Annotated in this window: 109 protein-coding genes and 1 tRNA gene (2 of these 110 cut by a window edge); 50 read left to right on the top strand and 60 right to left on the bottom strand. The window is 71.6% G+C overall.

What is annotated here, in order from left to right; genetic code table 11:
- Window positions 1-1,466, bottom strand: partial view of an ATP-binding protein gene (locus ACQPXB_RS17700; protein WP_432853373.1) — the 5' portion only. Its footprint begins 1,399 nt before the window's first position; only the first 1,466 of its 2,865 coding nucleotides appear in the window; it begins with the start codon at window positions 1,464-1,466; its stop codon lies beyond the left edge, outside the window.
- Between the two features lie 180 nt (window positions 1,467-1,646).
- Window positions 1,647-2,507 carry an NAD(+)/NADH kinase gene (locus ACQPXB_RS17695; RefSeq protein WP_366578007.1) on the bottom strand — a complete coding sequence of 287 codons (861 nt, stop codon included), beginning with the start codon at window positions 2,505-2,507 and terminating at the stop codon, window positions 1,647-1,649.
- A gap of 121 nt (window positions 2,508-2,628) precedes the next feature.
- Between ACQPXB_RS17695 and ACQPXB_RS17690 the strand changes: the two genes are divergently transcribed.
- Together ACQPXB_RS17690 and ACQPXB_RS17685 are read left to right on the top strand one after the other, a co-directional pair.
- The gene (locus ACQPXB_RS17690; RefSeq protein ID WP_432853369.1) at window positions 2,629-3,918 is read left to right on the top strand and encodes an FAD-binding protein; all 1,290 of its coding nucleotides are present in this window, start codon (window positions 2,629-2,631) and stop codon (window positions 3,916-3,918) included.
- A 117-nt stretch (window positions 3,919-4,035) separates the two neighbouring features.
- Entirely contained in the window at window positions 4,036-5,199 is a 1,164-nt protein-coding gene (locus ACQPXB_RS17685) for an MFS transporter (protein ID WP_366578004.1), read from the top strand.
- Window positions 5,200-5,251: 52 nt separating this feature from the next.
- Here the strand turns inward: ACQPXB_RS17685 and fgd are convergent, their stop codons facing one another.
- From fgd to ACQPXB_RS17620, 13 genes are all read right to left on the bottom strand, one after another.
- Window positions 5,252-6,250 carry a glucose-6-phosphate dehydrogenase (coenzyme-F420) gene (gene fgd, locus ACQPXB_RS17680; protein WP_220239253.1) on the bottom strand — a complete coding sequence of 333 codons (999 nt, stop codon included), beginning with the start codon at window positions 6,248-6,250 and terminating at the stop codon, window positions 5,252-5,254.
- Between the two features lie 15 nt (window positions 6,251-6,265).
- A complete protein-coding gene (locus ACQPXB_RS17675; RefSeq protein WP_432853365.1) occupies window positions 6,266-7,249 on the bottom strand; it encodes an LLM class flavin-dependent oxidoreductase in 984 nt (327 codons plus the stop codon).
- On the bottom strand, window positions 7,246-8,637 hold the full coding sequence (locus ACQPXB_RS17670) for a dihydroorotase (protein WP_432853362.1): 1,392 nt from the start codon (window positions 8,635-8,637) through the stop codon (window positions 7,246-7,248). Before ACQPXB_RS17670 ends, ACQPXB_RS17675 begins: the two co-directional genes overlap by 4 nt.
- Window positions 8,634-9,578 (bottom strand): alpha/beta hydrolase, encoded by a 945-nt coding sequence (locus tag ACQPXB_RS17665; protein WP_366577997.1) that lies wholly within the window; start codon window positions 9,576-9,578, stop codon window positions 8,634-8,636. The genes ACQPXB_RS17670 and ACQPXB_RS17665 overlap by 4 nt, the downstream gene beginning before the upstream one ends.
- Window positions 9,579-9,687: 109 nt before the next feature.
- Window positions 9,688-10,461, bottom strand: coding sequence for a GntR family transcriptional regulator (locus ACQPXB_RS17660; protein ID WP_432853358.1), 774 nt, complete (start codon window positions 10,459-10,461; stop codon window positions 9,688-9,690).
- Between the two features lie 164 nt (window positions 10,462-10,625).
- Window positions 10,626-11,672, bottom strand: a complete 1,047-nt coding sequence (locus ACQPXB_RS17655) for an ABC transporter substrate-binding protein (protein WP_366577993.1) — start codon at window positions 11,670-11,672, stop codon at window positions 10,626-10,628.
- 112 nt (window positions 11,673-11,784) lie between these two features.
- Window positions 11,785-12,567 carry an ABC transporter ATP-binding protein gene (locus tag ACQPXB_RS17650; RefSeq protein ID WP_366577991.1) on the bottom strand — a complete coding sequence of 261 codons (783 nt, stop codon included), beginning with the start codon at window positions 12,565-12,567 and terminating at the stop codon, window positions 11,785-11,787.
- A 28-nt stretch (window positions 12,568-12,595) separates the two neighbouring features.
- Window positions 12,596-13,459 carry an ABC transporter permease gene (locus tag ACQPXB_RS17645; RefSeq protein WP_432853353.1) on the bottom strand — a complete coding sequence of 288 codons (864 nt, stop codon included), beginning with the start codon at window positions 13,457-13,459 and terminating at the stop codon, window positions 12,596-12,598.
- A gap of 207 nt (window positions 13,460-13,666) precedes the next feature.
- Complete coding sequence (locus tag ACQPXB_RS17640) at window positions 13,667-14,386, bottom strand: class II aldolase/adducin family protein (protein WP_432853350.1); 720 nt, start codon at window positions 14,384-14,386, stop codon at window positions 13,667-13,669.
- A 299-nt stretch (window positions 14,387-14,685) separates the two neighbouring features.
- Window positions 14,686-15,525 carry an alpha/beta fold hydrolase gene (locus tag ACQPXB_RS17635; RefSeq protein WP_432853347.1) on the bottom strand — a complete coding sequence of 280 codons (840 nt, stop codon included), beginning with the start codon at window positions 15,523-15,525 and terminating at the stop codon, window positions 14,686-14,688.
- A gap of 151 nt (window positions 15,526-15,676) precedes the next feature.
- Window positions 15,677-16,303, bottom strand: a complete 627-nt coding sequence (locus ACQPXB_RS17630; RefSeq protein WP_366577985.1) for a TetR/AcrR family transcriptional regulator — start codon at window positions 16,301-16,303, stop codon at window positions 15,677-15,679.
- Between the two features lie 94 nt (window positions 16,304-16,397).
- Window positions 16,398-18,083, bottom strand: a complete 1,686-nt coding sequence (locus ACQPXB_RS17625; protein WP_366577983.1) for a sulfatase-like hydrolase/transferase — start codon at window positions 18,081-18,083, stop codon at window positions 16,398-16,400.
- 93 nt (window positions 18,084-18,176) lie between these two features.
- Entirely contained in the window at window positions 18,177-19,208 is a 1,032-nt protein-coding gene (locus ACQPXB_RS17620; protein WP_432853343.1) for a hypothetical protein, read from the bottom strand.
- A 206-nt stretch (window positions 19,209-19,414) separates the two neighbouring features.
- Between ACQPXB_RS17620 and ACQPXB_RS17615 the strand changes: the two genes are divergently transcribed.
- On the top strand, window positions 19,415-20,032 hold the full coding sequence (locus ACQPXB_RS17615) for a response regulator transcription factor (protein WP_432853340.1): 618 nt from the start codon (window positions 19,415-19,417) through the stop codon (window positions 20,030-20,032).
- A 4-nt stretch (window positions 20,033-20,036) separates the two neighbouring features.
- Here ACQPXB_RS17615 and ACQPXB_RS17610 read toward each other — a convergent pair whose 3' ends face one another.
- Entirely contained in the window at window positions 20,037-22,886 is a 2,850-nt protein-coding gene (locus ACQPXB_RS17610; RefSeq protein ID WP_432853337.1) for a tetratricopeptide repeat protein, read from the bottom strand.
- A 280-nt stretch (window positions 22,887-23,166) separates the two neighbouring features.
- Between ACQPXB_RS17610 and ACQPXB_RS17605 the strand changes: the two genes are divergently transcribed.
- A complete protein-coding gene (locus ACQPXB_RS17605; protein ID WP_432853334.1) occupies window positions 23,167-24,675 on the top strand; it encodes a sialidase family protein in 1,509 nt (502 codons plus the stop codon).
- A gap of 79 nt (window positions 24,676-24,754) precedes the next feature.
- Here ACQPXB_RS17605 and rpmG read toward each other — a convergent pair whose 3' ends face one another.
- The 11 genes from rpmG to ACQPXB_RS17550 all read right to left on the bottom strand — a co-directional run bounded on the left by rpmG (window position 24,755) and on the right by ACQPXB_RS17550 (window position 36,333).
- Window positions 24,755-24,919, bottom strand: a complete 165-nt coding sequence (gene rpmG, locus ACQPXB_RS17600; RefSeq protein WP_220239238.1) for a 50S ribosomal protein L33 — start codon at window positions 24,917-24,919, stop codon at window positions 24,755-24,757.
- 256 nt (window positions 24,920-25,175) lie between these two features.
- A complete protein-coding gene (locus tag ACQPXB_RS17595; RefSeq protein ID WP_432853330.1) occupies window positions 25,176-26,246 on the bottom strand; it encodes an acetamidase/formamidase family protein in 1,071 nt (356 codons plus the stop codon).
- Window positions 26,243-27,796 carry an amidase gene (locus ACQPXB_RS17590; protein WP_432853327.1) on the bottom strand — a complete coding sequence of 518 codons (1,554 nt, stop codon included), beginning with the start codon at window positions 27,794-27,796 and terminating at the stop codon, window positions 26,243-26,245. The genes ACQPXB_RS17595 and ACQPXB_RS17590 overlap by 4 nt, the downstream gene beginning before the upstream one ends.
- Window positions 27,797-27,914: 118 nt before the next feature.
- Entirely contained in the window at window positions 27,915-29,237 is a 1,323-nt protein-coding gene (locus ACQPXB_RS17585) for an amidohydrolase family protein (RefSeq protein WP_432853324.1), read from the bottom strand.
- Between the two features lie 14 nt (window positions 29,238-29,251).
- Window positions 29,252-30,271, bottom strand: coding sequence for an ABC transporter permease (locus ACQPXB_RS17580; RefSeq protein WP_432853321.1), 1,020 nt, complete (start codon window positions 30,269-30,271; stop codon window positions 29,252-29,254).
- On the bottom strand, window positions 30,268-31,869 hold the full coding sequence (locus ACQPXB_RS17575) for a sugar ABC transporter ATP-binding protein (protein ID WP_432853319.1): 1,602 nt from the start codon (window positions 31,867-31,869) through the stop codon (window positions 30,268-30,270). The genes ACQPXB_RS17580 and ACQPXB_RS17575 overlap by 4 nt, the downstream gene beginning before the upstream one ends.
- Window positions 31,866-33,044 carry a sugar ABC transporter substrate-binding protein gene (locus ACQPXB_RS17570; protein WP_432853316.1) on the bottom strand — a complete coding sequence of 393 codons (1,179 nt, stop codon included), beginning with the start codon at window positions 33,042-33,044 and terminating at the stop codon, window positions 31,866-31,868. Before ACQPXB_RS17570 ends, ACQPXB_RS17575 begins: the two co-directional genes overlap by 4 nt.
- A gap of 70 nt (window positions 33,045-33,114) precedes the next feature.
- The gene (locus tag ACQPXB_RS17565; RefSeq protein WP_432856684.1) at window positions 33,115-33,858 is read right to left on the bottom strand and encodes an SDR family NAD(P)-dependent oxidoreductase; all 744 of its coding nucleotides are present in this window, start codon (window positions 33,856-33,858) and stop codon (window positions 33,115-33,117) included.
- A gap of 8 nt (window positions 33,859-33,866) precedes the next feature.
- Window positions 33,867-34,283: a VOC family protein gene (locus ACQPXB_RS17560; protein WP_366577963.1), complete on the bottom strand. Its 417-nt coding sequence runs from the start codon at window positions 34,281-34,283 to the stop codon at window positions 33,867-33,869.
- Entirely contained in the window at window positions 34,280-35,281 is a 1,002-nt protein-coding gene (locus ACQPXB_RS17555; RefSeq protein WP_432853313.1) for an isopenicillin N synthase family dioxygenase, read from the bottom strand. Before ACQPXB_RS17555 ends, ACQPXB_RS17560 begins: the two co-directional genes overlap by 4 nt.
- Before the next feature lie 56 nt (window positions 35,282-35,337).
- On the bottom strand, window positions 35,338-36,333 hold the full coding sequence (locus ACQPXB_RS17550; protein ID WP_432853310.1) for an isopenicillin N synthase family dioxygenase: 996 nt from the start codon (window positions 36,331-36,333) through the stop codon (window positions 35,338-35,340).
- Between the two features lie 215 nt (window positions 36,334-36,548).
- Here ACQPXB_RS17550 and ACQPXB_RS17545 point away from each other — a divergent pair, with 215 nt between their 5' ends.
- Complete coding sequence (locus tag ACQPXB_RS17545; RefSeq protein ID WP_366577957.1) at window positions 36,549-37,199, top strand: helix-turn-helix domain-containing protein; 651 nt, start codon at window positions 36,549-36,551, stop codon at window positions 37,197-37,199.
- Window positions 37,200-37,732: 533 nt separating this feature from the next.
- Here the strand turns inward: ACQPXB_RS17545 and ACQPXB_RS17540 are convergent.
- On the bottom strand, window positions 37,733-38,056 hold the full coding sequence (locus ACQPXB_RS17540) for a hypothetical protein (protein WP_386953325.1): 324 nt from the start codon (window positions 38,054-38,056) through the stop codon (window positions 37,733-37,735).
- Window positions 38,057-38,441: 385 nt separating this feature from the next.
- Between ACQPXB_RS17540 and ACQPXB_RS17535 the strand changes: the two genes are divergently transcribed.
- Window positions 38,442-38,801 (top strand): hypothetical protein, encoded by a 360-nt coding sequence (locus tag ACQPXB_RS17535; RefSeq protein WP_432853305.1) that lies wholly within the window; start codon window positions 38,442-38,444, stop codon window positions 38,799-38,801.
- Between the two features lie 97 nt (window positions 38,802-38,898).
- Here ACQPXB_RS17535 and ACQPXB_RS17530 read toward each other — a convergent pair whose 3' ends face one another.
- The 3 genes from ACQPXB_RS17530 to ACQPXB_RS17520 form a co-directional block, all read right to left on the bottom strand.
- On the bottom strand, window positions 38,899-39,477 hold the full coding sequence (locus tag ACQPXB_RS17530; protein WP_432853302.1) for a hypothetical protein: 579 nt from the start codon (window positions 39,475-39,477) through the stop codon (window positions 38,899-38,901).
- A 12-nt stretch (window positions 39,478-39,489) separates the two neighbouring features.
- Window positions 39,490-39,894: an NAD-dependent epimerase/dehydratase family protein gene (locus tag ACQPXB_RS17525; protein WP_432853299.1), complete on the bottom strand. Its 405-nt coding sequence runs from the start codon at window positions 39,892-39,894 to the stop codon at window positions 39,490-39,492.
- 64 nt (window positions 39,895-39,958) lie between these two features.
- The gene (locus tag ACQPXB_RS17520; RefSeq protein WP_432853297.1) at window positions 39,959-40,555 is read right to left on the bottom strand and encodes a response regulator; all 597 of its coding nucleotides are present in this window, start codon (window positions 40,553-40,555) and stop codon (window positions 39,959-39,961) included.
- Between the two features lie 22 nt (window positions 40,556-40,577).
- Here ACQPXB_RS17520 and ACQPXB_RS17515 point away from each other — a divergent pair, with 22 nt between their 5' ends.
- Window positions 40,578-41,678, top strand: coding sequence for a sensor histidine kinase (locus tag ACQPXB_RS17515; protein ID WP_432853294.1), 1,101 nt, complete (start codon window positions 40,578-40,580; stop codon window positions 41,676-41,678).
- Here the strand turns inward: ACQPXB_RS17515 and ACQPXB_RS17510 are convergent.
- Window positions 41,638-42,387 (bottom strand): polysaccharide deacetylase family protein, encoded by a 750-nt coding sequence (locus ACQPXB_RS17510; protein ID WP_432853291.1) that lies wholly within the window; start codon window positions 42,385-42,387, stop codon window positions 41,638-41,640. The genes ACQPXB_RS17515 and ACQPXB_RS17510 overlap by 41 nt on opposite strands.
- Window positions 42,388-42,503: 116 nt before the next feature.
- On the opposite strand from ACQPXB_RS17510, the gene ACQPXB_RS17505 reads away from it, so the two are divergent.
- Window positions 42,504-42,791 carry an antibiotic biosynthesis monooxygenase family protein gene (locus tag ACQPXB_RS17505; protein ID WP_366577946.1) on the top strand — a complete coding sequence of 96 codons (288 nt, stop codon included), beginning with the start codon at window positions 42,504-42,506 and terminating at the stop codon, window positions 42,789-42,791.
- A gap of 4 nt (window positions 42,792-42,795) precedes the next feature.
- Here the strand turns inward: ACQPXB_RS17505 and ACQPXB_RS17500 are convergent, their stop codons facing one another.
- Window positions 42,796-44,157, bottom strand: coding sequence for an aminotransferase class I/II-fold pyridoxal phosphate-dependent enzyme (locus ACQPXB_RS17500; protein ID WP_432853288.1), 1,362 nt, complete (start codon window positions 44,155-44,157; stop codon window positions 42,796-42,798).
- A 311-nt stretch (window positions 44,158-44,468) separates the two neighbouring features.
- On the opposite strand from ACQPXB_RS17500, the gene ACQPXB_RS17495 reads away from it, so the two are divergent.
- The 6 genes from ACQPXB_RS17495 (at window position 44,469) to ACQPXB_RS17470 (ending at window position 47,998) form a co-directional block, all read left to right on the top strand.
- The gene (locus ACQPXB_RS17495; RefSeq protein WP_326834498.1) at window positions 44,469-44,624 is read left to right on the top strand and encodes a hypothetical protein; all 156 of its coding nucleotides are present in this window, start codon (window positions 44,469-44,471) and stop codon (window positions 44,622-44,624) included.
- A 61-nt stretch (window positions 44,625-44,685) separates the two neighbouring features.
- The gene (locus ACQPXB_RS17490) at window positions 44,686-44,868 is read left to right on the top strand and encodes a CsbD family protein (RefSeq protein ID WP_360595731.1); all 183 of its coding nucleotides are present in this window, start codon (window positions 44,686-44,688) and stop codon (window positions 44,866-44,868) included.
- Window positions 44,869-45,090: 222 nt separating this feature from the next.
- Window positions 45,091-45,537, top strand: coding sequence for a hypothetical protein (locus tag ACQPXB_RS17485; RefSeq protein ID WP_386953306.1), 447 nt, complete (start codon window positions 45,091-45,093; stop codon window positions 45,535-45,537).
- A 102-nt stretch (window positions 45,538-45,639) separates the two neighbouring features.
- Window positions 45,640-46,020: an STAS domain-containing protein gene (locus ACQPXB_RS17480; RefSeq protein ID WP_366577940.1), complete on the top strand. Its 381-nt coding sequence runs from the start codon at window positions 45,640-45,642 to the stop codon at window positions 46,018-46,020.
- Window positions 46,017-47,582, top strand: coding sequence for a PP2C family protein-serine/threonine phosphatase (locus ACQPXB_RS17475; RefSeq protein WP_432853283.1), 1,566 nt, complete (start codon window positions 46,017-46,019; stop codon window positions 47,580-47,582). The genes ACQPXB_RS17480 and ACQPXB_RS17475 overlap by 4 nt, the downstream gene beginning before the upstream one ends.
- A complete protein-coding gene (locus tag ACQPXB_RS17470) occupies window positions 47,579-47,998 on the top strand; it encodes an ATP-binding protein (RefSeq protein WP_366577936.1) in 420 nt (139 codons plus the stop codon). Before ACQPXB_RS17475 ends, ACQPXB_RS17470 begins: the two co-directional genes overlap by 4 nt.
- Here ACQPXB_RS17470 and ACQPXB_RS17465 read toward each other — a convergent pair.
- On the bottom strand, window positions 47,970-49,145 hold the full coding sequence (locus ACQPXB_RS17465; RefSeq protein ID WP_432853280.1) for an MFS transporter: 1,176 nt from the start codon (window positions 49,143-49,145) through the stop codon (window positions 47,970-47,972). The two genes, ACQPXB_RS17470 and ACQPXB_RS17465, sit on opposite strands and share 29 nt — an antisense overlap.
- Before the next feature lie 190 nt (window positions 49,146-49,335).
- On the opposite strand from ACQPXB_RS17465, the gene ACQPXB_RS17460 reads away from it, so the two are divergent.
- The 4 genes from ACQPXB_RS17460 (at window position 49,336) to ACQPXB_RS17445 (ending at window position 52,252) form a co-directional block, all read left to right on the top strand.
- Window positions 49,336-50,262, top strand: a complete 927-nt coding sequence (locus ACQPXB_RS17460; protein ID WP_366577932.1) for a LysR family transcriptional regulator — start codon at window positions 49,336-49,338, stop codon at window positions 50,260-50,262.
- 91 nt (window positions 50,263-50,353) lie between these two features.
- Window positions 50,354-50,818, top strand: coding sequence for a peptide-methionine (R)-S-oxide reductase MsrB (msrB, locus tag ACQPXB_RS17455; protein WP_366577930.1), 465 nt, complete (start codon window positions 50,354-50,356; stop codon window positions 50,816-50,818).
- 9 nt (window positions 50,819-50,827) lie between these two features.
- Window positions 50,828-51,334, top strand: coding sequence for a peptide-methionine (S)-S-oxide reductase MsrA (gene msrA / locus ACQPXB_RS17450; protein WP_386953294.1), 507 nt, complete (start codon window positions 50,828-50,830; stop codon window positions 51,332-51,334).
- A 153-nt stretch (window positions 51,335-51,487) separates the two neighbouring features.
- The gene (locus ACQPXB_RS17445; protein ID WP_432853275.1) at window positions 51,488-52,252 is read left to right on the top strand and encodes a DUF427 domain-containing protein; all 765 of its coding nucleotides are present in this window, start codon (window positions 51,488-51,490) and stop codon (window positions 52,250-52,252) included.
- A 3-nt stretch (window positions 52,253-52,255) separates the two neighbouring features.
- Here ACQPXB_RS17445 and ACQPXB_RS17440 read toward each other — a convergent pair whose 3' ends face one another.
- Entirely contained in the window at window positions 52,256-54,715 is a 2,460-nt protein-coding gene (locus ACQPXB_RS17440) for an MGDG synthase family glycosyltransferase (protein WP_432853272.1), read from the bottom strand.
- Window position 54,716: 1 nt separating this feature from the next.
- Window positions 54,717-55,685, bottom strand: coding sequence for a DMT family transporter (locus tag ACQPXB_RS17435; RefSeq protein WP_366586701.1), 969 nt, complete (start codon window positions 55,683-55,685; stop codon window positions 54,717-54,719).
- Window positions 55,686-55,800: 115 nt separating this feature from the next.
- On the opposite strand from ACQPXB_RS17435, the gene ACQPXB_RS17430 reads away from it, so the two are divergent.
- Both ACQPXB_RS17430 and ACQPXB_RS17425 read left to right on the top strand, forming a co-directional pair.
- Entirely contained in the window at window positions 55,801-56,454 is a 654-nt protein-coding gene (locus ACQPXB_RS17430) for a VC0807 family protein (RefSeq protein WP_366586704.1), read from the top strand.
- A complete protein-coding gene (locus ACQPXB_RS17425; protein ID WP_366586707.1) occupies window positions 56,454-57,212 on the top strand; it encodes an SDR family NAD(P)-dependent oxidoreductase in 759 nt (252 codons plus the stop codon). The genes ACQPXB_RS17430 and ACQPXB_RS17425 overlap by 1 nt, the downstream gene beginning before the upstream one ends.
- 142 nt (window positions 57,213-57,354) lie before the next feature.
- Here ACQPXB_RS17425 and ACQPXB_RS17420 read toward each other — a convergent pair whose 3' ends face one another.
- Window positions 57,355-58,506 carry a PucR family transcriptional regulator gene (locus ACQPXB_RS17420; RefSeq protein WP_366586710.1) on the bottom strand — a complete coding sequence of 384 codons (1,152 nt, stop codon included), beginning with the start codon at window positions 58,504-58,506 and terminating at the stop codon, window positions 57,355-57,357.
- Window positions 58,507-58,705: 199 nt separating this feature from the next.
- Here ACQPXB_RS17420 and hpnC point away from each other — a divergent pair, with 199 nt between their 5' ends.
- The 8 genes from hpnC to ACQPXB_RS17380 all read left to right on the top strand — a co-directional run bounded on the left by hpnC (window position 58,706) and on the right by ACQPXB_RS17380 (window position 70,552).
- The gene (gene hpnC / locus ACQPXB_RS17415) at window positions 58,706-59,581 is read left to right on the top strand and encodes a squalene synthase HpnC (protein WP_386953284.1); all 876 of its coding nucleotides are present in this window, start codon (window positions 58,706-58,708) and stop codon (window positions 59,579-59,581) included.
- Window positions 59,578-60,435: a presqualene diphosphate synthase HpnD gene (gene hpnD / locus ACQPXB_RS17410; protein ID WP_432853267.1), complete on the top strand. Its 858-nt coding sequence runs from the start codon at window positions 59,578-59,580 to the stop codon at window positions 60,433-60,435. The genes hpnC and hpnD overlap by 4 nt, the downstream gene beginning before the upstream one ends.
- Entirely contained in the window at window positions 60,432-61,784 is a 1,353-nt protein-coding gene (hpnE, locus tag ACQPXB_RS17405; RefSeq protein ID WP_432853263.1) for a hydroxysqualene dehydroxylase HpnE, read from the top strand. Before hpnD ends, hpnE begins: the two co-directional genes overlap by 4 nt.
- Entirely contained in the window at window positions 61,781-62,821 is a 1,041-nt protein-coding gene (locus ACQPXB_RS17400) for a polyprenyl synthetase family protein (protein ID WP_432853260.1), read from the top strand. The genes hpnE and ACQPXB_RS17400 overlap by 4 nt, the downstream gene beginning before the upstream one ends.
- Window positions 62,822-64,744: a squalene--hopene cyclase gene (shc, locus tag ACQPXB_RS17395; RefSeq protein ID WP_386953276.1), complete on the top strand. Its 1,923-nt coding sequence runs from the start codon at window positions 62,822-62,824 to the stop codon at window positions 64,742-64,744.
- The gene (gene ispH, locus ACQPXB_RS17390; protein ID WP_366586724.1) at window positions 64,741-66,207 is read left to right on the top strand and encodes a 4-hydroxy-3-methylbut-2-enyl diphosphate reductase; all 1,467 of its coding nucleotides are present in this window, start codon (window positions 64,741-64,743) and stop codon (window positions 66,205-66,207) included. The genes shc and ispH overlap by 4 nt, the downstream gene beginning before the upstream one ends.
- Window positions 66,208-66,210: 3 nt before the next feature.
- Entirely contained in the window at window positions 66,211-67,212 is a 1,002-nt protein-coding gene (gene hpnH / locus ACQPXB_RS17385; protein ID WP_366586726.1) for an adenosyl-hopene transferase HpnH, read from the top strand.
- 130 nt (window positions 67,213-67,342) lie between these two features.
- Window positions 67,343-70,552, top strand: coding sequence for an NACHT domain-containing protein (locus ACQPXB_RS17380; RefSeq protein ID WP_432853255.1), 3,210 nt, complete (start codon window positions 67,343-67,345; stop codon window positions 70,550-70,552).
- Here ACQPXB_RS17380 and ACQPXB_RS17375 read toward each other — a convergent pair.
- The 9 genes from ACQPXB_RS17375 to ACQPXB_RS17335 form a co-directional block, all read right to left on the bottom strand.
- Entirely contained in the window at window positions 70,477-71,454 is a 978-nt protein-coding gene (locus ACQPXB_RS17375) for a zinc-dependent alcohol dehydrogenase family protein (protein WP_432853252.1), read from the bottom strand. The genes ACQPXB_RS17380 and ACQPXB_RS17375 overlap by 76 nt on opposite strands.
- 37 nt (window positions 71,455-71,491) lie before the next feature.
- Entirely contained in the window at window positions 71,492-71,926 is a 435-nt protein-coding gene (locus ACQPXB_RS17370) for a hypothetical protein (RefSeq protein ID WP_432853250.1), read from the bottom strand.
- A 69-nt stretch (window positions 71,927-71,995) separates the two neighbouring features.
- Window positions 71,996-72,853 carry an alpha/beta fold hydrolase gene (locus tag ACQPXB_RS17365; RefSeq protein ID WP_432853247.1) on the bottom strand — a complete coding sequence of 286 codons (858 nt, stop codon included), beginning with the start codon at window positions 72,851-72,853 and terminating at the stop codon, window positions 71,996-71,998.
- A gap of 36 nt (window positions 72,854-72,889) precedes the next feature.
- Window positions 72,890-73,825 (bottom strand): polysaccharide deacetylase family protein, encoded by a 936-nt coding sequence (locus tag ACQPXB_RS17360; protein ID WP_432853244.1) that lies wholly within the window; start codon window positions 73,823-73,825, stop codon window positions 72,890-72,892.
- A 37-nt stretch (window positions 73,826-73,862) separates the two neighbouring features.
- Window positions 73,863-74,168, bottom strand: coding sequence for a putative quinol monooxygenase (locus ACQPXB_RS17355; protein WP_366586742.1), 306 nt, complete (start codon window positions 74,166-74,168; stop codon window positions 73,863-73,865).
- Between the two features lie 111 nt (window positions 74,169-74,279).
- Complete coding sequence (locus ACQPXB_RS17350; RefSeq protein WP_432853240.1) at window positions 74,280-75,296, bottom strand: GlxA family transcriptional regulator; 1,017 nt, start codon at window positions 75,294-75,296, stop codon at window positions 74,280-74,282.
- A gap of 56 nt (window positions 75,297-75,352) precedes the next feature.
- On the bottom strand, window positions 75,353-76,237 hold the full coding sequence (locus ACQPXB_RS17345) for an alpha/beta fold hydrolase (RefSeq protein ID WP_432853237.1): 885 nt from the start codon (window positions 76,235-76,237) through the stop codon (window positions 75,353-75,355).
- Between the two features lie 157 nt (window positions 76,238-76,394).
- Window positions 76,395-76,820, bottom strand: a complete 426-nt coding sequence (locus ACQPXB_RS17340) for an Ohr family peroxiredoxin (protein WP_366586750.1) — start codon at window positions 76,818-76,820, stop codon at window positions 76,395-76,397.
- Window positions 76,821-76,863: 43 nt separating this feature from the next.
- The gene (locus tag ACQPXB_RS17335) at window positions 76,864-77,325 is read right to left on the bottom strand and encodes a DUF664 domain-containing protein (RefSeq protein ID WP_432853234.1); all 462 of its coding nucleotides are present in this window, start codon (window positions 77,323-77,325) and stop codon (window positions 76,864-76,866) included.
- Window positions 77,326-77,616: 291 nt separating this feature from the next.
- Between ACQPXB_RS17335 and ACQPXB_RS17330 the strand changes: the two genes are divergently transcribed.
- Window positions 77,617-78,189: a CGNR zinc finger domain-containing protein gene (locus ACQPXB_RS17330; protein WP_386953249.1), complete on the top strand. Its 573-nt coding sequence runs from the start codon at window positions 77,617-77,619 to the stop codon at window positions 78,187-78,189.
- A 135-nt stretch (window positions 78,190-78,324) separates the two neighbouring features.
- A complete protein-coding gene (locus ACQPXB_RS17325) occupies window positions 78,325-79,917 on the top strand; it encodes a cytochrome c biogenesis protein DipZ (RefSeq protein WP_432853231.1) in 1,593 nt (530 codons plus the stop codon).
- 31 nt (window positions 79,918-79,948) lie between these two features.
- Here the strand turns inward: ACQPXB_RS17325 and ACQPXB_RS17320 are convergent, their stop codons facing one another.
- Complete coding sequence (locus ACQPXB_RS17320) at window positions 79,949-81,463, bottom strand: long-chain-fatty-acid--CoA ligase (protein WP_432853228.1); 1,515 nt, start codon at window positions 81,461-81,463, stop codon at window positions 79,949-79,951.
- 153 nt (window positions 81,464-81,616) lie between these two features.
- On the opposite strand from ACQPXB_RS17320, the gene ACQPXB_RS17315 reads away from it, so the two are divergent.
- From ACQPXB_RS17315 to ACQPXB_RS17285, 7 genes are all read left to right on the top strand, one after another.
- Window positions 81,617-82,066: a MarR family winged helix-turn-helix transcriptional regulator gene (locus ACQPXB_RS17315; protein WP_432853225.1), complete on the top strand. Its 450-nt coding sequence runs from the start codon at window positions 81,617-81,619 to the stop codon at window positions 82,064-82,066.
- Window positions 82,063-85,902, top strand: coding sequence for an ABC transporter ATP-binding protein (locus ACQPXB_RS17310; protein ID WP_432853222.1), 3,840 nt, complete (start codon window positions 82,063-82,065; stop codon window positions 85,900-85,902). The genes ACQPXB_RS17315 and ACQPXB_RS17310 overlap by 4 nt, the downstream gene beginning before the upstream one ends.
- A gap of 186 nt (window positions 85,903-86,088) precedes the next feature.
- Window positions 86,089-86,607 (top strand): lytic polysaccharide monooxygenase auxiliary activity family 9 protein, encoded by a 519-nt coding sequence (locus ACQPXB_RS17305; protein WP_386953235.1) that lies wholly within the window; start codon window positions 86,089-86,091, stop codon window positions 86,605-86,607.
- A 208-nt stretch (window positions 86,608-86,815) separates the two neighbouring features.
- Window positions 86,816-87,925, top strand: coding sequence for a glycoside hydrolase family 64 protein (locus tag ACQPXB_RS17300; protein WP_432853219.1), 1,110 nt, complete (start codon window positions 86,816-86,818; stop codon window positions 87,923-87,925).
- 74 nt (window positions 87,926-87,999) lie between these two features.
- Window positions 88,000-88,890 carry a sulfurtransferase gene (locus tag ACQPXB_RS17295; protein ID WP_432853216.1) on the top strand — a complete coding sequence of 297 codons (891 nt, stop codon included), beginning with the start codon at window positions 88,000-88,002 and terminating at the stop codon, window positions 88,888-88,890.
- Window positions 88,891-88,901: 11 nt separating this feature from the next.
- Window positions 88,902-89,198: a putative quinol monooxygenase gene (locus ACQPXB_RS17290; RefSeq protein WP_386953229.1), complete on the top strand. Its 297-nt coding sequence runs from the start codon at window positions 88,902-88,904 to the stop codon at window positions 89,196-89,198.
- Window positions 89,199-89,783 carry a TetR/AcrR family transcriptional regulator gene (locus tag ACQPXB_RS17285; protein WP_386953226.1) on the top strand — a complete coding sequence of 195 codons (585 nt, stop codon included), beginning with the start codon at window positions 89,199-89,201 and terminating at the stop codon, window positions 89,781-89,783.
- Here ACQPXB_RS17285 and ACQPXB_RS17280 read toward each other — a convergent pair.
- Together ACQPXB_RS17280 and ACQPXB_RS17275 are read right to left on the bottom strand one after the other, a co-directional pair.
- Complete coding sequence (locus tag ACQPXB_RS17280) at window positions 89,773-90,900, bottom strand: mandelate racemase/muconate lactonizing enzyme family protein (RefSeq protein ID WP_386953223.1); 1,128 nt, start codon at window positions 90,898-90,900, stop codon at window positions 89,773-89,775. The genes ACQPXB_RS17285 and ACQPXB_RS17280 overlap by 11 nt on opposite strands.
- The gene (locus ACQPXB_RS17275) at window positions 90,897-91,646 is read right to left on the bottom strand and encodes a creatininase family protein (protein ID WP_432853212.1); all 750 of its coding nucleotides are present in this window, start codon (window positions 91,644-91,646) and stop codon (window positions 90,897-90,899) included. The genes ACQPXB_RS17280 and ACQPXB_RS17275 overlap by 4 nt, the downstream gene beginning before the upstream one ends.
- A gap of 41 nt (window positions 91,647-91,687) precedes the next feature.
- On the opposite strand from ACQPXB_RS17275, the gene ACQPXB_RS17270 reads away from it, so the two are divergent.
- A complete protein-coding gene (locus ACQPXB_RS17270; protein ID WP_366586780.1) occupies window positions 91,688-92,626 on the top strand; it encodes an ROK family protein in 939 nt (312 codons plus the stop codon).
- Window positions 92,627-92,642: 16 nt separating this feature from the next.
- Here ACQPXB_RS17270 and ACQPXB_RS17265 read toward each other — a convergent pair whose 3' ends face one another.
- The 5 genes from ACQPXB_RS17265 to ACQPXB_RS17245 are packed head-to-tail and all read right to left on the bottom strand — an operon-like array spanning window position 92,643 to window position 97,639.
- Window positions 92,643-93,443 carry an ATP-binding cassette domain-containing protein gene (locus ACQPXB_RS17265; RefSeq protein ID WP_366586782.1) on the bottom strand — a complete coding sequence of 267 codons (801 nt, stop codon included), beginning with the start codon at window positions 93,441-93,443 and terminating at the stop codon, window positions 92,643-92,645.
- On the bottom strand, window positions 93,440-94,231 hold the full coding sequence (locus tag ACQPXB_RS17260) for an ATP-binding cassette domain-containing protein (RefSeq protein ID WP_432853208.1): 792 nt from the start codon (window positions 94,229-94,231) through the stop codon (window positions 93,440-93,442). Before ACQPXB_RS17260 ends, ACQPXB_RS17265 begins: the two co-directional genes overlap by 4 nt.
- Complete coding sequence (locus tag ACQPXB_RS17255; RefSeq protein WP_432853205.1) at window positions 94,228-95,118, bottom strand: ABC transporter permease; 891 nt, start codon at window positions 95,116-95,118, stop codon at window positions 94,228-94,230. The genes ACQPXB_RS17260 and ACQPXB_RS17255 overlap by 4 nt, the downstream gene beginning before the upstream one ends.
- The gene (locus ACQPXB_RS17250; protein WP_432853202.1) at window positions 95,115-96,095 is read right to left on the bottom strand and encodes an ABC transporter permease; all 981 of its coding nucleotides are present in this window, start codon (window positions 96,093-96,095) and stop codon (window positions 95,115-95,117) included. Before ACQPXB_RS17250 ends, ACQPXB_RS17255 begins: the two co-directional genes overlap by 4 nt.
- A complete protein-coding gene (locus ACQPXB_RS17245) occupies window positions 96,092-97,639 on the bottom strand; it encodes an ABC transporter substrate-binding protein (protein ID WP_432853199.1) in 1,548 nt (515 codons plus the stop codon). Before ACQPXB_RS17245 ends, ACQPXB_RS17250 begins: the two co-directional genes overlap by 4 nt.
- A gap of 82 nt (window positions 97,640-97,721) precedes the next feature.
- On the opposite strand from ACQPXB_RS17245, the gene ACQPXB_RS17240 reads away from it, so the two are divergent.
- The 3 genes from ACQPXB_RS17240 (at window position 97,722) to ACQPXB_RS17230 (ending at window position 101,365) form a co-directional block, all read left to right on the top strand.
- Window positions 97,722-98,525 carry an IclR family transcriptional regulator gene (locus ACQPXB_RS17240; protein ID WP_366586795.1) on the top strand — a complete coding sequence of 268 codons (804 nt, stop codon included), beginning with the start codon at window positions 97,722-97,724 and terminating at the stop codon, window positions 98,523-98,525.
- The gene (locus ACQPXB_RS17235) at window positions 98,515-99,531 is read left to right on the top strand and encodes a serine hydrolase domain-containing protein (protein WP_432853196.1); all 1,017 of its coding nucleotides are present in this window, start codon (window positions 98,515-98,517) and stop codon (window positions 99,529-99,531) included. The genes ACQPXB_RS17240 and ACQPXB_RS17235 overlap by 11 nt, the downstream gene beginning before the upstream one ends.
- A 214-nt stretch (window positions 99,532-99,745) precedes the next feature.
- Window positions 99,746-101,365 carry a M4 family metallopeptidase gene (locus ACQPXB_RS17230; RefSeq protein WP_432853193.1) on the top strand — a complete coding sequence of 540 codons (1,620 nt, stop codon included), beginning with the start codon at window positions 99,746-99,748 and terminating at the stop codon, window positions 101,363-101,365.
- A gap of 789 nt (window positions 101,366-102,154) precedes the next feature.
- On the opposite strand, the gene ACQPXB_RS17225 is transcribed toward ACQPXB_RS17230, so the two are convergent.
- Complete coding sequence (locus ACQPXB_RS17225; protein WP_386953204.1) at window positions 102,155-102,508, bottom strand: DUF488 domain-containing protein; 354 nt, start codon at window positions 102,506-102,508, stop codon at window positions 102,155-102,157.
- Window positions 102,509-103,139: 631 nt separating this feature from the next.
- On the opposite strand from ACQPXB_RS17225, the gene ACQPXB_RS17220 reads away from it, so the two are divergent.
- Window positions 103,140-103,760 carry a hypothetical protein gene (locus tag ACQPXB_RS17220; RefSeq protein WP_432853190.1) on the top strand — a complete coding sequence of 207 codons (621 nt, stop codon included), beginning with the start codon at window positions 103,140-103,142 and terminating at the stop codon, window positions 103,758-103,760.
- Window positions 103,761-103,769: 9 nt separating this feature from the next.
- On the opposite strand, the gene ACQPXB_RS17215 is transcribed toward ACQPXB_RS17220, so the two are convergent.
- Window positions 103,770-104,492 (bottom strand): TetR family transcriptional regulator, encoded by a 723-nt coding sequence (locus tag ACQPXB_RS17215; RefSeq protein ID WP_432853187.1) that lies wholly within the window; start codon window positions 104,490-104,492, stop codon window positions 103,770-103,772.
- A gap of 108 nt (window positions 104,493-104,600) precedes the next feature.
- Here ACQPXB_RS17215 and ACQPXB_RS17210 point away from each other — a divergent pair, with 108 nt between their 5' ends.
- Entirely contained in the window at window positions 104,601-105,068 is a 468-nt protein-coding gene (locus ACQPXB_RS17210; RefSeq protein WP_366586811.1) for a hypothetical protein, read from the top strand.
- A 91-nt stretch (window positions 105,069-105,159) separates the two neighbouring features.
- Here the strand turns inward: ACQPXB_RS17210 and ACQPXB_RS17205 are convergent, their stop codons facing one another.
- Window positions 105,160-105,534 (bottom strand): hypothetical protein, encoded by a 375-nt coding sequence (locus ACQPXB_RS17205; protein WP_432853184.1) that lies wholly within the window; start codon window positions 105,532-105,534, stop codon window positions 105,160-105,162.
- Between the two features lie 178 nt (window positions 105,535-105,712).
- The gene (locus ACQPXB_RS17200; RefSeq protein ID WP_432853181.1) at window positions 105,713-106,078 is read right to left on the bottom strand and encodes a hypothetical protein; all 366 of its coding nucleotides are present in this window, start codon (window positions 106,076-106,078) and stop codon (window positions 105,713-105,715) included.
- Here ACQPXB_RS17200 and ACQPXB_RS17195 point away from each other — a divergent pair.
- Window positions 106,071-106,343, top strand: coding sequence for a hypothetical protein (locus ACQPXB_RS17195; RefSeq protein WP_366586819.1), 273 nt, complete (start codon window positions 106,071-106,073; stop codon window positions 106,341-106,343). The two genes, ACQPXB_RS17200 and ACQPXB_RS17195, sit on opposite strands and share 8 nt — an antisense overlap.
- A 76-nt stretch (window positions 106,344-106,419) precedes the next feature.
- Complete coding sequence (locus ACQPXB_RS17190; RefSeq protein WP_366586822.1) at window positions 106,420-106,836, top strand: Fur family transcriptional regulator; 417 nt, start codon at window positions 106,420-106,422, stop codon at window positions 106,834-106,836.
- A gap of 12 nt (window positions 106,837-106,848) precedes the next feature.
- Here the strand turns inward: ACQPXB_RS17190 and ACQPXB_RS17185 are convergent, their stop codons facing one another.
- Together ACQPXB_RS17185 and ACQPXB_RS17180 are read right to left on the bottom strand one after the other, a co-directional pair.
- Window positions 106,849-107,751 (bottom strand): hypothetical protein, encoded by a 903-nt coding sequence (locus tag ACQPXB_RS17185; RefSeq protein ID WP_386953191.1) that lies wholly within the window; start codon window positions 107,749-107,751, stop codon window positions 106,849-106,851.
- Window positions 107,720-108,718, bottom strand: a complete 999-nt coding sequence (locus tag ACQPXB_RS17180; protein WP_432853176.1) for an EamA family transporter — start codon at window positions 108,716-108,718, stop codon at window positions 107,720-107,722. Before ACQPXB_RS17180 ends, ACQPXB_RS17185 begins: the two co-directional genes overlap by 32 nt.
- A 69-nt stretch (window positions 108,719-108,787) precedes the next feature.
- Between ACQPXB_RS17180 and ACQPXB_RS17175 the strand changes: the two genes are divergently transcribed.
- The 5 genes from ACQPXB_RS17175 to ACQPXB_RS17155 all read left to right on the top strand — a co-directional run.
- A complete protein-coding gene (locus ACQPXB_RS17175; RefSeq protein ID WP_432853173.1) occupies window positions 108,788-109,642 on the top strand; it encodes a LysR family transcriptional regulator in 855 nt (284 codons plus the stop codon).
- A 114-nt stretch (window positions 109,643-109,756) separates the two neighbouring features.
- Window positions 109,757-110,128 carry a hypothetical protein gene (locus ACQPXB_RS17170; RefSeq protein ID WP_366586832.1) on the top strand — a complete coding sequence of 124 codons (372 nt, stop codon included), beginning with the start codon at window positions 109,757-109,759 and terminating at the stop codon, window positions 110,126-110,128.
- 427 nt (window positions 110,129-110,555) lie between these two features.
- Window positions 110,556-110,629, top strand: a tRNA-Cys gene (locus ACQPXB_RS17165).
- 35 nt (window positions 110,630-110,664) lie between these two features.
- Complete coding sequence (locus tag ACQPXB_RS17160; RefSeq protein ID WP_432853169.1) at window positions 110,665-111,120, top strand: HNH endonuclease; 456 nt, start codon at window positions 110,665-110,667, stop codon at window positions 111,118-111,120.
- 53 nt (window positions 111,121-111,173) lie between these two features.
- A protein-coding gene (locus tag ACQPXB_RS17155) for a PucR family transcriptional regulator (RefSeq protein ID WP_432853166.1) crosses the window boundary here: on the top strand, window positions 111,174-111,309 show its beginning. 1,613 nt of this gene lie beyond the right edge of the window; 136 of the gene's 1,749 nt are visible here — the first part of the coding sequence; the start codon lies at window positions 111,174-111,176; its stop codon lies beyond the right edge, outside the window.

Raw genomic sequence — 111,309 nt, 5'->3', positions numbered from 1 at the left:
TCGGCGTAGTCGCCGGCGTGCATCAGCAACCGGCCCAGCTGGCTGCGGATCTCCGCGCTCTCGCGCCGGTCGAGCACGGCGCTGTCGAGCACCCCGCGCACCGTCCGCACGAGATCGACCCGGCCGAGATAGCCGGTGAACGCGAACAGCGGCGTCTTGCGCGTGAGCCGCGCCACGGCCGTCGGAGGCAGCGCGGGCGAGGCGAGCAGGCCGTGCAGAAAGGACACAGCGGTGTGGTGGTCGCCGGACGCGAGCGCGAGATCCGCCGCGCGTTCCGCGTACTCGCACCACTTCTCCGTCTCGCCGGCTTCGCGGAAGTGGTGCGCCAGCACGGCGACCGGCGCCGGATCCCAAGCGGACAGCGCCTTGCCCGAACGCCGGTGCAGCTCGCGGCGTTCGCGCCCGCCGATGCCGTCGTACACGGCCTTCGCCGCCAGCAGGTGCCGGAAGCCGAGGCGCCCGCGGTCGTCCTCGACGAGCAGCCCGCTGCGCGCCGCCTCGTCGATCGCGATGCCCGCCCGCGTGGCCGGCAGCCCGCAGACCTCGACGACGTCGCGCTCGGCCGCGGGGGTCGCGAGCACCGCGCACGCCCGCAGAACCGCCTGGGCGTCGGTGGTGAGCCGCACGAGCCGTTCGGCCAGCGCGTCGCGGATCGTCGGCGGCACCGCGATCTCGGTGAGCGAACGCCGGATCCACTCGCCGCCCTGGCGGATGAGGTCGGCGCGGTCGCGCAGCAGCCGGACGGACTCCTCGAGCGCGAACGGGATCCCGTCGGTGTGCCGGTGCAGGAACCGCGCGAACGGCTCCGACACGCGCTCGTCGCCCAGCATGGACGAGACCAGCTGCGCGGTCTGCGCCACGTCGAGCGCGCCGAGGGTGATGCGCGGGTAGCGCGAGGAAAGCCGCAGCAGCAGGCTGTCGTCGCCGACCTCGTCGGGCCGGTAGGTGAGCACCAGTCCCGGCCGCGGCTCGTGCCGGGCGGCGAGGAACAGCAGGAACTCCAACGTGGTCTCGTCGGCCCAGTGCACGTCTTCGACCACGAGCACGTCGACGCCGATCCGGTCGAGCAGCTCGGCCAGCGCGCGCAGCAGCCGGTGCCGCGCCGCGCCCGCGTCGGCCAGCGCCTCCGGGGCGGGCGGCAGGTCCCACTCCGGGAACAATGGCCGCAGCGTGCCGGCCAGCGGGCTCAGCCGCAGGCCGGCCACGCCCGGACGCGCCTGGCGCAGCGCGTCGACGATCGGGCCGAGGGTGAGCGCCTCCCGCAGCGGTGGGCAGCGCGCGACGAGGACGCCGGGCTCCGGCAGCAGCTCCCGCACGAGCCGGCTCTTGCCGATGCCCGCCTCGCCCGAGACCAGCACCACGCCCGGCGGCGACGCGAGCGCGGCGGCCAGGCGGGTGAGCTCGTCGTCGCGGCCGATGAGCCGGGGCGTGCCGACCGCGGGGAGATCACGCCCGTCCGCTGCCACGCCTGCCCCCGCTCGCCTCGCCGATCACCGCTGGATTCTCGGCACGTCGGCCCCGCGCGGGCAAGCGATCCGGACCGTGATTCACACTGCTGTCACACGTTTCCGACAAAAACCGACACGACGAGGGCAAGTGGCGCAGGCGGCGTCGGCCGATCGGCGCAACCGTCCGAAGTGGACCGCTCAGGACGAGGGCGCGATCTCCGCGGAGTCGCTGAGCCGCAGCTTGCGCCGCGCCCGCTGGAAGAACGTGGTGCGGCCCAGCCGCACGACGCGGGCCGCGCTCGGGCGGGCGCACAGTTCGATGCACTCGCCGGGCTGCACGTAGCCCTCGACGATCCCGTCGACCTCCACCGCCAGCCGGCCGCTGTTGGGCAGCACCTCGAGCGCCAGCGTGTCGTCGACCGAGAGCACCACGCCGCGGCCGTACGCGGAGTGCGGCGCGGCCGGCGTGACCAGCAGCGCCTCCACGGCGGGGCTCGTGATCGGGCCGCCGGCGGAGAAGCTGTAGGCCGTGGAACCGGTGGGCGTCGCGACGATGACCGCGTCGGCCGCGTAGCTCACGAACTGCTCCTCGTTCACCCGCACCGCGACCAGCGCCGAGCCGTCGCCGGGCACGCGGACCACGGCGACGTCGTTGAACGCCGTCACCGTCCGGCCGCCGATCACCGCGTCGACCGCCAGGCGCGGCTCGACGGTGAACTCGTGCGCGTCGATCATGGACAACGCACCGGGCAGGTCGGGCACGTCGACTTCGGCGAGGAAGCCGAGCTTGCCGAGGTTCACGCCGAGCACCGGGGCGCGCTGCCCGTCGGCCAGGCGCATGGCGCGCAGCATGGTGCCGTCGCCGCCGAGGCTCACCAGCAGGTCGGACTGGGTGGCGAGCTCTTCCGCCGACACCCCCACCGCCTTGCAGTCCAGGCGCACGATCTCCTCGGCGATGCCGAGGATCTTGATGCCGCGGTTCGCGGCCCACCCGAGGACGGCCTCGACCGCCGGGGCGGAGTCCCGCTTGGGGTGCAGGACCAGACCGGCCGAGTGCATGTCAGCGCTCCCGCTGGTCGAGCGGCACCGCGAATCCGGGAAGCACTGGCTGTTCGGGAAGCATGGGCCAAGTCTGCCCGGATCCGACGGCTTTGGCGAGCCCCGCCTAAGCTGGGCGTTCGTGATCGAGAGTGCGCGCGGCGCGGCCGCCAACTGGGCGGGAAACCTCACCTACGGCGCCCGCGAGGTGCTGACCCCGCGGACGCTCGACGAGGCCCGCGAGCTCGTCGCCTCCGCGACGAGGATCAAGGCGCTCGGCAGCCGCCACAGCTTCAACGACGTGGCCGACAGCCCCGGTGGCGTGCAGCTGGATCTTTCCGGTGTGTCCGGTTCGCCGTCGCTGGACGCCCGCGGCGCCACCGTGACCGTGGGCGGTTCGGTCCGCTACGGCGACCTCGTGGCCCAGCTCGACGAAGCCGGCTTCGCCCTGGAGAACCTCGCGTCACTGCCGCACATCACGGTGGCCGGCAGCGTCGCCACCGGTACCCACGGCTCGGGCGAACGCCACCGTGGCCTGGCCGCGGCCGTCTCCGCGCTGGAGCTGCTGACCGCCGACGGCTCACTGCGGACGTTCACCCGGGGCGACGCGGACTTCGCCGGGGTGGTCGTCGGCGTCGGCGCCCTCGGCGTGGTGACCCGGCTGACGCTCGACCTGGTCCCGTCGTTCACCGTGCGCCAGGACGTGTTCGACGACCTGCCGTGGGCCGCCGCCGTCGAGCACTTCGACGAGGTCCAGGCCGCGGGCTACAGCGTCAGCCTGTTCACGAACTGGGCCCGCGACGCCGTCGACCAGGTCTGGCTGAAAAACCGCGGGCCGGCCGAGGCCCCGGGCGCGCTGCCCGCCGACGTCCCTACGTCACTGTTCGGCGCCGCCCCCGCCGACGGTCCCCGCCACCCCGCCCACGCCGCGGGCGTCCCGGCCGGCAACACCACCGCCCAGCTCGGCGCCCCCGGCCCCTGGTACGACCGCCTCCCCCACTTCCGCCTCGGCTTCACCCCGAGCGTCGGCGCCGAGCTGCAGACCGAGTACTTCGTGCCGCGCGCCGCCGCCCCCGCCGCCTTCGAGGCGCTGCGCGGCATCGGCCACCGCATCGCCCCGCTGCTCCTGGTGTCCGAAATCCGCACCATCGCCGGCGACGACCTCTGGCTCAGCCCCTCGTCGGCCCGCGACAGCGTGGCGCTCCACTTCACCTGGCTCCCCCGCCAACCCGAGGTCGAGGCCCTCCTGCCCACCATCGAAGCCACCCTCGCCCCCTTCGCCCCGCGGCCCCACTGGGGCAAGCTCTTCCACGGCGAGGCCCTCGACCTGGCCTATCCGCGGCTGGCGGACTTCCGCGCCCTGGCTGAGCGCCTGGACCCCACCGGGAAGTTCCGCAACCCGTTCCTGGACCGGCACGTCTTCGCCGACTGACGCTCGGCTCGCGCACCCATCACCGGCGTTCTCCTGATCACAGTCGGCAGCCTCAATAGAAGGCGTGTGCAATTATTGCCAGCGACGGTAGTTGTCCACGCTTCAAGAGGAGATCCCATGCCGCTCGCCCTGCTCGCGCTGGCCATCGGCGCGTTCGGCATCGGCACGACGGAGTTCGTGATCGCCGGGTTGCTGCCCGAGGTGGCCGCCGACTTCGGGGTGTCCATCCCGGCCGCGGGGTGGCTGATCACCGGCTACGCGCTGGGGGTGGCGGCCGGGGCGTTGCCCATGACCGCGCTCGGCACGCGGATGCGGCGCAAGCACCTGCTGCTCCTGCTGATGGGGGTGTTCATCGTCGGCAACGCGTTGTCGGCGGTGGCGCCGAGTTACGGCGTGCTGCTGGCCGGCCGGATCGTCGCGGCGTTGACGCACGGGGCCTTCTTCGGGGTCGGCGCGGTGGTGGCCGCGGACCTGGTCAAGCCGGAGAAGAAGGCCAGCGCCATCGCGCTCATGTTCACCGGGCTGACGCTGGCCAACGTGCTCGGCGTGCCGCTGGGCACGTTCATCGGGCAGGGCCTGGGCTGGCGCGCGACGTTCTGGGTCGTCGCCGGCCTCGGCGTGCTGGGGCTGGCCGGAGTGGCCGCGCTCGTGCCGGACACCCCGCGGCCCGAGAACACGAGCATCAAGACGGAGTTCGCCGTGTTCCGCCACGCGCGGGTGTGGCTGGCCGTCGGCACGACAATCCTGGGCTTCGGGGGCGTTTTCGCGAGCTTCACCTACATCGCGCCCATGATGACGGAGGTCGCCGGTCTCCCGAGCGGCGCGGTGAGCTGGCTGCTGGTGCTGTTCGGCGTCGGGCTTGTGCTGGGCAACCTCGTCGGCGGCAAGTTCGCCGACCGCGCCCTGATGCCCACGCTCTACACCGTGCTCGTCGCGCTGGCGGTGGTGCTCGCGGCGTTCGCCTTCACCGCCCACGCGGCCGTGCCCGCGATCGTCACGCTGTTCCTGCTGGGCGGCTTCGGCTTCGCGACGGTGCCGCCGTTGCAGATGCGGATGCTGGCCAGCGCCCAAGCCGCGCCGACCGTCGCGTCCGCCGTGAACATCGGCGCGTTCAACCTCGGCAACGCGCTGGCCGCCTGGCTCGGCGGCGTCGTCATCGCCGCGGGGTACGGCTACGCGTCGACCAACTGGGTCGGCGCCGCCATGACGGCAGCGGCCCTCGCGCTGGCCGTCGTCTCGGGCCGGCTGGACCGGGCCGGCACGAAAGCACTCGTGCACTAACCACAGTGGACACCGCGGGCCCGGCACCCGCGCCGGGCCCGCGGCTTCACCGTCACACCAGCTTGCGCAACCGCGGCAGGATCTCGGTGCCGTAGGCCTTCAGGAACCGCTCCTGGTCCGGCCCGGGGGCGTGGAACACCAGGTGTGTGAAGCCCAGGTCGAGGTACCGCTTGATCGCCGCCACGTGCTCGTCCGGGTCGGACGACACGATGAACCGGCTCGCGGCCCGCTCGATCGGCAGCGCGTCGGCCAGCCGCTGCATCTCGACCGGGTCCTCGACGCCCGTCTTCTCCTCCGGCTTCAACGCCAGCGCGCCCCAGAACCGCGTGTCCTGCAACGCGCGGTCGGCGTCCGCGTCGAACGAGACCTTGACCTCGATCATCATGTCCACGTCGCCGACCGCCCGGCCCGACTGCTCGACACCTTCTCGCACGGCGGGCAGCAACGTGTCCGTGTACAGCGACGGCGCCTTGCCGCTCGTGGTGATGAACCCGTCACCACGCCGGCCCGCGAGCCGCGTGGCCGCCGGGCCGGAGCCCGCGATGTAGAGCGGCACCGGCACCTCCGGGCGGTCGTACACCGTGGCCTTCTCCGTGCGGTAGTGCGCGCCCTCGAAGTCCACGCGCTCCTCCGTCCACAGGCGGCGGATGAGCTCGATCGCCTCCTTCAACCGCGCGAACCGCACCTTCGGCTCCGGCCACTCGATGCCGAGCGGCGCCTCGTTCATCGACTCGCCCGAGCCGATGCCCAGCACCACGCGGCCCGGGAACAGGCACCCGAGCGTGGCGAACGCCTGCGCGACCACCGCCGGGTGGTAGCGGAACGTCGGCGTCAGCACGCTCGTGCCGAGCACCACCCGCTCCGTCGCCGAACCGAGCGCGCCCAGCCACGGCAGCGCGGCCGGCGCGTGGCCGCCGTCGTGGCGCCACGGCTGCAGGTGGTCGCTCACGAACACCGAGTCGAACCCGTTCTCCTCGGCCAGCACGCCGTAGCGCAGCAGCTCCGCCGGCGCGAACTGCTCCGCCGATGCCTTGTACCCGAACCTCACCACTGGACTCGTCCCTTCTCAGACGCCCGCGTTCACCTTGCCGATGATCTCCGACCCGAGCAGCTCGATCTGATCGAACCACCGATCGAACTTGAACCGGAAGTCGAACACCAGGTGCTCCACCCCGGTCGCGGCGAAGCGGTCGATTTCCTCCAGAGCATCCTCCGGTGTCCCGACGATGAGCTGCCCTGAGAGATCCTTCACGGTCTCGAACTTGCCCGACGGCGGCTTCACCGCGAACTTCGCCTTGTTCGCCCAGGCCAGCAGGCCCGGGACGTTCACGTGCTGCACCGCCTCCTCGTACGTGCGCTCGATCGACGTGGGCGGGATCACGGCCACGGTCGGCATCGTGCGCCCGGCCGTCTCCGACAGCTCCCGCATCGTCGTCACGCGCTTGTCCAGCGTCGCCATCGAGATCCGGCCCGGCATCCAGCCGTCGCAGAACTCCACCGCGAGCCGCGCCGAACGCGGGGTGGCGCCGCAATACCAGAACGGTACCCGCCCGCCCAGCGGCTTCGGCTCGATCGTGATGTCGCTGAACGAGAAGTTCGCGTCCGAGTAGGTCACGTCGTTCTCGGTGAACACGCGCTTGAAAATCTCGGCGTTGGAGCGCACGAGCTCCACCCGGTCGCGCTCGCCCCACTCGATGGCCTCGAACTCGTGGTCGAACGTGCCGGCCCCGAACCCGAGGATCACGCGCGGGCCGAACAGCTGCGTCATCGTTCCCGTCATCAGGGCCGTGACCAGCGGGTGCCGGAACGGGATCAGCGAACCCGTGCCCAGCTCGATGCGCTCGGTCACGGCGCCGATGGCCGTGAGCGTGGTCAGCGCGTCGTAGAACGTGCGGTTGGGCTTCTCCATCTCGCCGTGCGGCTCGAACACCAGGTGGTCACGCACCCAGACCGAGTCGAACCCGGCCTTCTCGGCCATGATCGCGCCCTGGAGCACGTTGTCGCGCGAGGCGTGCTCGCCGAAATGCGGGAGCAGCAGTCCGAACTTCATGCGTTCTGCACCTTTCCTGACACCGCCTGCTTGCCGTGCCCGGCCTCGCCGGTCACCTTGCCGTCCGCGAACACCTCGGTGCCGCGCACGTAGGTCTGCTCGATGCCGGCCGTGAGCTGCCGGCCGTCGTACGGGGTCCAGCCGATTTTCGAGAGCACGCCCTCGTTCGTGATCGTCCACGGCGCGTCGAGGTCCGCGATCACGAAGTCCGCGTCGCAGCCCGGGGTCAGCGCGCCCTTCACACCCTGCAGGCCGAACTTCGCGGCCGGCGCGCCGGCGACGAGCTCCACCGCGCGGTCGATCGTGAGCAGGCCCTTGTTCACCGCGTCGAGCGCGAGCGGGTAGAAGTACTGGATGCCCGGCGTGCCCGTGTGGGAGCTCCACATCTGCGTCCAGCCGATCTCCTTCTCCTCGCGCGTGTGCGGCGCGTGGTCGGAGGAGAACATGTCGATCGTGCCGTCGCGCAGGCCTTCCCACACGGCTTCGCGCCCGTCGTCGGGCACCCAGTAGGACAGCGCGTACGGGCCGAGCTTCTCGACATCGTCCCAAGTGGACAGGAACGGAAGCCAGTGGTTGACCTCGCAGGTCACGTCCACGCCGTGCTCCCGGGCCCGCCGCACGGCCTCGACCGACCGGCGCGTCTGGATGTGCGCGAGGTGCACCTTGCAGCCCGACGCCTCGGCCAGGCGCAGCACGACCTCGATGGCGGTGTCCCAGATGACGCCGTTGCGCGCGGCGTAGGCCGACGCGTACCCCTGCGGCGTGTTTTCCCCGCGCGCCAGGTATTCGCCCTCGATGTAGTCCATCAGCGACTGGTCGTGTGGGTGGATGATGAAGCGCTTACCCGTCTTGGCGATGGCGTCCATCATGCGCAGCAGGTCGCCGTGCCCGTGCATGCCGGTGCCGGCCGGGTGCGGGTAGGTGCGGCCGGTGTCCACGACCATGTAGATCTTGTAGGCGTTCACGCCCATCGCGGCCATCGGCGCGATCTCGTCGGGTTGCGTGGCCGCCGGGTTGTGGTTCCAGTCCACGATGGACTTCTCGGCGTAGAGGTCGAACACCTCGCGCAGCGTCTTCGCGGTGGTGGTCGGCGGGTTCAGGTTCGGCATCCCGAAGATCGTGGTGACGCCGCCCGCGGCCGCCTGCAGCGAAGTGGTGTAGATGTCTTCCTTGTGCTCGAACCCGGGCTCACGGGTGTGCACGTGGACGTCGACCATGCCGGGCAGCACCAGCTTCCCGGTGGCGTCGACGGTGCGGCCGACGTCGGCGACCTCGACGGAGCCGGACACGACCCCGACGACCTTGCCCTCGTTCACCAGCAGGTCGCCGTCCACGGCGCCGCCGGGCAGCTGCACCCGGCCGCCACTCACGCGCAGATCGATGCTCATGCCTTCACCTCCACTACGGCCGGGTGTCCGCCCGGCCGGCTCGAACGCACGACCACATCGGCCGGGCGGAGATACTCCTCGAACCACGCGACGATGCGGGGCGTCGTCGCGGTCCAGTACTTGTCGTAGGCGGCGTAATGGCTCGTGTGCCGCTGCATGATCAGTTCCTTCGGCCCGCGCGCGGCCTCGTAGATCCGCTCCGCGTGGTCGGTGGGCGTGGTGGCGTCGTTCTCCACGCCGATCACGAGCAGCGGCGTGTCGAGCGTCGCCGCCGCCTCGGCCGGGCGGTAGGCGATGATCTCCTCCGCCGCGGCCAGGCGCACCTGCTTCGGCACGCGTCCGTCCACATCGGACTTCACGCTCGTGGCCCGGCGCTCCGAGGTCGGCACCATGATCTCTTCACGCGGGTTCACGAGCTTGCCGGCGCCGTGCAGCGTCCGCTCGCGCCGGTCGGCGTCCAGCTCCGCCAGGAAGTCGAGCCACTGGTACTCGCTGCGCATGCGGTGCAGCCAGTCGCCGCCGTCGGCCACGGGCAGCTGGCTCACCGCCGCCCGCACCCGCGGGTCGACGGCCGCGAGCAGCACCGCGTTGCCGCCGCCCGTGCCGCCGCTGCCGAACACCCCGATCGAGTCGGGCAGCACGTCGGGCCGCGCCTCGGCGTAGGTGACGGCGCTGCGCAGGTCGGCCAGCTGCCGCGCCGGCGACAGCAGCTCCGGGTCGCCCTCGGAGTCGCCGAAGCCGCGGTAGTCGAACACCAGCACGGCGAACCCGGCGTCGGTGAGAGCCTGGTGGTAGCGCACGTAGAGCTTCGCGTCCTTCAGGCCCATCCAGCCCGGGCCCTGCACGACGACGCGGTAGGGCCCGTCGCCCTCGTCGGGGGTGCGCCAGAGCCCGCTGATGCGTTCGCCGTCGCTGAACCAGGAGACCTCGTCAGTTCTCATGCCGTTTCCGTTCACTCCTGCCCGCCGGTTTCCGGGCAGGGGGTACCTGCCCGGCGATTCGGCCGGGTTTGCGGACAACGCGGTATTCGATTGAGGGAAAGGGATTCGGTTACGCGGGGAATTCGCTGTCGGGTTCGCGATCGCTTTCGCCGGAAAGGATCCTGGCGACGCCTTCGCTCACTTCGCGGAGGTGATCGTGCAGCGCCGCTTCGGCCTTCTCGACGTCACCGCGCTCGACGTGGTCGACCAGCGTGGTGTGCCGCCCGTGGTGGCTGCGGCTGCCCGACACCCGCCAGCCGAGCAGGTACCGCCCGACACTGCTGCGCAGGTCCTCGATCAGCTCCACCAGCCGCGGGTTGCGCTCGGCGTCGTAGAGCTCCCGGTAGAACCGCACGCGGACGTCGAGGAAGCCTTCGCCCTCCTCCTCGGAGTCGAGCAGCTCCGCGTTGCGGCGCAGGCTCGCGATCCGCTCCGCGGTCATGGTCTTCATCGACTTGCGCAGCGCGTGGGTCTCGAGCAGGTCGCGCAGCTCGTAGATCTCCACGAGCTGCTCGGCCGTCAGCGTCTTGACCACCGCGCCGCGGCGCGGGTGGAACTCCACGAGTCCCTCGGCGTCGAGCCGCAGCAGCGCGGCCCGCACCGGGAGCCGGGACACCCCGATCGCGGTGGCCAGCGCCTCCTGCCGGAGGTGCTCCCCGGGGGCGAACGCCCCGGAGAGCAGCGCCTGGCGCAGGACCTCGTAGACCATGTCGCCGATCGAACGGTAGCCGCTCGACAACCGCGACACGACCTCGTCGAAGCTGGCGCGGCCGGTGATCGCGGACCCCTCCGGGGCGCCGCCTCCCGTACCGCCGCCGGCTCCACCGGACTGACGCTGAGCCATCGTGACCTAGCCTCCCCTCGACCGGCGTGCACCGGCCGTCAAGCGGTTACCATTCGTCGTTAATATCCGGCCAATCGTATCCTGGATCCATTATCGGACCGACCCCGGCGAGTCCTTTCCCACGGGAGCTTTTCACCGGGTCTTTCCGTTGCGGATCAGGGTGATCAGCCGAGCTTCATGGCCGCCGTCGCCTTGTCCCACGTGGCGGTGTCGACCCACACCGACGTCGCCGGTGCCTTGGTGATCGCGCCGACCTTGTTCGCCAGATCCTCCTGGACCTTCGCCGAGGCCTCGGAGTAGGCGTCCTTCGAAGCGGGGAACGTGTCCGCCGCCTTGAGGGCGTCGTAGGTGCTCGACGCTTCCTTCTCGTCCGCCTTCGCGTAGGCGACCGCGGCCTTGACCCACTGGTCCTTGTCCGTGTTGAAGATCTGCGCCGCCTTGATCCACGCCTGGTCGATCGCCACGGCCAGCGCGCCGTGGCTCGCCAGCCACTGCGGTGAGGTCGCGAGGAACGAGTCCGCGAGCTCAGGCGCGGTCTTCGACATCGTCACGAGGTCGTGGAAGCCGGCCGAGGTCAGCTTCGACACGTCGGTGGCGTGCGCGAACGTCGCGTCGATGTGGTGGGTGAGCATGGCGCTCACGCGCACCGACGCGCCACCGGCCACGGTCGTGGTGACCGCCTTGGGGTCGATGTTGTTCTTCGCCAGCAGGTCGGCGAACATCAGCGCCTCGACGCCGTGGACGTTCGACGTGCCGTAGACGTGACCGGGCAGGTCCTTCATCGAGGTCAGCGAAGGGGCGCCGATGAAGTGGTAGTCCAGCCGCGGCTGGCTCGGCCCGAAGATCTTCAGGCCCGAGTTGATCGACGACGAGACGGCGAGCGTGCCGATGTCGGCGTCGCCGGCGAGCAGCACCCGGATGGCGGCGGGGTCGCCGGTCTGGTTCACGATCGACGCGTCGGCGCCCCAGCTCTTGAGGACCTGCGCCATGAGCGCGATCTTGGTGTCCTCGATGGCGGGGGCGGCACCGGTGACGATCCGGATGGTGGTGCCCTTGAGGTTCGGCGTGCCGTCGGCCGAGGTCGGCAGCTTGTCACCGGTGCCGGTGGCCGCGTCGCCGGAGCCGCACGCGGCCGTGAGCGACACGGTGAGCGCGGCGATCGCGCCGACGACGAGCGCCGTGCGGCGCCGCCGCGAAGAGGGAGCGGACATCGCGGACCCTCCTTTCTGGACTGGATCTGACGGTGGGGTGGGGGTTGGGAGTGCGGTTCGAGCAGGAACTTCAGTGCAGTGACTTCAGTGCGGTGACTTCACTGCGGGTACTTCAGTGCAGGCCGAGCACGATGCCCAGCACGTGGTCACGCAGCTTCGCCACCTCGGGATCGCCGAGCAGCTCCGCGTGCGTGCGCGGTTTGGGGAACGGGACCTCGACGACATCGCGGACCGAGCCGGGCGAGGTGCCCATCACCACGATGCGGTCGGAGAAGAACACGGCCTCGTCGACGTCGTGCGTCACGAGCACCGTGGTCGCGCCGATGCCTTCGATGATCGTGGCGATGTCCTGCTGCAGCCGGCGCCGGGTGAAGGCGTCGAGCGCGGACAGGGGTTCGTCCATGAACAGCACGTCGGGGTCGCAGGCCAGGGCCCGGGCCAGGCCCGCGCGCTGCTGCATGCCACCCGAGAGCGCCGACGGGTAGTAGCCCGCGAAGTCCTGCAGGCTCGTCATCTCGAGCTTCGCGGCGATCGCGGCGTCGACCTCTTCGGGCGGGAGCTCCTTGGCCTTCAAGGCGAAGGCCATGTTCTCGCGCACGGTCTTCCACGGCAGCAGCGCCGGCTCCTGGAACACGAACCCGATCGACCCCGGCACGCCCTGCACGGGGTTGCCGTTGATGCGGATCTGGCCGTCGTCGACCGGGATGAGCCCGGACATCATCCGCAGCAGCGTGGTCTTGCCGCAGCCCGACGCGCCGATCAGCGAGATGAACTCGCCCTGGCGGATGTCGAAGTGCACGTCGGAGACGGCGAGGAAGCTCTCGGCCTTGCGGCCCGGGCGCTGGTAGCGCTTGGACACGTGCTCGATCTCGATGCACGCCGTGGGTGCGCTCATGGCGGACCTTTCCTAGACGATGCCGGGTTCAGACGCGGGTGTGGGCCGAGCCGGTGGACGACCACGGGGCGAGCTTGCGGCGCAGGACCTCGAGGACGATCGTCCCGATCACGCCGACGATCGAGGAGCTGATGATCGAGGCGAGCAGCGGCGCGGTCTGGAACGAGTCGCCGTAGTTCTGGATCAGCCCGCCGAGACCCTTGAGGCTGATGTCCATCTCGCCGATGATCACACCGATCAGGGCCTTGGCCAGTGCGATGCGCAGGCCGGCGAAGATGTAGGGCACGGCGTTGGGCATCGCGACGTGGCGGACCACCGACCACTCCCCCGCCCGGTAGACCTTCGCCATGTCGAGCAGGATCGCCGGGGTGTTGCGGGTGCCTTCGGCCGTGTTGATGATGATCGACCACACCGCGAGCAGGAAGGTGATCGTGACCTCGGAGGTGAACCCGATGCCCGTCCAGATCACCACGAGCGGCGTGAGCGCGATCAGCGGCGTCGCCTGGAAGAAGCTGACGTAGGGGTTGAGCACGCGCGACACGGTTTCGCGCCGGCCCATCCACACGCCCACCGCGATGCCGACCACGGCCGAGAGCCCGAAGCCCGTGGCGAGCACCTCCATGGCCCGCAGGAAGGCCGCGCCGAGCTCACCGTTGCCGATGATGTCCACAAAGGACGTGGCGACCGCCGACGGAGTGGCCAGCAGGATCGGGTTGACCTGCGCGCCGAAGATCTGCCACACGCCCAGGAACACCACGACCGACGCGACGGGCAGCACCCGGCGGCGGACCTTCGCGTTCCACGGGATCCGGAACTTCCTGGGTGGTGCGGCCGGCGGTCCGGCCCGGTCCGGGGCCGAACTGGCCAAGCTCGTGTCTTCGGTGAGGGACACCGTGACCTCCTCCGGTTGTCAGTTGGAGCCTGGATCCATTCGACATCAAGGTCAAGCAGTCCGGCCGTGAACTGTTCTGTTCGGGGATGACGTACCTGTGCAGCGTGGATTCGTACACTGTGGACACGAGAAGTGCGCACAACGACTGCCACCGGCCGGTTTTCGCGGCCGACGGGGTTCTGTCCAGTGTGGAGCTGTCCGGTGTGGTCAGGCGACGAGCACGCCGGCGCGGCGGCCGAGGTGCACGTAGTGGTCCCAGAGCTTGCCGGGGCGGTGCCCGCCGCGGTCGTAGCTCTCGGCGACCTGCACGATCTCTTCGGGCGTGAGCGGCAGCGGGGTGCCGAGCTGGCGTGCGAGGAGGAGCGTGCGGGCGTTCTCCTCGAGGTCGAGGCAGTCCATCAGCAGTTCCTGGATGCGGTTCGCGACCACGACCGTGCCGTGCGAGCGCAGCAGGCACGCGCCGGCGTCGCCGAGTGTCTTCGCCACGGCGTCACCCTGCTCGCGCGAGCGGATGTGCGTGGGATCGGGGTGCACGGCCAGGCCGTCGGGGAACTTGTAGGCGAAGTGGCGCATGGGCAGGAACGGGTGGTCGACCATGGTGAAGGTGGTCGACAGCGTGGGGTGGCCATGGCAGATGAAGTCCACTTCGGGCCGCGCGCGGTAGACGCCGGTGTGGATGGCCGTCTCGGCCGGCGGCGGGAGCTCGCCCTCGACGAGGTTGCCGTCCAGGTCCACGACCAGCAGGTCTTCGGGTCGCAGCGCGGCCCGGCTCGCGTCGCGCGGCTGGATGAAGATGCGGTCGTCGGTGCCCGGGACCCGCGCGGAGAGGTGCCCGCTGTAGTCGAGGACACCTTTGAACACGAGCAGACTGGTGCAGGTGACGAGATCGGCCCGTACTCGGTCGGCGTCGGCCTGGGAATCGATCATGAAAGCCCTTCCTCTCGGATTGGCGATTGGATCCAGGATAAAGGAAACACTTTCACAGCGGAAGTATCTCCAGGTCGCGAACCGGCCACGGAGTTGCGGCCGGCGCGCGGGGTGGGGCTGTTGTTGCGGGAAGGTTAGGCGTCCGCGCCGCCCGGCGCCATCATCTCAGGTAACGCTTCCGATTTTCCCGATCGAGTCCTGGCGCGACAGACGTCAACAGGGGACACGGCCACCGGGCCCACGCACGGTGACCGACGTGGGCCCGATGGCCGCGAAGTGATCTTTGTGGACAGTGCCGCTCAGGTGGTGCGCGCGAACTCGCCGATCAGCCGGGCGAGCTCGGCCGGCCGATCGAGCGGCAGCAGGGTGTAGCTGTCGTCCACTTCGGACAGTTGCGACTTGGGCAGCAGTTCCGCCAGCCGCCGCCCGTGCTCCGGTGGCATGACGCGGTCCTCGCTCGCCCACACGACCAGCGCGGGCCGGTCGAACTCCGGCAGGTGCGCCGCGGCGTCGACGAGGATCCCGGGCTCGGCCGCCGCGGCCCGCAGCACGCGAACGGTGTCGCGGCGGATCGCCGGTTGCTCCAGCAGCGGCCGCAGCCACCGGACCACGGCGGCGTCGCCGCGTTTCGTCAGCCACCCGAACGAGATCGGCAAGCGGCGCAAGGCTTTCAGCCGCATCTGCTGCATGAAAGCGCCGAACAGCCCGGGCGACAACCGGCCCGTGAGGAACAGCGTCTTCCCCGTCAGCCCCGGCGGGAAGTTGTCGAACGCGTCGCACGACGCGAGCACCACCCGCCGCACCCAGCCGGCGTCCCCGGCCATCAGCAGCTGCACGAGCGCCCCGCCGGTGTCCACGCCGACCAGCGTCACCTCACGAAGATCCAAGCGCGCCAGGAACTCCCCGGCCAGCCGCGCGAGCGCCGGCATCGACAGGTCGGCGTCGGGCGGCATCGCCTTGCGGTGCGCCCCGAGCGGCAACGTCGGCGCGACGCACCGGAACTCGCCCGCGAGGTCCGCGATCGTCTCCGCCCACAGCGACGAGTCCATCAGCAACCCGTGCAGGAACACCAGAACGGGCCCGTCGCCGCCCGAGTCCTCGTACTCGATGGTCCCGGCGGACAGCTCGATCTCGGTCATGCGCCCGCCTCTCCCGTGGACGGACCGTGCTCCCCGAACCGCGCTCGTCGACACCCCATGTGGACCTCCCGGTCGTTCGCCCCGCCAGAAGTGAACCACGTGGTTCGCAAACGCGTCCAGTGCCCCTGCCCCGGAAACCACCCCGGGCAGCTCAGTCCCCCGCGGTTTCCTCCCGCTCCAGCGCGCGCTCCAACGCCGCGAAGCCCGCGTCGGCGCCACCGGGATCGTCGCTGGTCAGGCGGTGCACGACGAACCCGCGCAACGTCGCCAGCACGAGCTCGGCCACCTCGCGTTTGCGCTGCTCGGGCCACTGCTCCGGGCAGAACGACACGAGCAGGTGCAGGTACTGGCGCGTCGAACCGCGGCCGAGGTCGGCGTAGCGGTCGGGGTCGTACATGGTGAGCCCGACGGCCTGGTCGAGCACGCGGCGCAGGCCGGCCTCCTCGTCGCGCAGCGTCTGCCACGCCACGCGTACGCGGCCGGCGAGCGTGCGCTGCTCGGCGCCACCGGCCATGGCTGCGAGCGCGTTGGCGATCCGGCGGTCGCGCAACGCGAACACGGCCTGGGCAAGCAGGTCCTCTGCGCCCGCGAAGTGGTAGAGCAGCACCTTGTGCGTGGTGCCCGCCGCCCGCGCCGCGCGCCGGAGGGAGAAGTCGACGAGGCCGTTCACGGCGAGGTCGTCCGTCACACGCGCCAGCAGCTCACGCCGCCGCGCCTCCCCGCGCGGCGAGCCCGCCGACCGCCGATAGCCCGCCCGTTCCGCCGAGTCGTCGTCCACCCCGACAGCTTCCCCGATGCCGCCGGGGCGCGCAGCGACCGGCCTCGTCCTTGCCGAACGACGTGCCGAACGACTCGGCGAACGCTTTGCCGATCTACTTGGCGAACGCGGTCAGGAACCGGTCCCGGAAGGTGTCCATGCGCCACACGGGCGCGTTGGCCGCCGGGCGCATGCCGTCGGTCCAGTTCCACGACGACACCCGGTTCAGCACCGCCGGGTCCTTCGCCACGATCGTGATCGGCACCTGGTGCGTCACGCCGGCCGGCGTCACCACGGGCGGCTGGTGGTCGCCCAGGAACACCAGCACCGTGTTGTCGTTGCCGTAGGTCTGCAGGTAGGACGTCAGCGTCGCGAGGGTGTACTGGATCGCCTTGCCGTACGCGGCGCGGATGGCGTTCGGGTCCTTCCACACCTGCTCCGGGTCCTCCCCCATCGCCGGCTGCGGGTCGAAGATCGAGCCGTTGCCGACCTTGTTCCAGTCCACAAGCGACGGACGCGGCGACCACGGCGCGTGGCTGGACACGAAGTCCACCTCGGCCATCACGGGTTTGCGGTTCTGCGCGGCGAGTTCGGTGCGCTGCAGGAAGGAAAGCGTGTACTGATCGGGCATCGTGGCGTACGCGTAACCCGGGCCCTGGTACCCGACGTTGTGGAAGTCGTAGTAGTGCTGGAACCCGTAGTACTTGCCCTCCGGCCACGGCATCGTGTGGGCCGGCACGTCCTGCACCGTCGTCCAGCCCGCCTTGCCGAACGCGCGCGTGAGCGAAAGCCGGTTGCTCGCCAGGAGGTCGTTGTAGCGCTGCTGGTTGTCCACCCACGTTCCCGATTGGACGGTCGAGTGCGCGAGCCAGCTGCCGCCGCCGAAGGTCGAGGAGTCCAGGAACCCGCTCTTCGCCGCGAACCCGGCCGCCTGCAGGCTCTTCGTCTCCTGGTCGAGCTGGGCGTCGATGGCCGGCGCGATGTCGGAGCCCTCGATCGCGAAGCGGCCGTAACTCTCCACAAAGGTCAGCAGCACGTCCTTGCCCTTCAGCCCCTGCAACAGCTGGTCGCCGGGGGTGTTGGCGAAGGGGTCGTCGGCCATCTGCGCGGCGAAATCCTGCTTGTCGTGCAGGTCGGTCCCGACCTGCCGGATGTCGTCGAAGGCGAGCGCGGCCGCGCTGCGCGACGCGATGGGCTGGCCGGGCGCGAGCTGCACCCCGAACACCGCCGCGACGATCCACACGACCCCGAGCACCGCCACCACGCGCGTCGACGCCGTGCGCCGCCCGGCGGCCAGGCGCGTCAGCCGCATCGTGGCGAGCGTCGTGAACACGACCACCGCCAGGATCAGCAGCACCACGCCCACCGCGGCGGCGATCGCCCCGGCGCCGCCGACCTCACCGCGCAGGAAGTCGAGCCCCGCGCTCACGAAGCTCCAGTCGAAGATCGGGTCGAACGGGCGCGAGAGCACCTCGTTGAACCCCATGTCCACGAGTTTCAGCACCGTCAGCACGCCGAGCACCGCGCCGACCACGCCGGCCAGCACGCGCCGCCACCGCGGCGGCAGCACGAGCGCGAGCGCCGCGACGACCAGCGCCTCCACGGGAATCCGGACGAACGCCGCGGGCGAGAGCTCCCCCAGGTTGTTGGGCGCCACCAACGCGAACAGCACGAGCAGGCACGCCAGCACCGTCAGCACCACCGCCGTCACGCGCCGCGTCCGGCTCCGCTCCGGCGGCGCGGGGTCCGGTTCCTCCACTCCGGACAGCTCGCGGTCGTCGGTGCGCGTGAAGAGTGACACGGGGTTCCTTTCCGCCCGAAACCGGCACGGCGGCCGGTGCTCCTCTTCCTTACACGGACGGAAACGCCGAGCGGTTCAGTGGGTTGCCCCGGATCACACCGAAGTGAGTCCCTCCCGGCACCTCAGCCCCGGCACGAACACGTGAACCACCGACACCCGGCCGGTGTGGTGCTCGCGGAGATAGGCCGTCAGGTCGCGCGCGGCGAGGCTGTCCAGGAGCTCGGCCAGCAGCGCAGGCGCGGTGCCGGAGAGGTTGTTCTCGCGGAACGGCACGAACTCCGCGGCCTCGGCCAGGGCCGGGCAGCGGGCGGCGGGGGTGGCGGCGCGGCGGCGCAGCAGGCCGGTCAGCGCGTCGGTCAGGGCGCAGCGCCGGCTGAACGACACCCCGGCGCCCCAGGCGGCACGGTCGCCGGCCAGGTAGGCGGGCACGCCGAGCTGGGGCGTGAGGTCGGCGACGCGCACGGGCCCGCCCGCGGCGAGCGACGCGGAGGCGAGCAGGGCGGCCAGGTCCGCGGGCAGGCCGGCCGGGTCGAGCAGCGCCGGGCGGGCGCCGGCGAGCATCGACTCGTGGGCGTTGTGGTCGAGCAGGCCGATCAGCGCGCGCACGGTCGCCTCGGCGCTTGTCGTCGCGGCGCCCCACGAGGCCGCGGCCGGGCGGGTGCCGAGGGCGTCGTAGTCCACGACGTCGCCCACGGAGTGGCGCAGCAGCAGGTGCCCGGCGCGGCCGTAGTCGGTGATCGCGAGCACGGCCGGCACGGAGGCGACCGCACCGAGGCCGGTGGGCTGCAGCCGCCGGTACGCGAGCGTGCCGACGGGCAGGTCGGTGTAGCGGGCCAGCGCGCACACGGTGTCGTCCGCGGCCAGCGGGCCCGTCGCCAGCTCCGGCGCCGGCACCGCGCGCACGTCGGCCGGGCGCAGCCAGGCGGCGCCGCCGAAGCGGCGGGTCAGCGCATCGAGCACGGCGTCGCGTTCCGCGGTTTCGCCCGCGCCGTAACCCGGCCCGGCCGAGAGCGCCACGCCGTCGCGCAGCAGATCGCAGCGCCACACGGCGGCGATCCCACCCGCCACGGGAGTCAGCTTCGCGGTCAGCCCCAGTTCGGCCACCTCGGCCAAAACGTCGTCCATCTTGTTCGCACCAGCTCGTCGTCCGGGGTTCCCTCGAGAACCCACCTGCCCCCTGCCCGCATCAAACTCGATCACCGCCGGGGAGTCGAGGACTTTCCCGCACGCGTGACCGAACGGCCACCACCGCGGGGTGCGCTGCGCGGCCACTGAACGACGACTGAACGCGCCCGGAGTAGTTGATCAGTCCATTCGCGCATGCTGGCAGCATGAACCAGACCCTGCGGACCGGAACCGTGCGTACCCTGCTCTCGGTCTCGGACGCGCTCACGCGCGCGTGCCTCGAAAGCTACTTCGACGGCAAGCCCGAAGTGGCCGTGGTCGACCGCACGCGCCCCATGGGCGCCGAGGTCTCGCTCGTGGTCACCGACCGGTTCACCCCGCGCACCCGCGACATCCTCGAACGCGTCGCCGCGACGCTCGACATCCCGTCCGTGCTGGTCATCGGCCGGCTCGACGACCTGCCGATCACCGAGCTCGCCCAGCACCGCGTGGTCACGATCCTGGACAAGACGACCAGCCGCAGCGAGGCCGTCACGCAGGCCGTGCTCGACGCGGCTGGCGCGCACCCGGCGGACCCGGTCGAGCGGCTGAGCACGCAGGTGCGCCGGCTGACGCACGCGGCGGCCCGGCAGAACCGCCTCGACCGGCGCGAGACCGACATCCTGCGGTTCCTGGCCGACGGGCTGTCGGCCGGCGAGGTGGCCCACCAACTGGGTTACAGCGAGCGCACGGTGAAGAACATCATCAGCAAGATGACCGTCCGGCTCGAGCTGCGCAACCGGGCCCACGCCGTGGCGTACGCGATCCGCGAAGGCCTGATCTGACCGGTCACGAACCGGGCGACGCCACCCGGGGATCCGGTTCCCCGAGGCGCAGGCGCACCTCGTCCGCCGCGGGCATGCCGAACGTGTCGAGCACGTGGAGCGCCTCGCGCCACGCCTTCTCCGCGCCTTCCGGGTCGCCCGCCGCGCTGAGCGCGTCGCCGAGCGCCACGAGGGAGTCGGACTCGTCGGAGCGGTTCCCGAGCTCGCGGTAGTAGGTCACGGCGCGGCGCCACGCGTCGATCGCCTGGTCGAGGTGCCCGAGCGAGCCGTACGCGGTGGCCAGGGTGCTCCAGCAGTTGCCCTCGCCGTTGCGGTCGCCGATGTCCTCGTACAGCTTCATCGCGCGCAGGATCAGCGGCACGGCCTCGGCGTTGCCGCCCATCTCGCTGAGACAGCGGCCGATGCCCTCGAGCCCGATCGCCTCGCCCTTGACGTTGCCGCTGGCCCGGTAGAGCTCGAACGCGCGCTCGTGGTGCTCCAGAGCCGCGTTGAACCGGCCCAGCTTGGCGAACACCGTGCCGAAGTTGCTGTGCACGTACGCCTGATCCGCCGCCAGACCGAGCTGCCCGAACAGTTCGGCGGTGCGGTTGAGGTGCTCGAGCGCTTCGTCGTAGCGCTCGACGAAGTGGTAGGCGCCCGCGAGGCTGCGGTGCACGTTGGCCTGCGCCACCAGGTCGCCGGTACCGGCCGCGACGCGCAACGCGAGCTCCGCCTGCGTGAGCCAATCGTGGTAGAGCGCGCTGCGCTGGTAGTACGGCTGCAGGCTCAGCACCAGCTTCCACACGTTCCCGGCCAGCCGCGGCACCCCGGCGATCTGCCGGATCAGCAGCGTCAACGCGGGCAGCTCGGCCTCGAACCACTCCATCGCCTCGCCGTAGCCGCGCGCGAGGTCGGCGGTCACGCCCGGTTCGAGCACCGGCGGGTCGATCGGGAGCTGGTGCGGGTTCAGCGCGAGGTACGCGCCGTGGGTGCTGCACAGGTAGTGGTTCACCAGCCGCGCGAGGGCGTCGGCCTGCTCGTCGGCCGGGTCGGTCTGCTCGCGCAGCTCCATCGCGTACGAGCGCACGAGGTCGTGGGCGAGGTAGCGGCCCGGGCGGTGCTCGCTGAGGTAGCGGATGCGCGTGAGCTCGTCGAGCAGGTCCTGCGCCTGCGGCAGCGGCACGCCGGCGAGGCTCGCGGCCGCGGCGGTCGAGAAGTCGGCGCCGCGGTGCAGTGACAGCAGCCGGAACAGCCGCGCCGCACCGGGTTCGAGCACGCGGTAGGACCAGGAGAACACCGTGCGCACGTCGCCCGCGCTGTCACCGCGGAACGCCTCCAGCGTCCCCTGCGTGGCGCGCAGCTTCGCGGTGATGTCGGCGAGCGAGAACTGCGGGTGCGTCCGGGCGCGCGCGGCGACGATCGCCAGCGCGAGCGGCAGCCGCCCGCACAGCTCGATGATCTCCTCCACCGCTTCGGGTTCGGCCGACACCTTCTCTTCGCCGAGCCGGCGCACGAGCGTCTCGCGGGCTTCCGACGACGAGAGCGTGTCGAGCGTCAGCAGGTCGGCGTCCTCGGTGGCGACCAGGGCGCTGAGGCGGTTGCGGCTGGTCACGATCACGGCCGAGCCCGCGCTGCCGGGCAGCAGCGGGCGGACCTGTTCGGAGTCGCGGACGTTGTCCAGCACCACGAGCATCTGCCGCCCGGCGAGCAGGCTGCGGTAGAGGCCGCTGCGCGCGTCGAGACCGGAGGGCGCCTGAGTGGCCTCGATGCCGAGCACGTCGAGGAACCCGCGCAGCGCGTCGGCCGGGTCCACGGTGGCGCCTGTGGGGTCGAAGCCGCGCATGTTGACATACAGCTGCCCGTCGGGGAAGCGGTGCGCGACCTGGTGCGCGAGGTGGATGGCCAGCGAGGTCTTGCCGGTGCCGGCCAGGCCGTCGATCACCGCGACGGTGACGCGCCGGCGCTCGGCGGCGCCGTCGAACAACCCGGCGAGCCGGGTCAGCTGGTCGCGGCGGCCGGTGAACGTCGGCAGGTCCGGCGGCAGCTGCGCGGGGCGCACCACGGGCCGGGCCTGTGGCGCGCGGATCTCGGGCACGTCTTCGGCCTGCTGTGCCAGCACGTCGTGCTGCATGCGGGTGAGTTCCACGCCGGGCTCGACGCCGAGCTCGTCGACCAGCCGCTTGCGGATCTCGCGGTACACCTCGAGCGCGGCGGCCCGGCGGCCGACCGAGTCGAGCGCGAGCATGAGCCGCGCGTGCACGGTCTCGTTGAAGGGATCGGCTTTCACGGCCCGCTCCAGGTGCAGCAGCAGCGGCTGCAACGGGCGCCCGGCCGCGTGCGCGACGTCGGCGGCCTCGACGACCGTGGCCAGGCCCTCCTGGTCGATGCCGGCCAGCAGCGCGCGGGCACGCCCGGGCATCATCAGCCCCGCCGCGCACGGGCCGCGCCACAGCGCGAGAGCGGCGTTGAACTCGGCGAGCGCGTCGTCGGCGTGCTCCGCGCGGCGCGCCCGCTGCACGCGGGTGCGGAACTCGACGAGGTCGGAGGACGCGGCGTCGACCTGCAGTCCGTAACCACCGGGGTGGCGCACGAGCCAGTGGCCGGGCGAACGCGCGGGCAGGTCGGGCTCGACGAGCCGGCGGAGCGCGCCGACGTAGCGCTGGATCACGTTCACGGCGCTGGCCGGCGGCTGGTCGTCCCACAGCAGGCCCACGAGCTCGTCGACCCCGGTCGGCTGGCCGGCGCGCGCGAGCAGCACCGCCAGCAGCAGGTTCTGCGCCGGCGAGCCGATGGCGAGCTCGTGGCCACCGCGCCAGGCGCGCAGCGGTCCCAGCAGCTCGAACCGGACACCGACGGGGGCACCGGGTTCGCTCACCGGTTCCTCCCTCGTTCACCGGTTGCGGGCACGTCTCCTCTTGAGCGTAGCGCCCGCTACAGCACGGGTCCGCGAGAGCGCCCTGCGGACAGGACACCGGTCCCGCAGGTAGGACGTGGGACGATCACGGCCAGGTCACCGCCGGGCAAACAGTTCTCCTTGGTACAAAAGCGATTGTGCGTGCGGTTGTACGCCGTGTGTACGACCGCGCCGGAGCCTGGGAGCACTTTCGGCAGCCGCCCCGCGATCGCGGGGACGGCCCCCAGGACGGAGACCGACAGTGAATCTGAGACGTGTCGCACGAGGACTGCTCACGGCGTTGGCCGGGGCGACGGCGTTCGCCGCGGCGGCCGTGGTGCCGGGCACGACCCCCGCGGCATCGGCCGACGCGGCCAGCACGGTGGTGTACCAGGCCGGCACCGGCGGTTACTCGTGCTTCCGCATCCCCGCCATCGTCAAGGCCAACAACGGCGACCTGCTTGCGTTCGCCGAGGGGCGCAAGAACAGCTGCGCCGACGCGGGTGACATCGACCTGGTCATGAAGCGCCAGGCCAAGGGCAGCTCCACGTGGGGGCCGCTGCAGATCGTGATCCAGGGCTTCGGCGACACGAAGGGCAACCCGACACCCGTCGTCGTGCCGCCGACCGCGGACGAGCCCGACGGCCGCGTCGTGCTGCTCTCGGTGATGCAGTGCATCGCCCCGCACGCCTCGTGCGGCCGGACACCGCGCGTGAGCATCAGCAAGGACAACGGCTCCACGTGGGCCGCGCCCCAGGTCCTGACCACGCAGCTCGGCTTCTCGGCGCCGCCGGGCTGGCTGGCGACCGGGCCGTCGCACGCTTCGGTGCTCACCCGCGGTGCGCACAAGGGCCGCCTGGTCGCCGGCATGAGCTACCAGGTCAACGGCTCCGCGCCCGACACCGACGCCATCGTCTACAGCGACGACCGCGGTTCGACGTGGCACCTCGGCGCCCACGACGCGAGCACGAACAACAGCACCCTCAACCCGCAGGAGATCAGCCTCACCGAGCTGCCCGACGGCAAGATCTACGCCTCGGCGCGCAACAACGCGGGCACGATGTGCTCCACCGTCGAACGCGCGTACGCGATCAGCTCCGACGGCGGCCAGACGTTCAGCCAGAAGTTCGTGACCGAGCCGGGCCTGGCGAAGACGCCCGACGTGCAGGGCTCCACGCTCGCGATGAGCGCGACGGACACGGGCGGCGCCTACACGCGGCTGATCTTCGCGGGCCCCTCGGTGTGCGACCACCGGCACGCGCTGCGCATCCGTTCCTCGTTCGACGAGGGCGGCAGCTGGCAGGGTGACACCGACGGGTTCCTGGTGTGGAGCCAGGACGCGGCGTACTCCGACCTCGTCTCGCTCGGCACCGGCTCGGCCGGCGTGCTCTTCGAGGGCGGCCCGCAGGGCAACTCCAGCGCGGCGATCCGCTGGGCGAAGTTCACCGACGCGAACCTGGGCGCCCCGGCGTGCGGCTCGGGTTACGGCGTGATCGACCAGGGCTCGCTCGGCACCGCGGGCACGGTGTACCTGTCCTACAACGCGGCCACCGGCAAGAACTGCGTGAGCACGATGAAGAACGCCGCCGCGGGCACGCCGTCGCAGACCACCGCGTACCTGCAGGTGCAGGGCAGCACGAAGCAGACGGACTCCGGCTCGTTCTCCTGGTTCGCCGGCCCGGTCACGGCCTCGGCCGCCGGCAAGTGCGTGACCTGGGGCGGCTCGGTCGGCACCGCGAAGTTCGACGCCCCGCTCGGGCACTGCGGCTGACCGTTCTTCCGGCGCTGACAACGAAAAAGGGCTGAGGGTGGTCGTGACGACCACCCTCAGCCCTCGGTCCTGCTCGGTGTCAGCGCTCTTCGCGGAAGTCCACGTGCTCGCGGACGACCGGGTCGTACTTGCGCAGCACCATCCGATCCGGGTCGTTACGGCGGTTCTTGGTCACCACATACGTGTACCCCGTGCCGGCGGTGGAACGCAGCTTGATCACCGGGCGCAAAACGCTCTTCGCCATCGGTTCTCACCCCTTCCTGCTCGTGGCGGTCACCGGGTTCCTCCGGCTTCCGCAGTGTGTGTAACGGTGGGAGGGGGCGGAAAAGTCCCGGGGTGGAGTGGGCGGGGTCACGTCCCGTTGCGGCAGCCTGGTGTCCGTCCATTTCGGACCTGCGCGCTGGGGATGCGGTCCTCGCGGGGCGACTTGCGTTGGGGAAGCACTCCGAAGCCGGATTGTGCTGACGGCCACGACACCTGTACTCCACCGCGATGGCCCCTCACCCGCCGAGGAAGTCCGCCTTCCGGATGGTGGCGTGAACGCCCTTGACGACGTCGACGACCTGGGAGATGCGGAAATCGGTGGCGGCCGACAGGTAGGCGTACGCGTTCGGTGCGTCCATGCCGTAGCGAATGCCGAGCAGGGCGATCGCGGCCCGGACGGCGTTCTGCATCGCGACGTCGAGGTCCTCGTCCAGGCCGGTGGGGATGAGGAACTCCGCTGTCTCCGCGATCGGGGCCACGAGGTCGCCGAAGTCCCGTACGGCGCTCTCGCGGGGGATCACGTCGAAACGCACGGTGGCGCGCAGGCTGGCCTCGAGCGCGGTGAGGCTGACCTCGCCGTCGCCCTGGGCGAAGTGGGGGTCGCCCACGTAGGCGAGGGCCTCGTCGACCTGCACCGGGAGGTAGAGGGTGGCGCCGGTGGTGAGCATCCGGATGTCGAGGTTGCCGCCGTGTGACCCCGGGGGGACGCTGTGGGGTCGTTGGTTGCCGGCCACTGCGACGCCCATGATCCCGAGGAAGGGGGCGAGGTCGAAGCGGGCCGGCCCGATGACCCCTTTCCCGTCGACGACGGGGGTGAAGACGCTGTGCACCTGCTGGTCGCCGAGCGGGTAGGTGCCGGGGAGCGCGCCCTTCGCGTGGCGGTTGCTGACCACGCCGTAGGGCACGCGGGGCAGGGTGTCCTCGACCGTGATCGCCAGCAGGTCGCCGGGCAGCGCGCCGCTGACAGCAACCGGCCGCGACACCACGTGCGGCCCGTCGACGCCGAACGTGTGGTCGGGCTCTCCCGCGGGGCCACTGGCCGCGAGCGAAATCGCGTCTTCGAGCACCTCGGCGACGCCGTACGCACTGAAGAACGCCTTCGGGTCGCGCCCCTGGTCCTCGAGGATGCCCTCGTGGCTGATCGTGTCGAACGTGACGCTGGAGCCACTGTCGACCGTGAGCACAGGGCTGTCGGTGGCGCACGGCAGCCGGCCCCACAGGACGTGGTCGAGCGTGCTCGGCAGGTATGCCGCCGCCCGGATCGGCCCCGTGCCGGGCTGCAGCGCCGGCATCGGCTCCCCGGTCACCGCCCGGCACCTTCCCGCAACTGACCCGACGTCGCTCCGACGGCAGCGGTGGCGAAGTCGACCGATTGGGCCAGGCGCAAGAGATCGTGGTCGCGGCCGGGAGAAGCGACCAGACACAGGCCGCACGGCAACCCCTCGCTGGTTCTCAGAGGAATGCTCAAAGCGGGAGCGCCCGCTATCGACGCGAGGCAGGTGAGCTGGAGCGTTGCTTGCCGCACAGACTGGATCTCGGCATGCCTGAGCGGAGCCACGGTGGGGGTCGTCGGCAGAATCAGCACCCGGCCGGCGAGGGTCTCTCGGATCTCGGTCCGCGCCGAGGAGACCACCTCGGCCGCCGCGAGGGCTTCCTCGGAAGTGACGGTCCTTGCGTAGGCGAACCGGTCGCGTACGTCGGCGCCGAGATGCTCTTCTCGCCCCTGGATCCAGTCGCCGTGCGACTGCCATGCCTGGAACGCCTGGAGAGTGCGGAAGGCCTCGCTCCAGACGTCGAGTGGTGGCCGCCATTCGTCGTCCATCCGAGCGCGGCTCGGCAGGACCGCCAGGACCGCGGCGGCGACGCTGGGCTCCGCCTGATCGATGAGCGCGGTGGCGGCGACGTAGGCCGTCTCTCCCGTCGCCTGCTCCCGCGTCTGACTCCCGGTCTGGCGTGGTGGCAGCAGCACGCTGCCGATGCGGGCCAGGGTCTCGGTGTCGCGGGCCAGCCACCCGACGGTGTCGAAGGCGGGTGCCAGCGGCATCATGCCCTCGACCGGGACGGCGCCGTGCGTCGTGCGAAGGCCGTAGAGCCCTTGGTAGGAGGCCGGGACCCGGATGGAGCCGGCGGTGTCCGACCCGAGACCCACGGTCGCGTGTCCCAGGCTGACCGCACTCGCGGGCCCGCTCGTCGAGCCTCCCGGGTGTCGACGCGGCGCCCGGGGGTTGGGCGGGGTGCCGTAGTGGTGGTTGTCGCCCGCGATGGAGTACGCGAACTCGTCGGTCTGGGCGATCCCCTTGAGAGAGGCGCCGGCGTCGAGGAGCCGCTGCACGGCCGGAGCGTTGACCCGCGCCGGCGAGGCCTGGGCGAGCCTGGTGGGGTTGCCCGCCCCGACGGGGAAACCGCGGACTTCGAAGATGTCCTTGATCGCCACCGACTCACCGGCCAGCGGCCCGTCTTCGCTTCCGTCCGCGCGAGCGACCAACGGATTGCCGACGATGCGCCAGATCCTCGTGTCAAGGGCCGGCGCCGGCTGATGGACGTGGGCGACGGTCACCCGCCACGCTCCGTCGATGCGTTGCCACAATTGAGTCTGCTGGCCCCGTCCCCCGGCTTCGAACTCCGTGACGGCCACGACCATCGCATGGCTTTCGTCGATCGGCCGTACGTGGATCCCGACGATGGAGCGGCGTGCGGCACCGCCACGCGCGGCTCGGAACGAGCTGATCTCGTGGTGACCGACCAGCAATCCTGCCGCATCGCCTCGAAGCGTTGCGCTGCCCGGAGCGAAGAGCCGAGCCAAGCCGGCCAGATCGTTGTCCATGAGTGCGTGTTCGTAACTCCAGAACGCCTGCACCAGACCGTCCTGGGGAGGATTGGGGATGCTGGATATCAACGTTGCCTCTCTTGCTGTTCGATCCCGTCTCGGAGCTCAGCCGATGACCTGGGTGTCAGTGCGGTGACGAGCCGTGCGCTCAGCCGGGAGCGGCTCGCACCGGATCCGGCCTCCCGATGTCCCGCCGGGACGTGTCGAAGTTGGGTGGGGTCTGGAGTACGGGGCGGAGTCTGGTGAAGGTGAGCCGCCCGCGCTTGAGGCCCCACAAGGGCTCGGCGATGGTGGCGACCGCATTGGCCGCGCTGTCGGCCGGCAGACAGATCAGGTCTGCCGGCGCTCCTTCGACCAGGCTTGCCGCGCTGCCGGGGTCGACCACCCGGGCCGCGCCACCGGTCACCAGTGAGAAGGCCTGTTCGAGGCCCTCCCCTGCCAGGTGGGTGATGTTGGCGTAGAGGTTGGCCATCCGGATCAGCGACCCATCCCCGTAGGGAGTGAAGGCGTTCAGGACGTTGTTGGTGGCCACCGAGCATCGCAAGCCGTTGCCGATGAGGGATTTCACGTCGAGCACTCCGCGGGGCTTGGCGTGACCGAGTGCCCTGCCCATGAGGAACAGGTCGGTGGCCGGCAGCACGGTGAAGGCGAGGTCGGCGTCGACGGCCAGCGCCGTCAGTTCGGCGAAGCGTTGCGGCGTCACGAAACTGAGCTGGGTGACATGCCCCACCGTCACCCTGCCCTGCATCCCGTGCTGGACGGTGCGCCGGCAGACCTCCTCGAGGAGCATGCCGTCGGCGGTCTCGGCGAGGTCGAGATGGAGGTCGATGGGGACGCCGAAGTGCCGCGCCCGCTCGAAGATCCAGTCGAGCTGGCCGAGCGGGTCCACGTCGGCGTACGGCGCGCCACCGAGGACGGGGGCCCCCTGTTCCAGAGCGGCCTCGATGAGCGCCTTGGTCTCCTCCGACCGGGTGAGGCCCTCTTGAGCGAAAACACAGACCTCGACGTCGACGTAGTCGCGCCATTCTTCGGCGACTGCGTTGATGGCACGGAAGGACGTCAACGCGACGACGTCGTCGACCTCGACCTGAGTGCGGACGCGGGTGGTGCCGTGGAGGACGCAGTCGCGAAGCGTCTGCGCGGCCCGCTGGTGGACGTCGTCTTCGGTGAAGCCCTTCTTCAGTTCTGCCGTCTCGGTGATGGCCGAGGCGAGCGTGCCGTCGAAGTGGCGGTAGCGAGCCATCAGCCGGGACTTGTCGAGGTGCAGGTGAGTGTCGACGAAACCAGGGGTCACCAGGTTGCCGCCGGCGTTCAGTGCTGCTCGGCCCGCGAGATCGGGTGCCAGGCGACGCACGACCCCCCGGGAGATCCCGATGTCGATCGGGGCCTCGCCGGATGCGACGCGGGCGGACTTGACGACCAGGTCGTAGACGGTGTTCTTGATCGCGTCGTGGTCCTCGTGACGGCTCATGTTTCGCAGCGCCCTCAGGATGTCTCGGCGGCGGGAAGCGACTCCGCGCGGTGGCTGTGGCGGATGCGGGCGAATCGGTGCCTCAGACCGGTGAGGGACTCGCCGCGGCTGAAAGCGTCGAAGCCGACCGCGGCGACGATGACGCAGCCCTGGACGATGGATTGCCAGTAGGCGTTGATGCTTGCCTGGTTGAAGAAGTTCTGGAGCACGGCCAGGATCGCCACGCCGGTGAGGGCTTGCCAGACTCGGCCCTGTCCGCCGATGAGGGAGACGCCGCCGATCAGTGCGGCGGCGATGACCTGCAGCTCGATGCCGGTGCCGATGTTGGCCTGTCCCGAGCCGACCCGGCCGACGTAGAGAATGCCGGCCACTCCTGCGGTCACGGCGGTGATGACGTAGGTCAGCGTGCGGGTGAGGTCGGTCCGGATCCCGGAGATGTAGCTGGCGGTGTTGTTGCCTCCGGCGGCGTAGAGGTCTTGGCCGTAGGTGCTGAAGGTGAGAACGATCGTTGCCACAAGGGTGAAGCCGGCCAGGACGAGGGCGCTGACGGGGAACACGCCGCCGATGCGGCCGGAGCCGAGGTCGGCGATGAGCCCGGCGTGGACGGAGTACGTCGCTCCGCCGGAGTAGAGCAGGGCTGCGCCACCGACGATCTGCGAGCTGCCGAGGGTGGCGATCAGCGGGTTGATGGCGAGTTTGGTGACCATGAGGCCGTTGGCCAGCCCGACGACCCCGGCGATCGCGAGGGTGATGATGATGGCGAGGAGTGGCGGGTTGTGGAGGGCGAGCGCGGAGCTGACCGTCGCCGCGAGCGCGTAGGTGGCGCCGACCGAGAGGTCGAAGCCGCCGCTGATGAGGCAGAAAGTCATGCCGAGCGCCATGACGGCTATGGGCGTCCATTGGTCGCTGATGTTGACCAGATTGCCGGCGGTCAGGAAGCTGCTTTGCCCGCCGGCGATCACGACCATCACAACAAGGGCGAGGACGATGCCATAGCGGCGGCCGGCCAAGCGGATGGTGTTCAGATAGGTCACGAGGCTCCCTCCGTTACGGCGATGGGGGTGGGTTCGAGCAGCATGGCCGCGTACACCTGGTCGCGGCCCTGGGTTCCGGCGGCGGTCGCGACAATCCGGCCGTGTCGCATGACCAGGACGCGATCGCAGAAACCGAGGAGGTCATCGGTCTCCTCCGAAGCGATCAGGACCGCCGTGCCCTGGGCGACGGCGCCTTCGACGACACGGAAGATCTCGTCTTTGGCGCCGACGTCGATGCCCCGCATGGGCTCATCGACGAGCAGGACACGCGGGCGGGCGTGGAGGAGCCTGGCGAGAACGACCTTCTGCTGGTTCCCGCCGGACAGGGTGCCGGCCGCTGCTTTCAGACGGTGAGCGGGGAGGCTGACCGCGGCACCGCGGTCGGCCGCCGCAGCGAAGGCGTGCTTGCGCCTGACGAGGCCGCACCGTGCGGGCCGTGCGATGGTGCTGACAGTCATGTTGGTCCAGGACAGTTGACGCAGGATCAGGCCCTGGGTGCGCCGGTCTTCGGGTGCGAGAGCGATTCCTCGGGTGAGTGCCTGGCGTGGAGTGCGTGGCCAGGCCGTGCCACGCCCGTCCACGTGCATCTCCCCGCCGAGCACAGGCTCCAGTCCTGCGATGGTTCGCAACAGACGGGTGCGTCCGGATCCCACCAGCCCGACCAGCCCCACGACCTCGCCGGGGCGGATGCAGAGGTGGTCGATGCGCAGCCGTCCGGGTGTCACGATGTTGCGCACCTCCAACGCGGGAGCGGCTTTCTCGCTGTCCGGGAGGCTCGGGCGGTTGCGAGTCACCGCGTCGACCGAGCGACCCACCATGGCGGTGGTCAACGAGTCCATGGTGAAGGTCGATGCCTCGCCGTGGGCCACGACCGCGCCGGCCCGCAGGACGGTGATCTCGTCGCCGAGCTCGAGCACCTCCTCGAGGTGGTGGCTGATGAGCAGGACCGCGGTGCCCCGGGAGCGAAGCAGCCTGATGATGGCGTGGAGTTTGAGGCGTTCCCGGGCGCCGAGCGCGGCGGTGGGCTCGTCGAGGACCAGCACACGGGACTTGTGCCGGAGCGCGCGGATGATCTCGATCTGCTGCTGCACGGCGACCGGCATCCCCAAGCTGGCGCCGGTGGTGGGCACGTCCAGCCCCAGCTCGGTGCACAGCTGGGTGAAGGCCGACACCATCCTGCGCCGTCTGCGGATGCCCAGGACGTGCATCTGCCGGCCCAGAAAGACGTTGGCCACCGGGTCCAGACCGGGGACGAGGCTGGGCTCTTGGTGCACGGCGGCGATGCCGAGCTTCCTGGCGTGGTGAGGACCGTGCAGGTGCACCTGGTGTTCGTCGAGGGTGAGCGAGCCGGCGTCGGGTTTGACCACGCCGGTGAGCATCTTGAGCAGCGTCGACTTCCCCGCGCCGTTGGCGCCGACAAGACCGTGCACCGTCCCGGCGCGCAGTGTGAGCGTCACGCCGTCGACAGCCTTGATTCCCGGGTAGGCCTTGTGCAGGCCCACCGCAGCCAGCACCCCGGACCCCGGAGCGCGTTCGCTCTCGTCCCGGGCGTGCGCCACGCCCGGGACGGCACCCAGATCGGGACGGGCGATGCTCATCCCACGCTCCAGGTCGACGTGAAGCCGGCGGCGTTGGCCTTGGTGATGACCGGGTCTCCACCGTGGAACATCGGGTCCTTGAGAACGTTGTAGACCTTCGTCGTGGGGTCGAAGCCGGGGACGGTGATCTTCTCGCCTTGCATGGTCTGGATGGCGGCTTGCAGTGCCCGGGTGGCTTCCTCCACGGGCAGGCCGGCGACGTCGGCGTAGACCTTTCCCGCCTTCACCATGTCGACCACGTTGGCGGCTCCGGCGAGCGAGACGACCTTGATGTTCCCCAGCTTTCCGGTGTCGATGAGCCACTTCATCGAGGGTGTGGCGGTGTTGTCGTCGCCGAAGACGATCCCGTTGACGTCGGGATGGGCCTGCATGATGTCCTGGGTGGCCGCGAGGCCGGTGGCCCCGTCCCAATTGCCCGGGACGGTGGCGACCAGGTCGAGGCCGGGATACTTCTTGAGCTCGTCGAGGAAGTTCTGGGTGGTCAGCTGGACGATCGAACTGCCGGCCGGCCCCGGGAGATAGGCGACCTTGCCACCGTTCGGGAGCGCCTTGTGCATATACCCGGCGAAGAGCCGGCCGGTCTCGGACTCCAGGCGGCCGAAGAATCCGATGGTGCCGGGCGAGTACAGATCCTGCACGTGGCCGCAGATCGGCGTGTTGTAGATGGAGACGATCAGATGCTGGGCGGCGTCGGTCAGCGCTCTGCACACCGACTGTCCGTCGATGGCCTCGACGACCAAGGCCTTGTACTTGCCGCTTGAGACGGCGTCCTGGATCTGAGTGAGTTGTTTGCCGGAGTCGAAGTCGGCGCTGAAGACGTCCATCTTCACGCCGTCTTTCGCCGCCAGTGCCTTGGCGGCGTTCGTCGCCGACTGGAGGTAGGAGTTGCCGAGGCCATCGGTGAAGAAGGCCACCGCACCACTCGAGGAGCCACCGCTCGCACCGGAGTCCGAAGAGCCGGCAGAGCTTGACGACCCGCAGGCCGCGAGGCTGACCGCGGCCAGCGATCCGATGATCGCCGCGGCGATCAGGCGGGAACGAGGTCGAGTCGCCGGTCGGTTTTTCGGTGGAGTGATTGTGGGCATGGCTGAGAGACCTTTCGCTCGCTGAGGAGTCGCGCCACGACGGTGCGGATGGCGCTCAGAGGTGCGCGCCGGCTCCTCGTTGAGCCGCACCGTTGTGTTCGGGGAGGTGTCGGGCTTGCGCCGATCGTCGGCGCGGTCGGCGCCAAGCCCTTTCGGTGGCTCACAGGGCGGTGTATCCGCCGTCGACGGCGAACGCGGTGCCTGTGATGTAAGAGGCTCCCGGGGATGACAGGAAGACGACCGCCTCGGCGATCTCTTCGGGCTTGCCCAGTCGGCCCATCGGCGTACGGGCCGCCACCTGGTCCGCGTTGTCCTTTCCGGACTGTTCCATGATCACGGTGTCGATTCCGCCGGGGTGGACCGAGTTGACGCGGATGGCGTCGCGGACGTGCGCCATTGCCGCGTGCTTGGTCAACACCGTGACGCCGCCCTTGCTGGCGTGGTAGGCCGCGCCACCCTCGGCACCGACGAGCCCCCAGATCGAGGAAGTGTTGACGATCGAGCCACCGCCGTTGGCGATCATCGCCGGGATGACGGTGCGCATCCCGAGGAACACACTGGTCAGGTTCGCGGCGATGGTGCGGCTCCAGCCCGGCAGGTCCTCCTCCGTGATCGGCGCGCCGTTGAAGACGCCCGCGTTGTTGAAGAGCACGGTCGGCTCGCCGTAGGTCGACCTGCATGTCTGCAGAGTCTCCTGCCACGCGGCCTCGGAGGTGACGTCGTGGATCACGAAGCTGACTTCGAGGCCGCGGCCGGTGAGTTCGGCCGCGGTCTGCTTTCCGACCCCACCGAGCAGGTCGGTCATCAGCACCTTGGCACCCTCCTCGGCGAGCCGGCGGGCCGTGGCCGCGCCGATGCCGTTGGGGTGCGCGGTCCCGGTGACGATGGCGACCGCACCGGTCATGCGACCGGTCACGCCACGCTCCCGAAGATGTGGTTGATCCGGAACACGTTGCCTTCCGGATCGGTCAGCACGGCCTGGTACCAGCCGTAGGAGGTTTCGTAGGGCTCCTTGACCAGGGTGGCGCCCGCGGCGACGGCTGAGTCGATCAGGGTGTGGACCTCGTCGTGAGAGCCGGTCTCGAAGTTGAGCAGGAAGCCCGCGCCTTGGGTCTCGCGCAGGGGTTCCAGGTGAAGCAGGTCGTAACCCTCCGGGGAGAGGAACCCCAGGCCGCTCGCGCCGGTGGAGAAGCCGCGGAAGACGTTGTTGCGCATCTGCTCGACCTCACTCAGGCCGAACAGCTCGGCGTAGAACCTGGGCAGGTCCTCGAGGTTCTTGGCGAAGACGTTGACCCAGTTCAGGACGCCGGCGCTCGTGGTGGTGGTCACGCGATCTCCTCCTCGTCGATCTGCTGCTGCGCGAACTTGGCGGCGAGGTACTCGCCGTTCTTGATCGGGGCGTACTTCGGCGGCCGGTCCGGGCCCTGGCAGGTGGGGATGCACTCGATGACCGCGTCGTAGTTGGGCTGGAAGAACATGACGATCGAGATGCGCCTGTTGGTGGGAACGACGGTGCGCTCGGGGTTGACGACGCGGTGCATGGTGGAGACCCAGGTGTCGTTGGTCCACCGCGCGAGGGAGTCGCCGATGTTGACCACCAACGAGTCCGGGATGACCGGGACATCGACCCACTCACCGGCCTTGTTGAGCACCTGCAGGCCTCCGGAGTCGACCGCTTCCTGCCACAGGACCGTGAACGCGGTGTAGTCGGTGTGCTGGCCCACCCGCATCTGTCCCGCCAGTGGCGGCTCCTCCTGAGCGGGGTAGTAGTTGACGCGCATGATGCTGGTGTGCTTGTCGATCTTCGGGAGGAAGTAGTCGGGCTCGAGGTCCAGCGCCATCGCGAAGACCTGGCTGAGCAGCTGAGCCGTACCCGTCATGGTGTCGAACATGTCGGTCAGGACCGGCTTCATCACGCTCGGCGTCTCCGGCCACACGTTCGGCGCGAACGCAGCACCACCGGCCTCGTGGTAAGCGTCGGCAGGCACATCGGACGGCCCGACGTCGAAGAGCTCCTTGATGTCCGGCGGAGCGGCCATGTCGTCGAGCTGCGCCAGCGACTCCACCCCGAGCCCGATGTAGCCGCGGATGTGCGAGGGGTCGGGCCGGGCGGCCGCGGCCTTGGCGGACACGTCCTGGGAGAAGAACTCCAGGCTCGTGTCGTAGGCGGTCTTGATCTTCTCCGGGGCCACGCCGTGCCCCTTGATGACCAGGAAACCGATGTCCCGGCAGGCCCGCCCGACCTCGTCGGCGATGCGCCGGCGGGTGGCCTCGTCTCCGTCACGGAATCCGCTGAGATCGATCAGGGGAACGTCAAGAAGCGTCATCGTGCTCACTCACTTTCTGGCCGGCCGGCCGGATATCTGGCTCGGATGTCTGGTGCTCAGTTGTCGTTCTGGGAGCGAACGAACATCTCCAGGAGGTGCTCGCCGGACGTCGTGGTCGGGTACTTGGGCGTCGCACCCTCCGGAAGGCAGCTGGGGATGCACTCGATCACCGCGTCGTAGTTGGGGTTGTGGAAGAAGATCAGCGACTGCCGCCGGCTCGTCGACGCCTGCTCAGCCGGGGGGTTGACGACGCGGTGGAGGGTGGACACCCACTCGTCGTTGGTCCAACGGGCCATGAGGTCGCCGATGTTGACGATGAAGCAGCCCGGGAGAATGGGGACATCGCGCCACTCCCCTTCGGCGTTGCGGACCTGGAGCCCGCCGGGGGCGTCCTCGGTGGCCAGGATGGTCAGGCTGCCCCAGTCGGTGTGGGCGCCGGCCCGGATCTGGCCGGGCTCCGCCGGGTTGTCGGTCGCGGGGTAGTTGCGGACGCGGAGCCTGCTGATGTGGCGGTCGAGCTTGTCCTCGAAGTACGACTCTTCCTCGCCCAGCGCCAGCGCGAAGGCCCGCATCAGCTCGTTCGCGAGCTCCGACATCGCCTCGTAGTACTCGGTCCAGATCTTCTGGAACTCCACCGGCTCGTCAGGCCAGAGGTTGGGGGCGAAGTGCCGGCCCGCTGCCGGCGCGAACGCGTAGTCGTCCGGCGGGACGTCGATCGGCCCGATCTGCATGCTTTCGTTCAGATCGCCGGCTTTGGCGTTGAGGTCACGAGAGCGGCCGATGGACTCACCCGCCACGCCCAGGTAGCCGCGCAGGACGCCGGGCTGCGGCTTGGCCACGCTCAGCTTCCGCTCCGCGGGGAGGTCGAAGAACTGACGTGAGATCTCCCTGGTGCGCTCGATGAGCGCAGGGTCGACGCCGTGCCCGTTGATCACGAGGAAGCCGATGTCACGGCACGCGCGGTCGACCTTCTTCGCGACCTTGGCGCGCGCCTCGGCATCGCCGGTGAGGAACGGGTTCATGTCGATGACGGGAACGTCAAGCAGCTTCATGTCTGGAAGCTCCTGTCCGGGTGACTGGGGGCCGGCGGAGTTGCGCGCAGCGCACACTGTCGCGGGGATCCTGGCCCAGGGGCGGAATGTTCCTGCGAGGAACAATGGCCAGTAGTTATTACCGGCTTCGCATGCTCGTGTTTCGCATGGGTGAACTGTTCCCGTGGGGAACATTGGTTGCACGGGCGAGGGCGAGCCGGTGAGCGTCCGCCGATATGATCAGGACGACGGATTCGCATGGCGGAGAGCAGGAGCAGATGGATCAGGGACGCAGTGACCGGATGCTCGGCGCCCTGGGCGCCGGGATCCGGGAGCGTCGGCAGTCGCTCGGGCTGACCCTGAAGGATGTCGAGGGAGCCACCGGGCTGTCGCATCCGTTTCTGAGCAAGATCGAGCGGGGCCTGTCGCGCCCGAGCATGCGCACGCTGACGTTGATCGCGGACGTGCTCGGCACTACGGCACACGCGCTGGTCGCGCTGGGCAGCGCGGAAGACTTCGGCGGAGTCCAACGACGCTCCGCCCTGGAGGTCGAGCACAGCACTGGTATGGCCCGCTTCCTCGTCCGCGGAGCCTGGCCCTTCCTGCCGGTCGAGTACCGCTCAGGGCCCAGCGAGTTCGAGGAGTACTACACACATGCCGCCCGCGAGATGATCTACGTCGCCACAGGGCGGTGCGAGATGGAGGTCGAGGGCCACGGCATCTTCAAGCTGGGTGCCGGCGAGAGCCTCTTCTACGGCGGCCATGTCAAGCACCGATGGCGGCAGCTCAACAAGGGCTCACTTCGTGTGCTTCTCATTCAAGAAAGCCTTGAAGCGACGGCGACTCTCGGGCCGGACCAGCCAGAACACAGCCGGCCGTCCAGATAGCACAGGTCCATCCAGACGGCGGCTTTCATCGCGCGCGCGGACAGGTCGCGAACTCGAACCGTCCCCTGTCGGACCCAGGTCTGGGACGCGGACAGGGGTTGCGCGCTCTCGCTATCCCGCACACCCGGTGATCGTTTCTGGCAAGGACTTCACTGCGGCTCAGCATTCTCGCCGTTCCTGCGCTGCCGGCGGGCTCGAAGCGCGCCCCGCAAGCTCGCACGGAGTCCCGACGGCCGCAGGGACGCTACGGATAGGGGTGCCGGGGTCGGCCTGTGTGCGGGGCTTGGTTGCGTTGTCGGCCGGCGGTTGGCGAGGTGCGGCGCGCGGCTCGGGTGGGTGGCGAGTTGGTTCGGCGGGCGGCCGTCGGGTGGGGCCAAAGCGCCCCAATGTGGCATTCGGTGCGCTCAACGCACCCAATGTGGCGTTCGGTGCATTGAGCGGAACCACTGTGGCGAGGCGGGGTCGCGGTGATGGTGAGCCAGTGCGCGGTTCCGTGTTCGCTGAGGCGTGCCGGCTCGGGTCGGAGCGCCGGGTCAGTGGGTGCAGGCGGCGCAGGTCTGCGCCGCGGGTTCGGCCGGGGCCGGTGGGCGCCGGGGGCGGGGCACGGCGGCCGCGAGGCAGGGCCGGCACGAGGCGGCCGGAAGGGCGGGTTCGGTTCGTTTCGGTGGGGCGATGGGCGCGGGCCGCACGCGCGGCAGGACCTCGGCGACGGCGCGCAGCTCCTCGGCGAGCCGCGGCGGCGTGCGGGCGGCGGGTGCGGGGCGCAGGGCGGGGCGGCGGCGCAGTACGAGCAGCGCCGCCGCGAGCGGCCCGCCTGCCAGCGGCAGGCCGGCGACCACCATCGCGAACAGTCCCATCACCGACCCCAGAGGTGCGCGGACACCGGCACCGTGACCGCTCGGCTCGGCGGTCCGTCCCCCGTGCTTCGCGGGGTAGCCGATGCTAGCGCCGGTTGCCACGTGGCCACAGGATCACCACCCGGCCGTGGTGGCGTCCGCCTCGTGAACGTCACTTGACATGGTGAGGGAGATTCGTCACGCCCGTGTCGCCATTGCCCGGTCGGCCACGAAGCCGTGGTACGAACGACCCTTTTCGCGCGGTGCCCCATCTTCTACAGAAGCGCGCAGACGGGATCGAAAAGAGAAGTGTGTCTGTCCTACCCTGGGGGAGGTCGTGCTAACGTCCGCGCCAGCGTGCGGATGCACGTGCGGATTCCCGAGCTGGCAACGGAAGGCGGGGACGATGGACCACTCACCCTGCGACGTCGAGTCCGGCCTGCGCGCCCTCATCGCCCGCGGCTACCAGTTCGTGCACCCCAGCGACGCCACCGGCGAAGTCCTCGCGGTCGTCGGCGTCCGCGTCCATGGCGACGTCGTGGACGTCTTCCGCCTCGACGCCGAGGACGACGCCACCGCCATCCGCATGCCCGCGGACGAAGAAAACGTTTTCACGCCCAGCACCTGGCTGTGGCGCACAAGCGGCCCCGCCGCCCACGTGCTGGCCGGCCTCCTCGCCCTCCCGGACGACACCACCCCCGGCACCTCGGGCGGCTGCTGGATCCCCGGCCGTCTGGGCACGGCGAAATGGCTCGCCGCGAGCTGACCCGCCACCGCGCCGGCTGACAACCGGCGCGGCCGCCCGGCCCTCGAACGGACCGACCAACCCGGCTGCTGCGCCCGCTCCCCCGGCGCGCACCGGATCACAACCCCGCCAGTACCTCCGCCTCCTCCGCCGCCGACAGGCCCGCGCGGCGCTCGCGGTCCAAACCCAGCTCGCGTTCACGCTCCAGTGCGCCCGTGACGGCGTCGGCGAGGGGGCGGACGTCGAGGCCCGCCGCGAGTGATGGGGCCGGGTCGTGGGAGGCGAGGCCGGCGTAGGTGGGCGGGAGCCAGAGGGGCAGGGAGCGTGGACCGGACCACGGGGTGACGCCGGCGGTTTCCAGCTGGGTGTCCGTGGCAGGCACGAAGTCGACGTCCGTGCCGACGGCCGCGGCGATGTCGGCGAGCAGCTTGCCCAGGCCGACGGCGGGGCCGATCGCGTCGAAGGTGCCGGTCAACCCCGTCTCGGACGCCGTGACGATCCAGGCCGCGAGATCGCGCACGTCGAGGTACTGGGCGAGCCGGTCGGAGGCGGGCACGAGCACGCGGCCGCCGCGGGCGAAGCGGCCGGGCCAGTAGCCGAAGCGGTCGCTGCCGTCGCCGGGGCCGGTGATCAGGCCGGGCCGCACGACGAATGCGCGGGCCCCCAGGGCGGCGCGCACGGCGTTCTCGCTGGCCACCTTGATGCCGCCCTACAGCCCGGTGCCGCCTTCCGCGGCCAGGTCGGCGCGGGTGGCGTGGCGCGCCAGCGGCTCCACGACCGGGCCGGTCGCCGGGGTCTGGCCGGGTGTGGCCTCGTCGGCGTAGACGTTGATCGTCGAGACGAACGTCCAGTGCGCGGCGCGGTCCGCGAGCGCCGCCAGTGCGCGCTCCACCCACGGGAACGACATCGGCGCCACGTCCACCACGGCGTCGAAATCGGGCAGCGCGGCCAATCCGTCCGGATCGTCCCGGTCCACCTTGATCAGGCGCGCGCCGTCGGGCACCGTCCCCGACTCGCCGCGGGCCGCGCACACGACCTCGTGGCCCCGCCGCAGCGCTTCCGCCGCCACCGCGCGCCCGACGAACACCGTCCCACCCAGCACGAGAAGTCTCATGCCCCTCACCCTGGCCCGCCCGCCACGGCGCGACCACCGGTCTCGCGGAGGGCGAACGCGCCCCTCAGCCCAGCACCCGCTCCGCCGCCAGCGCCGCCTGCGTGCGGCTGCCCACCTGCAGCTTCGCGAGGAGGTTGCCCACGTGGACCTTGACCGTGCGTTCCGCCAGGCCGAGCTCGGCGGCGATGTCCCGATTGGACAGTCCGCGGCCGAGCAACGCCAGCACGTCGCGTTCGCGCGGGGTGAACGGCTCGGCCGGGGCCCCGAGCTCCGCGGCGACGGCCGGGCTGACGGCGGTCACCCCGGCGTGCGCGGCGCGGACGGCGGCAGCCAGCTCCTCGCCCGTGGAGTCCTTGAGTACGAACCCGTCCGCGCCCTCGGCCAGGGCGCGCCGGATGTCGCGCGCCCGCCCGATCGTCGTCAGCATCACCACGCGCGGGCGGGACGTGCGCGCCCGCAGCCGGCGCAGCACCTCGAGGCCGTCGAGGCCCGGCAGGTTCAGGTCCAGCAGCACCACGTCACCCAGGTCGCCCGGCACGGCGAGCAGCTCGGCACCGTCGGCGTGCACGCCGGTCACGGTGAGGTCCGGCTGCGCGGCGAGGATGAGGGCGAGACCTTCGCGGACCAGCGCGTGGTCGTCGACGACGCGGATCCCGATCACCGGCGCAGTCTACCCTCGGCCCGTGCGCCGACTCGCCGATCGACGGCTCCTCGCCGACCTGGCCACCACGCTCCTGGTCGCCCTCCTGCTCGCGCTGGGCGGCACGTGGCAGCCGGGCCACGGCGGCGCCGGCCCGCTGCTCGTCGTCGCGCAGCTGCTGCCGTTGCCCTTTCGCCGGCGGTTCCCCGGCTGGGTGCTCGCCGTGGTCGCCGCGACGACCGTCGCCCACCTCGTGACCAGCGCGCCGCGCAACCTCGACTACCTCCCGGTCCTGCTCGCCCTCTACACCGCGCCGATGTCGCCGCGCCCGCTCGTCCGGTTCTGGCTCTGCGGCGCCACGACGGCCGCCCTCGGCGCGGCGATGGTGCCCGCCAAGGGTTTCGTGGACGGCGCGCTGCTCACCGCCGCCATCTGCGTCGTCGCCTGGCCGCTCGGTGTGGAACGCCAACGCCACGTCGCCGAACGCGCGGAGTTCGCCGCGCAACGCACCCGGCACCGGCTGGAACGCCTCGCCGCCGAACGCCGCGACCGCACCGCACGGCGGCTGCACGACACGCTCGCGCGCACCACCACCGTGATGCTCGTGCAGGCCGAGGCCCTGCGCGCGGTCGGCCACCTGACCGACGCCGACCGCCGGCGCGTCGACGCGATGCTGTCGGCAGGCCGCGACGCACTGGGCCAGGTCCGCGCGACGCTGCGCGAACTCCACGGTGACGAGGAACCCGCCGCCGAACCCGCGCTGGCCGATGTGCTCGACCAGCTGCGTTCCGCCGGTCTGGTCCTCGACACCGTGCCGGACGCGGCGGCCCTCCCCGGCCCCGTCCGTCCGCTCGCCGGGCGCGTGATCGCCGAAGCCGCCACCAACGCCCTGCGCCACCACGGCCCGGGCACGCGCCTGGGCGTCGACGTCGCAGTGACCGGCGGGCAGGCCCGGATCACCGTCGCATCGAAGGTCCGGACCCCACCGGCCGGGGAAACCGCCGGCGCCGGCTACGGCCTCACCAGCCTGCGCGCGCAGCTGGCCGAGCGCGGCGGCTCGCTCACCGCCGGACCCGTGGCCGGCGGCTGGTCCGTGGTGGCCGTCATCCCTTGCCCCGCAACGCCAGCAGCTGCGACACCGTGACGAACCGGTAGCCGCGCGCCCGCAGCCCGTCGATCGCGGGGCCGAGCGCCTCCCGCGTCGCCTCGCGGGCCGGGTACATCGCGTGCAGCACCACGATCGACCCCGGGCGCACGTGGGTCACCACGTACTCGGCGGTCGCGGCGGCCGAAGCGTCGACGTCGGGGTAGGAGTTCGGCTCGACGTCCCACATGATCGTCTGCCGGCCGTGCTCGTGGAGGTAGTACGGGAGCGCGAGAAGCTTCTTGCCGTTGGGCGGGCGCACGGTGATCTCGCCCCGGTAGCCGGTCCGGCGGATGAGCGCGTCGGTGCGTTCGATCTCCGCGGCGACGTAGCCGGGCGTCACCAGGACCATCCGCTCGTGCGAGTACGTGTGGTTGCCGAGTTCGTGCCCGGCCGCGGCGAGCTCGCGACCCAGCTCGGGGTGTGCCGCCAGCTCGCGGCCGATGAGGAAGAACGTCGCCTTCACCCCGCGCGAGGCCAGCGTCGCGAGCACCGGCGCGACGCCGGCCGGGTCGGGCCCGTCGTCGAAGGTCAGCGCCACGACCTTCTGCGGCGTCTCGACCCGGTCGGTGAGGCCGCCGAAGAACTGGAACGTGCGGGCGTCGGCCACCCGCAGCAGCGCGTACCCGCCGCCGAGCAGCAGCACGAGCACGACGGCGAGCGAGATCGTCCGGCGGCGGGCCCGCCGGGACAGGTGGGGACGGATCATGCGCGCCACCCTGCCCACCCGCCCCGTGCGCCGGAAGCGGCGGAGGTACTAGTCCCTCCGGTCGATCGGCGAGCCGGCAGTACCGGCACCCGCGAGTCCGGAGTAGAACGGCAAGGGTGATCACCGAAATCGCGATCATCGACGTGAAACCGGGCGCCGGGGACGAATTCGCCGCCGCGTATGCGAAAGCCCGCGAGCTGCTCGCGAGCACGCCCGGCTGTCGGCGCGCTCGCATGATGCGCAGTGAAGAGAGCCCGGACCGCTTCGTCGGTGTCGTCGAGTGGGAGTCGAAGAAGCACCACCTGGAGAACTTCCGCGGCACCGACCGCTACGCCGCATACGGCGCGCTGCTCATGCCCTACCTCGCGGCGCCGCCGCGGGTGGAGCACTTCGAGGCCGTCTGACGGGTCAGGCGCTGCGGCGGGACCGGACGCCGGCCGCCCGCGCGATCATGCCCGCCAGGTCGGCGACCGGCGCCGGGTCGTCGGGGAGCTGGCCCACGGCGACGCGGATGTGCGGCGCGCCGGAACGGCCCGTGAAAGACCGGCTGCCCGCGCCGACGGAGACGCCGTGCGCGGCCAGCGTGACCAGCGTGCGGGTCTCGTCGGGCACCGGCACCCAGAGCGTGAGCCCGTCGCCCGCGGCCACGTCGAGGCCGTGGTCGCGCAGGGCCTCGGCGAGCACCGTCCGCCGCGCCGCGTAGCGCCGGCGCGCGCGGTGGACCAGCGCGTCCGTGCCGGGGTCGGTGAGCAGGAACGCCTGCGCGTCCTGCAGCACCCGGCTGGACCACGCCGTGCCGAACGCCCGCTGCGCGCGCACCCGCTCCACGAGCGCGGCCGAGCCGCCGAGCACACAGCTGCGCAGTTCCGTGCCGAACGCCGTGCAGTAGGACCGCACCAGCAGCACCTGCCCGGGCAGGTGCGTGCCCAGGCTCGCCCCCGCCGAAGCGGCGACCGGGCCGAAGTCGTCGGCCTCGATCACGGCCGTGTCGGTGTGCGCGAGCACGGCGGCGAGCTCCGCGACGCGGGCGGCGGCCACGGTGTGGCCCAGCGGGTTCTGCGCGCGCGGCTGGTAGACGAAGGCGACGGGCCGGTGCGCCAGCGCGGCCTCCAGCGCGTCGGCTCGCGGGCCGGTTTCGTCGCAGCGCACCGGAACCACGTGGATGCGCGCCGCCCGCAGGTGCCGCAGCAGCCACGGCGCCGTCGGTTCCTCGACCGCGACGACGTCGCCGGGGCGGGCCACCGCCCGGCACGCCAGCGACACGCCTTCCTGACCACCGGCGGCGACCGTCCACGCCTCCGCCGCGAACGGCCACTCCGGCTTCACCGCCGCCCGCAGCCGGGCGCTGATCGGTTCCTTCACCGCCGGCCGCTCCGACCGCACCCCGGCGGCCACGGCGTCCTCCAGTGGCGGCAGCAGCGCGGGATCGGGTGAGCCGTGCTCCAGGTCCACCGACTGCCAGCCCGGGAACATCCGCGCGGGCGGAAGCCCGGCAGGCGGCGCCAGCACCGTCGTGCCGCGCCGGCGGCCCGTGCCGATCAGCCCGGCCGCGCGCAGCTGCGCCCACGCCTCCGCGATCGTCGTGGGGCTCACCGACAGCTCGGCCGCGAGCGCGCGCACGGTCGGCAGCCGCGTGCCGGGCTGCACCTCGCCGTCGCGGATCAGGCCCGACACCGCGCCCGCGATCCCGCGCGCCGTGCGTTCGCCGATCCGCACGGCGAGCCAGCCGAGCCCGACCGGCGCCGTCGTCGCGAGTTCGCCCGAGGCCACGCACCGGCTCCCCTCATTCGGTGAGAAATCGATCTGTCGGGATCGAAAACTAGGCCGCCCGCACCCGGCCGCAAAGCGGTTTCACATCCTGGTCGGCCCCGGCAAAGGCGGTACAAAACCGCCGGTTCGCCCACCTGTGCGCACATTCCTTCGGTGACCGAATGAACTCCCCGGAACCGGTTCCGCTGATTCGGCCGCCGGATCAGACCACTGGTACGTCCACACCGGACCGGACCCGAAAGTGTTTGCCCCGTCGCCCGGCCGGGTACTCCGAATCCATCGGTCCCCATTACAGAACAGCTGGAGAATCCATGATCGTGCTCGGAGTCATCCTGCTCGTCGTCGGTTTCATCACCGGCATCTCGATCCTGTGGACGATCGGCATCGTCCTGCTGGTCATCGGTGCGGTCCTGGCCATCCTGGGCGGAACCGGCCGCAAGGTCGGCGGCCGCGCGCACTGGTACTGAGCCGCGAAGTTTGAACCGTCCGAAAACGGGTAACCCTCCCGCCTGCGCGAAAGGAGCGGTCGTGAGCGATAAAATGCAGAACAAGGCCGATGAATTGAAGGGCCGCGCCAAAGAAGCACTCGGAAATGCCACCGGAAACGAACAGTGGCAGGCCGAAGGCAAAGCGGACCAGGCCAAGGGTGCCCTCAAGCAGGCCGGCGAGAAGGTCAAGGACGCCGTCGACGGGCTGAAGAACAAGGACTGACACGCGGGTGAACGAGCGCCGCCGGGTACCGCCCGGCGGCGCTCGCGTGTCCCGGGATGTTGAGGCGCCCCAAGGGAAAACGCCCCCGAACGAGTGAGATCACAGTCTCACAAAACCGAGGATTGGCCAGAAGGATGAGAGGGTAGCCGTGGGACGCCGCCCGTCCCGACCGGCGCGGCCACGATCGCGGTGTGGCTGACCGCCCGACCTGGGAGAATCGCCATGACGACCTCACTCACCCCCGAGATCACCGAAAAGACGTCCGCGAAAATCGCCGGACGCCCCGAATTCCCGCGCCCGGCACCGGCTCCGGCCGCCTCCGCACCGGAGGCCCCCGCCGCAGACCTCACCGGTGTGCACACGACCGTTCCGGACCCGGACTCCGACACCCGAGGAGCCGGTTCGCAGCTGCACCGCCTCGCCGCCATGGCTTCGCTGCAGGACTGGATCCGGCGCAGCAGCCCCGTTCTCATGCACGAAGCCGTCCTCGCCGGGGAAAGCCCCGCCGAGGTCGCCTCGGCCGCCCGGCTTTCGGTCGCGCAAGCGCACCTCACGTGGAACACGTGGGCCACCCGCCGGCTGGCGTCCGCCACCCCCGGAGAAGCCCTTCCGTTGCGCCAGTACCTGCGCGTGCACACCGCCTTCGCGCGGGCGCTGAACGACGCCTGATCATTCGGTCGCCGAACTGGTCACCGGCCCCGAGGCCGCCCGGCACTGCACCGAACGGGGTATGGCCGGGCGAGACGGACGCGGGCTTGGCAGTATTGGCGCATGGCTGAGTCCGGTGTCCCCGCCGACGACGCGGGCCGGGTGGAAACCACGGGCGGTGCCGTCGCGCTGAGTGAGAGCGACGGCGCCACGGTGCTGGCCGTGAGCGGCGCCCTCGACCTCGCACTCGCTCCCCAGCTGCGCCGGCTCGTGGACCGCGCCGCGCGCACGGGGGCGCCGGTGCTCGTGATCGACCTCAGCGCCGTCGACTTCCTGGCGTCGGCGGGGATGGCGGTGCTCGTGTGGGCCCACCGGCAGGCCGAACCCGCCGACGTGCGCGTGGTCGCGAGCAGCCGGCTCACGCTGCGGCCGCTGGAGCTGACGCGTCTGACCGACGAGCTCGCCTTGTTCCCCTCCTTGCCCGCCGCGCTGGAGGGCGCATGACGACCGCCGACGGCCTGGGGCCGGTGGCACAGGCCGTGCGCAAGGCGTTCGTCGACGCCGAGGGCCGGCCCGTGGCCGTGCGGGTCCGCCGGCTCGATGCCGCGGACTTCCGGGGCCGCGGCCGGATCGTGGTCCCCGACGCCGCGACCGTGGCGCAGCTCGTGCCCGCCCAGCGCGTGACCGGCGCGGTGGTCGTCGCCGACGACGACGCCACCGTGCTGCTGCACACCGACGCTCCCGAAGGCGCCCGTCTCGCGCCGACCGCGGCCGGGGTCGACGCCGCGACGGCCGAGCTCACCGGCACCGTGAGCCGGCTGCGGGCCGAGGCCGGCGTCGTCGACGCCCTGCACTCCATCGGCCGCCGCCTCACCGCGCAGCTCGACCTCGACGTCGTCGTCCAGGACGCCACCGACGCCGCCACCGGTGCGACCGGCGCGGCCTTCGGCGCGTTCTTCTACAACCTCGTCGACCAGTTCGGCGAGTCCTACACGCTCTACACCCTCTCCGGCGTGCCGCGCGAAGCGTTCTCCCGCTTCCCCATGCCCCGCAACACCGCCGTGTTCGGCCCGACCTTCGACGGCACCGGCACCGTCCGCAGCCCCGACATCACGGCCGACCCGCGCTTCGGCCGCAACGCGCCGTATCACGGCATGCCCGAAGGCCACCTGCCCGTGCGCAGCTACCTCGCCGTGTCGGTGGTGAGCCCCACCAGCGGCGAGGTGCTCGGCGGGTTCTTCTTCGGCCACCCCGGGACCGGCCGGTTCACCGAGCGCCACGAGTACCTCGCCGAAGGCATCGCGGGCTACGCCGCCATCGCGCTGGACAACGCGCGCCTCTACGAACGCGAGCGCACCCTCGCCGCGGAGCTCTCGCGGAGCATGGTGCCCGCCGCGCCGCGGATCCCGGGCCTCGACCTCGTCACGCGGTACCTGCCGGCCGCCACCGGCAGCAAGGTCGGCGGCGACTGGTTCGACGTGCTCCGCCTCGGCTCGGGCGCCACCGCGTTCGTGATCGGCGACGTGGTCGGCCACGGCGTCACCGCGGCCACCGTGATGGGCCAGGTGCGCACCGCGATCCGCTCGTACGCGCTGCTGGAGCTGCCGCCCTCGGAAGTGCTGCGCAACGTCTCGCAGCTCACCGGCCGCTTCGCGGAGCCGAGTTTCGTGACCTGTTTCTACGCCGTGCACCAGCCCGCGGACCACACGCTGACGTACGCGAACGCCGGGCACCTGCCCGGCGTGCTCGTCCACCCCGACGGGACTCCCGAGCAGATCGGCGAGGCGCTGGCCCAGCCGCTCGGCGTCGGCGCGGAGTTCCCGCAGGAGCGGGTGGCCTTCCCGCCGGGCACCGATCTCGTGCTCTACACCGACGGTCTCGTGGAGAGCCGCACCCGCGACCTCACCGTCGGCATCGCCGGGCTGCTCGCCGCGCTCGGCGGCCTGCGGGACGGCTCCGACGCGGAAACCGCGTGGGACCGCCTGATCCAGGACCTCACCGGCGGCGACCACGACGACGACATCGCGGTGATCCACGCGCGCCACCGGACCGGGGGTGCGGCATGACCGGGCGAGCGACCGAAGACCGCACCACACCGGAGTTCCGCCGCCGCGTCACCGCGGCGGCGGAACCGCTGATCGGGCTGCGCCGCGCCCTCGCCGCCTGGGTGGCGGGGCTCGACATGAGCACCACGCAGCAGGAGGACGTGGTGATGGCAAGCTACGAGGCCATGGCCAACTCCGCCGAACACGCCTACGAGGGCCGGGAAACCGGTGTCCTCGACGTCCTCGCGACCTGTGTGGACGGCCGGGTCACCGTGGTCGTCACCGACTACGGCCGCTGGCTCCCGCCCCGCCCGACCAACGGCCTGCGCGGCCGCGGCCTGCCGCTGATGCAGGGGCTCGCGCACGAAAGCGAGTGCGTGCAACGCCCGGACGGCACCACGGTGACGCTCAGCTGGCAGCTCGAACCGGCCGGCTAGCGGGCCGCAGGATGCGGTTCGCCGACCAGGCGAGCAGCAGGAGCTCGGCCACGGAGAACCCCAGCAGTGCCATCGGGCTCGACACCCACACCAGCGCCAGCCCGACGGCGAGCACCGGCACGACGAGGCCCGCGTAGGCCGCGAGGAACAGCGCCGCCAGCACCTGGCCACGCGAGCGCGGGCCGGCCAGCGTGGCCACAGTGGTCACCGACGCGCGGAAGCCGAGCCCCATGCCCGTGCCGGCGAGGAGGCTGCCGGCGAAGAACAGCCACAGCGAAGGCAGCAGCGCCGCGACCGGCAGCACCACGAGTCCCACGGCCATCAACGCGAAGCCGAGCCGCAGCTGCCACGCGACGGTGAGCCGCGCGAAGACGATCTGCCCGAGCGCCGCGGCGACCAGCAGCGAAGCCGCCGCGATCCCGGCGAGCAGATGGCCGCTCTGGTGCAGACCTTGGGCGAGCAGCGTCGGGGCCAGCGCCGCGAACAGACCCGTGATCGCGAAGGACGCGAACACGGCGATGGCCGCGCCGAAGAACGTCGGCTTCGCGTCGGCCGGCAGCGAAAGCCGCTGCGGCCGGTAGGCGGGCGGCTCGTCCCACCGCTCGACGGTCTCGGGCACCAGCGCCACGGCGACCGCGGCCGCGACCAGCACCACCAGGAACACGGCGAACGGCGTGGTGAGCGGGCTGGTCGCGTACTTCGCGAAGAACCCGCCGACGAGCGGGCCGAGGCCGAGCCCGCCGAGGTTCACCACGCTCGCGATCAGCCCCGCGCGCCCGGCGTGCTCGCCGGGCCGCGCGATGGCGCGCAGCTCCGACAGGTGCGCGGTGGCCGTGGCCGTGAGCGCGCCGATGCCGGCTCCGCTGACCAGCCGGGCCACCAGCAGAACCGGCACCTCGGGTGACGACAGGAACAACGCGGCCGCCAGCGCCTCGGCGAGGGTGGCGACGACGATCACGCGGCGCCGGCCGAGCCAGTCGCTCACGTGGCCGGCGAGGTAGAGGCTCGCCATCACGCCCACGGCGTAGGCGGCGAAGACGAGGGTGACCACGAACGTCGGGAACCCGTCCTGGCGCTGGTAGATCGCGTACAACGGCGTCGGCACGGTGGAGAACGCGAGCGACGCGGCGAACGCGAGGGCGATCACGCGGAAGCCCCAGTCGTGGGTGAGCCTCGGGCGGACTGTTCGGGCTGTGTGGGCTGGGACGGGCGAAACGGTGTGGAGCATGGCTGCCTTCCCCGGAAGATCCTTGTGCCTTCAACCATCCGCTCGGCGACTCATTTAGTCCAACGAAAAGTCTCGGCGACAGTTATCGCCATATGCGATAATTCGGGGCGTGGAAACCCGCCAGCTCGAGTACTTCGTGGCCGTGGCCGAGGAGCTCAGCTTCACGCGCGCGGCCCAGCGGTTGTTCGCCGTCCAGTCCACGGTGTCCGCCACGATCCGCACGCTGGAGACCGAGCTGGGCACGACGTTGTTCGACCGCTCCACGCGCAAGGTCGCGCTGTCGGCTTCGGGTGAGTTGTTCCTGCCGGAGGCGAAGGCCGCGCTCGACGCCGTGGAGCGCGCCCGCGAAGTGGTTCAGGAGGCCTCGGCGGGTCTGCGGGGCAGCCTGCGGGTGGGCACGCTCACGAGCGTCGGCGCGCTCGACCTGCCGGCGGTGCTCGGCGCGTTCCACGACCGGCACCCGCTGGTCGACCTGCACCTGACGGTGTCGGTCACGGGCTCGACCGGCCTGGCCGAGGACGTGCGCCACGGCCGGCTCGACGTCGCGCTGCTCGGCCTGCCCGAAAGCGCGCTGCCGGGCCTGACCGTGCGCACGATCGTCACAGTCCCCTACTTCGCCGTGCTCCCGGCCGCGCACCGGCTCGCCGGCCGGGCGTCGATCTCCTTGCGGGACCTGGCCGGCGAGCGATTCGTGGACGCGCCGCGCGGCTTCGGCAACCGCATCGCGATCGACCAGGCCTGCGAGTCGCTCGGCGTCCCCCGCCGGGTCCCGGTGGAGGTCGCCGACCTCCGCGTGATGCCCCTGTACGTCGCCGCCGGGCTGGGCGTCGCCGTGATCCCCGACCTCATGCCGCTGACCGCGCCCGGCACCGCCGTGGTGCCGCTGGAAGACGCCGGGCTCACGTGGCCCCTCTCGGTCGTGAGCCACGGTGAAAAGGCCCCCGGACGGGCGCTGCGGACCCTGCTCGATCTACTGGTGGGGACCGATTTCTTACAGAAGTCGGACGACGGCGCAAGCGGCCGTCCGAGGGAATAGAAGGAGCCCGTACGGTGTCTGTATAACTGCACGTCCAGGTGCGTTTCACCTGGTTCCCCAGCTCGAGCCGAGAGGCCGCGAAGGGAGAGCTGTGTCCCAGCAGACCCAGTACAACAAGAACCCGGAAGCCGTGTCCCGGCTGACCCCGGAGCAGTACCGCGTGACCCAGCAGGACGGGACCGAGCGGGCGTTCGCGAACGAATACTGGGACAACCACGAGCCCGGCATCTACGTCGACGTCGTGTCCGGCGAGCCGCTGTTCGCGTCGGTCGACAAGTACGACAGCCACTCCGGCTGGCCGAGCTTCACCAAGCCGATCGAGAAGACGAACGTCGTCGAGCGCAACGACTTCAGCCACGGCATGATCCGGGCCGAGGTCCGTTCGCTGCACGGTGACAGCCACCTCGGCCACGTCTTCGACGACGGCCCGGTCGACCAGGGCGGCCTGCGCTACTGCATCAACTCCGCGTCGTTGAAGTTCATCCACCTCGACGACCTGGAGAAAGAAGGGTATGGAGACTTCCGTGCCCTCTTCACCGACAACACCGACAAGTAGGGAGACGACGTGACCACCGAGAAGGCGATCCTCGCCGGCGGATGTTTCTGGGGTATGGAGGAGCTGTTCCGCCACCAGAGCGGCGTCGTGTCCACGCGCGTCGGCTACAGCGGCGGCGACACCCCCAACGCGACCTACCGCAACCACGGCACCCACGCCGAGGCCATCGAGGTCCTCTACGACCCGGCGCAGACCGATTTCCGGAACCTGCTCGAGTTCTTCTTCCAGGTCCACGACCCCACGACGAAGAACCGGCAGGGCAACGACATCGGGATGAGCTACCGCTCCGCGATCTACTTCACGAACGACGAGCAGAAGAAGGTCGCCGAGGACACCATCGCCGACGTCGAGGCCTCCGGCCTCTGGCCCGGCAAGGTCGTCACCGAGGTCACCCCGGCCGGTGACTTCTGGGAGGCCGAGCCCGAGCACCAGGACTACCTCCAGAAGTACCCGAACGGCTACACCTGCCACTTCCCCCGCCCCGGGTGGAAGCTGCCCAAGCGGGCGACGGCCTGATCACGACGGCGCGCGGACTCACGTCCGCGCGCCGCGCGTTTTTCAGCACCTTCTTTTTCACCGCCTTCTTTTTCAGCACAGTTCCCGCGCGGCCGGCGCTGCCCCACCGGTCCGTGCCACGGACCAAGGCCCGGCCGACCCGAGGAGATCCCGATGCGCGACTACCCGGACGCGATCACCCCGACCGACCACGTCGAGCCCGTGCCCCGGCGGATCCGCGCCGTGCTCGGCGGCGAGACGGTGCTCGACACCACCCGCGCGCTGTACGTGTGGGAGTGGCCGAACTACCCGCAGTACTACATCCCGGTCGCCGACGTGACGCCCGGCGTGCTCGTGGACGAGAACCACCCGCAGCACCTCAAGCGCGGCACCGCGCGCCGCCAGACCCTCAAGGCGGGCGACCAGGTGAAGCCCGCCGCCGCGCGCCTCTACGGCGAGGACGCCGCCGCCGGGCTCGCGGACCACGTCCGGTTCGAGTGGGCCGCCCTCGACGCGTGGTTCGAGGAGGACGAGCAGGTGTTCGTCCACCCGCGCAGCCCGTACACGCGCGTCGACGCCCTGCGCTCCACCCGGCACGTGCGCGTCGCGCTGGAAGGCCGGACGCTCGCGGAGTCGTCGTCCCCGGTCCTGCTGTTCGAGACCGGCCTGCCGACGCGGTACTACCTCAACCGCACCGAGGTGGACTTCTCGCACCTGGTGCCCACCGGCACCGTCACCGAATGCCCGTACAAGGGCACCACCACCGGCTACTGGTCCGTGCGCGTCGGCGACGTGTTGCACCAGGACCTGGCCTGGTCCTACGACTTCCCGACGCGCTCGCTCAGTGCGATCTCCAACCTGATCTGCTTCTACAACGAGAAGGTCGACCTGTTCGTCGACGGCCGGGAAATCCCCCGGCCGACCACGCACTTCTCCTGACGGTCAGTCCGCTTCGGACTGCAACCGGGCGAACGCCGAGGTCACGGTGCCCGCCAGCCGGTCGCCTCGCGCGGCGTGGCCGGCGGGCACCGTCACGCACACGGTGAACCGGTCGGCCCACGTCATCACGCCCACCGCCACCGGCACGTCCGGCGCCAGCGACAGCACGGGGTACACCGTGCGCACGAGGGAACCGTTGAGCACCACCGGCGAACGCGCGCCCGGCAGCACCGAGGCGATCATGCTGAACCAGGTGCCGCGGTAGACGAGCCGTGCCACGCGCCGGTGCAGCCACGGCGGCAGGATCCCGATCACGCGCACCACGGCGTTGCCCGCCCGCGGCGCGCCGCGGGTCACCTGCTCGGCCAGCAGCTCCCGCGTCGCGCGCACGCGTTCGGCCAGCGACATCGCGCCGGTCGGCAGGTCGACGCTCGCCGCCCCCGTGTGGTTGCCCAGCTGGCGGAACGTGCCGGTGTCGCGAATGGACATCGGGATCAGCACCCGCACCCGCTCCGGCGCGGCCGCGCCCAGCTCCCGGTGCACCGCCTCCGCGACAAGCGCGAGCACGAAGTCCGTGGTGGGCACGCCGACCTTGCGGGCGGCCGCCCGCACCTGCGGCGCCGACAGATGGGCGCGTGCGTAATGCCGCCGCGGGCCCGAGATCCCGGTCTCCCACGGCACGCGCGGCGCCGTGCCCGCCCGCGCGAGCGCCCAGACGCCGCGGGCCAGCTCCTCGGCTTCCTTCCTGCGCCCGGGCCGTTTCCGCGTCACGGCCGACACGCGGTCGGCCGCGCCACGCAGCCGGCTGCGCCGCAGCGGCGCCGGCGGCGGGTCCAGCGGCGGTTTGCCACGGGCCTGCCCGACGAGGGCGCCGATCACCGCGATGCCGTCGCTCGCCGCGTGGTGCAGGGCGATGAGCAACGCGCCCTGCTCGCCTTCCAGGCCCGTCACGAGCCGCGCCCGCACCGGGTGTTCCGGAGTGACGGGCTCGGAGAAGAAGTCGTCCATCTGCGCGGTGAGCGAGGATTCGAGCTCGCTGCCCGCCGGCAGCTCGACGTCGCCGAGGATGCCGCCGGCGGTGCGCGCCGGGTCCTCCTGCCACTTCGCCCGCCACAGGCCGCCACCCGGCAGCAGCCGCGCACGCAGGCCGGGCGTCGCCGACAGCAGGTGGACGGCGTCCGCGTGGGTGGGGCGCGAACCGTCGGCCTTCGGGTCGAGCATCAGCACAGCGCCGACCTGCTGGGGCACCTGCGGGGTCGCGACGTGGAGGAACAGCGCGTCTTCGGGCCGCAGCCGCTGCGGCGCCGGGTTGAGCGGAGAGTCCACGAGCGACTCGAGCGCCGCCGTGAGCGACGTCGCCGAGTCGCAGTGCCGGGTGGCCGCCTCCGCCATCGCCTTGAGCCGCTCCGGCTCGGCGAGCAGCGTGCGGACGGAACCGGTCAGCTCACCGTCCTTCTCGGTCACGAGCGCGAGACCGGCCTCGGCCATCAGCCGGGCGTTGGCCTTGCCGTGCGCGGCGATCGGGCGGTGCATGAGCACGGGCCGCCCGCACGCCAGGGCCTCCAGCCCGGTCGCGCCGCCGGCGTTGGTCACCACGACGTCGGAGGCGATCGTGTAGTCGGCCATCCGGTCGGTCCAGCCGACGACCCGCAGCCGCGGCTCGCCGAGCCGGTCGAGCCGGTGCTGCAACGCCTCGTTGCGGCCGCAGATCGCCACGGGCAGCACCTCGGGCCCGGCCGCGAGCAGCTCGCGCACCGTGCCCTCGACGTCGCCGAAGCCCAGCGAGCCGCACGAAACCAGCGCCACGAACGCTTCCGGCGGCAGTCCCAGCCGATGCCGCGCGCCCGCGCGGTCGCCGGGCCTGAACTCGGCGCGCACGGGTGGCGCCGACACCCCCACCACGGCTGAGGGCGCGCACCGGCGGGCCAGGCCCACGGCGACGTCGTGCATCACCATCGTGAGGTCGGCCGAGCCGTAGACCCAGAACGGGTGCGGCGCGAAGTCCGACACCCACGCGCCGATCGGCGCCCGCAGCTTCCCGCGCCGGCGCAGCCACGCCAGTCCCGCGGTGCCCATCGGGTACGTCGACAGCACGAGGTCCGGTGCGAAGTCCGCCACCGGTTTCGCGAGCCGCCGCCCGCACCAGGACGCGGTGAAGCGCTTCGACGCCGCCGCGAACCACGCGAGGCGCCAGATGGCGTCGTAGAAGAACTCGTACAGCCACGGGGTGGTCTCGACGTTCGCCACGTAGATGCGGCGGAACAGGCCCCCGAACCCCGGCCCCAGCTGGTCGAGGGCGTCGAGCCACTTGACCTCGGTGGCGGGCCAGCGCTCGCGCACGGCGCCCTCCAGCGCCCGTCCGGTGGCGTTGTGCCCTTCCCCCATGTTCGCCGAGACGATCAGCACGCGCTCCAACGCGCCCCCTTCGCCAGAGGTGCCGCGAGCGGCGGTCACCAACTGCATGTCAACAGGTGGATCCGGCCAGACCGTACCCGTCGTCGGGGTCCGACCCGGCGTGCTCGGCCTCGGCGTGTTCGTGTTCTTCCTCGATCGCGGCCACGTCCAGGTGCGCCGCGCGCGTCGACAGCATCGCGATGCCGACCACGATCACGGCACCGGCGAACGCCTCGCCCGCGAGCCCCCACGGCGTGCCGTTGGCGCTCTCCCCCATCCACGACAGCCCGATCGCGACCCCCACGAGCGGGTCGAGCGCCGTGATCACGGCCAGCGCCGGCGTGAGGTAGCGGCCCTGCTGGAAGGTGTTCTGGCTGAGCAGGAACCCGAGCGGGCCCACCACGCAGACGATGTAGAGCGTCCAGTGCTTGAACGGTTCGTCCACGCCCTGGCGGAACTGCCCGGCGACGACCTTCATCAGGCCGGCGGTCAGGCCGTAGAGCACGCCCGTGGCCACGGCGAGCCCGAGCACGCGCCCGGAGCCGGAGTGGGTCAGCGCGGCGAGCGCGAGACCCGCGATCGTCACCACGGCCAGTGCGATGCCGAGCGGGAGCAGCGAGGCGCCGGTGACGAGCACGTCGCCGTTGCCGCTGGGACGCGCGATCACCAGGAACACGGCGAGCCCGGTGACGCACAACGCCGAGCCCGCGCTCATCACCCGGTCGGGGCCTCTTCGTTCGAGCCGCGCGAACACGAACCCGGCGAAGATCAGCGAAGTGATGAGCAGCGGCTGGACCAGCAGCAACGGCCCGAACGCGAGCGCGACGAGCTGCAGGACGAGCCCCAGTACGGTCGCCACGATGCCGATGAGCCACAATGGTCGCCCGACGAGGCGCCTGAACAACGTGAGATCGAGCGGGTTCGCCGGCTCGACCTCTTTGGCCGCCTTTGCCTGGGCGGCGCTGGCGATCCCCATGCACGCCGCGCCCAGCACCGCGGCAGGGACGGCCACGAAAAGCGACACCCCCGTGACACTCATGGAATACTCACCTCACACCATTCCCATCCGCCGTGCCTATGCTGTTGAAAAATTCGTGGGCCGTGGGGGGATGGTCACCCCGCACCGGAGGTACTTGAACCGCATGCGACACCACATGACGATCGACCTCCCCTCGTTCCGCAACCTGGTCGTGGGCGGGGGTCGGCATCTGCTGGAGTCCACGCTCGTACCGGCCGGCCTGTTCTACCTCCTCCTGACTCTGGTCAGCTTCGACAGCGGAGTCATCGCCGCGCTGTGCTGGTCGGTCGTCGTCATCGTGACGCGCCTGGTGATGCGCAAGCCCGTCCCCGCGGTCCTGTGGCTCACCTCGGCGCTGCTGATCGCCCGGACCGCATTGGGCCTGGCCACGGGCAGTGCCTTCCTGTATTTCCTGCAGCCGACCCTACAGAACTTCGTGATCGCCAGCCTGTTCCTCGTGTCCGCGCCGTTCAACAAGCCGCTGCTCGCGCGGCTGGCCGGGGACTTCTGCTCGTTCCCGGACACGCTTTCGGGCCACCCCGGCATGCGGCGCTTCTTCCAGCGCGTGTCGGTGCTGTGGGCGCTCGTGTTCGCCGTGAACGGTTCCGTGACGCTGGTGATGCTCGCGAAGGCGACCGTCGGCAACTTCCTCATGGTCAGCACCGCGGGCTCGTACAGCCTGGTGGCGCTGGCGATCGTCGGCTCGCTGCTGTGGTTCCGGCGCTCGTTGCGCTCGGAGGGCATCGTGCTGCGGATGGCCTCGCGCAAGCCCGCGCTCACCACCGTCTGATGCCCGCTCCCCGCGGCACGGCGCTCGTCACCGGCGCTTCCTCGGGTATCGGCGAAGCCACCGCGCGGCTGCTCGCCGCCGCCGGAACACATGTTCTGCTGCACGGCCGCGACCGCGAGCGCCTGGCCGCGCTCGCCGCGCACACGGGCGGCACCGCTCTCGAAGCCGACCTCGCGGATCCCGAAGCCGCCGGCAAGCTGGCCGAGCGCGCGCTGGCCGTCACCGGCCGCGTCGACACGCTCGTGAACAACGCGGGCCTCGGCTGGGCCGGTCCGCTGACCGAGCTGTCCCCCGAGCTCCTCGCACAGCTGGTCGCGGTGAACCTGACCGCGCCGCTCGAGCTCACCCGCGCGCTGCTGCCCGGCATGCTGGCGCGGGGTCACGGCCGGATCGTGTTCGTGACGTCGATCGCCGGGCGCACCGGCGTCGCGGGCGAAGCCGTGTACGCGGCGACCAAGTCCGGTCTCGACGCGTTCGCCGACAGCCTCCGCTTCGAGCTGCACGGCACCGGAGTGGAGGTCGGCGTGGTGGTGCCCGGCGTGGTGCGCACCGCGTTCTTCGAGCGCCGCGGCCGCCCCTACACCCGCACGACCCCCCGGCCCGTGTCCGCCCAGCGCGTGGCCGCCGCGGTCGTCCGCGCGACGCACCGGCCCGGCGACTACTACGTGCCCCGCTGGCTGCGCGTCCCGGTCGCCCTGCGTGGCGCGGTGCCCGGCGCGTACCGCGCGCTCGCGACGCGGTTCGGCGCCGAAAGCTGACCGCTTCGGGCGCAGACCGAGCACGGCACCTCCCTGCCTCCGGGTCATGACAGCAGTGTCTCCCCGCCGTCAACAAACTTAGCCCTGCTAACCATTCTGAGGGCAACCCTTATTCCTCGCACGCCGTGTGGCACGGGGCACGTCACTGCGGGTCGGTCTGCCCTCCCGGCGGACCCCAGGCCAGGGCCAGCAGCAATGTCGCCCGGGCGTCCGGGTCGTCGAGCGCGGGCCCGAACAGCTCGTGGAGGCGGCCGAGGCGGTAGGACACCGTCTGCGGGTGGATGTGCAGGTCCTCGGCCACGGCCTTGCGGTCGCCGAGGTGCAGCAGCCACGAGCGCAGCGTGGTCTGGAGGCGCTCGCGTGAGGAGTCGTTGAGCTCGTCCAGCGGGGCCAGCGACCGCTTGCGCAGGACCTCCAGCAGCCGGTCGTCGCGGTGCACGATGATCGCGTCGAGGTGCTCGTCGGCGAACACGGGGTCGTCGGACAGCAGGCGGTCGCGGCGCAGCCGGGCCGTCACCTCGGCGATCCGCAGGCTCGCCGGCAGCCGGTCGACGGGCACGGTCGCCCCGACCACGGCACCACCGCCGCGCAGCGCCCGGGCCAGCCACGCGCGCCGGCCCGGTCCACCCGGGTCCGGGACGATCGTCACGAGCTGCCCCGGCCGGCGCAGCCGCAGGCACGTGTCGTCGAGGCGGGCCACGAGCTCGCGGCCGAGCTGGTTCTCGTCCTCCACCAGCACCACCGCGGCCGACCGCGGCAGCCGCCACTCCGCGCGCAGCGCCGCGGCCTGCACCGCCGCCCCGTCGGCGCGATCGGAGAGCAGCAGTTCGGTCAGCTCGTCGCGCAGCCGCTCGCGCATGCGCACGGCGTCGGACTGCTCCTGGAGGTAGCCCTTGAGCGAGGACTCCGACAGCTGGTCCACCAGCGCGAACACCGTGGTGGCGAGCGAGGCGAACAGCTCCGCGGGCACCTCGAGGTCCAGCGCGGCCTCCGACACGTGGCGCCACGCGACCCGCGCGCCCACGCGGTAGGCCGAAAGCAGGCTCGTCACCCGCCGGCCCTGGCGGTACTGCGTCCGCCCGATCTCCTCGAAGACCACTTGCTCGACGCCCGAGCCCAGCTCCGGCAGGTCCTCGTCCGGATCTTCGGCGAGGTTGATGAGCCGGCGCACGAACCCGGCGCTGGCCGTCACGATCTCCGCCAGCTCCTCGGTGAGGAACGCAGCGTAGTCGGGGTGCTGCTCGACGAGCTGATCACGAACTTCGTTCAGGATGACTGGGAGTCGCCTGGTCACGACAGTCTCCAGCTCACCCAGACGGGTCACCTGGTCTGATCCCATGTGCGCAGCTTGTCCTTCCGTAGCAGGTAGCAGGTCTACGGGGTCGGTCCGCCTTATCCTGACCCCACTTTGTCCGCTCGTGCCAAGTCGAAGCCAGCAAAATTCTTCTTCCGGTTGCAGAAGCCGCCCATAAGTGCGAGTCAGACTGTGTTCGATGAGATCGACTTCACCTGACGGTCACGCAGCGGACACGGACGGTCTGCTGGAGAAGCGGCACGCGGAGAACTTCCCGGTCGCGCTCCGGGTGCTGCCCCGGCGGCTGCGGTCGGATCTGCAGGCCGTCTACGCCGTCGCGCGCACGATCGACGACCTCGGCGACGAAGCCGACGGCGACCGCATCGCGCTGCTGAAGGCGTTCGGCGACGAGCTCTCGGCCGCCTTCGACGGCGCCCCGCCCACCGACTCCGCGATCCGCGGCCTCGTGCCGGCGATGCGCGCGGGGCGCGTGGAGCTCGAGCCGTTCCGCCGGCTGATCGAGGCCAACCTGCAGGACCAGCATGTGACGCGGTACGCGACGTACGAGGACCTGCGCGCGTACTGCCGGCTGTCGGCCGACCCGGTGGGCCGGATCGTGCTGCGCCTGTTCGACGTGCACGACCCCGAGGCCGAGGAGCTCTCGGACCGCGTGTGCACCGCGCTGCAGCTGCTGGAGCACTGGCAGGACGTGGCCGAGGACCACGGCAACGGCCGGATCTACCTGCCGCAGGAGGACCTCGCGGCCTACGGGGTCGCGGAGGACGAACTGGGCGAGGCGCGGGCCACGCGCCGGCTGAGAGAGCTGATGCGCTTCGAGATCGACCGCGCCGCGGCCCTCCTGGGCAGCGGCGCTGGTCTGGTCGGGCTCCTGCACGGCTGGGGCCGGCTGGCCGTGAGCGGGTTCGTGGCCGGCGGGCTGGCGACCGTCGACGCGCTGCGGAAGACGAACGGAGACGTGCTCGCCACGCAGGCCAAGCCGGGCAAAGCCGATGTGCTGGCGTGGCTCGTGTGGCTGCAGGTGGGTGAGCCCAAGACGGGGAGGCGGTCGGGATGAGCACGGTCGAAGAGGCGTACGAGCACTGCGCGCTGGTCACCAAGGAGCAGGCGCGCAACTTCTACTACGGGATCCGGCTGCTGCCGCCCGACAAGCGCTCGGCGTTGTGCGCGGTCTACGCGCTGGCCCGGATCGTCGACGACATCGGCGACGGCGATCTGCCACCCGAGGCGAAGCTGCAGGGCCTGGCCGACATCCGCAAGTCGCTCGGCGACCTGTCCGCGAGCACCGACCCGGTGTACCTCGCGGTCGCCGACGCGGCCCGGCGCTACCCGATCCCGCTCGGCGCGTTCGAGGAGCTGCTCGACGGGGTGGAGATGGACGTGACCGGCCGCGAGTACGTGCGGTTCGAGGACCTCGTGGAGTACTGCCGCTGCGTCGCCGGTTCGGTCGGGCGGCTGTGCCTGGGCGTGTTCGGCAGCAAGCCGGAGCCCGACGCGCCGACATACGCCGACGAGCTCGGAATCGCGTTGCAGCAGACCAACATCCTGCGCGACATCCGCGAGGACCTCCTCAACGGACGCGTCTACCTGCCCAAGGAGGACCTCGACCGGTTCGGCGTGGAGCTGAAGGTCGGCGAGGACGGCCGGCTGGCCGACGACGGCGGCGGGCTGACCGCGCTGGTCCACTTCAGCGCCGCCCGCGCCCGCGACTGGTACGCCCGCGGCCTGAAGCTCGTGCCCTCGCTCGACCGCCGCAGCGCCGCGTGCTGCACGGCGATGTGCGGGATCTACCGCACGCTGCTCGACCGCATCGACGAGCAGCCCTCGCTCGTGTTCGACCGCAGGCTTTCGTTGTCCGGCCGGGAAAAGGCGGTGGTCGCGGTTCGGGCGCTCACGGGGATCGGCCGATGACGGCCGAGGTCGCGGTCGTCGGCGGCGGGCTCGCGGGCATCGCGACCGCGCTGCGCTGCGCCGACGCCGGGCGTCCGGTGACGCTGTTCGAGGCGCGGCCCCACCTGGGCGGGCTCACGCACTCGTTCACGCGCGGCGAGCTGCACGTGGACAACGGCCAGCACGTGTTCCTGCGCTGCTGCACGGCTTACCTCGCGCTGCTGGACCGCCTCGGCGTCGCCGACCGCGTGATGCTGCAGCCCCGCCTGGAGATCCCGATCCGCACGCCGGGCTCCACGGAGTCGACGTGGCTGCGCCGCGGCGACCTGCCCGCGCCGCTGCACCTCGCCGCCTCCCTGCTGCGCTACGACCCGCTGCGCCCGCTGGATCGCGCGCGGTTCGCGTTGGCCGCGCTGGCGTTGCGCCGCGTGGACCCCACCGACGACCGCACCGACCGGCAGTCGTTCGGCGAATGGTTGCGCCGCCACGGGCAGAGTGCCGCCGCGATCGAGGCGCTGTGGGACCTCGTCGGGGTCGCGACGCTCAACGCGACGGCCGACGAAGCGTCGCTTTCCCTGGCCGCCACGGTGTTCCAGGAGGGCCTGCTCACCGACTCTGCCGCGGCCGACATCGGCTGGTCGCTCGTGCCGTTGCGCGAGCTGCACGGCGACGCCGCGCTCGACGCGCTCACCACGGCCGGCGCCGACGTGCGGACCGGCACGAAGGTGCGCAGCGTCGAGGAGACGGCCGGTGGCTGGCGGGTGCGCACCGACGACGGCGAGGCCACGTTCGGCCAGGTCGTGCTCGCCACTCCCCCGCCCGTCACGGAGAAACTCGCGCCACCGGGCGCGATCCCGCTGCCGCCCGGGTGGTCGGGCGGGCTGGGCAGCTCGCCGATCGTGAACGTCCACGTGGTGCTCGACCGCCGCGTGCTGGAGGAGCCGTTCGTCGCCGGCGTGCGCACGCCGGTGCAGTGGGTTTTCGACCGCACGCGCCAGTCGGGCCTCGAAACGGGCCAGTACCTGGCGATGTCGCTCTCGGCTGCCGACGACCTGATCGACCTGCCGACCGCGACGTTGCGCGAGCGCCTGCTGCCGGAGCTCACCGCGCTGCTGCCCGAAGCGCGCGGCGCGCAGGTGCTGGATTTCTTCGTGACCCGGGAACGGCACGCGACGTTCCGGCCCGGCCCGGGCACGGCGTCGCTGCGTCCGGGCGCGGAGACGTCCGCACGGGGGCTCTACCTGGCCGGGGCGTGGACCGCCACCGGCTGGCCCGCGACGATGGAGGGCGCTGCCCGCAGCGGTGCGGCCGCGGCGACCGCCCTCCTCGAGAAGAACGTGCACGAGGAGAAGGAGGGAGTCGGAGCATGACCGCCACCATGCGACCCGCCGCCGAGGCGGCCCCTGCGGTGCCGGCCACACTCGGCCGCACCCGTGACGCCGTGCAGCCGGTGCTGCGTGAAGCCGTCGACCGGCTGGACGAGACCAGCCGCGCAATCAGCGCGTACCACCTCGGCTGGACCGACGCCGACGGCACACCGGTGAGCGGCAACGGCGGCAAGGCCGTGCGGCCCGCGCTCGCGGTGCTCTCGGCGCTGGCCGCCGGCGCACCCGCCGAGACCGGCGTGCCCGGAGCCGTCGCCGTCGAGCTGGTGCACAACTTCTCGCTCGTCCACGACGACCTCATGGACGGCGACACCGAACGCCGCCACCGCCCCACTGTCTGGGCCCTCTGGGGTGCGCCGGCCGCCATCCTGACCGGCGACGCGATGCTCGCGCTCGCGCAGGAAGTGGTGCTGGACAGCGGTTCCCCGCACGCGATCCCCGCCGCTCTGCTGCTGTCGGAGACCACGCGCCGCCTCATCCACGGCCAGGTGCTCGACGTCCAGTTCGAACAGCGCGACGACGTGACGCTGCCCGAGTGCGTCACCATGGCCGGCGGCAAGACCGGCGCGCTGCTGTCCTGCAGCGCCGCGATCGGCGCCGTGCTCGCCGGCGCGCCCGCCGAGACCGTCGACGCCCTCGCGGTGTTCGGCGAAGAGGTCGGGTTGGCGTTCCAGCTCGTGGACGACGTGCTCGGCATCTGGGGCGACGCGGCCGTGACCGGCAAGCCCGTGTACTCCGATCTGCGGGCGCGCAAGAAGTCGCTGCCCGTCACCTACGCGATCACCCATGGCGGCGCTAAGGGCCGCGAGCTCGCGGAGTGGCTCGCGGGCGAGGAGACGAGTGACGAGGCCGAGCTGGCGCGTGTCGCCGCGCTCGTGGAGTCGGCCGGCGGCCGCGAGTGGGCCACGACCGAGGCCGCGCGCCGCGTCGGGACGGCCGAGCGCGCGCTGTCGGCAATCCCCGAAGGGCCACGCGAGGAGCTCATCGGCATCGCCCGTTTCATCGTGCACAGGGAGGCGTGAATGACGCAGACCGTCCCCGGGACGTCCACTTCGGACACCCCGAGCGAAGGCTCGCGTACTCCGGAAGAAACCCTCGCCGCCGGCGTCGGGTTCCTGCGCGGGGAGCAGGACGCGGCGGGCTGGTGGAAGGGCGAGCTCGCCACCAACGTCACGATGGATGCCGAAGACCTGCTGCTGCGCCAGTTCCTCGGCATCCTCACCGAACAGCAGAAGCAGGAGTCGGCGCGCTGGATCCGGTCGCAGCAACGCGACGACGGCACGTGGGCCAATTTCCCCGGCGGCCCGGCGGACCTGTCGACCACGGTCGAAGCGTGGGTCGCGCTGCGGCTGGCGGGTGACCCGGCCGACGCGCCGTGGCTCGCCGAGGCGGCCGGCTGGATCCGCGCGAACGGCGGCCTGGAGAGCACCCGCGTGTTCACGCGGATCTGGCTCGCGATGTTCGGCCAGTGGTCGTGGGACGACCTGCCGAACCTGCCCCCGGAGCTGATCTTCCTGCCCTCGTGGTTTCCGCTCAACGTCTACGACTTCGCGTGCTGGGCGCGCCAGACGATCGTGCCGCTCACGATCGTCGGCACGCTGCGGCCGAAGCGGCGGCTGCCGTTCGACGTCGCCGAGCTGCGCGTCGGCGAGAGCCCGAAGAAGTCCGCGGCGCCGTGGTCGTGGGACGGGGTGTTCCAGAACCTCGACACCGCACTGCACACGTACGCGAAGCTGCCGTTCAACCCGGTGCGCAAGGTCGCGATGCGCCAGGCCGCCGAGTGGATCCTCGCGCGCCAGGAGTCCGACGGTTCGTGGGGCGGCATCCAGCCGCCGTGGGTGTACTCGATCCTCGCGCTGCACCTGCTGGGCTACCCGCTCGACCACCCCGCGCTCAAGGCCGGGCTCGAAGGTCTCGAGAGCTTCACCATCCGCGAGGAGACCGAGCAGGGCTGGGTGCGCCGGCTCGAGGCGTGCCAGTCGCCGGTGTGGGACACCGCGCTCGCGATGACCGCGCTGCTCGACGCGGGCGTCTCCCCTGGCGACGAGACGCTGGTGCGCGCGACGGAGTGGATGCTGGGCGAGGAGATCACCGTGCCGGGCGACTGGATGGTGCGCCGCCCGTCGCTCGCGCCCGGCGGGTTCGCGTTCGAGTTCGCCAACGACGGTTACCCCGACACCGACGACACCGCCGAGGTCGTGCTCGCGCTGCGGCGCATGGGCCGGCCGGACCACCTGCGCATCCGCGCCGCGATCGACCGCAGCGTGAAGTGGCTCGAAGGCATGCAGTCGAGCGACGGCGGCTGGGGCGCGTTCGACGCGGACAACACCCAGGTGCTGGCCACGAAGCTGCCGTTCTGCGACTTCGGCGCCGTGATCGACCCGCCGTCGGCGGACGTCACCGCGCACGTCGTGGAGATGCTGGCGGCCGAGGGCAAAGCGGACACGGTCGAATGCCGCCGCGGCGTGAAGTGGCTGCTGGACAACCAGGAGGCCGACGGTTCGTGGTTCGGCCGGTGGGGCGCGAACTACGTCTACGGCACGGGCGCGGTCGTGCCCGCGCTGGTGCTGGCCGGCGTTCCCGCGTCCGACATCCGGATCCGCCGCGCCGTGCGGTACCTGACCGAGCACCAGAACCCCGACGGCGGCTGGGGCGAGGACCTGCGCTCCTACGACGACCCGGGGAAGTGGTCGGGCCGCGGCGAGTCGACGCCGTCGCAGACCGCGTGGTCGCTGCTCGCGCTGCTGGCCGCCGGCGAGCGGGACTCGGCGGCGACGACGCAGGGCGTGGCGTGGCTGTGCGAGCAGCAGCGCGAAGACGGGGGCTGGGACGAGGACTTCCACACGGGTACCGGATTTCCCGGCGACTTCTACCTGTCGTACCACCTCTACCGCGTGGTGTTCCCGCTGTCGGCGCTCGGCCGGTACGTGCGGAGCGGCTCGTGAGACCGGCCGTGCTGTGCGCGCCGCTGCGGATCGAGCGGGCGGCCTTGCGTGCCGCCGGCCTGCCGGTGGTGCGCACGGGCCTGGGCCCGCGACGGGCGGCGGCCACCGCTGCGCGCCTGCCCGAGGGACCTCGTCTCGTCGCCGGGATCGGCGGCGGGCTCGCTTCCCACGTGCGGCCGGGTGACCTGGTGGTGGCCGACGAGGTGCGCGGGCCGGACGGCGTGGTCGCGGTGCCGACCGCTCCCCTGCTCGCCGGCGCGTTGCGGCGGCTGGGTTTGACGGTCCACATCGGACCGGTGCTCGGGGTCGACCACGTGGTGGGGGAACGGGAACGCGAAACGCTGGCCGCCTCGGGTGCGCTGGCCGTCGACATGGAGTCCCACCGGCTGGCCGCCCCCGGGCAGCCGTTCGCCGTCGTTCGGTCCATTGTGGACACTGTTGGTGCACCGCTTGTGCGGCCCGGCACGGTTTCCCACGGCCTGGCCGGGCTGCGCAGCCTGCGGGCGGCCGGGCCGGCACTCACGGCGTGGGCGGCGGCGACCGGGCCGCGGCAGCTGCTGATGGCGAGCCCACGGTCGTTCTGCGCCGGCGTGGAGCGGGCGATCGACATCGTGGACCGCGCGCTGGCCAAGCACGGCGCGCCGGTGTACGTGCGGCGCCAGATCGTGCACAACACCCACGTGGTGCGGCAGCTGCAGGAGCGCGGCGCGGTGTTCGTCGACGAGGTCGAGGAAGTGCCGGAGGGCGCGACGCTCGTGTTCGCCGCCCACGGCGTGACCCCGGCGGTGCGGCGCGACGCGGCGGAGCGCGACCTGTCGGTGATCGACGCGACGTGCCCGCTGGTGACCAAGGTGCACAACGAGGTGCGCCGCTACAGCGGCCGCGGCGACACGGTGTTCCTCATCGGGCACGCCGACCACGAAGAGGTGGAAGGGACCGTCGGGGAGGCACCCGGTTCGGTCGTGGTGGTGGAGGACGTCGCGGCGGCCCGCACCGTGACCGCCACCGGCGGGGTCGCCTACACCATGCAGACCACGCTGGCGCTCGACGAGGCCGAGGAGATCGCGGGCGTGCTGCGCGAGCGGTTCCCCGGGTTGTCGGCGCCGCGCAAGGACGACATCTGTTACGCCACCACCAACCGGCAGCAGGCGCTGCGGGCGATCGCGCGCGAGGTCGACCTCGTGCTGGTGGTGGGCTCGGCCAACTCGTCCAACTCGCGCCGGCTCGTGGAAGTCGCGGAGCGAGAGGGCACGCCGGCCGTGCTGGTCGACGGAGTTTCGGACATCGACCTGCGCCGCCTGGCCGGCGCGGGCCGGATCGGACTCACCGCGGGCGCCTCGGCTCCGCCGCACCTCGTGGACGAGGTCGTGGCGGGCCTGGGCGGACTCGGGCCGGTCACCGTCGCCGAAAGCCGGCTGACGGACGAAGAAATCACTTTCACCCTACCTCGGGAGGTGCTCTGAGCCATGGCCATGCCGTTGCGTCAGTCCGTGCGACTGGGCGGTTATCTGATGAAGCAGAAGCTGCTGCGCAAGGAAAAGTTCCCGCTGCTGGTCGAGCTTGAGCCGCTGTTCGCCTGCAACCTCAAGTGCGCCGGCTGCGGCAAGATCGCGCAACCGCACACGCTGCTCAAGCAGCGCATGCCGGTGGAGCAGGCCGTGGGCGCCATCGAGGAGAGCGGCGCGCCGATGGTGTCCATCGCCGGCGGCGAGCCGTTGATGCACCCGAAGATCGACGAGATCGTGCAGCAGCTGCTCGACCGTCGCAAGATCGTGTTCCTCTGCACCAACGCCCTGCTGCTGCACAAGCACATCCACAAGTTCAAGCCCCACCACAACTTCGCGTGGATGGTGCACATCGACGGCCTCGAGCAGCGCCACGACGCGTCGGTGCGCAAGGAGGGTGGGTTCGCCGCGGCGGTCGAGGCGATCAAGCTCGCCAAGGAAAAGGGCTTCCGCGTGATGACCAACACGACGTTCTTCGACGGGGACACCGCCGAAGACGTGGTCGACGTGCTGAACTACCTCAACGACCTGGGCGTCGACAACATGCAGATCTCGCCCGCGTACGCCTACGAGAAGGCCCCGGACCAGGAACACTGGCTCGGCGTGCAGCAGACGCGCGAACTCTTCACGAAGGCCTTCGGCGGCGGCAACCGCAAACGCTGGCGCCTCAACCACTCGCCGGTGTTCCTCGACTTCCTGGAGGGCAAGCGCGACCTGGAGTGCACCCCGTGGGGCATCCCGTCCTACTCGCTGCTCGGCTGGCAGCGCCCGTGCTACCTCCTCGACGACGGTTACGCGAAGACCTACAAGGAGCTCATCGAGGAAACCGACTGGGACGCCTTCGGCCGCGGCAAGGACCCGCGGTGCGACAACTGCATGGCCCACTGCGGGTACGAGCCGACCGCGGTGATCGCCACGCTGGGCTCGCTGAAGGAGTCGGTGCGGGCGGCCGTCGGTCACTGAGGTCCTGCCACTGGGGAAAGCCGCAGGTCTTTCGGGACCTGCGGCTTTCTTCTTGCGCGCCACGGGTTTGTGCCACACTGTCCGGCACGGAAACCGGCTCAGGGGGGGCGTCACGGTCATCGAAAGCGCGGTGCTGAAGGTCGGCGAGGCCGTGGCGAAGCAGGTCGCCTTGCAGTGGCTGGCCGAGAAGAAGGCGGCCGGCCGGCGGGGCCGTGACCTCGCGTTACTCGTGCGGGCCCGGTTCCCCTTGCGCCGCCAGGAACGCGACGTGCTGGCCGCGTTGACGAGCATCGAGGACGACGTGGCGGAACGGCTCACGCCGGGCCTCACCGACGCCGCCCACGGCCTGGCCGAAAACGAGCGCGAGGCCGCGCTGGCCGCCGTCGCGGACGCGTTGCTCGCCGCCGACCTGTCCGACACCGGCTTGTTCGCGGCCGACCTGGATCCTTCGGCGCTGGCCACCGCGGTGCGCGCGCAATGGCCGGTGGCGCGGGCCGCGCTGTCTTCGCCGGCCGAGCGGCTGTTCGAGATCGGGCTGGACCGCGCCTGTGTCGTGCTGACGCACCTGGTCAGGGAGCTGCCGGAATTCAACGCCGCCGTGGGTGTGGAGCAGCTGCGCCGGCTGCGGGCCGTGCTCGACGGCATCGACCGCGTCCTCGACCGGCTGCCTTCGCGCGAGCTCGGCGCGCCGGAGGGCACGGACTTCGACGCGCAGTTCCGCCGCCGGTACCTCGACCGCGTCGTGCGCTCCTACGAGCGATTGGAGGTCATCGGCCTCACCGCGCACTCCTACGAACCGCGCACCACGCTCAGCGTCGCGTACCTGAGCTTGACGGTGACCGCGGACGCCGAACGCGCCGCGCGGCGCCCGCGTGACCGCGGCGTGCCGGGCCGGCTGGGCGACGACCCGGGCGCGCGCCAGGCGACGGACAACATCCGCGTCGAGGCGGCGCTGGGCGGCAGCCGCCTCACCGTGATCCGCGGCGAGGCCGGCGCCGGCAAGTCCACGCTGCTGCGCTGGCTGGCCGTCAACGCCGCCCGCTCGGCGTTCACCGACCAGCTGGCGGGCTGGAACGGCTGCGTGCCGTTCCTGGTGAAGCTGCGCGACTTCGCCGACGGCCCGTTGCCCCGCGGCGACGAGCTCCTGACCCAGCCGAGCTCCCCGCCGTGGGGGCCGGCGCCGCGCGAGTGGGTGCACCGCCGGCTCGAATCCGGCGAGGCCCTGGTGCTCGTCGACGGCGTGGACGAGCTCGTCGCCACCCGGCGGGCCGCCGTCCGCACGTGGCTGCGCGACCTGCTCGCGGGTTACCCCGACATCCGCGTCGTGGTGACCTCCCGCCCGACCGCCGTGACGTCGAAGTGGCTGCTGGCCGAGGGGTTCCGCTCGGTCGTGCTGGAACCCATGAGCGCCGCCGACGTCCAGGTCTTCCTCCGCCGCTGGCACGCGGCGTTGCTGGACTCCACGTCCGCACCCGACCTGCTGCCCTGCCGCCCGGAGGAGGTGCCGGAACACCAGCGCGTCCTGTTGGCGCAGCTGCAGGCCCGGCCGCATCTCCGCGCGTTGGCCCGCAGTCCCCTGCTGTGCGCGATGGTGTGCGCGCTGAACCTCGACCGCCGCGCGCGTTTGCCCCGCGACCGCCTCGCCCTGTACTCCGCGGCCCTCGACATGCTGCTGGAACGCCGCGACGCCGACCGCAACGTGTCTGCCGGCGACGACATCCAGGCCACGGTGGCGGAGAAACTCGCGTTGCTGCGGGCGTTGGCCTGGTGGCTGAACGAGAACGGCCGGACGGAGATGTCCCGCGAGCAGGCTCTGGCGCGGATCTCGTCGCGGCTGCGGGGCATGCCCGGGGTTTCGGAGTCTGCGGATGTGCTGCTGGACCACCTCATCGAACGCAGCGGCGTGATCCGGCAGCCGGTCGCCGGTCGGGTGGACTTCATCCACCGGACCTTCCAGGAGTTCCTGGCCGCCGGGGAAGCCGTGGACCGGGACAGCATCGACCTCCTGGTGAGCCACGCCCGCTCCGACCTGTGGCGCGAGACGGTGCTGATGGCCTGCGCACAGGCAAGCCCTGATCAGCGAGGACGGTTGCTGTCGGGGATCTTGGCCGCGGCGGCTTCGGCCTCGGCGAGGACCGCCCGGCAGTTGCTGCTGCTGGCCGCCGCCTGCCGGGAGACCGCGGTCTTGGCGCCACCGGAGGTGCTAGCCCGGGTCGATACGGCCGTCCGAGGCTTGGTGCCGCCGCGCAGCGTGCGGGAAAGCCGCTCGCTCGCCACGGTCGGCGAGTCCATTTTGGACTACCTGCCGAAGGATCTGGCCGATCTCTCGGCGGCCCAGGCAGCGGCTTGCGTCCGCACCGCGGCCCTCGTGAACGGACCCGCGGCGCTCGAGACGCTGGCCGTATGCACCCGACCTGCGCTCGAAGGTCCAGGAAGAGCTGGTGGCGGGCTGGAAGTACTTCGACCCGGAGACCTACGCCGACCGGGTTCTGGCCGCCGCGCCCCTGACCCGGAAGATCGGCGGCAGGACCGAGATCGACTTCGCCGGCGCCCTTCCTTTCCTGCACCGGCTCAAGAACCTCGTTCGCACCAGGGTGGACCTGTGGGACCACGGCCCCGTCGAGGAGGAAGTTCACGAGCTGGGCCGGTTGCGCCACCTCGAGGAACTGGTGCTGCTCGGAGACCTGGCTCCCGGCTCGCTCCCCGAACTCGGCAACCTCACGAAGCTCGATTTCCTGTTCCTGAACTTCACGACGGGCTGGCCGAAGGAACTCCCGACGCTGGCCCGGCTGACCCGCCTCGAAAACCTCTACCTCACGAACGCCGCGGAAGTCGAAGACTTCTCGTTCCTGGGCGGAATGCCGAACCTCAATGGCATCTTCCTGGCGAACAACTCACCCGGCGCCTGGGTCTGCCACCTCGCGGAACCGGCGAAGATCATCGCCACCACGTGTGGCCCGGACACGAACACCGAGGACCTCAAGACGGTCGCCGGGTCACTGACCGGCGTCAGGTACCTCACCTTCACCGGATGTTCGGACCTCGACCTGAGCTGCCTGGCATCGCACCACGTTCGCAGCGTCACGTTCATCCAGTGCTCGGACATCGACGTGGCTCCGCTCGCCGCACAAGCGTCGCTGCGCTACCTGACCTTGACCGGTTTCCAGGGCGAGGTCGACCTCGCGCCGTTCGCCGATCTCGAGATCACCATCCGGCTGGGGCCCGAAACCGTCGCGGCGAACGTCGGCAAGCTCGGACCAGGGGTCACTCTGCACCGAAAGTGAAGAGGATCTTGCCGCGGCGGCCGGCGGTCAGGGAGTGGGCGAAGGCGTCCTCGTAGTCCGCCAGCCGGTAGGTCGCCTCGACCGGCGCGGTGAGTTCGCCGGTGGCCACCAGGTCGGCGAGGTCGTCGTAGAGAGCGGTCACCTCGGCGGCCGGGGCGGTGCGGAGCCAGTTCATCAGCCAGAAGCCGGTGAGGGTGATGCCGCGGAAGACGATGTCCGCCGGGGAGATCCGGGGGGCGCCTTCGGGGAAGGCGTAGGTGACGACGGTGCCGCCGTCCTTCAAGGAACGGGTGAGGTCCTTGACGACCGGGCCGCCGGTGGCGTCGAGGATCAGCGAGAGCTGCTCGCCGGCGAGGGCGGACTTGAGGGAGGCGCGGAGGTCGCCGTCGGAGACCACGGCCTGGTCGCCGCCCGCGGCGAGGACTTCGGCGGCCGCGTCGGGGCGGCGCACGACGTTCAGCGTGCGCAGGCCGGCGCGCCGGGCGAGGGTGATGAGGTAGCGGCCCATGGCGGAGTTGGCGGCGGTCTGGGCGATCCACGAACCGGGCTCCAACTGACCGTGCGAGCGCAGCAGCTGGTACGCCGTCGCGGGGTTGACGGCGAGCATGGACAGCTGGAGGACATCGGCGTCCTCGCGGATCGGCAGGACGTTTCGCCGCGGGAGCACCACTTCGTCCGCCCACAGGCCCTGTTCCATGGTCGGCAGGATCAGCACGCGCTTGCCCACGAGCTCGGCATCGCCCGCCACGACCCGGCCCACGCCCTCCGCGCCGAGGGTCGCGGGCAGCGCCGGGCGGACGCCGTAGAGGCCGCGCATCAGCAGGAAGTCCGCGGGGTTGAGCGGCGCGGCGAGCATCTCGACCACGACGTCGTCGGGCCCGGGCGCCGGAACCGGGGCGTCGTCGAGCCGGACGGAGGTGGCGGGGTCGCCGAACTCGGTGAGCAGCAAGCGGGCCATCGGGAGGTCCTCTCGGGAAGTCGGCGGAAGGAACGGATCAGCGCGAACTCGCGGACGGCGCAGTCCCGACCTCGGAATCGGCCGAAGTCGGCGCGCCGTCAGAAGCGGCGAGACCCGGCGCGGCGTCGGAAACCGCCCGCCCCGGCGCGGCCGCGCCCCCGACCAGCCCCGCCAGCGCCAGCGCCGCCCCGAGCGGACGGTGGTTCACCACGATCTCGTCGATCTCGCCGCGTTCGTCGAAGTGGAAGGTGCCGGTGCCGAAGATGGTGTGCTCGCCGACCTGGGCCGTGTACTCCTCCACCTGCCGGTCCCCGGCGTCGACGCGGTAGCGGACCGTCATGCCCGAATAACACGCCCCGACGGCGCGGACCTGCGTTTTCACGGCTTCCGGGCCGTGGAGCACGCCGTCGAGGATGGTGCCGGCGAGGCGGACGCCGGGCGAGAGGCGGGAGAAGAACCAGGGTTCGGTCACCCCGCAAGGCTATGACAGCTGTCATGATTGTCAAGCGCGACGGACGACACAACCAACCGGCGAACGGCTCTATCGAGCCAGCAGGTCGTGCAGCGCCGCGCCGACCACGGCCGCACCCGAATGGGTCATGATCGTGGCCGCGTGGTCGGCGCCCGCGATGCGGCGAGGGCGGCGCAGGGTGGGCAGGGCGGCGCGGAAGCCGGCCAGGGCTTCATCGCTGTACGCGGGCGGCGTGCCCGGCCCGGAGCTCCACTCCGCGCACACCACCTCGGTCGGCACGGCGATCTCCCGCCAGCGCGACTCGCCGAAGAACACGTCGGTCGCGTCGGCCAGCACGGCTTCGCGGCTGAGGAACACGCGGCCGTCGGAGAGGTCGTGGTCGAGGCAGTCGCGCAGGAGCGGGTCGGCGGCGTCGAGCAAGGGGTTGGCGCGCGTGAAATAAGCCAGGTACTCGTCGACGCCGGCCCAGCGCCGCGAGACGCGCTCCAGCTGCGGCGTGAACGCGGCGGGCACCGTCTCGGGCGTGAGGCCCGGCGGCACGGCCATCGGGAGCCCGCCGTCGACCAGCACGAGCCCGCGCACCCGGTCCGGCCGGCGCGTGGCCAGCTCCACCGCGACGAAGCCGCCCATGGACATCCCGCACACGTCGACCACCGGGTGCTCCAGCGCGTCGAGCACTCGCACGAGGTCGGAAGCGTGCTGCTGCAACGAAGACGGGCCGGCCACCGCGAAGCTCCCCGCACGCCCCCGCAGGTCCGGCATCACCAGCGACAGGTCCGGCGCCTCGGCCCGCAACCAGTTCCACAGCCGGCGGTTGCTCGTGACGCCGTGCACGGCGAGCACCGGCGCCGAGGCCGCGGCCACCACCTCCACGGCCAGCGCCCCGCCCTCGACCGCCACCGACACCGTCCTCGCGTCACCCACCATGAGAACACCGTAACGACCGAGGACCACTGTGGACAGTCACGGTCCGATCGGCTCCCAGTCCCGGTGGTGATCCACCCACCACCGCGCGATGTCGAGCCGCCGCAGGAAACGGACCCCCGGCTGCTCCGTGGCATACCGGACGAAATCCCGCACGGCCGCCGCGCGCCCGGCCTGACCGCTCCACCGCGGGTGCAGCCCCACGGTCATCATCCGCGCCCCGAAGCCGTCGTCGGCTTCCTCGCACAGGTAGTCGAGCGCGAGCCGCAGGCTTTCGAAGAACTGCGCCGGCGAGCCGTAGGTCGGGCTCAGCAGGTAACGGGTGTCGTTGTACACCTTGGAATACGGCACGATCAGCAGCCCGCGCTCCGAAAAGTACGGCAGCTCGTCGTTGCACGGATCCGAATCGTAGAGGAACCCGCCTTCCTCCACGAGCAGGTCGAGCGTGTGCTCGCTCGGGAACGACCGCACGTACCATCCGCGCGGCCGCTGCCCCGTCGTCCGCTCCAGCGACGCGATCGCGCGGTGCAGGTGGTCGCGCTCCTCGTCGACGGACATGCGCGCGTAGTCGAGCCAGCGGTAGCCGTGGCCGATCACGTCGTGGCCGCGTTCGCGGATCCACTCCGCGACGGCCGGATTCCGCTCCAGCGCGACCGCGCACGCGCCGACGCTCACCGGCACCGCGTACCGGTCGAAGATCCGCGCCAGCCGCCAGATGCCGACGCGGCTGCCGAACTCGTAGTGCGTCTCGGTGCCGAGGTCACGCACCTCGGGGCCGACCTCGTAGGCGTACTCGCCCCAGCCATCGTTGCGGCCGTCGCCGTCGGGGATGGAGTACTCGGCCCCCTCCTCGTAGTTCACGACGACGTTCACCACGACCTTGGCGTCGCCGGGCCAGCGCACGCGCGGCGGGTACCGGCCGTAGCCGACGAAGTCACGCGGCGGCACGGTGGCCGGGTCACGGGGTTCGGGCACGAACCCAGCGTGGCACGGCCGCCGCGTCCCGGCAGGGTCAGTGCGGCGGGAGCTTCGCGGCCAGCACGCCCACCGGCGTGATCGTGGGCGCCGTGGCGAAAAGCTCGTCGCCGCGCAGCTCGATCTGCCGGCGCACCTCGCCCTGGAGATGCGCTTCGCGGTCCTGCTCCGTCTCGAAGGCGTCGAAGATCCGGAACGACGAGGGCCCGAGACGGAAGCCGAACCACGCCAGGGTGCCCGGCTCGGCGTCCACAAGGGACTTCGCGTCGATCAGAAACTGCGCGACATCGTCCTCCTTCCCGGCCTTCGCTTCGAACTCGACGAAAAATCCGTACGCCGGCATGGTTTCCTCCTCACCCGGGCCACCGTGGCCCGGCTCTTCGACGCTAGCTGGCGGAAAGCGTGGTGGACGCTCGGATCCCGCCAAATCGGGCCTCACCCGGCGCCGGGTTCGTCACGAGGCGGCCGGAGTGGCGCGAAAGGTGGCCCGGTAGCTGCCCGCCGTGGTGCCGACCTGGCGTTCGAAGTGGCGGCGCAGCGTCTCCGCGGACCCGAACCCCACCATCGCGGCGACCTCCGAGATCCGGTGGTCGGTCGTCTCCAGCAGCACCTTGGCGGCGGCCACGCGCTCGCGGTTGATCCAGTCGAACACCGTCATCCCCGTGGCCCGGCGGAACTTCCGCACCAGGCTCCGCTCGCTCAGGTGCACCTGCGACGCCAGCCCGGCCAGCGTCAACGGCTCGTGCAGGTGCTCCCGCAGCCACGCCAGGAACGACCCGAGCGCCGGCTCCCCCGCGATCCGGATCGAGTCCTTCACGAACTGCGCCTGCCCACCCGGGCGCCGCGGCGCCGCCACCAGCAGCCGGCCGACGTCGCCGGCGTAGGCCTGGCCCAGGTCCTCGGCCAGCAGGTGCAACGCGAGGTCCGTCGCGGAGAAGATCCCGCCCGACGTGTGCACCGGACCGTCGTCCACGTACAGGCAGCCCGGTTCCAGCTCGACCTGCGGGAACTCCCGGCGGAACTCCTCGGTGAACAGCCAGTGCGTGGTCGCGCGGCGCCCGTCCAGCAGCCCGGCACGGGCCAGGAGGAACGCGCCCCCGCAGAACGACACCATGCGCGCACCGGCCTCCGCCGCACCGCGCAACGCCCGCACCACCGACCGCGGCCGCTCCGCCAGCGGGTCCTCGACGCCCGGCACCATCACCGTGTCGGCGGTCAGCAGTGTCTCCAGCGGCGCGAGCTCCCCGAAGTCCACCCTCGAAGGCAGCACCTGGCGCGGCTCCTCGCCGCAGAGCACCACCTCGTACGCGCTGCCGTGATCGCCGGTCAGCTCGGCGATCGCCGCCATCCGCGGGCCGAACACCTGGTGCACCACGGTGACCTCCAGCGCCACGGAATCGGGCACGACCAGCACCGCGATCACGTGCTTGGCGCGACCGCGCGAGGTGACGGGCGTCTTCGCGGGGTGCATCACTGCTCCTGATCCGGCGGGTGCCCAGGAGACCGGGGCCCCGCCGCCGAGCGGGGTCACAGCCGGACCGCTTCGAGCACGGCGTCCACGAACGCGCGCGGCGTTTCCTGGGGCAGGTTGTGCCCCGCGCCGGGCACGCGGTGGTGCACACGCGGGCCGGTGAAGTGTTTCGCCGACGCCGTGCCGTCGGTCGCCGGGAAGCTGCCGTCGGCGAGCCCGTCGAGCGTCACCGCCGGCACCGTGATCGGTGGCTGCGCCAGCAGCCGCGCCTCGAGGGCGGCGTAACGAGGATCGCCCGGCGCCGCGCCCTGGCGCACGCGGTAGTTGTGGATGACCACGTCCACGTAGTCCGGATTGTCCATCGCGGCGGCCGCGATGTCGAGGTCGGCGCTCGTGAAGCGCCACTGCGGCGAGTTGCGCCGCCACACCAATTCCGCCAGGTCACGGCGGGAACGCGTCAGCGCCGTGCGGCCACGCTCGGTCAAGAAGAAGTAGAAGTACCAGTGCGCCGATTCGGTGCCGGGCGCGTCCGGGGCGGACGCGAGCACGTCCGGGTCCAGGTTCTGGATCAGGTAGCTGTTCACCGACACCAGCGCGCGGCACCGCTGCGGCCACAGCGCCGCGGCGACGTCGAGGGCGCGCCCGCCCCAGTCGTAGCCGCCGAACACCGCGCTCTCGACACCGAGCGCGTCGAGGAACGCGACCTGGTCGGCGCCGAGCGCGGCCTGCTGGCCGGAGCGGATCGTCGTGGCGTCGCGGAAGCGGGTGGCGCCGTGGCCGCGCAGGTAGGGCACCAGCACGCGGAAGCCGCGGCGCGCCAGGGCGGGCGCGACCTCGGCGTAGGCGTGCGGGCTGTAGGGCCAGCCGTGGCCGAGCAGCACCACGTCGCCGCCGGCCGGGCCGACCTCGTGGTAGGCGAGGTCGAGCAGGTCGGTGCGCACGTGGCGGACCGGGCCCTCCCCGCGGAGGCCACGGCCGGGCCGGCCGCGGCCTCCGCGGGGAGGGCCGGGAGCGAGGCGGCGACCGCCCCCGCGCCCACGGCCTTCCCGAACGCCCGCCGGGAGATCATGGTGTGCTCCTCGTCGGTCGGGCGCACTGTCAGGCGACGGTGGCGTCGATGGTGACCTCGACGTTGCCGCGCGTCGCCTTCGAATACGGGCAGATCTGGTGCGCGGCGTGGCCCAGCTCTTCGGCGGTCGCCTGGTCCACACCGGACACTTCGAGGTGCAGGGCGGCGCTGAGCCAGAAGTCGGCCGCCTCGTTGTGCAGGGTGATGTCGGCGACCACGGCGAGGTCGGCGAGCTTCACCTTCTTCTGCGCCGCGACGATCTTCACCGCGCCGAGGAAGCACGAGGCCCAGCCGGCACCGAGCAGCTGCTCCGGGTTGGTCGCGCCGCCGTTGCCGCCGAGCTCCTTCGGGATGGCGAGGGTGACGTCGAGCGAACCGTCGGCAGCGGTCGCCCGCCCGCCGTTGCGGCCCTCGCCGGTGGCGGTGACGACCGCGGTGTAGGTGGTTTCAGTCATGGCAACTGTCCTTTCTCGACAGAACTTCGGGGAACTTCGGGGGTCAGGCGGGAATGCGGGCTTGCGCGAGCAGCACGTCACGCAGGATTTCGAGCTGGCCGTGGTGCTGGACGAGGTCGGCGCACAGGTGCAGCAGCGCGCCGCCCGCGTCGAGCGGGTCGCCGAAGCCGGCCAGCGCGGCGGGCACGGTGGCGTGCGGGTCCGCGCGGGTCACGTCTTTCTTGAGCTGCCGCAGGGTCTTGCGCACGCGGTCGAGCAGCGGCGCGACCGGACCGGCGGCGGTGAACTCGGCGTCGCGGTCGCGGTGGGCGGCGTGGCCGGAGACGACCTCGCCGGCCCAGTACGCCGTGGCACCGAGGCAGTGGTTGAGCACCGCGTACGGCGTGTTGGCGCCGGGCAGCTCGAGCCGGGTGTTGGCCAGATCGTCGCCGAGCTGCTCGACGATCGCGGCCATGCCGGTCAGCGCCCGGGTGACGACGTGCAGGTACTGGCCGGTGGTGATCACCGGTACTCCCCCGGCCCGAAACCGGGCACCGGGGTGCCGGTGAGCGCACCCATGGTGACGAGCAGGTTCCGCAGGACGAGCAGCAGCGAGACAGTCGGATCCATCGAAGGTGAGACCTTTCCGGACGGGGGCCGCGGTTTCCGCGGGGCCCCGGTGGCGATGCCGAAACTCTTGCACGCTTATTCGTCACCAGTCAAGACGGTTACGCATTTTTGCCACACATTCCGGTTAACCTGTTTTTACCGGTTAGCAATTGTTGCGTTCTTTTTCGTCACCTGTCAGACTGGTGCGATGGAACACGCCTTCCCCTGCGGGAACCCGGCACTCGACTTCGTCGGGACCCTGCGCGCCCGGCGCAACGCCGAACCCCTGGAGAAGCTCGGCTCGCCGCGCAACCTCGACGCGTGGTTCCGCGAGTCCGGGGTCACCGACACCGACCCGGGCAGCCGGCCGCAGGACGTGCTCGCCGCCATCGAACTGCGCGAGGCCATCTACGCGCTGGTCGCGGCGCGGCTGACCCACCACGAGCCCGACCTGCGGGCCATGGACGTGGTCAACGAGTTCGCCGCGCACCCCTCGACGGTTCCTCAGCTGTCGATCGACGGTCGCCGCCTGGAGGCGACCCCGGCGCAAGCGCTGTCGTCGGTGGCGCGCGAGGCCGTGGAGATCCTCGGCGGGCCGGACGCCGATCTGCTCAAGGAGTGCGGCCGGCCCGAGTGCACGCAGGTCTACCTCGACCGCTCCCGCGGGTCGCGGCGCGAGTGGTGCGCCATGGCGACCTGCGGCAACAAGATGAAGGCCGCCGCCTACCGGGCGCGCCAGCGCGGCAACCCGCCCCTGTCCCCGTCGCGGCAGGCCGGCTGACCCGCTCCCCCGGCACGACCAGGCCGGTGAAGGCACTCCGCCTTCGCCGGTCTTTTTCGTGGCACAAGTCATAACTACTCTGACAGGTTATGAATAGACGCTAGGCTGCGAGCAATTCGTCCTCGGGGAGAAATCATGCTCACTCTTGTGCTCGCCGGTCTGCTCGCGGGAGCGGTCACGAGCATTTCGCCGTGCGTGCTGCCGGTGCTGCCCGTGGTGCTCACGGCCGGGTCGCGCCGGCCCGTGCGCGTGGTGGCCGGGCTCGTGGTGAGCTTCGGCCTGGCGACGCTGTTCGGCTCCCTCGTGCTCAGCGCGTTCCACCTGCCGCAGGACCTGCTGCGCGACGCCGGCATCGCGGTCCTCGCCCTGCTCGGACTGGGCCTCGTCTCGCGGCGCGTCGGCGAGCTGCTGGAACGGCCGTTCGCGCGGCTTCGCGGCCGCGCGGCCGATCCGGACGCGGGCGGGTTCACCGTCGGTCTCGCCCTCGGCCTGGTCTACGTGCCGTGCGCGGGCCCGGTGCTCGCGACCATCGCCGTGCTCGGTGCGACGCACCGGATCGGGTTCGGCGCGCTGGTCCTCACGGCGGCGTTCGGCGTCGGGGCCGGGATTCCGCTGCTCGCGCTCGCCCTGGCCGGCGACGCGCTCACGCGCCGCGTCCGGTACCTGCGCGCCCGCGCCCGGGCGATCCGCGTGACCACCGGCGTCGCGTTGCTGGCCGTCGCAGCGGCCACGGCCTTCGACCTCACCGCCGGCCTGCAGCGCACCGTGCCGGACTACACGGCGGCGCTGCAGAAGTCGTTCGAGGCCGGCACTTCCGCGTCCGCGAGCCTGCACCGGCTCACCGCCGCACCCGAGCCCACGGGCATCACCGCGTGGCTCAACACCCCGGGCGGGCAGCCGCTGACACTCGCGAGCCGCCGCGGGAAGGTCGTGCTCGTCACGTTCTGGACCTACAGCTGCGTGAACTGCCTGCGCGCCCTCCCGCACTACGAAAGCTGGTACCGCACCTACCGCGGTGCGGGGCTCGTGGTGCTCGGGGTGCACACGCCGGAGTTCGCGTTCGAGCACGAGCCCGCCAACGTCGCCGCCCAGGCCAAGGCCCTCGGCGTCGACTACCCGGTGGCGATCGACAACGACTACGCCACCTGGAACGCCTACGGCAACCAGTACTGGCCCGCCTCCTACCTCGTCGACGCGTCGGGCCAGGTCCGCGGCTCCCACTTCGGCGAAGGCGCGTACACGGACACCGAGCAGCAGATCCGCGACCTCCTCACCGACGCCGGCGCCGGACCCCTGCCACCGCCCACCGACGTCCCCGACGCAACGCCGGTCGAGGCCACCACGCCGGAGACCTACCTCGGGCCCGCCAACGCACCCGTCGACATCACCGGCGACCAGCCGCCGCCGGGCCAGACCCGCACCCTGCGCTTCCCCGCCGCCGTCGCGTCCGACACCTTCGCCCTCGACGGCACCTGGACCGCGTCCGGCGAGTCCCTCACCGCGGGCCCGTCCGCGCGGCTGCGCCTGAACTTCCGCGCCCGCGCCGTCCACCTCGTCCTCGGCGGCACGGGCACACTCACCGTCGAGCTCGACGGCACCCGCACGACAGTGCCGGCCTCGGGCGTGCCGAAGCTCTACACCCTCGTTTCCGGCCCGGCAGCACGCCATTCGACGCTGACGCTGTCGCTCACCCCGGGACTTCAGGCGTACGACTTCACCTTCGACTGAGCCGACTGGGCCGGCTGGCCACAGTGGACGGTCACTGCCCTCGCAACGGCAGCTTCGTGATCTTCCCCGTCGGCCCCTTCGGCAGCTCGTCCACGATCCGCACCCGCCGCGGGTACTTGTAGGCGGCGATCCGCTCCTTCGCCCACGCCACGATCTCCTCCGGCTCCGCCGAAGCACCCGGCTTCAACGAGACCACCGCGACGATCTCCTCCCCCAGCCGCTCGTCCGGCTCCCCGATCACCGCGGCCTTCGCGACGGCCGGGTGCCGGTAGAGGAGCTCCTCCACCTCACGCGGGTACACGTTGTACCCGCCGCGGATCACGAGGTCCTTCTTGCGGTCCACGACGAACACGAACCCGTCCTCGTCGACGTAACCCAGATCCCCGGTGTGGAACCACCCGCCCCGGAAGGCTTCGGCGGTTTCGGCGGGCCGCTTGTAGTAGCCCTTCGTGATGTTGTGCCCGCGCAGCACGATCTCGCCCACGTGGTCCGCGCCGGCGGGCAGCGGGCGGTCCTGCGCGTCGACGATGCGCAGCTGCACACCCGAGATCGGCTTGCCGATGGAGAGCACCTTGCGGTTCGCGGCACCGGGGTTCACCGTGGTCGTCGACGCGGACTCGGACAGCCCGTAGCCCTCCAGCACGGGGATGCCGTACTTCTCCTCGAACGCCCGCAGCACCTGCTCGGGGATCGCGGCGCCGCCGGAGCTGCCGATGCGCAGGCTGCTCGTGTCGTACGCGGAGCTGTCGGCGACGGCCAGCGCGTGGTACATCGTGGGCACGCCGGCCATGATCGTCACGCGGTCGCGCTCGATGGCCGCCAGCACCGCCTTCGGCTCGAACCGCCGGACCACCGACACCGTGCGCCCGTGCCGGGCGGCGGAGTTGAGGATGCTGGACAGGCCGTAGACGTGGAAGAACGGCAGCACCGCGAGCACCACGTCCTCGGGTTCCGTGCCGAAGGTCTGGCCGCCGATCGTGCAGGTCATGTACAGCGAGAAATGCGACAGCTCGGCGCCTTTCGGACGCCCGGTGGTGCCACTCGTGTACAGCAGCACGGCGGTGTCGTCGGCCGCGCCCGGGTACAGGTCGCCGTCGTCCTCGGCATCGAGCAGCTCGGCGAACTCGACCGCACCGGCGGGCCACCCGTCCAGACCACCCACGACGACCGCGGCCACCTCCGGCACCTCGGCGAGCGCCTTCGCCACCTCACCGGCCAGCGCCGTGTCGGCGATGAGCAGCCGCGCGTCGGAGTCGGCCAGGTGGTAGGCGATCTCGTCGGCCTTGAGCAGCGGGTTCAGCGGCACCATGGTGAGCCCGGCCTTGAGGATCCCGAAGTACGCGAACACGAACTCGGGCACGTTGGCCAGCTGCACGGCGATCTTGTCGCCGGGCGCGAAACCCCGCGCGCGCAACGCCGTCGCGACGCGGCCGGAGGTCTCGTCCACCGCGGCGTAAGAGTGGATTCCACCCGGAAAGCGGAGAAAGTCCTTTTCCGGCTGGGCGAGCGCGGACTCGTGCAAGATCGTGGCCAGGTTGAAGCTCACGCTACCTCCGAACCTCGTTCTGCCCGCGGACACCGCGAACAGGAAACTTCGTTGTCGACCCAGTCCGGTCAAGGCCAGGCTACCGAATCCTGTTCGGTTCACCGAGACCCACTAGTTCGACGATCGAACAAACTGGGGTTTACAGTCGGGATCATGCCGTCCTCCGGAGAATCCCGCGAGCAGACCGCGACGAGCGCCGTGCGGGCCCTGGCCCGCCTCTCGCGGCTGCTCGAGCGCTCGTCGGGAGAGCTGAACCTCGCCCACTACCGCGTGCTGTCCGCCATCGCCTCGGGCGACGAGCGCGCCTCCCGCGTGGCCCGGCGGCTCGCGCTCGGCCGTCCGGCGATCAGCGCCGCGGTCGACGCGCTCACGAAACGCGGCCTCGTGGTCCGCGGCGACGTCGACGCCGACCACCGCGCCACCGCGCTTTCCCTGACCCCGGAAGGCGAACGGCTGCTCGCCGCCACCGAGGCCGAGATGATCAAGGGACTCCTCGCGCTGGTCGCCCGCACACCCGACGGCGACGTGGTGCTCGAGTCGCTGGGCCGGCTCGGTGACGCGATCGACGAGGTCATGGCGGAGTGGATGGCCGGAAACCGGTGAGCGAACCCGAAGAGAAGTCCCGCTGGTTGCGCCGCCTCGGCGGCTACGTCCTGCGCCACCGCCGTGAGCTGCTGATCGCCTTCGGCGCCGCGGTGCTCGGCAGCGCCTGCCAGACCGTGGTGCCGCTGCTGGAACGCCAGATCGTCGACGGGGTGATCCTCAGCCGCTCGGCGTCGCTGTGGCCGTGGCTGATCGCGCTGCTCGTGCTCGCCGCGGCCGCGTTCGTGTTCGCCTACCAGCGGCGCTACCGCGGCGGCCGGGTCGCGCTGGCCGTGCAGTACGACCTGCGCAACGACATCCAGGCCCACCTGCAGCGCATGGACTTCGCGAACCTCGACCGCATGCCCACGGGTCAGCTCGTTTCGCGCGCGACGTCCGACTCGGCGCTCGTGCAGGGCCTGCTCAGCCTGCTGCCCATCATGAGCGGCAACATCCTGCTGGTCCTGCTCTCGCTCGGCGTGATGCTGGTCCTGTCGCCGCTGCTCGCGCTCGTGAGCCTGGTCGTGGTGCCGCTGCTGCTCATGGTGTCCTACCGGATGCGCCGGCGGATCTTCCCCGCCACCTGGGCCGCGCAGCAGCGCGAGGGCGACGTGGTGCAGATCGTCGACGAGGACGTCAACGGCGTGCGCGTGGTCAAGGCGTTCGGCCAGGAGGGCCGGGAGCTCAACCGGCTGGCCGACACCGCCGGCGACCTCTACGGCATGCAGCTGCGGGCCGTGCGGCTGCAGTCGCGGTACCAGCCGCTGCTGCAGGCGATCCCGGCGCTCGGGCAGGTCGCGATCCTCGTGCTCGGCGGCTGGCTCGCGCTGCACCACGGCCTCAGCCTCGGCACGTTCCTTGCCTTCTCCACCTATGTCGGCCAGCTGATGGCCCCCGCGCGCCAGCTCGCCGGCGTGCTCGCGATCAGCCAGCAGGCCCGCGCGGGCGTCGAGCGGATCTTCCAGCTCATCGACCTGGAGCCCGCCATCGCCGACGCACCCGACGCCGTGGACCTGCCGACGGCCAAGGGCGAGATCAGGTTCGAGAACGTCCACTTCGGATACTCGCCCGACGCGCCGGTGCTGAAGGGTTTCGACCTGCACGTCGCCGCCGGCGAACGCGTGGCGCTGATCGGCCCGAGCGGCAGCGGCAAGACCACGGCGACCACGCTCGTGTCGCGCTTCCACGACCCGGAGTCCGGCGCCGTGCTGCTCGACGGGCACGACCTGCGCACGGTGCGGCTGCGCTCATTGCGCTCCCAGGTCGGCGTGGTGTTCGAGGAGAGTTTCCTGTTCTCCGACACCATTCGCGCCAACATCGCCTACGGAAAACCCGGCGCCACCGACGAGGAGATCCTCGCCGCCGCCGAGGTCGCCGAGGCCGACACCTTCATCCGCGCGCTGCCCCAGGGCTACGAGACCGTCGTCGGCGAACGCGGGCTGTCGCTTTCGGGCGGGCAGCGCCAGCGCGTGGCGCTGGCCCGCGCGATCCTCACCGACCCCCGGGTGCTCGTGCTCGACGACGCCACCAGCGCCGTCGACGCCAACACCGAGGAGTCGATCAACGCGTCGCTGCGCACGGTGCTGGCCGGGCGCACCACTCTGCTCGTCGCCCACCGGCGCTCGACGCTGCACCTGGCCGACCGTGTCGTGGTGCTCGACGGCGGGGTGGTCGCCGACCAGGGCACCCACGAGGAGCTGCTGGAGCGCAGCGCCCTCTACCGCACGCTGCTCACCGGGCTCGAGGAGGAAGCCGCCGAACGGGTCGGCGACCGCATCGAAGCCCTCACCGTGGCGGGCACCACCGCGTCCGCCTGGCGCGGGGAACGCAACGGGCACAACGGAAGCGGACAGAACGGCAACGGCCGGCGGTTCACCACCCGCGCCACCGGAGCGCCGGGCATCGGGGCCGGCCTCGGCGGCTCGGCCGGCGGCAGCGGCTGGCGCGCCGCGCTCCCGCCGACCCCGCAGCTGCTCGCCCGCGTCGACGAGCTGAAACCCGTGCGGGACTTCGCGAAGGTCGATCTCGCCAAGGAAACCCGCCAGGAGCGCGCGTTCTCCCTGCGCACGCTGCTGCGCGAGTTCCGCCGTCCGCTGCTGTTCGGGCTGCTGCTCGTGGTGATCGACGCCGTCGCGTCGGTGATCGGGCCGGTGTTCGTGAAGAGCGGCATCGACGACGGCGTGCTGCAAGGCTCGCAGGCCGTGCTCTTCGGTGCCGCCGGGCTGTTCCTGCTGATCACGCTCATCGCGTTCCTCGACGAGGTGGCGCAGACCTTCGTGACCGGCCGGACCGCGCAGCGCGTGATGCTGTCGCTGCGGATCCGGATCTGGGCGCAGCTTCAACGCCTTTCGCTCGACTACTACGAGCGCGAGATGGCCGGCCGGATCATGACCCGGATGACCACCGACGTCGACCAGTTCGAGTCGCTGATCCAGAACGGGCTGCTCTCGGCGCTGGTCGCGTTCGTGACCTTCGCCGGGGTCGGCGTGACGCTGGTCGTGGTCAACCCGCTGCTGGGCCTGTGCACGCTGTCGGTGGTGGTGCCGCTGGCCATCGGGACGGTGATCTTCCGCCGGCGCGCCGCGAAGCTGTACGACGTGGCGCGCGACCGCGTCGCGATCGTGAACGCCGACTTCCAGGAGAGCCTTTCGGGCGTGCGCGAGTCGCAGGCGTTCGCCCACGAGGACGAGACGATCCGCCGGTTCCGCCGGCTCGGGCGCGACTACCTCGACTCCCGTTACTCCGCGCAGCGGCTGGCCGCCACGTACTTCCCGTTCGTGCAGTTCCTCTCGGCGGGCGCCGACGCGATCGTGCTCGGGGTCGGCGCCGGGATGATCTACTCGGGCCGGCTCACGCCGGGTGCGCTGATCGCGTTCATCCTCTACATCGACCTGTTCTTCTCCCCCATCCAGCAGCTGTCGCAGGTGTTCGACTCGTGGCTGCAGACGCGCGTGTCGGTGAGCCGGATCTCCGACCTGATGCGGCTGGAGACGCTCACCCCGCCCGCCGTGCAGGCGATCGACCCCGGCCGGCTGCGCGGCGAGATCACCTTCGACGGCGTGCGCTTCGCGTACCCGTCGGCGCCGGCACTGGGCGCGGGCGAACGTCGCGGCCCGGCCGACCCGCGGCTGGTCGCGGGCTCGCAGGCCGTCACGAAGCCGCCGGAGGCGCTGCGCGAGGTCGACCTGACGATCGCGGCCGGCGAGACCGTGGCGCTGGTCGGCGAGACGGGAGCGGGCAAGTCGACTCTGGTCAAGCTGCTCGCGCGCTTCTACGACCCCGACACGGGCAGCGTCCGCGTCGACGGCCACGACCTGCGCTCGCTCGACCTCGCCGCCTACCGCCGCGCGCTCGGCTACGTGCCGCAGGAGGCGTTCCTGTTCACCGGCACCGTGCGCGACAACATCGCCTACGGCCGGGCCGACGCCACCGACGCCGAGGTGGAGGCGGCCGCACGGGCCGTCGGGGCGCACGAGTTCGTGGCCACGCTGCCCGGCGGCTACCTGCACGAGATCGCCGAACGCGGCCGGTCGCTCTCGGCCGGGCAGCGCCAGCTCCTCGCGCTTGCCCGCGCGCAGCTCGTGGACCCGGTGATCCTGCTGCTCGACGAGGCGACGTCGAACCTCGACCTCGCGGCCGAAGCCCACGTCGCCGAAGCCATGCGGACGCTGGCGGCCGGGCGCACGACCATCGTGATCGCCCACCGGCTGCAGACCGCGCAGTCGGCCGACCGCATCGTGGTGCTCGACCGCGGCCGCATCGCCGAGGCCGGCAGCCACGACGAGCTCCTCGCGCGCGGCGGCCGCTACGCCGGGATGTGGGAGGCGTTCGAGCTCCTGTCGGGACAGCGTTCGTAGCGATCCCCGGTTGGCCACTCACCAACTCGGCGCTTCACTTTGCCAGTTGTTGACCAAGGACGTTCTTCGGGGTTATGGTCTAGACCACAACGTCACCCTTCGCTCGCGCACCTCCCCGGCGGCCCGCCAGTGCGCTGTTTCGCCGTACCCGCGGCCGGGAAGCGAGCATTCCCCGAAGGAGCTGGTATGAAAGCGAACCGGAAGATCCTCGCCGGACTCGCGGGCGCGGTGCTCGCGCCGGTGCTCGTCCTGGTCAGCCCCGCCGGCATCGCGAGCGCCCACGGGTACGTGAACTCCCCCGCGAGCCGCCAGGCGCAGTGCGCGCAGGGCGTGGTCGACTGCGGTGAGATCAAGTACGAACCGCAGAGCGTGGAAGGGCCGAAGGGCCTGCACAGCTGCAACGGCGGGCTCGCGCAGTTCGCCGAGCTCAACGACGATTCCAAGCCGTGGCAGGCCGCTTCGGTCGGGAAGACGGTCACGTTCACGTGGACCTTCACCGCGCGCCACAGCACCTCCAGCTACGAGTACTTCATCGGCGACGAGAAGGTCGCGAGCTTCGACGGCCACAACCAGCAGCCGCCGGAAACCGTGACGCACCAGGTGGATCTGAGCGGCCACACCGGCCGCCAGACCGTGCTCGCCGTGTGGAACATCGCGGACACGGCCAACGCGTTCTACTCCTGCATCGACCTCCAGGTCGGCTGAGCGGGATCGCCTGCGCCCGACGAGAAGGCCGGCGCAGGCGATCCGTACCACCCGCGCCCGGGATTTCCCCGGCGTGTCCCCGTTTTCGCCGGCCCGCGGTCCGGAACGTGGTCGGCGTTCCCGTGAACCCCAGGAGGCGGTTTCCTTGATTTCCCGGCGAGCTTTCCTCGGCGCTTCCGCTGCGGCAGCCACGTTTCCCTTGTGGCGCATGGGACGCGCCTCCGCCGCGACGCCCGACACGGTGCAGGTCGCGTTCGACGACCGCTCCGGCGCCGGCGCAACCTACGCCTACATCACGGGAATCGCGCCGGACAACCGGCCCGTGATCCTCAAGGCCGACGGCACGCCGTACTACCCGCCCTCGCCTTCGGCGGACCAGACGCCACTCGCCGAGGACTGCGCCATCCCGGTGAAGTCACTGTCGCAGGTGAGCGTGCCGAAGATGGCGGGCGCGCGGATCTACGTGGTGACCGACGCGAAGCTCGACTTCTTCGTCAACCCCGGCCCCGCACTGGTGCACCCGAGCTTCGTGAACACCGCCGACCCGAACCACGGCCGGAACTGGTCGTTCTGCGAGTTCACCTTCAACGACGCCGTGCTGTTCGCCAACATCAGCTACGTCGACTTCGTCGCGATCCCGATGGGCCTGCACCTGAAGACGGCGGGTTCGGGCGACCAGACCGTGCCCGGGCTGCCCGCGGGCTCGCTCGACCCGATCTGCGCCGCGCTCAAGGCCCAGGGCGGGGCTTGGGCCGAGCTCGTGGACGCCGGGGCCGACGGCCGTCCGCTGCGCGCGTTGTCCGCGCAGCACCGCGCCGACCGCTTCACGGGGTACCTCGACGGCTACCTCGACTCAGTCTGGCAGAAGTACGCGGGCACCGACCTCACCGTCGACTCGCAGATCCCGGGCCTGGGCAAGTTCACCGGCCGCGTCGGCGGCGACGGCGTGCTCGCCTTCGCCAACGGCGAGCGCTTCACCAAACCGGTCACCGCCGACGTGTGGAGCTGCAGCAGCGGCCCGTTCGCCTTGAAGGACGGCGACAGCGACGCCCGCAAGGCCATCGTCCCCCGGCTGGCGGCCGCGCTGAACCGCACGACGCTGCTCGACAACCCGAATCAGCCCGACGGCGAGGACCCCGCGAAGTTCTACACCGCCGCCGAGACGAACCACTACGCCCGCATCGTCCACAGCCGCCTGCCGGACAACCGCGGCTACGCCTTCCCCTACGACGACGTCTCCCCCGGCCCGGACTTCAGCGGCGCCGTGCAAGCGGGTGACCCGGAGACGCTCACCATCACGATCAACGCGCTGCGCTGACGTCCCCGGAACTGTACTGTATGGTACAGACTGAAGGCGGGCACCGGACCCGCCGGAGGGACGGGCCCGAGCCGATGTCACGCACCGATTTCCTGGTCACCACCGAGTGGCTGGCCGCGCACCTGCACGATCCGGACGTCCGGATCGTCGACATCCGCGGCTCCGTGCCGCCGTTGCCCGGCGCGGGGACCCCGGCACCGCAGCCGGCCGGCCTCGGTTACGAGAGCTCGGCCGACGAGTACGCGGCCGGTCACGTGCCCGGCGCGGTGTTCCTCGACTGGACCCGCGACATCGTCGACCCGGACGACGCCGTGCCCGTGCAGGTGGCCACCGAGCGGCAGTTCGCCGACGCGATGGCGCGAGCCGGGATCGGCGACGAGCACCTCGTGGTCGCCTACGACACGCACCCGGCATCGACGTTCGCCACGCGCCTGTGGTGGGCGCTGCACTACTACGGCCACCAGCGCGTGGTCGTGCTCGACGGCGGTTTCACGAAGTGGCAGCAGGAGAACCGGGCCGTCGACACCGCCGTGCCGGAGCACCCGCGCGCGGTGTTCACCCCGCGTACCCGCCCCGAACTGCGGGCCACCGCCGAGGACGTGCTGGCCGCGCTGGACAAACCGGAGATCCAGCTCGTCGACGCCCGCGACCCCGGCCAGTACACCGGCGAGATCGCCCGCCCCGGCAACCGGCGCGGGCACATCCCCGGCGCCGTGAACGTGCCGCGCGAGGACCTCGTGGACCTCACCACCGGCACCTGGCGCTCCGCGGCCGAGCTGAAGGACCTCTTCACCGCGGCCGAACTCGACCCCGGCCGGCCGGTCGTGGCCTACTGCAACGGAGGTGTCGCGGCGTCGACCGTCCTCTTCGGACTCGCGGTCGCCGGTTACCCTCTCGGGACCAACTACGACGGCTCCTGGAACGAGTGGAGTGCCCGAGCCGATCTGCCCGTCGAAACCGCCTGAGGGAGGCAACCGTGGTCACCGAAGTCGCCACCCTCACCGCGTTGCCCGGCGGTGAGGACGAGCTGGGCCGGGCCATCGCAGCGGGCGTGCCCTACCTGCGGGCGCACCCGGACTGCCTGTCTGCGACCGTCAGCCGCTGCGTGGAGGAACCCGGCCGCTTCACCGTGGCGGTGGACTGGACGTCGGTCGAGGCGCACGAGCGGGGGTTCCGCGCCGGCCCGCTGTTCAAGCAGTGGATCGGCTCGATCGCGGGCAAGTTCGACCCCGCGACGCTCGACACCCGTCACTACGAGACCTACCCCGCGTAGATGCGCCCCGAACCCACCACGAGCCGCGGCCGCCGCACGCGCGAGAAGATCGTGACCTCGGCCGCGCGGCTGATGCACGAGCGCGGCATCGGCGGCACGCCGCTGGAGGACGTGCTCGCCGAGAGCGGCACCGGCAAGTCCCAGCTGTACCACTACTTCGGCGGCAAGCAGGACCTCGCCGTCGCCGTGCTGGAGCACCAGCTGGAACGGGTGCTGGCCGCGCAGCCGTCGCTGCACGACGAGGAGTGCACCGACCTGCGCCGCTGGCGAGACGAGGTGCTCGCCGCGGCCGGCGAGAGCGGCTACGGCAACTGCCCGCTCGGCGCCTTCGTCGGCCAGGTCGACGACGACGCCGAGCTGCGCACCACCCTCGCGCGGCTGTTCGACCGCTGGCAGGACGCCATCACCACGCTCGTCCGCCGTGCCCAGGCGGCGGGCGAGATCCCCGCGGACGTCTCCGCGGAGCATCTCGCCCTGACGCTGCTCACCGCCCAGCAGGGCGGCACGGCGCTGTCCCACCTGCACGGCTCGCCCGAGGCCCTGGCGCGCTCCCTCGACGACGTGCTCGCCCGCGTCAGCCGGTGAGGTCGCCTTCGGCGGCGTTCTTCGCCGCGTAGAAGGCCAGCTTGTCCTCGTCGACCTCCACGCCGAGTCCCGGGCCGGTCGGCACGCGCAGGCGGCCGGCTTCCAGGTGCAGCGGCTGCACGATGTCGTCGACGTGCAGGTAGTACATGCTGTCGATCGCGCGCGAGAGCACCGGCGTGCTGGCGACCACGGCGAGGTGCGCGGCCGTCGCGATGCCGAGCTCGCCGCCGCTGTGCAGGTTCATGCCGAGGCCGAACGTCTCGCAGTGCGCGGCGAGCGCCTTCGTCGCCGCGATGCCGCCCCACTTGTAGACGTCGCCGTGGATCACGTCCACCGCACCGAGGCGCACCGCCGGGGCGAACTCCTCGAAGCGCACCACGCACATGTTGGTGCACAACGGGATCCGCACCTTCGCGCGGACCTGGCTCATGCCTTCGATGCCCACGCACGGGTCTTCGAGGTATTCCAGGTCGAGCTCCTCGAGCGCCAGCCCCGCGCGGATCGAGTCGGGCACGGACCACGCGGCGTTCGGGTCCACGCGCAGCTGGACGTCCGGCAGCGCGCGGCGCAGCTCCCGCATGATCTCGACGTCGCCGAAGACGTCGGTGGTGCCCTTGAGCTTCACGGCCGTGAAGCCGCCCTCGGCCACCACCTTCGCCGCGTGCTCGGCGATCCCCTGCGCCAGCTCTCGGCCCTGCGCGCCGGGCGCGTCGGCGCGGGTCACCAGCGCGGTGATCGGCACCTCCTCGCGCACCGGGCCGCCGAGCAGGTCGGTCACGCGCTGCCCGGTGGCCTTGCCCATCACGTCCCAGCACGCGACGTCCAGCGCCGCCAGCGCCGCGTAGCCGAGGTAGCCGTGGAAGAACGGCACCATGTGGTGACGCCGGTGGAACGCCTCCAGCGCGAACGGGCTCTGCCCCACCAGCTCCTTGCCGAGCTGGCGCGTGAGCTCGGCGACCGGCCGGCCCCACATCGTCTCGCCCCAGCCCTCCACGCCGGTGTCGGTGCGCAGGCGCACGACCGTGCGCGTCTCGCCCGTCTTGGTCTCGAACGAGCTGGTGAACGGGTTGGTCAACGGCAGGTTCACGACCTGCACGTCGACGTCGGTGATCTTCATGCCTCCCCTTCGGTGTGGGCGTGTTCGCGGGTCGCTCCCGCGAAGGCGCGGATCGCGGCGGCCAGCGCCGCCACCCGCCGGTCGAGCAGGTCGGTGCCGCGGTCGGCGGTGGCCGCCGTGGCGTCGTCGGTGGAGCCGCCGACGCGGGCCCACTCGCCGTGGCGCTCGACCGTCAGCCCCGGGTAGGGCGGCCGGTCGAACAGCGGCGGCGGGGTCACGTCCGGCCTCGGTGCGGGTTCACGCACCAGGTCGGGTTTCGCGGCGAGCATCAGCGACGTCTCGAACAGCCCGGCGTGGCCGGGCGAAGCGGCTTCGCCGAGCGACCAGTACGAGCACGCGGCGAGCGCGACGTCGGCCTTCAGCGCGTACTGCTTCACGGCCAGGCGCATGATCTCGTCGTTGCCGCCGTGGCCGTTGACCACGAACACGCGCCGGAACCCGCTGCGCACGAGCGAGTCGAGCACGTCGGCGAGCACGGCCTGCAGCGTGGCGGCCGAGAGCGACACGGCCGCGGCGAACAGGTGGTGCGGGCTGTGGCCGAACGGCAGCGCGGGCAGCCGCACGACCTCCGGGTCGCCGCCGAGGCGGGCGAGCGCGCCGTCGACCACGGCTTCGGCGAGCATCGTGTCGGTGCCCATCGGCAGGTGGCCCGCGTGCTGCTCCTGCGAGCCGATCGGCAGCAGCGCGATGGCCGACGGCGCGGCCGCGCGCACCTCCCGCCAGGTCATCCGCGTCAGTTCGGGCATGTGGGCTCCCCTCGTCGGGCCGGGCGTGGCATCGTGACCGCATGAATTCCGGCGAACGGCCCGCGCTGCGGCTGGTCCCGGCCCCGGCCGCGGCTCCGGCGGCCGAAGCCGCGGCACCTCTGCTGGGTGCCGTCGAGCTGGTGCCCGGACGCGTGCGCGCCGCCTTGCTCGACCTGTCGGGCGCGGTGCTCTGGCAGGCCGAGGCCACCTACCCGCACGGCACGGCCGACCCCGGAGAGATCGACGCCGCGCTCGCCTCGGCGGTGCGGTTCCCCAGCCCGCCGGCCGGGGTCGGGATCGCCGCCGCGGGGCTGGTCGACGCGCCGGCGGGCGTGATCATCGAGGTCAACGAGGTGCCCGCCCTGCACGGCTACCCCGTCGCCGACGTCGTGACGCGGCTCGTGGGGGTCCCCGTGCACGTGGAGCACCGCGCCCGCGTGGAGGTGCTCGGCGACCGCTGGTTCGGCCCGGGCCGCGGCCGCACGACGTTCGCGTCCGTGTCGACCGGCGAGGTCCTCGGCGTCGGCATGCTCTACGACGGTGAGGTGCTCGCCCCGCCGGGCGGCCGCAGCGGCGCGCACATGACGGTGGCCGCCAGCGGCCTGCCCTGCACCTGCGGCGCGCGCGGCTGCTGGAAAACCGTCGCGACCACGTCGTGGCTGCGTGCCGAGGCCGAACGGCGGGGCCTGGCCGGGCGCAGCGTCCGCGAGCTGGCCGGCGACCCGCTGCTCGACGAGTACGCGGGCAACATCGCCCTCGGCCTGGTCAACATCCAGCAACTGTTCGCCCCTGGCCTGTTCATCCTGCACGGCGAAGCGTCCGAAGGCGGCGAAGCGTTCCGCGCCCGCATCGAGCACCGGCTGCGGGAGGACTCGTCGTGGGCCACCGGCGCGGAACCGCCGCAGGTGCTGGTCAACACCGGCCCGGCCGACGACATCGTGCTGCTCGGCGGCGCGGGCCTGGTGCTCTCGCGGCACTGAGCTCACGTCGGCCGCCTCACGACGTCGCCCATCGCCGGGCCCGCCGCGGGTCCGGGTCCGGCACCGCGTCGAGCAACGTCCGCGTGTAGTCGTGCTCCGGCGCGGAGAACAGCTGCTGTTTCGCCGCGAGCTCCACGATCTTCCCCGCGCGCATCACCGCCACCCGGTCGGCGATCTGCTGCACCACGGCAAGGTTGTGCGACACGAACACGTACGTCAGCTGCAGCCGCGACTGCAGCTCGGCGAGCAGGTCGAGGACCTGCGCCTGCACCGACACGTCGAGGGCGCTCGTCGGCTCGTCCAGCACGACCAGCCGCGGTTCCAGCGCCAGCGCGCGGGCGATGGAGATGCGCTGCCGTTGCCCGCCGGAGAACTCGTGCGGGTAGCGGTCCTGCACCTCCGGCGCGAGGCCGACGGCGTCGAGCAGCTCCCCGACCCGCGCGCGCAACCGCGTGCGTCCCCGGCGGCCGCGCAGGCCGCGCTCGTGCGTGACCAGCGGTTCGCCGACGATCTCGGTGACGCGCAGGCGCGGGTTCATGCTGGAGTACGGATCCTGCAGCACCACCTGCATCTCGCGGCGCACCTTGCGCAGCCGGGCCGCCGGCAGCGTCGCCAGGTCGGCGCCGTCGAAGCGGACGCTGCCGGCCGTCGGTTCGGCCAGGCGCAGCAACAGCCGCGTCAGTGTCGTCTTGCCGGAGCCCGATTCGCCGACCACGGCGAGCGTCTCGCCGGAGACCACGTCGAGGTCGACGTCGTCGACGGCGGCCACCGCGCCGTAGTCCTTGCGCAGGCCCCGGATCTCGACCAGGTTCGTCATACCCGCTCCAGCTTCGGTGTGGCGCGCAGCAGCTCGCGCGTGTACTCCTCTTGCGGTGTCTCGAAGACCGGCAGCACGGCGCCGGTCTCCACGACGCGGCCCGAGCGCATCACCACGACCCGGTCGGCAACCTCGGCCACCACGCCCAGGTCGTGGGTGATGAGCACGATCGCCATGCCGTGGCGGCGCTGCAGCTCCACCAGCAGCTCGAGGATCTGCGCCTGCACGGTCACGTCGAGCGCGGTCGTCGGCTCGTCGGCCACGAGCACCCGCGGCCGGCCGACCAGCGCCATCGCGATCATCACGCGCTGGCGCAGCCCACCGGAAAGCTGGTGCGGGTACTGGGCGGCCCGCCGTTCCGGGTCGGGAATCCCGGCTTCCCGCAACGCTTCGACCGCGGCCGCCGCGGCCTGCGCGCGGGAGGCACCCGAGTGGCGCCGCACGACTTCCGCGACCTGCGCCCCCACGCGTTTCACCGGGTTGAGGCTCGTCATCGGGTCCTGGAAAACCATGGCGACGTCGTTGCCCCGGATGCGCCGCAGGTCCTTTTCGGACAGTCGCAGCACATCGCGCCCGTCGAGCAGCACCTCGCCCTGGTAGACGCAGGGCGGTTCGGGGTTGAGCCGCAGCAGCGACAGCGCCGTGGCCGTCTTGCCGCTGCCCGATTCCCCCACCACCGCCAGCGTCTCGCCCTCGTCCACGGCGAAGCTCACGCCGTCGACGGCCGTCACCGTGCCGGTGTCGAGCCGGAACTCGACCCGCAGGTCCTTGATCTCCACGAGGCTCATGAGCGGTACGCCTTCGGGTCCGCGACGTCGCGCAGGACGTCGCCGGTGATGTTGACGGCCAGCGCGGTGATCATCAGCGCGATGCCGGGGAACACGGCCACCCACCACGACGTGCCCAGGTACAGCTGGCCGTCGCTGAGCATGCCGCCCCACGTGACGGTCTGCTTCGGCACGCCGAGGCCGAGGTAGCTCAGCGACGCCTCGGCCACGATCGCCGCCGCCACGTGCAGCGTGCCGATGGTGGCGAGCGGCGCCATCACGTTGGGCAGCAGGTGGCGGCGCATGATCGCGAGGTCCGTGACGCCGATCGCCCGTGCCTCCGTGACGAACTCCCTGGTGCGCAGGGAAAGCACCTCGGAGCGGATCACGCGAGCGTAGGAGACCCAGCCCGTGAAGCCGAGCACCAGCACGACGTACCACAGACCGGAGCCGAGGAACCCGACGATGGCGAGCGCGAGCAGGATCGGCGGGAACGCGAGCTGGATGTCGGCCAGGCGCATGAGGATCCGGTCGAACCAGCCGCCGAGGAACCCGGCCACCAGCCCGATGACCGCGCCGACGATCCCGGCGAGCAGCGCCGCGCACGCGCCCACCAGCAGCGAGATCCGCGCGCCGTAACAAAGGCGCGAGAGGATGTCGCGCCCGAGCTGGTCGGTGCCGAGCAGGTGGCTCGCGTCGCCACCGGCCTGCCACGCGGGCGGGTGCAGGCGTACCAGCAGGTCCTGCGCGCCCGGGTCGTACGGCGCGATCAGCGGTGCGAACACCGCGACCAGCACCATCAGCACGAGCACGGTCACGGCGACGGAGCCCAGCCGGTTGCGCAGCATCGCCCGCACGGCGCTCGGCCGGGCGGATCGAGCGGTGGCGACAGCGGTGATGGCGGTCATGAGGTCACCCGCACCCTCGGGTCGAGAATCGTGTAGGACAGGTCCACCAGCAGGTTCACGATCACGAACGTGGCGGCGAAGAACAGCACCGCGGCCTGCACGAGCGGGAAGTCGCGGTTCTGGATCGCCTCGACCGTGAGCCGGCCGAGGCCGGGCCACGAGAACACCTGCTCGGTGAGGATCGCGCCGCCCAGCAGGGAGCCGACCTCGAGGCCGATGACCGTGACCACGGGCAGCGCCGCGTTGCGCATACCGTGGCCGAGCACGATCCCGCCGGTGCCGAGGCCCTTGGCTTTCGCGGTGCGGATGAAGTCCGAGCCCAGCACGTCGATCAACGACGAGCGCAGCAGCCGCGCGATCACCGCCACCGAGTACACGGCGAGCGTGACGGCGGGCAGGATCAGGTGCTCGATGCCGCCGTAGCCGGACGCGGGCAGGATCTTCAGCTGCACGGCGAAGATCAGGATGAGCAGGATCCCGACCCAGAAGGCCGGAGTGGACTGTCCGACCAGGACACCGGCCATCACGCCGGAGTCGCCGGCGCGGCCGCGGCGCATCGCGGCGAACGTGCCTGCCGGCACGGCGAGGGCGAGCGCCACGAGGAGCGCGGACCCGGCCAGCTCCAGCGTCGCCGGGACGCGGGAGAACAGGACGTCGGTCACCGGCTGGTCGTAGACGAGCGAGTTCCCGAGCTGGAGCCGCGGCAGACCGGCGAGGTAGTCGAGGTACTGCGTGATGAGCGGCCGGTCGAGCCCGAGGCTCGCCCGCAGCGTCGCCTCCTGCGCCGCGGTGGCGTCGGGCGGCAGGATCAGCTTCACGGGGTCGCCCGAGAGCCGCACGAGCAGGAACGCCGCCGTGGCCACGAAGAACAGCACCACGATCGCCGTGAGCACCTTCGTCACGACCACGCGCAGCACGCCGGCGCCGGCGCCGGCGCGCGCGGGCGGGCGGGTCGCGGTGGTGACCGGCGCCGTCACGGGGTCACCGTCGCCGAGGCCATGGCGAGCACGCCGACGACACCGGGGTGCCAGGTGGGGCGCGTGTTGACCGCGTAGATGTTGTCGATCTGGTAGAGGAACACGAACGGCGCCTCCTGCTTGAGAAGTTGCTGCAACGACGTGAAGGCTTTCTGCCGGTCGGCGGGGGCGGGCGACAGCTCCTCGGCGTCGATGAGCCGGTCGGCCTGCGGGTTGTGCCACCGGCTCTGGCGCCGGTCGTGGCGGACGTTGGACTGCACGAGGCTCTCGGCGTCGAGCGTCCAGCCGGTGCTCGCGGCGAGGTAGATCGGGCCGAGGGCACCGCGGTTGTTCGAGGTCAGGCGGCTCGAGTAGGTGCCGGCGTCGACGAGGTCGACCCGCGCCCGCACCCCGACCTTCGCCAGGAGACCGGAGATCGCCTCGGCGATGTTGGAGTCGGCCGTCTGCGCGGTGAGGGAGGTGTCGAAGCCGTCCGGGAACCCGGCCTCCGCGAGCAGCCGCTTGGCTTCGCCCTGGTCACGCGTGTAGGGCGTGATCGACGGGTCGAAGCCGAACGACTCGCGCGGGAACATCGTCGGTACCTCGCGCGCCTTGCCGTCGAGCACCGCCTTGATCAGCAGCGGCACGTCGACGGCGTGGTTGAGCGCCTGGCGTACCCGCACGTCGCGCAGCGGGCCCTGGGTCGTGTCGAGCGAGAGGTACGACGTGCGGATGCCCGGGTAGTTGCGGATCGCCACGCCGGGATACCCCTGGATCTGCAGCGCGGCGTCGGGCGTCAGGTTCGCGACGATGTCGACCTCGTCGCTCTGCAGCGAGGCCAGCGCCGACGACGCGTCGGGCATCGGCAGGAACACCAGCTCGTCGTAGGCGGGTTTGCCGCCCCAGTAGGCGGGGTTCGCGCGCATCCGCAGCTGGTGGTCGCGCTGGAACTCCTCGAAGGTGAACGGCCCGGTGCCCACGGGGTGCTTCGCGAAGCCCGCGGAGCCCACCTGCTTGAGGTACCCCGGCGGCACGGCGACCCCGCCGAACAACGACACCTTCGCGGGGATGATCGGGTCGGCCTGGCTGCAGTGCAGGTCCACCGTCAGCGGGTCGACGACCACGGCCTGCTTCACATAGCGCAGCTCGACGATCGGCGACTTCGTGGCGGGATCGAGCAGCCGGTTGATGCTGAAGGCCACGGCGTTGGCGTCACACGGCTCGCCGTTGTGGAACTTCACGCCGGGCCGGAGCTTGAAGCGCCAGGTCAGCGGGTCGGGCGAGGACCACGACAGGGCCAGCCCGGGTTTCAGCTGGTTGTCCGGACCTCGTGTGGTGAGTGTGTCGAACATGTTGATCAGCACGTTCATGGAGGTCAGGTCGCCCTGTTTCTGGGGATCCAGGGTTTTCGGGTCCGAGGTCTGGGCCACGCGCAGCACGGTGCCGGGAGTGCCGGCCGCGCTGCCGCACGCGGTGAGCAGGCCCGGCAGGGCGAGTGCGGGCAGCGCCAGGCCGCCGAGCCGGAGGGCGTCGCGGCGGGACAGGCGGGGACGCGGAGAGGCCACGGGGTGCCGGCTCCTTTCGATCGTTTCGTGAAGTGAAAGACCGTTCCGTCAGATGGAATGCGATTGCGCTAAGGTAGGCGCCGTGACCAAGGCTGTCAACGACTCGGCGAACAGTCCCCGCGGCGCGGTGGACAAGGCGCTGGAAGTGCTGGCGACACTCGCGCGCCCCGGTGGGCCGCACCGGCTCGCCGACCTCGCGAAGGCCTGTGACCTGCCGAAACCCACCGCGCACCGGATGCTGCAGACGTTCGCGGACGCCGGTTTCGCGGCCGCGGCGGGCGGCGGCCAGTACGACGTCGGGCCGCGACTGCTCGGGCTTTCGGCCGCCGTGCTCGCCGGCAGCCGAGCCACCCGGGCGACCCGGCCCGTGCTCGCGGACCTGCGACGGCGGACCGGGCACACGGTGCACTACGCGGTGCGCCACGCCGACCGGGCGGTGTACGTGGAGAAGCTCGAGCCGGAGCAGGCATACCGGCTGAACACCCGGCCGGGCGGCGAGGTGCCGCTGTACTGCACCGGCGTCGGGCGGGCGATCCTGTCACGGCTGCCGGAGGCCGAAGTCACCGCGATGCTCGCCGGGCCGTTGAAGGCGTGGACGGCGAAAACGCTGACCGATCCGGCGGAGATCCGGGCGTCGCTGACCACTGTGGACAGTCTCGGGTACGTGGTGGACGACGAGCAGTACGAAGCGCACGTGCGCTGCGTGGCGGCGCCCGTGGTGGATGCCGACGGGGTGGTCGCCGGAGCGGTCAGCGTGTCGGGGCTGACGTTCACGCTGCAGCCGGAGGCCTTCGCGGCGCTCGGCCCCCTGGTGGCCGAGGCGGCGAACCGGATCTCGGCGAAGCTGGGGCCGGTGGGTCTGCAGGCGGTGTCCGATGAGGATTGAGCACCTTCTGGCTTCCGAGAAGGGGTTGTACTCGGCCGCGGCGTGGTCGGTCGGCACCGCTGACGGCGTGCTCGACCGCGGGGTGCTCGGAACGCGTTGGCACGGCGGTCCGGCGGCGACCGAGGAGAGCCGGTGGGATCTGGCTTCGGTGACGAAGCCGGTCGTCGGGATCGTGGTCGTGGCGCTGGCCGAGCGGGGCCTGATCGATCTCGACGATCCGCTCCCCCGGCACCTGCCGGCGTATGCGGGCGGAGACAAGGCCGCGATCACCGTGCGGCAGCTGCTCACGCACACGTCCGGGCTGCCGGGCGGGACTCCGCTCTACCGCGAGCATCCGACGCGTGAAGCGCTGCTGGAGGCGATCCGGACCGCGCCGTTGCGTGTCGCACCCGGCACGCGGGTCGAGTACTCGTCGCAGGGCTTCATCCTGCTCGGGCTGATCGCCGAGGCCGCGGGCGGCGCGCCGCTCGACCAGCTCGTGGCGGAGCTCGTGACGCGGCCGTTGGGGCTTACGGCCACCGGATTCGGCCCCGCTGAGGGGTTTCTGGCCGACGCGGTGGCCACTGAGGACTGTCCGTGGCGGGGCCGGGTCGTGTGTGGACAGGTGCACGACGAGAACGCCGTGGTACTGGGCGGGGTCTGCGGGCACGCCGGGCTGTTCGCCACTCTCGGTGATGTCGAACGTCTCGGCCGGGCACTGGCGGGCGGGGCGCAGGCGTTGCTCAAGCCCGCGTCGCACGCGGAGATGATCGCCTGTCACACCGAGGGTCTCGCGTTGCGCCGCGGGCTCGCGTGGCAGGGTCTCGACGTGCCGGGCTCCCCCGTCGGCACCGACCTGGAACCCGGTGCTTACGGCCACACCGGCTTCACCGGAACCAGCCTGTGGGTCGAGCCGGAACGCGGCCGCTACTACGTGCTGCTGACCAACCGGGTGCACCCTTCGCGGTCGACGCCGGGGATCGAAAAGGTGCGGCGCGAATTCCACGCGCTGGCCGCGATTCTGTAATCCCACATCCTGGACCCCGGTTGTTTTCGTCGCCGGGCCGGAAGTCGTTGGCGGAGAACGACATCCGCTTCACCGTGTCCGTTTTGGGGTTTTTCCATCCAATGGCTGGACCACGATCCACTCCCTACTTTCGGCGCTTCTGAGTTTCGGACCGGAATCCGAAACTTCTCGCACGGGCCACTCGGGTTGGCCCTCTGTGCGGAAGGTAGACTGTATGTCTTCGAAACGGCTGGCCGTGCTGGCTACAGCAGTCACGGCTTCGTCGATCCTCGTGGCCGCCGGCGGCGCCGCGAGCGCGTCGCCCCAGACCCAGGTGAGCACCGACTCCCTCGGCCGCGTCATCGCCGTCCAGCCCGCGACCCCGGTCGCCGCCCGCGGCCTCGCCGGGAACGCCGCCGCGGCCGCGCAGTCGCACACCGCGGACCTGGCCCGGCAGTTCGGTCTCGCCGTCGGCGACCTCACCTTGACCAGCGTGCAGTCCCTTCCGGGCGGCAGCGTCGCGCGGCTGCAGCAGAACGTCGGCGGGGTGCCGGTGTACGGCGCGCAGATCGTGCAGGACCTCGACGGCAGCGGCGCGCTCATGGCCGCGCTCGGCAAGACCACGCAGCGCACGCAGGGCTCGTTCCCGGCCGACGCGAAGGGCGCCCAGGACCGGGCGGCGAAGGCCGCCCACGCCGCCGTGGCGCAGAAGGCCGCCGGCGTGCTGAAGACCGGCGCGGAAACCGCGTACTGGTACGACGCGAGCCTGGGCGGCGACGGCGCGAGCGCCACCGCCGTGCCGACCTACTTCGTGCCCGTCAACGGCGTGGACCCCGAGGACAAGTGGACGGTCGTCGTCGGCGCCGACACCGGCAAGGTCCTGCAGGTGTGGGGCGAGTCGGAGGCCGCCACCAACCGCGTGGTCTGCGATGCGAAGCGCAAGGTCGTGGACCTCGACATCGCCACGCTGGCCGACCTGCGCTGCGGCGTCGGCACCGCGTTCGGCGTGACCCGCGGCGAGGGCCAGGCCGCGGTCGCGACGGCGGACGTCAACAGCGTCTACGACTTCTTCGGCGACGCACAGAACTTCTACTCCCAGTTCGCCTCGTACGACCTCACCGCCAACATCGGCGCCGACTACCACGACGGCAAGGGCAAGGCCCTGCGCGGCACCGTGCGCATGTGCGAGGTCGAGACCGAATCGGACGGTCGCCGCCACACGCAGTGCCCGTGGGCCAACGCGTTCTGGGAGGGCGAGCAGATGGCCTTCGGCGAGGGCGTGACCACAATGGACATCACCGGCCACGAGCTCACCCACGGCGTCACCCAGCACACCTCGCAGCTCGGCAACGGCTACGCGGGCGCGCTCAACGAGGGCATGTCCGACGTGATGGGCCAGTTCATCGCCATCAAGTCCGGCGACGCCAACGTGCAGGGCGCCAACCGCTGGCTGATGGGCGCGGGCTCGTCCATCGGGCAGGTGCGCGACATGAAGAACCCGCCCAACTCGGGCGAGGGCCCCAGCCCCGACCGCGTCAACGGCCAGTTCTGGGTCGGCGCCAACGGCGACCCCCACATCGACGCCGGCGTCGTCGACAAGACCGACTACCTCATCACCGACGGCGACACCTTCAACGGCCAAACCGTCCACGGCATCGGCGAGGACAAGGCCATCGCGCTCTGGTGGAAGGTCGAGAACCTGCTGCGCCCCACGTCCACCTTCAAGGACCTCGGCACGGCCCTCAACTCCGCCTGCACCACCAACGCCCGCACCGGCGTCGCCGGCACCACCACGGCCGACTGCACCCAGGTCGCCAACGCGGTGAAGGCCACGCAGCTCAACCTGGCTCCGTAAGGGGTTTGCTTCCCGGCCGCTGCCGGTGCTCGCTTGCGCGGGCGCCGGCAGCGGTTTTTCGTTCGTGGCGCGAATCCGCGGGCTTTCGAGATGCGCGCGCGAGAGACACGGGGCGCGTGGGCGACTCTCGGCGGCAGCCGCGCAATCCGACTCGCTCCCTGGGGCCCTCCCGGGCCGCGAACAGCGGTCAGCGCGCATGCCGCAAACCTGCCGACCATCGCGACACGAACGCGAGACACATCGGGCCTACAAGCGACTCGCGACAGCAGCCGCGCGATCCGACTCGCTCCCCGAGGTCGCCTGCTCCCGGGCTGCGGTTTTCGGCGTACGTGCCGCGAACCTGCCGACTTTTACGACACGAGAGCGAGACACACCAGGCACACAAGCCACTCGCGGCTGCAGCCGCGCAATCCGGCTCGCAGGCCACCCGCTGCCGGCCGCGAGCCGCGGTTTTCGGCGTGTGTGCAGCGAGCCCGCCGCCGATCGCGACACCAGAGCGAGACACCGAGCGCACAGGCCACTCGCCGCACGAGCCGCGCCGACCTGCTCGCCCCGGTGACGCCTGCACCCGGCCTGCGAACAGCGGTCGGCGTGCGTGCCGCCAACCTGCCGACCGTCACGACAAGAGAGCGACACACATCCGAGTACACAGAGCACCTCGCGACGACAGCCGCGCGATCCGGCTCGCTCTCGGGGTCGCTCGCGCTCGGGCTGCGAGCGGCGGTTTTCGGCGTGCGTGTCGCGAACCTGCCAGCGTTCGGCGCTGCGGGCGGGGACGATGGGCTCGTGTCAGTCTTCGGAGAGCAGTTGCGCCAGGACGGCGGCCTGGCTGATGTCCAGGGCGCGGCTCGCGGTGAGCAGCGTGAGCGGGCCCTGCGCGGCGCGGGCGCGCAGGTCGGCGAGGGCGTCGGCAGCCGGGCCGGGGGCGGTGAGCTCAGCGCGGTAGCGGCGGGTGAACTCGGCGAACCGGGCGGGGTCGTGGGCGTACCACTTGCGCAGCTCAGTGGTGGGGGCGACGGCCTTGCACCAGTCGTCCAGCGCGGCCTTCGCCTTGGCCAGGCCGCGCGGCCACACGCGGTCGACGAGGACGCGGGCGCCGTCGTCGGGGCCGGCCGGGTCGTAGACACGTGCGATGCGAACCATCGAGGCATTGTCGCTCATCGGCTCGCGCCGCACAGCGTTGTCCGGCCCAGCACTGTCCGGCCCAGCACTGTCCGGCCCAGCACTGTCCGGCCCAGCACTGTCCGGCCCAGCACTGTCCGGCCCGGTGCTGCCCGGCCCCGCCTTACCGGGCGCACCGTTGTCCGGAACAGCTCTATCGGGCACGGCGTTGGCCAGCCCAGCCGTACCGGGTGCGGCGTTGTCGGGCCCAGCACTACCGTGCACAGCGTTGCCCGGCCCAGCCTCATCGGGCGCCGCGTTGTCCGGCCGAGCGTTGTCCGGCCCAGCCGTACCGTGCGCAGCGTTGCCAGGCCGAGCCGTACCGGGTGCGGCGTTGCCCGGCCCAGCCTCATCGGGCGCCGCGTTGTCCGGCCGAGCGTTGTCCGGCCCAGCCGTACCGTGCGCAGCGTTGCCAGGCCGAGCCGTACCGGGTGCGGCGTTGCCCGGCCCAGCCTCATCGGGCGCCGCGTTGTCCGGCCGAGCGTTGTCCGGCCCAGCCGTACCGTGCGCAGCGTTGCCAGGCCGAGCCGTACCGGGTGCGGCGTTGCCCGGCCCAGCACCGTCGGGTGCGGCCAAGTCGGGCGCAGCGCTGTCCGGCGCAGCGGAGCCGGCCGTGGCTAGCGGGCCCGAGCGCAACCGGGTGACGCCGCTGGGCGAGATCGTCGCGATTCCGCTGCGCGGCGCGTGGACGGGTAACCGCGGGATCCTCCACTCCGGACACGAGATCGTGCGCACCCACGCGAGCGACCTGTGGATCACCTGCCGGCTCGAGTTCCGCGGCCGGTGGCGCGAGCAGTGGCTGCCGCACCGCTACACGCACCTGTACTTCCACGACGAGGCCGTGTCGTTCGCCGCCGGCCACCGGCCGTGCGGGGAGTGCCGGCGCGCGGACTACCTGCGGTACCGCGACGGCTGGGCCGAGGCGCTGGACGTCGCGCCGCCGTCCGCGCGGGCCATGAACCGCCGGCTGCACACCGAACGCCTCGACGGCCGCCGGCGCCGGCTCCACGAGCTGCCGTGGACCGAGCTGCCGGATGGCGTGTTCGTCCTGCGCGACGACGGGCCCGCCCTGGTCGTGGACGGCGGCCTGACCGCCTGGACGACCTCCGGCTACGGCCCTCGCCACCCCCTGCCCCGCCGCGGAACGGCGCAGGTCATCACGCCGCCCGCGACCGTCGCCGTCCTCCGCACCGGCTATCCGGTCGAGATCTCCGCCACCGCGCAATGGCACTGAGTGCACTTATCAGTCCGACTCCGGGAACGCCGCACCGAGCCGGGCCATGACCTCCGGCAACGGCGTCGCCGTACTCAGCACCGCGACCACCGTCGTCTCGGCGTTCACCGGCTGGAAAGCCTCTCCCACCAGGGCGAACGCCCGCGCCGCGCTCGCCGCGATGTCGTCCTTGCCGCCGCTGCGCAGCCACCGCCGCAGCACGTGGTTGTTGGCCGCCGCGATCGCCGCCGCCGCGACGGCCGCCCGCAGGCTCGCCGTGGCGTCACCCTGCTCGGCGAACCGCGTCTGCAGGTACCGCGCGAGCACGCGCTGATACCGGTCGACGGTCGCGACTTCCTTGTCCCGCAACGAAGCCACCGTCCGCGTGAGCGTGAACCGCTTCAGCGAAACGTCGAGATCCGCGGCGTAGTAGTCGAGCACCAGGCTCACCGTCGAACACGCCACCTCGACCGGGTCGCGTGTCGGATCGGCGCGTTCGAACGCCTGCTCCATCTCCGTGACGATCTCGTCGTGGTTGGCGAACAGCACGTCGTCCTTGGTGTCGAAATACCGGAAGAACGTGCGTCGCCCGACCCCCGCCGCGGCGGCGATCTCGTCGACGGTCGTCGCCTCGTACCCGTTGGCCACGAACAGGTCCACGGCCGCCGACGACAGCGCCCGGCGCAGCTGCCGTCGGCCGGCGGGCGTCGCCCCGACCCGGGTGGCCGGCGCGCGGCGCTGCGATTCCGTCATGCCCGAAGACGGTAGCAGGCCGTCTTGCTAGTGGCACTGAGTGCCGTTAGACTCAGGGTCGGACCTCGGGCCCCTGTGACCACTCCCCACGACCGGAAGGCGTCGACGATGACCCTCGACCAGCAGCTCCAGCCGACCGAGCTCGTGCCGGCCGAGCACGCCCACGAGCGGTTCGACGCCTACTACGGCCGCCTCTTCGGCTGGTCGGTGCGCTGGCAGGGCAGCCGGCTGTTCCTCGCGCTCGAAAACGGCCTGTGCGCCGTGACCCTGCCGAAGCTCGCCGCCGGCCCGGTGCTGCGCCACCTCGCCGACACCGGTTGCCGGGGCCCCGTCCTCGTCCTGCCGACGCAGCACGGCCCGCGCGTCGCCATCCTCGCCGAGACCGACGGCCTGGTCCCGCCCCGCACCACCCTGCCCGCCGACGTCGACCTCCTCGACTGCGGCGCCCTCGTCCCCCTGCCGATCGGCCCGCAGGTCCCGGGCGTCTCGACGGAGTGGCTCGCCGCCCCCGACCCGCGGCAGCGCTGGCTGCCGAGCCTCAGCGCGGTGCTGGCCGGAGTCCGCGTCCGGCACTGATCGCGTCCGGGTAGCTGTTCGCGCCCGGTCAAAGAGTGACGGGTAACGCACAAGTCCTGTGCGGATTCGAACACCCCGTGCGGGGAAAGCATCAGCGGCTGACCGCGAGCTGTCCGCCGAGGATCGCCGCGGCCTGGTCCACGAGGTCGTCCACGCCGGCGACGAGCGTCTCGATCTCGGCCCACCGGCGGCGGTCGCGGTCGGCGTCGGGCGCCAGCGCGGTGTCGACGAGCAGCAGAAGCGTGTCGATCTCGTAGGCGAGGTCGGCGAGCTTCAGGAACGGCACGTGGTCCGGCGGCCACCCGGCCGCCGCGCGGGCGCACGCGGCGTGCCCCATCGAACGGCAGACGGACTGCAGCCTGGCCCGGATCTCCTCCTTGCGAGCCCCCGCCCGCGGGACGCCGGTGCGGATGTTCCAGGCCACCGAGAGAAGGCAGCGGCCGGCGTCGTCGAGGGAGGTGTTCATCACCGGGCGAGTCTGGTCCAGACGCGGAGGTGACGCGCCCGCTCAGTCGTTCGACACGCGAAGGCCACCGGATCGGGTGAACAGCCTCGTGGTTTCACCGGTTTCTCCGCGTTCGACACCACGTCCTGCCCGAATTCGCCGCATGGCTCACCCGCGATTCTGACGTCCTTTGTGGACGCTACCGGCCGGCGGCCACCGGGCCGCGATTCGCCGCGGCCGCCAGGCTCGTGAGCATCATGTGCACCCACAACGTGTGCTCGGCCGTCTTCTCGATCGCGTGGCTGTCGTTCGGCTCGGCGACGAGGAAACCGCTCGGCACCCAGCTGCCGTCGGCGCGCTGGGAGTCGAGGTACCAACGGGCCATGCGCAGCACGTGCTTCAGGTGGTCGCCGGCCGGGTCGATCTCGGCGGCCATCGCGGAGCCCCAGCCGAACTTGCAGATCTGCATCGACTCCCAGTGGTTGTACTGCGCCTCGGTGCCGGACGCGGACAGCCGCAGCATGCCGGTGGCGATCTCGCGCGCCCGCTCGTCGCGCGTGACCACCAGCCGCGTCGACTTCCGCCAGTCGCGCCAGGCGTTCTACAACCCGGGCATCAGCGCCGCGTCCTCATCCGCTACTACACACGAGGACGGGCAGGTGTACGCGTCGCTGAACGTCTCGATGCACTCCACCCGGCGGTCGAAGGAAGAGATGCGCGCGCAGTTGCTCGAACCGCTGCGCCGCACCGCCGGCGAGATCGAGGCGGACCTGCGGGCCATCGCGCGGCGGCGCCAGTCGTTCGGCGTCGGGGACGAGGACGGGGCCTGACCTGGCCGTCCTCGGCCGGATGTGACCCGGGTCCCTCGATCGGTGTCACCGAGTGGTGCGAAGTTACCATCGGGTCATGGATGACTTCGCGGTCCAGCTGAAGCGGAGGGGACTGCGGAACACAGCCCAGCGCCGGGCGGTGCTCGGTGCCGTTCGCGACCACCCGCACACCACAGCGGCCGAGATCGCGGCGGCCGTCGAGGCCGGCACGGGCGGGCTGTCGCGGCAAGGGCTCTACAACGTGCTGGACGACCTCGTCGGCGTCGGCCTGCTGCGCACGCTCGAACCGGCCGGCTCGCCCGCGCGCTTCGAGCTCGACCGGCACGACAACCACCACCACCTGGTGTGCCGCGCGTGTGGCCGGATCGAGGATGTGCCGTGTGCCGTCGGCTCGGCGCCGTGCCTGCACCCGTCGTCGGCGCCGGGGTTCACGATCGACGAGGCCGAGGTCACGTGGTGGGGCCTGTGCGCCGAGTGTGCGGCGAAGGCTTAGCGCTCCTCGGTGTCAGTCCTGTTCGGGGTGCGGCTCGGGAGTCGCGGTCGCCGTCTCGCGAATTGTGGTGTCGGGAGTCGCCGTCTCGTCCACGGTCAGGGTGAGCAGGCGGATCATCGCCTCCACCGGCAGCTTGCTCTCATCGGCGTGATCGAGGAACGACAACACGCGCAACCCCTCCGGCGTGAGCGCCGAGGTGTCGTCGCCGATCTGCGCGCTCGCCGCTTCCAGGGTGCCGAGGCCGGCGTTGTGGTGGGCGTCGCGGACGGCGTTGCGCAGCACGGCGAGTTCGGCCGGGGACGGCCCGCGTTTCTCTTCGCGCAGCCGTTGGACGATTCGCACCACCTGAGGTGACCTCGCCGCCACGGACTGGCGAGCCGCGAACGACGCCACCATCCGCGGCGTCGAGCGCGTTTCCTGCGGGGAAGCCGGGATCACGGGTGCGGCGGCGCCTTCCACGCGCAGGCTGTCGAGCGCCGCGGCCCGGCGTTGTTCGCTTTCGCGCAGGCGCGCGAGCGGATCTTTACGCCGGGACGCCGCGAATGTTCGAGCTTCATCACGCGCGCGCTGCCCGGCCTCGGTGACGCGCGGGCGTCGCCGGCCCGTGCCCTCGGCCGCGGCCTGGCGGCGGTTGTTCTCGAACCACGCCTCGAACGACTGCCCGCGCCGCGGCGGCTCGTGGACCTCGGTCATCGCGGCCTGCGCCGCGTCGTTGAACCAGCCCTCCAGCCGCGAGCGCAGGAAGCCGCCGGGACGTTCGCCGGACTGGCGAGGGCGCTGGCGCGTGCCGTCGGGCAGGGTGCTGAGCGCGATCAGCAGCGCGTCGGGGCAGTAGCCGCTGCTGTACCAGAACTCGAGCTGCCGCTCGACGTCCTCGCGCTCCTCACGCGTCAGCGTCTCCGTGACCCAGCCCATGCGCCGGAACAGGACCCCGGTCGCCTGCGCGCGTTCGTGCTCGTCGCTCGGGATCACCGTCGACGGCCAAGCGCGGTCCGACATCCGCACCATCCGACACCTCCTGCCCCGACGGTACGGCGCCCGCGTTCGCGCCCGTCACCCGACACGCCGCCACCGTGTTGGCCGCCACGATCACCGCGATCGCGGTGTAGGCGAGGGCGTCGAGCCGCTGGTGGAGCACCACTTCGCCGACCAGCGCGGCCAGCACCGGGTTCACGCTCATGAAGACCCCGAAGAACCGCGTCGGGACCCGGCGCAGCGCGAGCAGGTCGGCGAGGAACGGCAGCGCGGAAGACAGCACCCCCGCGGCGAGCGCGGCGCCGAGTGCGGCCGGTGTGGGGCGGTGGTGGAAAAACACCACGATTCCCACGGGCAGGTACAGCAGCCCGGAGACGCCCGCCGCCGCGGCCGAGCCCTGCACGCCCGGCAGACGGCGGCCGACGGTGCGGTTGAGCAGGATGTAGCAGGCCCAGCAGGCAGCGGCGACCAGTGCGAGCGCGACGCCGAGGTAGTCGGTGCTGGGGCGCGGCCGCGTGAGGATTCCGACAGCCGCGGCGGCCGCGAACGCACAGATCAGGTCCGTCCGGCGACGCGAACCGGCCAGCGCGACGGTGAGCGGGCCGAGGAACTCCAGCGTCACGGCCAGTCCGAGCCCGATCCGGTCGACGGCGGAGTAGAGCGACAGGTTCATCGTCGCGAACACCGCCGCGAGCCCGAGGACCGGGCGCCACTGGCGGGCGGTGAACGACCGCAGCCGCGGCCGTCCCACGGCGAGCAGCACCACGGCGGCCGCCCACTGGCGCACGGCCACCACGCCGGCGGGCCCGAGCACGGGAAACGCCAGCGCCGCGGTGGCCGCGCCGAGCTGGTTCGCGGTCGCGCCGCCGACCATCAACGCCACGCCGGCGCGCTTGTCCTGGGTCATGGCGCCGAGCCTGCGACACGGCCGTGCATGCGCAAAATGCATTCATCGCGCCACGCATACGCTGGAGTCATGGATCTGGAGCTGCGGCACCTGCGGTGCCTGGTGGCGATCGTGGACACGGGAACGTTCACGGACGCGGCGATCGAGCTCGGAGTTTCCCAAGCCGCGGTGTCGCGCACCCTCATTTCGTTGGAATCCGCACTCGGCGTGCGACTTCTCCACCGCACGAGCCGCAGCGTCACCCCGACGACGGCCGGCGTGCAGGTGCTCGCCCGCGCCCGCCACCTGCTGGCCGAGGCCGAAGACCTCGTGCGCGAGGCCACGACGGGACACACCCGGCTGCGCCTCGGCCACGCCTGGTCCGCGATGGGCCGGCACACGGCCGAGTTCCAGCGCCGCTGGGCGGATCGGCACCCCGACGTCGAGCTCCTGCTGGTCCGCACCAACACCGCGACCGGCGGGCTGGCCGAGGGACTGTGCGACCTCGCCGTGGTGCGCACCGCAGTGGACACCCGCAAGTACGCGCACGCGACCGTCGGCCACGAGGCGCGCTACTGCGCCATGGCCGCCGACGACCCGCTGGCGCGCCGCCGCACCGTCACGCTCGCCGATCTCAGCCGGCGCGTCCTGGTGATCGACCGTCGCACCGGCACCACGACCACCGACCTGTGGCCGGAAGCCGAGCGCCCGCGCGTGGAGCCCACCCACGAGATCGACGACTGGCTGGCCGCCATCGCCACCGGCCGCTGCGTCGGCGTCACGCCGCGCTCCACCGTGACCCAGTACCGCCGCGACGGCATCGCTTATCGCCGCGTGCGCGACGCGGACCCCGTTCCGGTGCGGCTGATCTGGCACGGCCGAGACCCGCATCCGGCCACGCACGCCGCGGTGGCGCTGCTGAGCGAGCTCTACCGGGCCCGTTGAAACCACCACAGTGGACGGTCACCCCTTCGGGCGTAAGGACCGCACAGGGGCAGACATCCCCGGCTGCACGGGGGATGCTCCATTTCGGACAATCGCGAACAGGAGGGGCGTTTCATGAGAAATCTCCGCTTCCGGGCCGCCCTGCTGGCGGCGCCGCTGGTGGCCGCGAGCCTGTTCGCCGCACCGGCCCCGGCGTCCGCGGCGCCCGCCGTCACCGATCTCGACTGCGGGTTCTTCGCGTGCAGCTGGGTGTTCAGCAAGAGCGCCACGAAACTGATCTCCGAGGGCGCGCCCGCGATCCGCGTCTGCAAGAACATCCCGACGCCGGGCAACCTCGCGTGCGGCGTCGCGATCGCGGCGCTGGTCGTGACCGCGAAGAAGGCCCGCAGCGAGGGCAAGTGCGCGAAGATCACCTGGACCAAGACGCCGGCGCCGCCCCTGGGCACGTGGTGGCCGTCGGTCGAGGGTGGCAAGCGCTGCAAGTAGGTTCCCTCCGGCCGTCGGGGTGTCGAGCACCCGCCGGCCGGGGAGGTGCGGGGCCGTCCCGTCCACTGTGGACGCGTGGGCGGCCCCGCGAAACATTTCCGGGGGCCGGCGAGGTCGTTCGCCGGGCGAATTATCACCGTTGACGCCGTCGCGCGAAGTCGGTCATGATGTGGTGGTACACCACCCAACCGAGGAGTGACGAGAATGTTCGGCGGCGAAGAGCGCATGGCCTGTCCGGGGTGCTTCGGCATCGCGGGCGATGCCCGGCGCCTGCCTTACGCTGCCGAGACACCAGGCTCCACGCCGTGACGCACCCAGATGTGCGTCGCAGCAGGGAGCCGCCCGTCGGGAGACCGATCAGGGCGGCTTTTTCGTTCTCCGTGACTATTTCGTGACATTTCCGGCCTCGATTTCCGATCCCCTTTCCGACCACGTGCCCGAACGGCCAGGGAACCGCCTGCAAAGCGGGTCAAACCGGTTCGACTCCGGTCGCGGTCTCCACCCGAGCGAAAACCGAAAAGGAGGTGCCCGTCGCCATGGGTGTCCTGGTCCTCAACGCCGGCTACGAGCCCCTGCACACCGTCTCCGTCCCCCACGCGATCCGCATGCTCGTGCGCCACGTCGCGGTCGTCCACGAGAGCGACGGCGCCGACCTGAGCATCTTCCCGCGCCCGAAGGTCGTGCGGCTGCTGCGCTACGTGGTGATGAAGTGGCGATATTCCGGCCCGCCCCGGTGGTCGCGCCGCGGCGTGCTCCAGCGCGACGGCTACACGTGCGCGTACTGCGGCCGCCACGCCACCACGGTCGACCACATCGTCCCGACGTCACGCGGCGGTGAGCGCACCAGCTGGCTCAACACCGTCGCCGCGTGCGGCGGCACCGCGCGCAGCTGCAACGCCCGCAAGGCCGACCGGACCCTCGCCGAGACCGGCCTGACCCTGCGGATCACCCCGCACGTGCCCACGTGGGACCAGCTGCACCTGCTGCGCTGACCGTCCACATGCGACACCTGTGCGCGACGCCCGGGCGGCGCTAGGCTGGCTCCATGAAGGGGCTGCTCCTGCGCCTCTCGGCCGTCGACTCCGACGCCGAGGCCGCGGTACGGGTGATCGCGTACTTCGACGAGCTCGTCACCCACCGCGCCACGACCGCCGACCTGGTCCGCGCCACGGCCGCCTTGG

It is taken from the genome of Amycolatopsis sp. CA-161197 (assembly GCF_050942255.1).
GTDB lineage: Bacteria > Actinomycetota > Actinomycetes > Mycobacteriales > Pseudonocardiaceae > Amycolatopsis.
This window is presented reverse-complemented; position numbering and strand designations above follow the sequence as displayed.

Excerpts from the sequence above, each read along its gene's own strand:
- ACQPXB_RS17695 (WP_366578007.1), bottom strand. The coding sequence starts at position 2,507 with ATGCACTCGGCCGGTCTGGTCCTGCACCCCAAGCGGGACTCCGCCCCG.
- ACQPXB_RS17685 (WP_366578004.1), top strand. The coding sequence starts at position 4,036 with ATGCCGCTCGCCCTGCTCGCGCTGGCCATCGGCGCGTTCGGCATCGGC.
- ACQPXB_RS17675 (WP_432853365.1), bottom strand. The coding sequence starts at position 7,249 with ATGAAGTTCGGACTGCTGCTCCCGCATTTCGGCGAGCACGCCTCGCGC.
- ACQPXB_RS17670 (WP_432853362.1), bottom strand. The coding sequence starts at position 8,637 with ATGAGCATCGATCTGCGCGTGAGTGGCGGCCGGGTGCAGCTGCCCGGC.
- ACQPXB_RS17665 (WP_366577997.1), bottom strand. The coding sequence starts at position 9,578 with ATGAGAACTGACGAGGTCTCCTGGTTCAGCGACGGCGAACGCATCAGC.
- ACQPXB_RS17660 (WP_432853358.1), bottom strand. The coding sequence starts at position 10,461 with ATGGCTCAGCGTCAGTCCGGTGGAGCCGGCGGCGGTACGGGAGGCGGC.
- ACQPXB_RS17655 (WP_366577993.1), bottom strand. The coding sequence starts at position 11,672 with ATGTCCGCTCCCTCTTCGCGGCGGCGCCGCACGGCGCTCGTCGTCGGC.
- ACQPXB_RS17650 (WP_366577991.1), bottom strand. The coding sequence starts at position 12,567 with ATGAGCGCACCCACGGCGTGCATCGAGATCGAGCACGTGTCCAAGCGC.
- ACQPXB_RS17640 (WP_432853350.1), bottom strand. The coding sequence starts at position 14,386 with ATGATCGATTCCCAGGCCGACGCCGACCGAGTACGGGCCGATCTCGTC.
- ACQPXB_RS17635 (WP_432853347.1), bottom strand. The coding sequence starts at position 15,525 with ATGACCGAGATCGAGCTGTCCGCCGGGACCATCGAGTACGAGGACTCG.
- ACQPXB_RS17620 (WP_432853343.1), bottom strand. The coding sequence starts at position 19,208 with ATGGACGACGTTTTGGCCGAGGTGGCCGAACTGGGGCTGACCGCGAAG.
- ACQPXB_RS17615 (WP_432853340.1), top strand. The coding sequence starts at position 19,415 with ATGAACCAGACCCTGCGGACCGGAACCGTGCGTACCCTGCTCTCGGTC.
- rpmG (WP_220239238.1), bottom strand. The coding sequence starts at position 24,919 with ATGGCGAAGAGCGTTTTGCGCCCGGTGATCAAGCTGCGTTCCACCGCC.
- ACQPXB_RS17585 (WP_432853324.1), bottom strand. The coding sequence starts at position 29,237 with ATGAGCCGTCACGAGGACCACGACGCGATCAAGAACACCGTCTACGAC.
- ACQPXB_RS17575 (WP_432853319.1), bottom strand. The coding sequence starts at position 31,869 with ATGAGCATCGCCCGTCCCGATCTGGGTGCCGTCCCGGGCGTGGCGCAC.
- ACQPXB_RS17565 (WP_432856684.1), bottom strand. The coding sequence starts at position 33,858 with ATGACCGGTGCGGTCGCCATCGTCACCGGGACCGCGCACCCCAACGGC.
- ACQPXB_RS17555 (WP_432853313.1), bottom strand. The coding sequence starts at position 35,281 with ATGACGCTTCTTGACGTTCCCCTGATCGATCTCAGCGGATTCCGTGAC.
- ACQPXB_RS17550 (WP_432853310.1), bottom strand. The coding sequence starts at position 36,333 with ATGAAGCTGCTTGACGTTCCCGTCATCGACATGAACCCGTTCCTCACC.
- ACQPXB_RS17545 (WP_366577957.1), top strand. The coding sequence starts at position 36,549 with ATGATCAGGACGACGGATTCGCATGGCGGAGAGCAGGAGCAGATGGAT.
- ACQPXB_RS17540 (WP_386953325.1), bottom strand. The coding sequence starts at position 38,056 with ATGGGACTGTTCGCGATGGTGGTCGCCGGCCTGCCGCTGGCAGGCGGG.
- ACQPXB_RS17535 (WP_432853305.1), top strand. The coding sequence starts at position 38,442 with ATGGACCACTCACCCTGCGACGTCGAGTCCGGCCTGCGCGCCCTCATC.
- ACQPXB_RS17525 (WP_432853299.1), bottom strand. The coding sequence starts at position 39,894 with ATGAGACTTCTCGTGCTGGGTGGGACGGTGTTCGTCGGGCGCGCGGTG.
- ACQPXB_RS17510 (WP_432853291.1), bottom strand. The coding sequence starts at position 42,387 with ATGATCCGTCCCCACCTGTCCCGGCGGGCCCGCCGCCGGACGATCTCG.
- ACQPXB_RS17495 (WP_326834498.1), top strand. The coding sequence starts at position 44,469 with ATGATCGTGCTCGGAGTCATCCTGCTCGTCGTCGGTTTCATCACCGGC.
- ACQPXB_RS17485 (WP_386953306.1), top strand. The coding sequence starts at position 45,091 with ATGACGACCTCACTCACCCCCGAGATCACCGAAAAGACGTCCGCGAAA.
- ACQPXB_RS17480 (WP_366577940.1), top strand. The coding sequence starts at position 45,640 with ATGGCTGAGTCCGGTGTCCCCGCCGACGACGCGGGCCGGGTGGAAACC.
- ACQPXB_RS17475 (WP_432853283.1), top strand. The coding sequence starts at position 46,017 with ATGACGACCGCCGACGGCCTGGGGCCGGTGGCACAGGCCGTGCGCAAG.
- ACQPXB_RS17470 (WP_366577936.1), top strand. The coding sequence starts at position 47,579 with ATGACCGGGCGAGCGACCGAAGACCGCACCACACCGGAGTTCCGCCGC.
- ACQPXB_RS17445 (WP_432853275.1), top strand. The coding sequence starts at position 51,488 with ATGCGCGACTACCCGGACGCGATCACCCCGACCGACCACGTCGAGCCC.
- ACQPXB_RS17440 (WP_432853272.1), bottom strand. The coding sequence starts at position 54,715 with ATGCAGTTGGTGACCGCCGCTCGCGGCACCTCTGGCGAAGGGGGCGCG.
- ACQPXB_RS17435 (WP_366586701.1), bottom strand. The coding sequence starts at position 55,685 with ATGAGTGTCACGGGGGTGTCGCTTTTCGTGGCCGTCCCTGCCGCGGTG.
- ACQPXB_RS17430 (WP_366586704.1), top strand. The coding sequence starts at position 55,801 with ATGACGATCGACCTCCCCTCGTTCCGCAACCTGGTCGTGGGCGGGGGT.
- ACQPXB_RS17425 (WP_366586707.1), top strand. The coding sequence starts at position 56,454 with ATGCCCGCTCCCCGCGGCACGGCGCTCGTCACCGGCGCTTCCTCGGGT.
- hpnC (WP_386953284.1), top strand. The coding sequence starts at position 58,706 with ATGAGATCGACTTCACCTGACGGTCACGCAGCGGACACGGACGGTCTG.
- hpnD (WP_432853267.1), top strand. The coding sequence starts at position 59,578 with ATGAGCACGGTCGAAGAGGCGTACGAGCACTGCGCGCTGGTCACCAAG.
- hpnE (WP_432853263.1), top strand. The coding sequence starts at position 60,432 with ATGACGGCCGAGGTCGCGGTCGTCGGCGGCGGGCTCGCGGGCATCGCG.
- ACQPXB_RS17400 (WP_432853260.1), top strand. The coding sequence starts at position 61,781 with ATGACCGCCACCATGCGACCCGCCGCCGAGGCGGCCCCTGCGGTGCCG.
- shc (WP_386953276.1), top strand. The coding sequence starts at position 62,822 with ATGACGCAGACCGTCCCCGGGACGTCCACTTCGGACACCCCGAGCGAA.
- hpnH (WP_366586726.1), top strand. The coding sequence starts at position 66,211 with ATGGCCATGCCGTTGCGTCAGTCCGTGCGACTGGGCGGTTATCTGATG.
- ACQPXB_RS17375 (WP_432853252.1), bottom strand. The coding sequence starts at position 71,454 with ATGGCCCGCTTGCTGCTCACCGAGTTCGGCGACCCCGCCACCTCCGTC.
- ACQPXB_RS17365 (WP_432853247.1), bottom strand. The coding sequence starts at position 72,853 with ATGGTGGGTGACGCGAGGACGGTGTCGGTGGCGGTCGAGGGCGGGGCG.
- ACQPXB_RS17355 (WP_366586742.1), bottom strand. The coding sequence starts at position 74,168 with ATGCCGGCGTACGGATTTTTCGTCGAGTTCGAAGCGAAGGCCGGGAAG.
- ACQPXB_RS17350 (WP_432853240.1), bottom strand. The coding sequence starts at position 75,296 with ATGCACCCCGCGAAGACGCCCGTCACCTCGCGCGGTCGCGCCAAGCAC.
- ACQPXB_RS17340 (WP_366586750.1), bottom strand. The coding sequence starts at position 76,820 with ATGACTGAAACCACCTACACCGCGGTCGTCACCGCCACCGGCGAGGGC.
- ACQPXB_RS17330 (WP_386953249.1), top strand. The coding sequence starts at position 77,617 with ATGGAACACGCCTTCCCCTGCGGGAACCCGGCACTCGACTTCGTCGGG.
- ACQPXB_RS17325 (WP_432853231.1), top strand. The coding sequence starts at position 78,325 with ATGCTCACTCTTGTGCTCGCCGGTCTGCTCGCGGGAGCGGTCACGAGC.
- ACQPXB_RS17315 (WP_432853225.1), top strand. The coding sequence starts at position 81,617 with ATGCCGTCCTCCGGAGAATCCCGCGAGCAGACCGCGACGAGCGCCGTG.
- ACQPXB_RS17305 (WP_386953235.1), top strand. The coding sequence starts at position 86,089 with ATGAAAGCGAACCGGAAGATCCTCGCCGGACTCGCGGGCGCGGTGCTC.
- ACQPXB_RS17300 (WP_432853219.1), top strand. The coding sequence starts at position 86,816 with ATGGGACGCGCCTCCGCCGCGACGCCCGACACGGTGCAGGTCGCGTTC.
- ACQPXB_RS17295 (WP_432853216.1), top strand. The coding sequence starts at position 88,000 with ATGTCACGCACCGATTTCCTGGTCACCACCGAGTGGCTGGCCGCGCAC.
- ACQPXB_RS17285 (WP_386953226.1), top strand. The coding sequence starts at position 89,199 with ATGCGCCCCGAACCCACCACGAGCCGCGGCCGCCGCACGCGCGAGAAG.
- ACQPXB_RS17280 (WP_386953223.1), bottom strand. The coding sequence starts at position 90,900 with ATGAAGATCACCGACGTCGACGTGCAGGTCGTGAACCTGCCGTTGACC.
- ACQPXB_RS17275 (WP_432853212.1), bottom strand. The coding sequence starts at position 91,646 with ATGCCCGAACTGACGCGGATGACCTGGCGGGAGGTGCGCGCGGCCGCG.
- ACQPXB_RS17270 (WP_366586780.1), top strand. The coding sequence starts at position 91,688 with ATGAATTCCGGCGAACGGCCCGCGCTGCGGCTGGTCCCGGCCCCGGCC.
- ACQPXB_RS17265 (WP_366586782.1), bottom strand. The coding sequence starts at position 93,443 with ATGACGAACCTGGTCGAGATCCGGGGCCTGCGCAAGGACTACGGCGCG.
- ACQPXB_RS17260 (WP_432853208.1), bottom strand. The coding sequence starts at position 94,231 with ATGAGCCTCGTGGAGATCAAGGACCTGCGGGTCGAGTTCCGGCTCGAC.
- ACQPXB_RS17255 (WP_432853205.1), bottom strand. The coding sequence starts at position 95,118 with ATGACCGCCATCACCGCTGTCGCCACCGCTCGATCCGCCCGGCCGAGC.
- ACQPXB_RS17235 (WP_432853196.1), top strand. The coding sequence starts at position 98,515 with ATGAGGATTGAGCACCTTCTGGCTTCCGAGAAGGGGTTGTACTCGGCC.
- ACQPXB_RS17230 (WP_432853193.1), top strand. The coding sequence starts at position 99,746 with ATGTCTTCGAAACGGCTGGCCGTGCTGGCTACAGCAGTCACGGCTTCG.
- ACQPXB_RS17225 (WP_386953204.1), bottom strand. The coding sequence starts at position 102,508 with ATGGTTCGCATCGCACGTGTCTACGACCCGGCCGGCCCCGACGACGGC.
- ACQPXB_RS17215 (WP_432853187.1), bottom strand. The coding sequence starts at position 104,492 with ATGACGGAATCGCAGCGCCGCGCGCCGGCCACCCGGGTCGGGGCGACG.
- ACQPXB_RS17210 (WP_366586811.1), top strand. The coding sequence starts at position 104,601 with ATGACCCTCGACCAGCAGCTCCAGCCGACCGAGCTCGTGCCGGCCGAG.
- ACQPXB_RS17205 (WP_432853184.1), bottom strand. The coding sequence starts at position 105,534 with ATGAACACCTCCCTCGACGACGCCGGCCGCTGCCTTCTCTCGGTGGCC.
- ACQPXB_RS17190 (WP_366586822.1), top strand. The coding sequence starts at position 106,420 with ATGGATGACTTCGCGGTCCAGCTGAAGCGGAGGGGACTGCGGAACACA.
- ACQPXB_RS17185 (WP_386953191.1), bottom strand. The coding sequence starts at position 107,751 with ATGGGCTGGGTCACGGAGACGCTGACGCGTGAGGAGCGCGAGGACGTC.
- ACQPXB_RS17180 (WP_432853176.1), bottom strand. The coding sequence starts at position 108,718 with ATGACCCAGGACAAGCGCGCCGGCGTGGCGTTGATGGTCGGCGGCGCG.
- ACQPXB_RS17175 (WP_432853173.1), top strand. The coding sequence starts at position 108,788 with ATGGATCTGGAGCTGCGGCACCTGCGGTGCCTGGTGGCGATCGTGGAC.
- ACQPXB_RS17170 (WP_366586832.1), top strand. The coding sequence starts at position 109,757 with ATGAGAAATCTCCGCTTCCGGGCCGCCCTGCTGGCGGCGCCGCTGGTG.
- ACQPXB_RS17160 (WP_432853169.1), top strand. The coding sequence starts at position 110,665 with ATGGGTGTCCTGGTCCTCAACGCCGGCTACGAGCCCCTGCACACCGTC.